Origin of the sequence: Fructobacillus papyrifericola, from assembly GCF_018437235.1 — a bacterium.
GTDB classification, from domain to species: domain Bacteria; phylum Bacillota; class Bacilli; order Lactobacillales; family Lactobacillaceae; genus Fructobacillus; species Fructobacillus papyrifericola.
This window is the reverse complement of sequence record NZ_JAAMFJ010000001.1, coordinates 229,724-345,066: the sequence shown is the minus strand read 5'-3', so window position 1 is coordinate 345,066 and position 115,343 is coordinate 229,724. Positions and strand designations below refer to the sequence as shown.

The following is a 115,343-nucleotide window of genomic DNA, read 5'->3' as shown; positions in this document are numbered from 1 at the left end:
CTTGCATAAGGTTGGCCCCCTTTGCCGCCCAGAATTCTTGCAAAGTCAGGATGATGTCCTGTAGTGAAAGTTTCTTCTCTGTCATAATTTCCTCAATCTAATCCTTCTTTAATTCGTCAAACTTGGCCTGCATGGTTGGATTGCCACGGGTCAGCTTTTTAACCGACACATCGTCTAACTTACTGTTTGCCAAACGGAGCTGGTTTTCAGAAGTTGTCAGCTTCCGCTTGACCTCTTCCATCCGCTTAATGGCCTTGTCGATTTCGTCGATGGCCGCCTGGAAATTCTTTGAATAGGACTGGTAGTTCTTGGCGAACTTGTCCTTGAAAGAATTAATGTTTTCTTCAAAGTTAGTAATGTCGATATTTTGGTTCCGCTCTTCTTGCAACTGACGCTTGTACTGCACCGAATCAAGGGCGGCGTTTCGCAAAAGCCCAATGAAGTGCACGAAGAACTGGGGGCGAATCACGTACATTTTCTCGTACTCGTGAACCTGGACAATCCCCGTGTTGTATAGGTCGTTGTCGGATTCTAGCAAGGAGACAAGCACAGCGTATTCCGTCCCCTTTTCCTTTCGGTCCTTGTCCAATTCCTTGAAAAAGTCGCTGTTTTTATGCTTCTTTTCCGTGGTATCGGCCTCGTTTTTCATGTCAAACATGATGGAAATGAATTCGATCCCGTCCTGGTAATCCCGGAAGATGAAATCCCCCTTCGAACCGGTTTCCTTCGATACCTCGTTGTCCTTTTCGAAGTAGGCGTTTGGAAAGGCGTAGGGCCGAATCTTATCGAACTCTTGGTGGGCGTAGACTTCCAGTGACTCACCGATTTCCTTGGTCGACTGCTTGGCCTTAAAGTCCTTGTAGAATTCGACTTGGTCCTGGGCGGCTTTTAACTGGGCCTCGTAATCGGCCTTGGTTTCTGATAGGGCCAATTGCCGGTCCCGGTCTTGGTTTTGGACCTGGTTCTTTAACTCAAGCAACTGCCGTTCGAGTCCCTGTTGCTCCTTTGAAGCCTTTTCTTTGCTTTCCTGAAGGCTCTGTTGTAACTTAGCCTTCTCCTCTTCAGCTGCCTTGCGAAGGGCCTCTTTTTCGGCCTGCTCCTTGGCCAGCAAGTCTGCCTTTTGTCGTTCCAGGGCCAAAGCCTGTTCGGATTCCTGCTGCTTTTTGGCACTGGCCAAGTCTGCTTTTAACTGCAGCAGTTCTTCTTGAAGACGGTTGCGCTCCTTTTGCGCCTCGTCTTTAGCCGCTTGCTTGGCCTGCTCTACGGAGAACTTGGCGGCTTCCTTTTCCTTTTCAACTTGAGAAGAAAGAAGGGCCTGCTGACTTTTCTCCCAGGCGGCCTTTTCGTCCTTGATGCGCTGCTCAATGCTGTCTTGCACGGCTTTTGATAGCGTTTCGGTATCGACTTTTTGCTCGTCTTTTAAATCCAGAGTGTCGCCGACTTTACCGGGCTCTTGCAAGACCAGCAGGGTTTCGGATTGCACGCTGTACTTTAACTTGGCCATCGTCCCTCCTTTAAGACAAAAAACCGCGCCAAACGGTCCAATGCCAAAATTTCTTTGACATCAGGACGCTTGCGCGCGGTTCCACCTGATTTCCAGAGCTGTGCTCTGACACTTTCGTTATCACCATTTTCTCTCCGGGTGCCAAACCGGGTCATAGACAATGATTGCTTATCCATATTATGCTATTTTCAGGGAAAAAAGGCAAGAAAAAAGGGCTGAAATCCTTCAGCTCTTTTTCAATAATCCGTTTAGTTATGACGGTATACGTATGAATAAGGATAACCATTAACAGCCGTATAGTAGGCAAAGTCGTGCTCCGAAACAGCCGAATTGTAGCCACCATTCGTCCAGTAATCAACCGAAATCTCACGTGCTCCACGACCGTTATCACCATCACCTTGGTTAATGACCATAATGTGACCAGCAGCACCACCAGATTGTCCCTGCTTACCCCAAACAACAATGTCACCAGCGTTTTTCTTCACGCTACTGTTATTTTCAGCAACGAGATAGTAGCCATTGGCCTTCAAGTAGTCATGGATGGAATCCGTGTTATAAATATAAGCCGGCTTGGAAGCACCGGCCTCCATCAATGCCTGCACCATGGCACCAGAACAATCCGCAGTGCCATCAGCTCCCGTTCGGGAACCGTACATGGAATATGTTAACTGTCCATAATGACGATAGAACCAGTTGACCACTTCACTACTTGCAAAACGGCGGTAGTAAGAACCATCATCGCCAAAGAAGTACCACTGACCGTCAATGTATTGGGAGCCTTGAACTGCACGGCCATCACCATCCGTATAGTAAGTTAAGCCCCAAGCCTGACGCCAACCGGCGTTTTGACGAACGCCATCAACAAACCAGTAGTAAGTGCCAGCATAGTAACGGAAACCAGTGTACAATTGACCGTTTTCGTACCAGCGGTAGCCACCGTTTGCAGGTGATCCATCCCAAACATAACCATTCACTGGTCGGCTATAATAGGTCCCATCTTCACCAAAGTCGTAGACTTTTCCATCAATCACACGGGTACCTTGTACGGCACGGCCGTCTTGATCAGTATAGTATGTGAGCCCCCAGGCCTGACGCCAGCCCTCGTTTTGACGAACGCCATCAACGAACCAGTAGTAGGTTCCAGCATAGTATCGGAATCCCGTGTACAGCTGACCATTTTCATACCAACGGTAACCACCATTTTGAGAAGAACCATCGTAAAGATAACCGTTCACTGGACGACTAAAATAAGTCCCATCATTTCCAAAATCGTAAACCTTACCATCGATAACACGCTGTCCCTGAACCGCACGCCCGTCATTATCCGTATAATAAGTCATGCCCCAGGCTTGACGCCAGCCCTCGTTTTGACGAACACCGTTCACAAACCAATAGTAAGTGCCCATGTAATAACGAAAACCAGTGTATAACTGACCATTTTCGAACCAGTTGTAGCCACCATTAGCCGTTGATACGTCAGGTGAATAGATATACCCTGTTACATGTTCATTGGCATACCTATCTAAGACCGACTGGCTCTGAGGTTGGGGATTATTATCATCTGCCTTCACTTGATTTTGATTCATAAAGGCAGCGCCGGCCATTGCCACAGCCACCGTTGCCAAAATTTTCTTATGACTTCCCATCTTTCCCGTCCTTTAGAAACATTTTAATATCTTTTAAATTTGATTTAACTTACTCAATAATAGCACATTTAATTGAAAGTATCTAAAAAAGAAACGGTTAAAAAGCCTAAATTAAAGCGATTTTAAACTATTACCATTACTTTACAGGAGCAAAATAAAAAAGCTGCTCACGCAGCTTTTCATTAAATCGTCAGCAATTCCTTTTCCTTGTCAGCGGCGATTTCATCAATGGCCTTGATGTTGTCATCCGTCAACTTTTGAATCTTGTCTTCTGATTCGTGAACCTGATCTTCAGTCAAGTCCTTATCCTTCTTGATGGCGTCCATGGCATCACGACGAACGTTACGAACGGCAACCTTGGACTTTTCGGCTTCGGCCTTCACTTCCTTAGCCAATTCCTTACGACGTTCTTCCGTCATTTGTGGAATGGCCAAACGGACAATGTTTCCATCCGATGCAGGATTCAAGCCCAGGTCAGAAACGTTAATGGCCGTAATGATGGCTTCCAAAGCACTCTTGTCAAAGGGCGTAATCAAGAGCATCCGGGCTTCTGGCACGGAAATGGAAGCGACCTGGTTCAAAGGCACCATGGCTCCGTAGTATTCCACTTCAACACGGTCCAAAATACGTGGGTTGGCACGGCCAGTCCGGATTTCGGCCAATTCACGACGGAGGGCATCCTGTGCGCCCTTCATCTTCTCTGTTGCTTGATTAAAATCAATTGCCATTACTTTTCTTCTCCCGTAACCGTCGTTCCGATGTTTTCACCGGCAATGACTTTTTGAATGTTGCCTGGCTGGTTCAAGTTGAAGACAACCAGTGGCATGTTGTTGTCCATCGACATCGTTGAGGCCGTGGCATCCATGACCTTCAAGCCCTTTTGGATAATATCCAAGTGGGTCAAGTGACTGAACTTCTTGGCTTCTGGATTCGTCTTTGGATCGGCATCGTAAACACCGTCAACACCGTTCTTCGCCATCAAAATGGCATCGGCGTTGATTTCGTTGGCACGCAGGGCGGCCGTCGTGTCCGTTGAGAAGTAAGGTGAACCGATACCAGCGGCAAAAATCACGATCCGGCCCTTTTCAAGGTGACGGATGGCCCGACCACGGATGTATGGTTCGGCGATTTGCTGCATGGTGATGGCCGTTTGCACGCGCGTTTGAACGCCGGCCCGTTCCAAGGCATCTTGCAAGACGAGGGCGTTCATGGTCGTCCCCAGCATTCCCGTATAATCAGCCCGTGAGCGTTCCATGCCGACCTTGGAAGCCGGTTCGCCACGCCAGAGGTTTCCACCACCAACAACGATGGCGATCTCCGTTCCCATTTCGTGAACGGACTTGATCTCGTTGGCAATTGATGAAACCGTCTCCAAGTCAATTCCCTGGCCCTTAGCTCCAGCTAAAGCTTCGCCAGACAACTTCATCAAAACACGCTTGTATTTCTTTTCAGTCATGGTGTCTCCTTTTTCTTACCATCCATTATAGCAAAGGAATCAGTTTTCGTCCGTAAAAAAAGTGTCCAAAAAGGACACTTTTTTGGGTCTTATTGACCGATTTGCTTGGCAACTTCGTCAGCCAAGTTAGTTTGTTGCTTTTCGATTCCTTCACCAACTTGGTAGCGAACGAATGACTTAACCGTCAAACCGTTTTCCTTAGCAAAGTCAGCGACCTTTTGGTCGCCGTTCTTCACGAATGGTTGGTCCAACAATGAGATTTCAGCCAAGAACTTCTTGATACGTCCTTCAACCATCTTTTCCTTAATGTTGTCAGGCTTACCGTTCAAGTCTTCAGAAGCCAATTGCACTTCCTTTTCCTTAGCAACAACTTCTGCAGGAACGTCGGCATCGGATACGTATTGTGGTGCAATGGCCGCAATGTGCATGGCGATGTCACGGGCTGCTTCAGCGTTTGAGCCTTCAAACAAAGCCAATGCTGAGATTGAGCCACCCATGTGTGAGTAGGCACCAAAGACTTCACCATCGTTCTTTGTCATCGTTTCGAAACGACGCAAAGTGATCTTTTCACCAGTGATCTGGGAAACGTTGATAATCATGTCGTTAACCGTGCGACCTTCTTCGCCTGGCAAGGCCAAAGCGGCTTCAACGTCTGCAGGTTGGGCTTCCAAAATGATCTTCGTCACAGCAGCCAACAAGTCGTTAAATTCCTTGTTTCCGGCAACGAAGTCCGTTTCAGAGTTCAATTCGATGATGGCAGCCTTGTTGCCTTCTTCCATGACGTAAGTCATACCTTCGGCAGCGACACGGTCACCCTTCTTAGCGGCCTTTGCCATTCCCTTTTCACGCAACAAGTCGATTGCCTTTTGGATGTCACCTTCAGCTTCAACCAAAGCCTTCTTGGCATCCATCATTCCAACGGACGTCTTGTCACGTAATTCCTTAACCATCTTTGCTGTAACAGCCATATCAAGAGCTCCTTTTTCGTTCAAATAAAAATGCCGTGCCAGCGTCCCAAGCAGGTCCACCGGAACGGCAAATCAGATAAATAATCGCTTAGTTGTTCTTTTCAACAATTTCAGTGATTTCTTCGATTGATTCAGTGTTTTCGTCACCTTCGATGAAAGCATCTTCAGCTGCTTGGTCTTGGCCTTGACGACCTTCGATCACAGCGTCTGCCATCTTAGCCGTAATCAAACGGATGGCACGGATAGCATCATCGTTAGCAGGAATCTTCACGTCAACAACATCTGGGTTGGCGTTCGTGTCAATCATGGCAACAACAGGGATGTTGAGCATGTTGGCTTCCTTAACGGCGATTTCTTCCTTCTTAGGATCAACAACGAAGAGTACGTCAGGCAAGTCCTGCATGTCTTCGATTCCGCCCAAGAACTTTTCCAACTTGGCTTGTTGCTTCTTCAACAAAACAACTTCCTTCTTTGGAAGACGGTCGAAAGTGCCATCTTCTGACATCTTCTTCAAGTCCTTCAAACGGCGAACACGCGTCTTGATCGTGTTCCAGTTGGTCAACGTTCCACCCAACCAACGGTGGTTGATGTAAAATTGACCAGCGCGCGTTGCTTCTTCGGCGATTGCGTCTGAAGCTTGCTTCTTCGTTCCAACAAACAAGATGTTTGCGCCATCAGCTGATGCGTTACGCATAAAGTTGTAGGCTTCATCAACCATCTTCACCGTCTTTTGCAAGTCGATGATGTGGATGCCGTTACGTTCCGTAAAGATGAATGGTGCCATCTTTGGGTTCCAACGACGTGTTTGGTGTCCGAAGTGAACTCCTGCTTCGAGGAGTTCTTTCATTGAAATAACTGCCATTATAGGCCTCCTAGGTTATCCTCCGACCGGTTCAAGGTTCGCATGAACATTTCTGCACCTCTGCGTTCTCGCCGGTCGTGTGTATTTTTTGCTGTTCTCACAACGGTTAATAGTTTACAGGATACTGCCCTTCCTGACAAGCTTTTTGGGCGACTTTTTCAATAAAAAGTTTCTGGCAAAGAGCCTTTTAGCGATTCAATCGCGATCGTTATTTCTGCCAAACGCTTTCCGGCACGCCGTGCTCTTTCAAAAACGCTTCCTTGGCCACCCGTGACAGCTTCTTAAAAGTCGCTTCGGCATGCATGGCGTCGTGCTTACTAGCAAAAGTCGCATAATACACCAAGCGCAAGGGATGCCGGGATTTAACCCGGGTAAACTTCGCGCCCTTCCCGGCTTCGTGCACGTGAAAGCGGCGAATGGCGTCGTCGGAATAGCCGCCGTAAAAATAGCCGTCCGCCGTATAAAGGACGTAAAAGTCATAGGTTTTCGCTGTTGATTCCATCATTAAAAACCCCTGCTAGTCCATCGTCCAGGGCTGGCCATAGAGAATCGTTTCGACCTGCTTGGTATATTGGTTGTCTGCCGTATAGGCCACGATTGGCGGTAGAATGCGCACCCCTCCGGAACGGCCCTGCTTAATCGCTTCGACTAAGACCATGTTGGCTTCCCGGTCGGCCTTACCATAGACAAATTGCAGGTGTTTCACTTCGAGACCACGGGCAGACAAAGCAGCAAAGATATCACCCAAGCGTTCCGGTCGGTGAACCATGAAAAACTTGCCCTTGTTTTTTAATAATTTATTGGCCGTTTGGGCCAGCTTTGGCAAATCAATGGCCACCTCGTGCCGGGCAATCTGGTAGTGTTCATCCTCGTTTTGCTTGGTCGTTTTCTTGACCGGAAAGTAGGGCGGATTGCACAAAACGGTGTCGACCGAACCCGGCTTAATCTGCTCAAAGACCTCCTGCATATCGGAATGAATAACAGAAACCCGGTCGTCAAGCTGATTCAAACGAACCGAACGGGCCGCCATCTGAGCCAGGTCTTCTTGTATTTCAACCAACTTGACTTGGCCACTGACTTTCTTAGCATAAAAAAGTCCAACCGCACCGGTTCCAGCACCAAGGTCCACCGAAAGGCCCCGCCCCTTCTTATTCGGATTGGCAAAGTAGGCCAACAAGACGGCATCCAATGAATAGGCAAACATGTCTGGGTTTTGAATGATCTGAATTCCTTGTGAAGGCAAGCCATCAAGGCGTTCCCCGGCGATTAAATTTGGCTCATTCATTGGCCTTTGTCCCCTTTTATAGTAAAATTAAACAGTTAAATGATCTTGAAAGGAAAAGCTTATGTTCTATCGTTTTATCCGGGTCTTCGTTGTGACCCTGGTTTCCATTATAAACGGACGCACTTATTATTTGAACAAAAATCGTTTACCTAAGGATGACAATTACATCCTGGTTGCCCCACACCGGACCTGGTGGGATCCCGTCTGGTATGCCATGGCCGCCTACCCCAAGCGTTTTATCTTTATGGCTAAGAAGGAATTGTTCAAAAACTTCTTCTTGCGCAAGCTTATCGTCGCTCTCGGCGCCTTCCCCGTTGACCGGAAGAACGTCGGCGCCGATGTCATTCGCAAGCCAGTTAGCGAGCTCAAGTCCGGTGACCGTTCCCTGATCATGTTTCCGTCTGGTTCACGGCACTCCCAAAAGCTTAAATCAGGTTCTATCCTAATTGCTAAGCTTTCCAAAAAGCCAATCGTGCCAGCCGTTTACCAGGGACCAGTCAAGTTCTCTCACCTCTTTCTTAGAAAGCGCGTCACGATGAACTTCGGCGAACCAATCGTCGTTGACCCCAAGGTGAAATTAACCGATGAGGTCATTGCCGACTACAACGAAAAGATCGAAGCCGCCTTCAAGGCCCTCGACCAAGAAATCGACCCCAACTGGGTTTACGTCGATCCAAAGAAACAAAAATAAGCAAGATTCGAACCTGCCAAGCAGGTTCTTTTTTTATAAAAAAAGGCGACCCCAAGGGGTCGCTCTTTTTAGCTGAACAAAAATCGACTTAACGCTTGGCGCTCTGTGCCTTCATTTGGCTCATCATTTGGTTCAACTTCTTCTGTGATGGCTTTTGACCCATCGACGTCATCATTGACTTCATCATTTCTTCTGAGATTGGTGGGTTCTTGGCCAAATATGACTTCATCGTGAAGCGTGCCAAGAAGAATCCACCAACCAGCCCAACAACCAGGGCCAAAAGTCCTACTAGTACAAGCATAGCGGTCTCCTTTACCTCTAAAAATCTAAGAATAAGTATACCACACAGGCCAAGGCACCGCTCAGCAAATTTTAATCTTGCTTAGAAAATGCTTAAGAAAACGAGGAAAGCTTAAGGAATTCTTACGAACATGCGTTTGCTTTTTCCCCTTCTTTTCGCTAGAATAAGAGCAGTAATTAATGAAATGGGAAGAACATTATGACATCCGATTCAAAACAAATTCAAGTGCTTCGTTTCATCCACGAGTACCAATCTAAAAACGGCTTTCCACCAACGATTCGTGAAATTGGCGAATCAGTTGGCCTCTCCTCTTCATCAACCATTCACGGACACATCGCCCGCTTGATTAAGAACGGATACCTCCTGAAGAAGGGTGAAAAGACCAAGGCTAGAGCTATCGAAGTGACCGCCAAGGGCTTTGAAATGCTCGGCATCTCATCAAACGCTGGTAAGATTCCAGTGCTTGGCTTGGTGACGGCCGGTCAGCCCATCCTAGCGGTTGAACAAGAGGCCACGGAATTCTTCCCAATTCCAGAAGACCTGATTCCCTACGACGGTGACCTCTTCATGTTGAACGTCCGTGGTGAATCAATGATCAACATTGGCATTCTCGATGGCGACAAAGTCATTGTCCGCCGCCAACAAACCGCCGATAACGGTGACATTGTCGTTGCCATGAACGAGGACAACGAAGCCACGGTCAAACGTTTCTTCCGTGAAGCTGGCCACTATCGCCTGCAACCGGAAAACGATACCATGGCGCCCATCATCTTGGATCAAGTATCCATCCTGGGCAAGGTTGTTTCCCTCTACCGGGACGCCATCTACTAAACAATTTCAAAGAGGCGAGCTAGTCATTTGCTAGCTCGCCTTTTTTATTTATCAGGACAAAAAAAGCGGCGGAATTCAATCCGTCGCTTTTTCTTATTAACTTATGCCTTGTGCGCGGCTGCGTAGCTTTCTGACACTGGCTTAGTCACGATATCGTTGATTTCACCGAGCAAAGTGTTCAACAATTGTTCGGAGGCCATCAAGGCCTTAATCTTTTCGTTTGCTTGCACATCCTTAGCAACCGCGTCCCATTCCTTTTCCTGGTCTGGAGTTGGCGTCTTTTGTGCTTGCATCATTTGTTGCACGGTCATTTGAATCGTTTGGAACTTCTTAAACAAGTCCTTGGCAGTTTCGTCACCCTGAACGGCATCAAAAGCAGTCTTCCAGGCCGTGTACTGTTCGGTTTGCGTCAAAACCTTTGCCATCTCGTTGGCGTTATCGTAAATGTTTACTGACATATTTCATAGATCCTTTCTTCCATTGCAACAATCGTTCGATTCATTCTAAGAACCGAACCATCCCTTTACAGTATCCCACACTTTGTTAGCGCCGGCAACCGTTGTATTGACCCCGTTTTGGATATTCTCCTTGGCGTTGTCTGCCCAGGAGTTTGACGAACTCGAGGACTGGGTTGACGTTGACTGATTAGCATCGGTCACGCTAAAGGACGTTTCATCCGTATTTGGCAAAATCTGTCCCATTGAGGTCTTCACCAGGTTACCGATGGTTGACATCAAACCGATTGGCAAGGACTGGGAGCTGTTCCCTTCCAGACCCTCCCAGGAAACTTGCACCACATCGTTGGTATAGGCAACGGCCCATGAATCCTTGGATGAGTTCGAGTTATTGGTTGAGTTGGGGTTTTCGGTCGTACCGGTCTTACCGGCAATGGTATAACCAGAAGGCGTGGCACCCTTTCCGGTTCCGTTGGTGTAGGTTCCAAGCATCATCTTGGTCATCTTGTTGGCCACGGACTTGGAGATCAACTGCTTTTGTTCGGCCTTTGGCTGGGCCACGATGGTCTTACCCGTTGCGTCCACAATCTTTGTGATGTAGTGAGCCTCAGACATCTTGCCACCGTTTGCAAAAGTCGTGTAGGCCGATGCCATCTGCTGGGGTGAAACACCCTTAGTCAAACCACCAAGGGCCAAAGCATAGTTCTTATCGGAGGAAACCAGGTTCAAGCCAAACTTCTTTCCCCATGAATAACCGGTGTTCACGCCCAACTTATCCAGGAGGTAAACGGCTGGAATGTTATAGGAGTGTTCCAGGGCTTCGTACATCTTGACGTTTCCCGTCTCAACGTTCAAGGCGTTATTTGGGGAGTAGTTATTGGTTCCGAAGTTCATCTTCTTGTTTGGCAGTTCCGTGTTGATGGAGTAACCATTGACAAGGGCCGGCGTATAAACAACCAGCGGCTTGATAATCGAACCGGGTTGCAGCTGCGACTGGTTGGCCCGGTTAAAGCCACGGTAGGTGTGTTGACTTTCGCGACCACCGACGACGGCTCTGACCCCACCAGTCTTAGCGTTCAAGACAACGGTTGCGGCCTGAGCATCCGTCTGATTACCAAAGAGCGAGCCCTTTTCATAATCGTTTTGCAGGTTCTTTTGATCCTTTTGGTTCAGGGTCGTGTAAATCTTGTAGCCCTTGTTCATGATGTCTTTTTCGGTCAGGCCATAGGTGTTAATGGCCTCGTTAATGACCGAATCAAAGAACCATGGATACTGGTAAGATTCGTCCCCCGTGTAGTTATCATGGAGGGTGATGTCGGTTGCTTGCGCCGCCTTGGCCTCCGTGCTGGTCAGCTTCTTGTTTTCAACCATTGTCTGGATGACCACGTTTCGACGCAGCTTTGAGCGGCCGGGGTTATCAATGGGGTTGAAGCCGGACGGGTTCGTCAGCATTCCCGCAAGGGTGGCTGCCTGTTCCGTGTTCAATTCGGAAGCGTGAATACCGAAGTACTTTTCCGAAGCGTCTTCGACACCCCAAACGCCATGACCAAACCAGGCGTTATTCAAATACATGGTTAGGATGTCGTTTTTCGAGTAGGTCTTTTCAACTTGAACGGACAAGAAGAGCTCCTTAAACTTTCGCGTAAAAGTCTGCTCCTGCGTCAGGTAGGCGTTTTTCACCAACTGCTGGGTCAAAGTCGACCCACCACCCGAAATCGTTTCGCTACCGGTTAACTTATTCTTCACCAGTAAAACGGCGGCACGGGCCAAGCCCTTCACGGAAAAGCCGTGCTCCTTGTAGAAGTTTCGGTCTTCAATTGAAAGGACCGCGTTTTTCATCGATGGTGAAATTTGGTTGTACTTCACGTAAGTCCCCTTCTGTGAATAGAGGGAACCGGCTTTGTCACCAGAGTTATCGTAAACGTCGGTCGTTTGTGAAAGCGACTGTTGTAATGACGAAACGTGTGACGTTTTGGCGTTCACGATGCCGTAGAGTGAAGCAGCAAAGAAGAGCGTCATGAAGGTCAAGATTAAGAGTCGGCCGATTTGATAGCGGTTCCAAACCGGTGCGACGCTCTGCCAAAAGGCCGTCTTCTTAATTGAGAATTTCGTTTTCATTCGTATTCCTTACAGCCAACTGGCCGAAATTACTAAAAAACTAAATGAGTTGAATGGCTTACATTTCCTTTGGTGCCTTGACACCGAGGATGGCCAAGGCAGTCGTCAATGTTTCCGAAACAGCGGCGACTAAGGCCAAGCGACCGTTTTTGTTTTGATCGTCGGCCAAAATCTTGGAGTTGGCATAGTACTTGTTAAAGGCCCGGGCCAAGCCAAGTGCGTACTTGGCCACAACGGATGGTTCGCGGTTTACGAAGGCGCGGCGAACCGTTTCTGGGAAGGCGTTCAAGGCCGTAATGATGTCCCAGGTTGCTGGATCGTCAAGTTCGATGTCAGCCGTGTTGACGGCCACCCCAGCCTTACGCAAGATGGATTGGGCACGGGCGTTGGTGTACTGGACGTATGGTCCCGTGTCCCCTTCAAAGCGCACCACTTCGTCAATCTTAAAGTCAAAGTTGTTGGTCCGGTCGTTCATGAGATCGTGGAAGACCACGGCTCCGGCACCAACCTCTTCGGCCACCTGGTCCTTGTTGGCCAAGGTTGGGTTCTTTTCTTCGATTTGCTTCAAGGCCAATTCGTGGGCGTCATCCAAGACGTCCTTCAACAAGACCACGTCACCCTTACGCGTTGACATCTTCTTACCGTTGAAGGTAATCAAACCAAAGGGAATGTGTTCCACATCGTCGGCCCATGGCAAGTCCAAGAGTGAAAGGACGGCTTTCAACTGAGCAAAATGCTCCCGTTGTTCACCACCAACCACGTAGAGGGACTTGGCAAAGTCGTAGGTGTCCTTCCGGTACATGGCGGCCGCCAAGTCACGGGTCATGTAAAGCGTGGCGCCGTCGGTCCGCTTAATCATGGCCGGCGTCAAGTTCTCGTTCACCTTTGACAAGTCAACGATTTGAGCACCCTGTGATTCTTCCAAGAGTCCTTTGTCTTCCAAGGCCTTGACCACCCGGTCCATCTTGTCGTTGTAGAAGGCCTCACCGTTGTATGAATCAAAGGTGATGCCCAAACGGTCATAGATTTCCGTGAATTCCTTCAGGGATTCCTCGCGGAACCAGGCCCAGAGCTTGTGGGCTTCAGGGTCACCGTCTTCTAGCTTCTTGAACCAGGCACGCCCTTCGTCATCCAAGGCTGGGTTTTCCTTTGCCTTATCGTGGAATTCGACGTAGTACTTGAGCAAAGTCCCGATTGGATCCTTCTTAACTTCCTCTTCAGAACCCCAGGTCTTGTAAGCGTAAATCAACTTACCGAACTGCGTTCCCCAGTCGCCCAAGTGGTTAATCTTAACGGGTTGGTAACCATTCTTAGCAGAAAGGTTGGCCAGGGCATTTCCGATCACCGTTGAACGCAAGTGGCCCATTGACATTGGCTTGGCAATGTTTGGCGAAGACATATCCAAGGCAATCGTTTGCCCCTTCCCGTCATCGTTTTGGCCGTAGTTCGAGCCCTCAGCCAAGACTTCCTTCAACGTATCGGCCGTCACTTGCTTCTTATCTAGGAAGAAGTTGATGTAAGGACCGGTTGCCACGACTTTTTCAAAGTCGGACTGGTCAATTTGGTCGACCAGTTCCTGGGCAATCATCTGCGGTGCCTTCTTCAACACCTTTGCCAGGGTAAAAGTCGGAAAGGCCACGTCGCCCATCTTATGGTCCTTTGGTGCTTCCAACTTGGAAGCGATGTCTGCTGCCGTCAGGTCCGGCAATACGGCCTGCAAGGCATTCACAACTGCTGTTTTTTCTGCCATCTCTCTATCCTTTTCTTTTCAAAAACAGGACCCATCTCGACATATCTGAAGAGACGAGCCCTGCCCGCGGTACCACTCTAATAGTCGGCTAAGCCAACCACTTTTGTTTGATTTACTTGTTTGTTTTCGAAAAAGCGGCGCCGGTCAGGCGTAATCCCTGGCTCCCACTGATGCCAAGGTCACTGAAACTTACGTCACTGCCTTCTTCTTTTTCGTTTACTTTTCTGCGGGTGCTTCCTGAATGACTTCAACATCGGCCATTCGGACCACACCCCGGTGGTTCATTTCGTTAACAGCTGGCTGGTCAGCCGGGTCGTTTTCGATGATTTCGACAAGCAAGGCGTTGTCGTAAACCTTCTCGACTTTGCCAGTAAAGGGCTTTTCCAAGTTGCCATAGGCGGGTGCCAACAAGACATCCCCCACGTGGTACTTAGCTGCTTGTTCTTCGTCTGTCTTTGCCATGAAAGCCTCCGATTCCTTATTAGGTACTTATTATACCACAATTACTGCTTATCAAGTAGGGTGACCAACTGGTCAATAATTGCCTTAGCAACGGTTAACTTGCTAGCCGGTCCAACGGTGATGGCCGCTTGCTTTGGCTGCAGCAGCGTCACCAAATTACTGTCCTTGTCAAAGCCGGCCTCTGGTGCGGTCACGTCGTTGGCCACAATCATATCAGCCTTTTTGGAAGCCAACTTCTTTTCGGCATTGGGCAGCAGGTTTTCGGTTTCCGCTGCAAAGCCCACCACCACCTGGCCCGGCCGCTTGGCCTGACCGACCGTCTTTAAGATATCTGGATTTTGCACCAGGTCTAACGTCAGGTGTTCATCTGGACTGATCTTTTTCACCTTCTGCTCAAAGGGCTTGGCCAGGGCATAGTCGGAAACAGCGGCAGCCCCAATGAAGGCGTCGGCCGTCTTCATTGCTTCTGTGACCGCGGCCAGCATTTCCTTGGCGGATGGTGCCAAAATCCGGTCGATTCCCGGCGAATAAGGGCGCTTCGTTGCTGCCACCAAGGTCACCTGAGCACCAGCCGCCAATGCCGCTTCAGCCAGGGCGTAGCCCATCTTGCCAGAAGAACGGTTGGTCAAATAACGGACCGGATCGATGGGCTCTTTGGTTCCCCCGGCGGTAATGACCAGGCGACGGCCCTTGAGGGGCAAGTCCCCGTTCATGTCATTTTTTTCTGACTGCTGAATGCTTTGATCTGAAAGGGCCAGAGCAGTTGCCTCAACAATCCTTTCCAAGTTGGCCAAGCGGCCCTTGGCTTCATAGCCTTCGGCTAGAAAGCCGGTGGCTGGCTCAACAATTTGCCAACCATCCTCTTGGACCTGCTTCAGGTTGCGGATGGTGGCTGGGTTGGCGAGCATCTGGTCGTTCATAGCCGGGGCCAGAACTTTCGTGTCGGCCGTGCTAGCCAAAAGCGTTTCGGTTAACACATTATCAGCCAGGCCATTGGCGACTTTGGCAATCGTGTTGGCCGTGGCTGGTGCGACAACGATGGCGTCGGCCCAGCGGGCCCAGGCAACGTGTTCGACATTGGCCGAAGCCAGCCGGCTCGCATCGGTCAAGACCGGCTGCTTGGATAGGATGGCCATGGTCTTTGCCGGGATGAAGCTTTCGGCCGTTTTGGTCATGACGACTTTGACGGAAGCGCCCGCCTTCACGAATTGGCGCACCAGTTCGGCAGCCTTATAGGCGGCAATCCCACCGGTTACCGCCAGCAATATTTTTTTGTCCTGTAAATGACTGGTCATACTAGACAGTAAAGCTTCCTTCTTCTAATTCTTTTTGACAGTTTTTTACCACGGCAAAGTCGCCGATGTAAGGCGTGTCAACTCCATTTACCTTCTGATAAGGGTCCTCCCCCTTACCGGCCACCACGACCAAGTCATGGGGACCAGCGGTCAAAACGGCCTCTCGAATGGCCTTGATTCGGTCCATTTGGTAGTGAATCGTCAAGTCCGGGTTGGTAATCGCCTGGGCAATCGTCTGACAGATGTCTTCCGGCTTTTCAAAGGCTGGATCATCGGCCGTCAAGAAGACCTGGTCGGCCTGCTTGGACAAGACTTTGGCAAAGTCCAAACGCCTTGAAACCCCCTTGTTACCGGGCGCACCCAAGACGACAATCACTTGCCCTTCCGGTGACTGCTTCTTAGCAAAGGCCAAAAGGGCGTTCAAGGAGGCGTAATTATGGGCGTAGTCGACAAAGGCAACCCCGTGCTCTGGCAGTGCCAAAGAAAGCATCCGACCCGGAATCGTTACCTCATCCAAGCCCTGCTTCATGGCTTTCTGCTTGGCACCGGCAAGGGCGGTCATCATCAAAGCGGCCGTGGCGTTTTCCTCGTTAAAGTCACCCGGCAAGTTCAGCCGGTAGGAACCGGACAACTCGCTTAAGGAGGACAAGCCGGCTTGATCCGTCACCGTAAAGTAGGAGTCGTGCAACTCGGTCTTATCGGAATGGAAGAGCACCGTTGGTGCCTGATCTGGCAGCTGGCTGGCCGCTTTCTCCCGATTAAAAGTCAACACCTGCTCGTGCTTTTCTTTAGCGTGTTGATAGATTTCTTCGTAGTGGTCCATCCCCGCGTTCAAGATCACCTGGTCGGAATGGTCCAGAAGCATTTCCTTGTGAGCCAAGTAATCGGCAAAGGTTGGGTGCTCGTTTGGTCCAATGTGATCAGGGGAAATGTTCAAGAAGGCCCCAACGTCATAGCGCAGGCCATAGACCCGGTTTTTCAAGTAGGCCTGGGAGGAAACCTCCATCACCAAGTGGGTCATCCCCTTTCCAACGGCCCGAGCCATGTCCTTGTAGAGTTCATAGGATTCAGGGGTCGTCAAATCGGATTTTTTCTTGTCTTCTGGCTTTGGTCCAACGATTCGGTCAACGGTTGAAAAAAGCGCCGTGTGGCCATCAGTCGCCGCCTTCAAAATTGTGTAAGCGAAGTAAGCGGCCGTCGTCTTTCCCTTGGTACCAGTGAAGGCCCCAATCCAGAGCTTTCGGTCCGGGTAGTCGAAAAAGGCTGCTGACAGGACCGCCAGGGCCTTTTGCGTATCGGTCACCAACCAGAGGGGCTGGTCAAAGCCAAGGTCTTCACTGGCAACAATTCCCGAAACACCCGACACACCATCCAGATAGGCTTTTTTAAAGGCCCCTTTGGCCACAAAGAGCGTGTTTTCTTGCACTTGCCGAGAATCGTAGTGCAAAAAATCAAAACTTTGGTCACAAGCCGGTGCTTGTGTTAATAAATCTTGGTCCTCTAAGAGGGCCGTCACTTGTTTGGCTGATAATTTCATAGTGCCTTTATTATAGCATAGCAGGCCCGGTCCGAAAGCCTTTGCTGGCTAAAGAAAAAGTCGGCTTTTCAGCCGACTTTTTCAAAATGACGATACTTTAGGCCTTCTTCAACAGCGGTTTTAAAACAATTGGCGTAAAGACGGTGGTCAACAAGATGACGAGGACGAAGGCCCCATAAAGGCTCTTCTCCAAAAGTCCAGCCGCCAGAGCCAAGTTGGCAATCACCAAGGCCATTTCCCCACGGGAAACCATTCCAACGGCCACAATGTGGGCCGGATGCTTGGCCATGCCAAAGACCCGTGCGCCCAGATAAGGGCCCAGCCACTTTGTCAAAATGGCTAAGACAGTCAGGCCAACAATAAGCCAGAGGTGTTTCCCCTGCCCGGCCCAGGAGACCTTCAAGCCAATGTCCGCAAAGAAAATCGGAATAAAGACAACATTTCCGACAATCGTTAGGCCGTGCTCAATCCCCTGTCGATCCGGCAAGCGGGTAAAGAGCAGACCAATCAAGAAGGCGACGATGGCACCGGACAGGCCAACCTGCTCGGCTCCATAAGCCGAAAAAAGCAAGATGGCAAACACAACGGTCAAAATTACCGCCGGCTGGGAAATTTTTTCTAGAATTGGCAAGAGTTTTGGCAGGAGGAAGTAGAGCAAGAGCAGAATCAAGAAGAGATAAGCCGCCATTTCAAACAGGGTCAGCAGCAAGTTGCCTTTCGCCCCCTCGCCCAATCCAAAAGTCGCTTCAAAAATCGTCCACATGACAACCGCTAGCAAATCGTCAATGACGGCCGCCCCCAAAATGGTCGACCCTGCTTCTGATTTCAGCTGCTTATAGTCGGTTAAGACCTGGGCCGTAATGGAAACTGACGTGGCGGAGAAAAGGACACCCCAGAGCAAGGCTTGTTCGTTTCCGTAATTCAGAACAACGGCAAAGAGGTAGAAAAGGACAAAGGGTGTCACCACCCCTGCCAAAGCGACCGAGAGCGACTTTTTCAAGTGGGCCTTTAAGAGGTCCAAGTCCGATTCAATGCCGGCCAAGAACATGAGTAGAATCACCCCGATTTCGGCCCAGTGGGCCGTTCCAGAATTAGCCGATAGCAAGTGGAAACCAGCCGGCCCTAAAACCAGACCCGCCCCAATTTGGCCGACCACGGCCGGTAGGCCCAGCCGTTCGGCCAGCCAGGAAAGGACCAAAGCCAGCAGTAATAGTGATGCAAAAACCAGTGTTGTCATTTTTCTCCTTCTCCAATCAAGAAAAAAGGCCGTAGCCAAAGATTGCCTAACTCCCCCGTTAGACAAATCCTTGAGTACGACCTCAACCAAGTTCTTTTAATTGTTATTAGTATAGCACAGGGCTACTTAGCAGTCCTCGTTTTTGACCAAATCGCCGACGTGCTCGTCCAAGATGGCCCGAACTTCATCGGTTGCATGCGTTTCCATCAGCATTTGCCGCAGCTGTGAAGCGTGGGCAAAGCCGCGCAGGTAAATCTTGAAGTAACGCTTCAAGGCTTCGAAGTGCTTTGGTGTTACCGTCTTGGTCACTTCATCAAAGAGGTCCAATTGCAGCTTCAACAAGTCAATCGATTCCGACAAGCTATGCGCCTTTTCCTCATGATTAAAGGCGTAGGGATCCTCTAAGACCCCCCGACCAATCATGATCCCGTCGACCCCGGGATGGGCAGCGGCCAATTCGAGCCCCTGCTGATAATTCTTAATATCCCCGTTAATCTGCAAGAGCGTATTCGGTGCCAAGCGGTCCCGCATGGCGATAATGTCGTCGATTAGCTCAAAGTGCGCATCGGCCTTGGACATTTCCTTACGGGTTCGCAGGTGGATGGTTAGGACTTGCACGTCGGCCTTCAAAATTGTTTCCAACCAGGCGTGGTATTCGTCGACTTTGTAAAAGCCCAAGCGGGTCTTAACGGAAACCGGCAGACCGGATTCCTTGGCAGCCGCAATCAATTCCAAAGCCGTGTCCGGGTGGCGAATCAAGTCGGAACCAGCCGAATTCTTAATGACCGTCCCATCCGGGCAGCCCATGTTCAAGTCAACGGCCTCATAGCCCATTTCAGGTAAGAGCTTGGCGGCCCCGGCAATGGCCTCGGCCTTGGAGCCCCAAATTTGGGCAATTGGCATCTGTTCGCCTGGCGCAACGGCTAAGCGACCTTGAATGGAGAACTTGGCTTCTGGATGAACCATCGAAGCGGCGTTGGTAAACTCCGTGTAGTAAGTATCGGGGCCACCGGCTTTAGCGACCACCCGACGAAAAATCGTGTCGGTCACGGCCTCCATTGGTGCCATTGAAAAGAAGGGTCGGGGATTCCCCTGCTCGTCTCTTGCGTCATCCACAATCTTTTGCCAGTAGGCGGATTTTGCTTGTCTCATCAGCACTCCTTTACAGGCCTGCAAGGCCAAACGTCAAATTAACCTTTATATTTTAGCACGCTTTTCCTCTCCAGACAAAGCAGCCGACTAGACCAAAAAAGTCCGTCGCCTCATAACAAGGAAACGGACCATTCGATTTATTTTTCTGATTCGGCCACTTGGTCAAGCAGGGCCTTTAGGGTGCGGGAACGGTCGTGGTAGTCAACCGCCTCTTCTAAGGGCATGGACGAAAGGGTTTTCCCGTTTTCCGCCAGCAAGAGATCTGTCAGGCCGGCCAATTCTGGCCCGCCCTTCGGTTCTCTTGCGATGGCTACGCCACCGCGCTTGGCGGCAACAAAGAGCTCGCCTTCTGGCGAACACAACGCCATCGTGGCAAGCAAGTACGCACCCCGCTTCTCATCGGGGATATCTTTATACAAATCCAAAATATAGGCATTTTCCTGCTCAATGCCACGAAGTCCTGACTCCCGGAACTCACGGGCAGCCGTGACACCAAAGCGATTGGGAAAGGCCTCTAAATAAAAGCCCGTGTCATCAGACAAAATCCATTCGTCTGGCAGATAACCGTGGATAAAGTTAGCCTTCTGCTTGGCGTTTTCCACCTGATTATCGGTACTTTCTGCTGGGAACTCCAGTTTTTTCCCTAAAACATCTTTGTAGGAAACAATCTCTTGTCCCATTTCTTTTGCCAACAACGCTAACTCTCTCGTTTTAGCGCCATTGTTTGAAGCAAAGACCAATCGCATGGCAAACTCCTATAAGTTCAGATTCTCCATCAACTTGACCTTGGTGACTTCACCGGCATAAAGCACCCGTGTTTCACCAGATTCAAGCTTCAGCTCCAAGGCACCCTGATTGGAAATCCCAACCACTTCACCAGTCAACTGCTCTTGACCAACTTGTACCGTGACGACCTGGCCAATCAAGAAGGAACGCTCTCGATATGCATCCATGTAGCGCCCGTCCAAATAGTCGTTGGCCATCTGAATCCAGCGCAAGACAACCGTTGCGGCAATCAAGTTCAAATCCACCGGCTGCTCTTCTTGCAAAACCGAGCCAGCTTTGTTGGAAATCTCTTCTGGATAATCTGCCGGCAGCAAGTTCACGAAGAAAGCTGGCACCAGACCAGAGAACTGCTGGTTTTCCATATCGTAAACCGCCTCGGTCAGAATACCACCGACTTTGTGCTGGTTGACGATCAAATCGTTCACCCATTTCAAGGAAACAGCCGTGCCTGGGAAGAACTCTTCAATCACCTGAGCCAAGACAACGGCTGCGGAAGTGGTGAGGAGTGAAGCCACCAGTTCCTTACGGGCAACTGGCATGGTCATCGATAGGTAAATTCCGCGATCCTTTGCGGCAAAGAAGGCCCGTCCACGCCGGCCATAGCCCGCATCCATCGTCCGCGCCGTAAAAACGGCTGGCTTTTGGCTGGGGTGCTTGGCCACGTAGTCCTTGGCGTAAGTCTGTGTCGAACCAATGTTGTCAAAGACCATGATTTTCTCAAAGTCTTGCTTTCCAGAAGACAGTTGTTCTAAGTAGGCTGTTAGAACGTGCTCATTGACATGGTCCGAATACAGATAGGCGTAGCCAGACTTTTTCTTTGACACAATCCGGTGGCCGTCTTTTTGCAAGGCCTTCACGGCCTTCCACACGGACTCACGCGAAATGGCCAAATCGGTCGCTAACTGATCACCAGAAAAATAGGTTCCTGGTTTCTTCAATAGATCATCTAGGACGCGGTCCTTTGTTTTCAGTTTTTCTAAGACCATTAAAACAAACTTCCTTAATCAGAAAACTTAGTCAAACATCTTTGCGGGCAAGGCCTTCACGACGATGGTTGCTAGGGCGACTTTGACCAAATCACCAGGCACAAAAATCATGTTGGCCAGGTAGGTCTTGAAAAAGTCGAGGTGGGCAGTCCAGCTAAGCCAGGCGACGCCCATTCCATAGACAAGTACTAAGTCAATCATAAAGATTAAAACGAAAGATTGGAAGACCCCTGGACGAATTTGTCCCTCTTTTTTCGGCCAAAACTTGGATAAAAAGGCAAAGACCGCTGGCTGAAAGAGCCAGGCCCAGATGTAGCCGGCCGTTGGTCCAACCAAAATGGCCAAGCCCCCGTGACCACCGGTCAAAACTGGAAGGCCCAGGGCAATCATGATGATGAAGACAGCCATGACTAAGCTTCCACGGCGGGCCCCCAGAATCAAGGTGATCAGCATCACACCAAGGTTTTGAACCACAACTGGAACTGGCAAGAAGCCTAAGGTCATCCCCGGTACCATGGCAAAGACAATCAGCAGGGCCAGCATGGCCGCTTCAAGGGTTAAATCGCGTACTTTTGAATGCGTCATTTTTCTCTCCTTAAAATTGTGTAACCCAATTATATTTAACAGGGTTACAAAAAGTCAAGAAATTTTCAACAATGACTCTTGCAAACAAAGAAAAAAGAACCACTATCGGTTCTTTTTTAATCATTTCGTTCTTTAACAGTAAAGCGGTGCTTGACCTGCTTTTGTTGACCATTAACCTTCGGCTTCGTCTTTGCCTCTGAAGCGTTCTTCTGAGCACGGGGCTTTTGCTTTTGCCCGCTTTGCTTGCCTGAACGCTGCTGACTCCGGGCCTTCTTCGAGCCGGCAGGCTGGTTCTTTTGCTTGGACTGGGCTGTTGTTGCCTGGCCATTGGCTGGTTGGCCCTGCTGCTTTTCTTCAGCCGGATTGCGACGCCGACGGCGGTTCCGCCGCTTCTTTCCTTGACCAGGCGCAGTTTCTTCCTTTTTGCCTTGGCTACTTGCTTGCCTTGGCCCCTGCTTAGCCGTTTGGTTCTGGTTGTCTTCTCGATTGCGTTCCGTAAAGCGGTGCCGACGGCCTTGCCCCTTGGCAGACTTTTTCTGGCCCTCTTCTTGAGCGCCCCGCTTACTTGGCCTGTTCTGCCGCTGATTGCTTGGCTTCTTTTTTCTCTGCTGATTCCCCTTTTTCTTTTGCTTAGCCTGCTTTTCGGCCTGCTTTCGTTGCTGCTCTTCTTCCCAGTAGGTCAAGTAATCCGTCTTCTTACTTGGTCGGAAGTGGCTGTTTTGACTCTGCAAAATGAAGTAAGGGGCACCAAAATTAACGGTTTCGTATAGATAATCCGCCAAGGTATCGATCTTTTGGTCTGCTGAAACATCCCGCTCTTCATGGTAGAAGCCACGGAGACGCAATTGTCCGGCGGACAAGTCCCCAACCACGTAGTCGTATTGCTTCAACAAAGGCGTATAGCGCAGGGCCAGGCCTTCTTCAGAGAAGGCCTCCTTAAAGTTAAAGACCAGGGCCAGCTTCAAGCCGTCGATTTCCAGTTCATCCCCGAAACGGTTGACCTGGTATTCGGCCTGGCGGCGCTGCTGTTGTTCAATTGTTCGATCTTTTAAGGTCGCGTGATCCATGTCAAATTAGTTGGCAGGTATAACAACTGCCTCTTCCTCAATTTTTTGATAATAGTCCGCCATCATTTCCCGAAGGAAAACGTCTAGGCGAATTTCGGCTGGTGCTTCATCTAACATCTTGAAAAAGTCCAACCAGCGGTAATGGTCAAGGGTGGCCACCGAATAGCTTTCACCCTCTTCAATAAGCTTGCCATTATAAGTGTACTTATTGTTTTCGTTTTTCTCAATCCCTTTGGCCAGTAAGCGACCAAAGACTTGTCCACGAAAACCAGACCCCTTAATTCGTTGGGTCAAGAGCTCTGCCGCCTTTTCCTCATACTCTTCTAACCAGGCAATCAACTGCTTGCCCGTCAGTTCAACCAGCATCGGTTGGATGGTGTGCGGCATGTCTTCCAAAAAGACATACTTGGACTTGGGGCCGGCCGGTAGGTCCTTTAAGAAGAGGCCGGTCGAACAAATCGCCACTGGTAAGTGGTAAAAGTCAGCCAGGGCTTCCAGGCAATCTTTGGCCTGCTGTTCTGTGGTCACGGCCGGTTCGTAAGTCGTCACCATTTCCTTCATTTCAGACTCAATCCCGGCCTGATCAATGGCCGCCACCGTTTCCTCGTCAAAAGTCTCTTCCGGCAATTCATCTGTCCGGTAGGCCTTGGCCGAAACACTTTGAACTTGGTGCTTTTCATCGACATCGATGAGCACTTCACCAACATGGTCCCCGTAACGGCCAGCAGCTGCTAGCCAGGTCCCATTGTCCTCTTCCCCTTCGGGTAAGACATGGTGAGTGTGGGCCCCGATAATCACGTCCAAGTCGTACTTTTTAGCCAAATCACGGTCGGTTGGCAGGCCCAGGTGGGAAAGCAAGACGACCAAGTCGGCTTTCGCCCGTAACTCTGGCAACAAGCGGTCAAGTACCTCTTCTGGTTCTTCCGGTAGCCAGCCCAGCGTTTGGTAGGTTTGCTGGTAGGGTGCGGTCATGCCGAGGACCGCGACTTTGGTACCGGCCGCCGTTTCATAAATCTTATAAGGGTCGGCCCAAGCGGGTTGACCGCTCGTTTCGGCATCAACCATGTTCGCCAACAAGACGTCAAAGTCCGCCTCGTCGTACAGGTGGTTCAAGTCAGCATGGGGCATCACCAGCCCCTCGTTGTTGCCAATCGTGACGGCCGTGTACTTGGCCTCGTTCATGATGGCCACGTTGCCCTTGCCCAAAGTCGAATCGGTCAGCGGGTGTAAACGATCAATGGCATCGCCAATGTCAAAGCGAAAAACCGTGCCGTTTTTGGGCCCGTCCTTTAACAAAAAGCGCTTAATCTTTGGCCATGGACCAAAGTGTGAGTGCATGTCATTGGTGTGTCGCAAAGAAATCGTTTCCATCGCTGCCTCCTTCTTTTATCTTAACATTATTTTGCCTGCTGCCCGTCTTAAAAACAAAAAAATCGCTGACGAAGTCAGCGACTTTTTATAATTAACGATCAATGACAAGCAAGTCCTTTGGAATGCCAGCCGTCAACACTTCGTGCCCCTTTTCCGTTACCAAGACGTCGTCTTCAATTCGAACGCCGCCCTTTCCGGCCAAGTAAATGCCCGGTTCAACCGTCAGCAAGTTACCGGCCTGCACTTCGTCTGATGAGTGCACGGACAAGATCGGTCCTTCGTGAATGTCCAAACCAGCACCGTGGCCGGTTCCGTGGTTAAAGTCATCCCCGAAGCCTTCACCCGTAATGTAGTCCCGGGCTACCCGGTCAACTTCCTCCGTTGACAAGCCAGGCTTAATGACATCGATGGTGTCTTCGTTGGCCTGCTTGACCACTTCGTAAATCTTCTTTAGTTCGGGCGCAACCTCGCCCATGGCAATCGTCCGCGTGACGTCAGACGTATAACCATCCACGTAGTAACCAAAGTCAATCGTGACCAAGTCACCCTTTTCAAGCTTCTTATCAGTGGCTGTACCGTGCGCCATTGATGAACGGACACCGGAAGCAACAATCGTGTCAAAGGATGGCTTGTCAGCCCCATACTTCTTTTGCAAGGCGTCCAGGCGGTTGGCCACTTCCCGTTCGGTCATGCCAACCTTGATTTCCGTCATCAACTCGTTAAAGGCCTTGGTCGAAGCTTCGGCCGCCTTACGAAGGGCGTCGGCTTCCGCCTCATCCTTAATTTCACGAAGGGCTTCGACTGCTCCTGGCACGGCGTCAAAGCTAATGTCTGCTGGCAAGAGATCATCCAAGAGTTCATAAGTGCCATAGGCCATGTCGGCTTCGAAGCCGAGCTTCTTGATGCCAAAGGCAACGACTTTTTCAACGGCGACCTGGTAGTAAGCACGGGTCACGCTGAGTGAAACGCCTTCAGGCAAGGCGTTCACGTATTCGTTTTCATAGCGGGCGTCCGTAATAAAGGCAGCGTCGGCCAGGGAAACGACCAAAACACCATCCCCCGTACCACCGGTAAAGCCGGTCAGGTAACGCATGTTGGAACCATTGGTGATGACCATCCCCTGTAGATCCAACTGCTTCAACAACTTTTGCAGTTTTGCGATTCGCTTTTCGTAAAATGCCATGAACTGCCTCCTCATTTGTTTTCTTTTGGCCATTGTAACACAGATTCGTTTTAAAGAAAGAATAGATTCCGATTAAAAAAGCCTTTATAAAAGTTTTATGATGACTTTTTAATCAAAATAAGCCAATAAAAAAAGCAGGCAATGCCTGCTTTTCCCAACAACTTAGGCCTTAGCCAACTTGTTGTATTCTTCCCGAGTATAAACGGAAACTTGACGCTTGTCGCGACCCTTACGTTCGAACTTTACAACGCCATCAGTCAACGCGAAGAGCGTATCGTCGTTACCACGCTTAACGTTCACACCTGGGTAGATGTGCGTTCCGCGTTGGCGGTAGATGATTGAACCGGCAGTCAAGTCTTGACCGTCAGCAACCTTCGTACCAAGACGACGACCGGCTGAGTCACGTCCGTTGGCAGATGATCCACCACCCTTGTGGTGGGCAAAGAGTTGTAAGTTATCTTGATTCATCAACATAAGTCTATTCTCCTTTTACAGTGATGATTACGCGATGGAATCAATCGTCACGCGCGTGTATGGTTGGCGGTGTCCCTGCTTCGTGTGGGAGTGCTTCTTAGGACGGTACTTGAAAGTCACAACCTTCTTTTCCTTACCTTGCTTTTCCACAGTCGCAGTAACCTTAGCACCTTCAACGAAAGGTGTACCGATCTTTGAATCAGTCAAGACCACTTGGTCGAAGACAACCTTGTCGCCTTCTTGTGCGTCCAACTTTTCAACAAAGATGGTGTCGCCTTCGGCGACCTTGTATTGCTTGCCGCCAGTTACAATAATTGCATATGCCATTATTGAATTCTCCTTTTATACTTAGACTCACCGATACGAGGCGGTTCAAAGAACAAACTTATACCTGCACCGTGTGGTTGTAGCTGCGCTAACAACTGTTTAAGTATAGCAAGAACTTCTAGAAATTGCAACGATTCAACCCATTTAGCCAGTCGCTTTAACAAAGGGCCGATACGTCTGCCAGCTCAACTCAGAACCGGTTTTGCTTGCTCAACTGACAGGGTCTCCTTCAGCTCGTCTTCATCCAGCCGAATGGTAAAGTCGAACAGCGCCTGAGCAGACTTTTTCGTCCGCCCGGAAGTCCCCTTCCACAACGCCTTAAATTCCATTACCAAATCCGCAGCCGAAAAGGGCATTCCCTCCTCTAGCCAAAGGGAGACCGCAGCAAAGAAGGCGGCCGTCATCATTTCCCACTGGAAGACAATCCGCGTTTTCAAGGCACTCGAGCGCAAGTCCCGTAAGGCCACGTCCCGCAGGTCACGCAGTTCCTGCATTAATAAGAAGGGCAAGTCGACATCCTTTTGGTGGTTGAAGACCTCGTGGAAGAAGGGCGCTTCTTTTTCAATTTGGCGAATCATGTCATAGCAGGCAAAGCGCTTTTTCGTGTGAACGAGGAGTTGGTTAACCAGGTGTTGATTGACATCACGAATCAGATCGGCCTTGTTGCTGTAGTGCCGGTAAAAAGTCCCCCTGGTCACCTTGGCCGTCGCCAGTAGTTCTGAAATGGAAAAGCGGTCGGATTCGGCTAGCAAATCCATGGCAGCGTGGCGCATGACGTAGCGCGAGCGAAGAACGCGGGCATCGGTTGTTTTAGTCATTGTGTTATCCTTCTTTCAAAGTTTTGTCGCCGGGCGACTTTTTCACGCTGAGTATAACAAGGGGCTGGGACAAAGCCTGCTTTTCTGTTGCTTAATGACAAAAGAGGTCAAAAAGTTGTCCTAATTGACAATTCTTTGACCTCTTACTTGCGCTTTATTTTTTTCTCTCTATGTGAAGGGATTACTTAGCAGCCTTCATGGCGCGGGCCCATGGTGAGAAGAACAAACCAAGGACGTCGTTTCCTAAGTAGAGAACGTAGGTTGCAAAGAGCACCCAGTTGGCATCCCCTTGCAAAGCCGTCAAGCCCCAGAGGCTAACTGACATAATTCCCTGCAATGCCCACATCCAGTACTGTGAACGGTACTTTGAAACCGTCAAGACGGCACCGGTAATACCAACCGTTGCTGAGAAGGCATCGATGATTGGACGGGGTGAAATCAAGATCTTCGTGTCCAGCGTGTAGAGCAGGATGAAGGCAATGACGGCCGTTGTGGCGGCAACGCCCCAACCATGCTTGTTCATTGGCTTGATTTCACGGTTCTGCCAAGCGTTTCCAAAGAACATGAAGTTCAAGTCCAACGTCACCAGGTAGATCATCTGCATGACGATGTCCGAATAGTTTTTTGAATGGAAGGCCACGATGGAAATCAAGACGGCTGAGATAAAGCCAAGCAGGCCGTTAATTCGACGGTTGGCCGTGATTGCCAAGGTACAAGTGAAACCAATTGCACCACCAAGCATGGACATCACGGACAAGTAGTTCAATCCGTGTGCCAAACCAGTCGAAATAATGACAACTAGACCAATTGCCAACCAAACGTATGACGAGCGGTCCCAGCCGGAGAAACCTTCCTTGTAATATGACCAGGTGAAAATCTGCTTCATATTTTCTTTTACTTCCGGCCAAGTAAAGCCGTTTGCTGTTGTGTTTTCTGCCATGTTTTCCTCCTCAATTGCTTAGGGACAGGCTTCCCCAAGTCTACTTAATGTACGCGCCCAAAAAGATTAACCAAAACGACACCGATGATTAGAAAGACTAATCCCAACACTGTCTGCCAATTCAAGGTCGCCTTGAAGACGACCACACTCAAGCTCGTGATAATTAGTATACCACTCGCGCACCAAATGGCGTAGGCCAGATGGACGGGAATGACCTTGACCACTTGGGCTAACAAGTAGAAGGAAAGGCCATAACAAGCCAAAGTCAAAATTGTCGGTAACAGTTTTGTAAAACCGTTTGTTTGGCCAATCAGGGCCGTACCAGTGGTTTCGGCGATTACTGCCAGGGCAAGGTATAAATACGCTAACATTTTAATCTCCTTTGCTACCAAATGATTATCAGCGATTTACAGGAAAATAACAAGGTCCAAAACTGTCCCTTTATCACCTTCTCAAGTCACTTAGCAGCCCTGGGAAAGATTTGGATCTTCAATCTTTCCTTTCCGACCCGATTTTGCTAAACTAAAGTTTGTTATTTAAATGCACTGGTAGCTCAGCTGGATAGAGCAGCCGGTTTCTACCCGGCAGGTCGAGGGTTCGACTCCCCCTCAGTGCACTTCTTCAAAAAGTGATCAAGATTTCTCTTGGTTGCTTTTTTATTATACAAAGGCCGGGCAGCGGATCCCAGTGCCTGGCCAAAGTGGTCATGCCCCTTTGTGTTAGGTCCTTGATTTGCAATTTTTTCTAAGACCCATACAATAGGAGTGACTCCTTTTACGAAAAGGCCACTTCAAAGAAAAAAATACATTTTACTTGGAAAGGTTCATTTATGGTTCAATACAACTTCATTGTCGCTTCCGCCCGGGTGGAAACCAACGTCTCCCTTCCCGTCCGTCCACAGGCCGGTGACGTCATCTCCCTTTCAACCGGGGTCAACACCCCCCACTACCTGGTTCACCGGGTGGAAATCTTTGCCAACTCGGACGTCGTCAATGTCCACGTCCAGCGCTTCCCGGACCAGCTTTCAGCAAAGTTGGCCATCGATGGCTTCCGCAACATGCGCAACTTTCTGCGGGACGAAGCCGAAAAATAATTAAAAAAAAAAAAACGCGAACTTCCTGGTTCGCGTTTTTTTATGTCTTTTAAAAGTGCGCCTTCACCTTATAGATGGGCTGTCCCTTGGCTAGGAACTTTTCCTCGTACTCGGTCTTCACGTTGCCCTCGACTTTGTCAGGGTCGGCGTGCAAATCCATGGTATAGTCTTCGGCTGTCCAGCGCATGCCAAAGTCCATGAAGGAAACCAGTGAATATTCGAAGAGGTGACGGTTGTCCGTCTTGAATTCAACTTCACCCCCATCAGGCAAAACAGCCTTGTAGGAAGAAAGGAAGGACTTGTAAGTCAGACGCCGGGCCTCGTGCCTGGTCTTTGGCCATGGATCGGAAAAGTTCAGGTAAATCTTTTCGATTTCACTCTTTTCAAAGTAGGTTTCGACACCAGACCCGTTCCCATAGAGGTAACGGAGGTTGGGCAAGACACCGACCTGGTCAAAGGACTTGCGGGCCGCAATGGCCACGGCCGTTTCCTGAATTTCCATGCCGATGTAGTTGATTTCAGGATGGGCTAAGGCCATGCCTAAAATAAACTGGCCCTTTCCAGAACCAATTTCAACGTGGATGGGCTGATTTTTATCAAAAATGCCCTGCCACTGCCCCTTTAATTCCTGGGCCCGGTCTTGGTCAATAACCAAATCTTGGTGTGCTTCCAGCCAGGGCTTTGCCCAAGGCTTTGAACGTAAATGCATGTGCGTTCTCCTTTAGAGGTTTTTTATTTCTTTATTGTAAGAATTTTGACGATTCCCCAACCAATCAAAAAGGCGTAAAGACCAGTTGAAGCTGAGAAAAGCCAAGTGATTTCCAAATCCAGCAAAAGCAACATTGGATAAAGCAAGCGGTTAATGGCCTTATCAAAGTCCTTCTGCCGTTTCTTCTGATCGAAAAAAAGCAAGGGGTTCCAGAGGACGCCCTCGGCCCTTTTAAAGACGGGCAGCAGTTGTCTTTTAGCGAGGTAAGCAAAGCCCGCGACCAAGAGCAGGGGCCAGTACTCGGCCTCTTTTCTTAAAATCGGCAGCAAGACTAGCACCAAGAGCCACTGGCGAAAGACCAGGTTGACGCCTCCCTGATAACGGAGCAGGATTCGGTAGGCCAGCTGCTCCTGGGGATTTCTTTGAAAGGTCATTTTCGAGAGGAACAAGTCCAAGAAAGCCCGCCGCTTGACCGGACTTTGTCGACCAGGAACGGCTGCGAAAAGAGCAAAGAAGCGGTTCCGGCGATCTGCCTGCCGCTCGGCCTGCTTTAAGACCTGCTGCCAATTAACCGTCTTTTGCCCGCTTGGATAAGTCAGGAAAAGGGCCCGTTCTTCTTTTTTCAGCAGGCCGACTTTGACAGCGACTTGGAGTAAAAAGAGTGCAAGGAGAAGCCCTGCTGAAGAACAGCCCGCCTGAATCAAGAAGGGCAGCGCCAGCAAAAAGAAGGCGGCTTGGATGGGCAGTAAGTAGAGGAAGGCCCGGTTCTTAACTTTGACGAAGTAGTTTTCCAAGAAGAACTCGTCTGCCGCATTCAAAAAGACCCGATCGGCTGCTTCCAGATAGCTTTGCAAGTGGCCGAAAGTCAGGCCTAAAAGGACAATGGCTAGGCCGATGAGCGACCAGAGGGACAGGACGGAACCAAAGATGGCCAGGTGCTCGCCTGCATACTGTCGGTACAGCAAGACCGCCCCACCAAAGGCAATGAACAAAAAGATCATGAAGTGATCGTTAAAGAGCAACTTCAAATAGCGCTGATTTTGCCTCTGCTGCTTGAAAAAGCGTTCTTCATAAAGCGTGTCGAATTCAATTGTGGCATCTCGGCCCATCATGAAAACAAGTCATCCAAGTCGTCAACGCCAAGTCCCCGGCTCTTGGCAAGTTCATCACCCGAACCAAAGAAGGCCAAGTGACCGCCTTCCAAGAGGGCAAAGTCGTCCACGTAAGCAAGTGCTTGCTGCAGAAGATGCGTTGTCAACAGAACCGCCGTTCCAGCAGCCGCCTTCTCCTTCATCAACTGAACCAAGTGCTTTTGGGCCAAAACATCCAAGCCCAAGAAGGGTTCGTCGATCACCAGCAGGTCGGTATCGAGTGCAAAGGCTGAAACAAGCATCACCTTCTGCTTCATTCCCTTTGAAAAGTGGATTGGCAACCAATGCCCCTTCTTTTCAAGGCGAAAGAGCGAAAGAAGCTCTTCGACTTTTTGCCAGTGGGCCTCGTCGTCTTGGTCATGGGCGGCCAAGACTAGGTGCAAGTGCTCATCTAAAGTCAGCTCTTCGTACAAAACCGGCTGTTCGGGGATGTAGGCCAGGGCCTTTTTGTAGGCGGCTGGCTGTGCATCGAGCTGCTGCCCGTTGATTGCCAGGCGTCCAGCTAAGGGCTGACGAAGACCAATCACCTGTTTTAGAGTGGTCGACTTGCCCGCCCCGTTTAAGCCAATGAGGGCCACAATCTTTCCATTTGGCACTTCAAAGGTCAGGTTAGAGACCACCGCCTGGCCCGCGTAGCCAGCCGTTAAATTGTCGATTTGTAATCCCATGGTCTTCATTATACCAGGCCCGGTTGACTTTGCTATAATATATAGTAGAAAAAACAAAAAGGAGTGCCGTTCATGAGCGATATTTTTGACAAGATTATTGAAGGTGAGATTCCTTCTTACAAAGTCTACGAGGACGACCACGTTTTGGCCTTTCTAGACATTTCGCAAGTAACCCCCGGCCACACGCTTTTGGTCCCTAAAAAGCACGTCGACAACATCTTTGATTATGACGATGAAACGGCCCGTCAGGTCCTCTTACTCCTACCAAAGTTGGCCCGGGCCATCCGGGCAACCAACCCGAAGATTACCGGTATGAACATTTCGTCTAACAACGGCACTTCAGCTGGCCAAACGGTCATCCACTCCCACTGGCACCTGATTCCCCGTTACGACGATGACAATTTGAGCGAAACCTTGGCACCAACCATTGACCACTCAGCCGATTACGATGCCAAGCGCTACGAAGCAATTGCAGACGAAATCAAGAAAGCGTTACAGTAATGGCCTTTAATAAAGTAAAGAACGGCATTGCCCGTCTAAAAGAAATCAACGCCCTGCAAAAACAGGCAAAGGACCAGGCCGAAGTGTTGAAACGGGCCCTTTCGGAAAACCAAAAGGATCTAGAAGAGGTACAACGGGACGTCAAGCGCTACCAATTTAAGATTCAAGGCCCCTTAGCCCGCATCCAAGAAACCTTGGCCCAGATGAAAAAATAAGCAAAATCCCCTACCTATGATAGAATGGGTAAGATTATCAAGAATCGAAAGGGAAGATACACATGCACCGCAAATTAATTTGGGGCATTATTGCCATTGTTTTCGTTTCCGGCCTGACTTATTTGGCTGTCAACGGATCAAAAACACTCGCCACAACCGATAATGGAAAGATTACGCAGGCCGACTTTTACGACGAAGTTAAACAGTCAGCCGCCGGTCGGACCGTCTTTGCCCAGATGGTCGTTAACAAAGTCTTAGACAAGCAGTACGGAAAACAAGTGACCGACTCGGACGTCGAAACCCAGTACAAGACCATCAAGGCCCAGTACGGTAACGACAAGTTCAAGCAGTACTTGGCCTCCTCTGGCATGTCTGACAAGCAATACAAGCAATCCCTGCGCGATAAGCAGGTCATGCAGGCAGCCGTAAAGGCCAACTACAAGATTTCAGCCGACCAGTTGTCACAGGCCTATGAAAACTACGTGCCGGACACGACCATCTCACTGATTACGGCCAAGAGCGAAGACGACGCCCAGGCCGCCATCGATGCACTCGATTCCGGGACTTCCTGGGACGACGTTTACAACCAATATTCGCAGAGCAATTCGGCAGTCACTGGCACCGGTCAGATGCCTGCCTTTGATTCAACCAACACTTCCGTTGATTCCGAAATTCGCAAGGCCGCCTTTAACCAGGACGACGGCGCCTACTCAAGTGCTCCTGTCAAAGGTTCGAACGGTACTTACTACGTTGTTCGCACGGACAAGATGGCTGACAAGCCTGCCCAGTCAAAGATTGAGCAGAAGCTAAAGGATAAGATCACCAACGACTTTATCAACGACAGCAATAACCAAGACAAGATGAAGCAAATCATCGGGAAGCTCTTGAACAAGGCCAACGTCAACGTCAAGGATTCTGATTTGAAGACCGCCCTTTCCGGTTACTACACCGCTGGCATTTCAAAATAACCTAAAAAAGCCACTCATGTGAGTGGCTTTTTTTTATTGCTTGCTTAACAAAAGCGCCTTTTTACTTTCCAACCGTTCATCAAAAGTCCAGTAGAGGACTTGGTTTTCCGTGGCGATCTCTTGAATGAGGGCCAGTGCGGACTCCCGGCGTTTTTTGTCCAGGTGGACAAAAGCATCGTCAATCAAAAGTGGCAGTGGTTCTTCAACCGTCAAAGTCATGGCCAAAGCCAGCCGAATGGCCAAATAGAGCAGATCTCGGCTACCGGAAGAGAGTTCAGCGGCCTGAAAAGGCACACTGCCAAAGTCCCCTTGTTCCCGTCCGCTCGAGACGATGAGTTTTCCCTTCACCAGTGTGATTTCCTGATAACGACCAGCCGTTAACTGCGCCAAGTAAGCCCCCGCCTGTTTTAAGACAGCCTGGCCCTGATCCCCATCCTTGCCCAAGAAGGCCTTTTTCACCACCTCTTCGGCCAGCGATTCGGCCAGATAGCTGGTAAAGTCTTCCTTCAAATCACTTGCTTGATTTTCCAAGGCCTGTTCGACAGCCGAAAGTCCCCCGTCTTTTTCCAATTGAAGCCGAGCACTTTGGTTATTGGCTAGGGCCTGTTGAAGCCCCTTTTCCTGCCCCGCCTGCTCTTCTACAGCCCGCTTGGCAGCGGCCAATTCAGTTTGCAGAATCTGCTCGGTCGCCTTCCCATGCTTTTCAAAGCGAGCCTGCAAGTTGGCCAGGCGTTTTTCACCAATTTGCCTTCGAATCAACTGGACCCGGTCTCCGTCCTGCTGCTCTTGTTTCTGCTCTTTCAAAGCCTGATAAAAGTCCGCCAAAGTCGCAACCGACTGTTCGGCCAGCAGCCCATAAAGGGCCCTTTGCTGGGCATCCTTTTTCTCTGCTAAGCGACTTTGCAGACGAAGGGCTTCCTGCAAACGCAGACGCTGTTGCTGTTCTTTCTGGCCAGTGTTTTCAGCAAGAAAACGGTGCGTCCACTGCTGAAGAGCGGCCGTCGAAAGATTTTTCAACTGGGCCTCTTGGAGCAGGTTGAAATCGACCAACTGCTCCCTCAGCTTCGCTTCCTTCAAAGCCAAATCCGAGCTGACTTTTTCAAAGTCTTCTTGATTCCGCCAGGCCGCCTGCAGCTTTTCCTGGTCGGCAAGCACGGCGTCCAAATCAAGGGGGTAGAAGCGTTCGAGAATTCGCTTCTGTCGCCGCTTTTTGACTGCCAATCCAGTAAAGGAAAGCAGCGTCAGCAGGACAAAAGCGCCAGAAAAGAGGAGCTGCCCGAAAAAGAAAGCCAAAAGGGCTAACAGGCCAGAGGCCAAAGCAGCAACGGAGAAAGCCTTCGTTGACTTCGTCAGCAGCTCTTTTTCCCGCTTAGAAAGTGGCCTGGGCAAAGCGCCCTCAAATAGTCGACTGGTCAGCGCAACCTGGTTCAGCAGTCGTTGCCCTTCGGCCTGCACGTTCTCAAAATCCGTTAAGGTCTGCTGAACGTTTTGGCTTGTTTCGCCAGTTCCTGCGGGTTGCTGCAGACTCGACTGGAGGGTCTGCAAGTCCTCTTGATTGTGAAGAATCTGTTCCTTTAAGAAACGGCCCTCCTGATCGAGACGACGAATTTGCTCTTCTGCTTCCGGAGAAATCAGCACCTGCTGAGCGCTCAAGCCATCCGATTCTTGTCTCTTTTGGCTTTCGACAAAGAGCGGCCAGCTGTCAATCAAATCCTGCAGCTCGGCTTGCTTTGCCTGCTGATGACTCCTTAACTCATGTAAGCGGTCCAACTGCTTTTCCAGCTTTCTGGCCTCTTCTTGCAAGCGGCGGTAGTCCTGGTACTTGCCTTCCTCCTCTTGCTTTTGCTGCAATAGTTTTTGGTAGGCCCGGCTGGCCAGATTCAGTGGCCGCTTCCCATTCTTTCCACTGGCAAAGGCCTTTTCCGCCAGTTTCTTCTGCTCAGTCGCCCAGTTTAAGAAACGCTGGGCTTGGGGTCTCGTGTAGGCCAGCAGAACCTGGTCAAAGTCGCCAGCCGTCAAGTTGGCCACCTGGCTTAATTCGCCTTCATCGAAGGAGAAAATCTGCCGGTAATCAACCGCCTCCAAGGGTGCAAAGAGGGCCTTTAAAAAGTCCTCGGGATTGGGTAAGTCTAGGCCGTTTGAAAGCGAGGTAACCGTTAGCGTCGATTGAGTTCGGCCCATCCGTTCGATGCGGTAACGGCCCTTTTGACAAGCAATTGTCAGAGAACCACCATAACGAGCCCCCGACCGTGGTTCAAAAAGTTGCTGGTCGCTTTTGCGCCCCTTTGGAAAGCCAAAGAAAACGCCCAGCACAAAGGCCTTTAAGGTGGATTTACCCGACTCGTTTGGCCCGGTCAAGACTTGAAAGTCCTGGTCGACAGTGAAGTGGGCAGATGACCACTTACCAAAGCCAGAAATCTGAATTTCTTCAATTTTCATCACTGCCCTCCCCCTGTTCAAAGAGCTGTCGTAATTTCAAAGTCACGGCCGCCTGTCCTTCTTCTTCACTGAAGTATTCCCGGATGGCCAGCGGTACCTCGTCGGACAATAAGTTCAAAAGGCTTTCGGTCCCCACCGTTTGCTCAATTGCTTCATCAAAGTCAATGGCGGCAAAGGCCGGCTTTGACACGCTGACCTTCTCCTCAACAAAAAAATGAATGGGCCAAAAGTCGGTCGACCCAAGAAAGGCCTGTTGGACTTTTTCCAGCAAATCGCCCTGAGCTGCTGCCAGCCGTAACTCTTCCCCAATGCTCCCTTGAAGGCGCAGGGAAAGCAAGGTCGGCTGCTCAAAGGACGTGCCCTGCAGCTCCTTTAGCAGGTCAAGCAACCCACTGGGATTATCCAGCACTTTTTCTTCAAAGCGAAGCGGTGCCAAATCCAAGAAAGTCGAAAGCAAGCGGCCACCTTCTTCCTTTACCAAGTAAGCCCCCTTGGCTCCGGTCTCCTTGCGATTCAATCCTTGGAGATTGCCCGAGTAGGCAATGGTCGGCTCTTCGTGAAGGACGGCCCGTTGGTGGATGTGCCCAAGGGCCCAGTAATCGTAGCCCTTTTTCAGCATAGCATCCAGTGAAAAGGCTGCGTAGTCGTCCCCTGGCTTTCCCTGCATGCCGTGGTAGAGGCCAATGGCGTAATCCACATTGGCCCCCTTATTTGGAAAGTCCGCCAAGCGGTCCCGTCGTTCGGCCCGGTCGGCATAGGAGAAGCCAACAAAGGCCACCCGCTGACCGTCTTTTGCCTTTAAAACAATCTCTTCCACCTCATGGCCAAAGACGTGAACGTTTTCGGGCCAGGCAAGGGAAGCTTCCGAAAAGGCTTCATAATCGTGGTTACCAAAGGAGAGAACGACCTGAACACCGGCCTTTTGCAGCTTCAAAAAGCCACGCAAGAGAGTGGCCTGGACTTTGGCGGATTGCCCTGCCCCGTTCAAGAGATCACCGGGAAAGAGAACAAAGTCGACCCGCTGGTTCACTGCTGCGTCGATCAGCTTGTCAAAGGCCTGATAGCCGGCCGATTGGACGGCTTCTTGCCAATTATTGGGTAAGTTTCTCGATAGGCCGCTCATGGGATTGCCCAAATGGACATCCCCGGCGTGAATAAACGATAGCATGGCCCCTCCTTCATTTTGCAAACAGATGTTCGTCTCTTTATTATACAAAAAGCCGGCCGACCAATACAAAGGCAAAAGAAAAAACAGCCAAAAAGGCTGTTTGATGGTTATTCTGATTTTTCTTCTGCCAGAGGCAGGACTACCTTTGTAAAGCGGCCCATCGGCTGGTAGTCGTGGCGGTTTTTAAAGGCCAGCGCTTCGACTCGCACGAGCAGCACCTTCTGGTTTTGCTCGGTCAAAAAGACCTGGCCCGGGCCAATCAACTTGCCCTTAGTGTGCTTACCAATCCGCCAGGGGTGGACTTTTTCATTTGGTTCAACAAAAAGCTGACCCGAAGCGTCTTCTTGCAGGGGCTTGCCAAATAAAATCGCTGTTTCGTACTTATCCTTGGCCATCGTCATCCCCCTCTAAGCGGACAATTTTGGCCCCCATTTCAAAGCGGGTGCTATCAATGGGTGAAGCCGGCCGCAAGTGCAGGTCAAAGTCCGTTCGGTCAGAAACCATGGCAAAGTCCGAACCCTTCAAAGCGGGCATGTGGGCCACCAGGGCCTCCAAGTCATCGTTGGTCAAGCCGCCCTGCTTCCAGGAGCGGACCACCAGACGAATCAAGGAAACTTGGAGAATCTTTGATAGGAAGGCGACCTGGCCGTATGGCATTGGGCGCAACCAGGAGTCCACGGCAAAGTCCGGCAAGGTCACTTCCCTGGCCCAATCACTGCGATTTTCTCGCCAAATCAACTGGTAAACACCGGAATAAGGCAGCTTGACACTGCCCAAGTCCGCATCGAAAACGTCTTGGTCAATCAAGCGGATTTCACCGGCCTGGTGCTGGGTCAAAACAAGCGGATAGGCTCGTTCCCCATCGTAAAAGAGGTTCAAAGCAAACTCCGACTCACCTTCCTCAGGGCCGGCCGGCTGGTGCTTTTCCTTTGGCAGGACAATGACTTGTTGGCCAAGGGCCACCAGGGCTTCAATCAACTTCCGTCGGTTACCGGGGACCACGATGCCCTCCGGCTTTTCCTGGTCGACAACGGCCATGACGTCCGACACCTCCAAAGGCTCCAAATACTGCTTATCCGACAAGTGCGGGAGCAAGGAAGCATCTGAGGCATTGTTGTTCATGATGACGGTCTGGTAGCCTAGCTTGCGCAACTCGGACAAGACAACCGAGGTGGCGTAACCAGCCGCCGAGCCATCACCCATTCGAAAGGCTCCTGGTCCAATGACCAAAATTGATCGGTTGGAAACCGGAACCGACTCGTTTTCCTCTTCAAAAGTCGCAAAGAACTGGTGGGCGTTTTCCGGGAACTCCCCAGCCGACGGCTCCAGGGCCTTGTAAGTTGGAATGACGCCAGCCTGCTTGGCCAGCTCCCGAATCGCCTGAAAGTCGCTCTCCCAGAAACGGGCCAACAAACCATCGGACAAGCCGGATGACTTGGCCTCTCTCAGCAATTCCTGGCTAGGCTCCCCATTGGTGATCTGCCCTTCAATCTCCAGCAAGTGCTTCAGCTGGTAGAAGTAGAATTCATCAATCTTGGTCAGTTCGGCTAATTCATCGACTTCATAGCCCCGGCGAAGTGCTTCTAAGAGCAGCAGAACCCGGTTGTCTTGCGGATGAATCAGCTGCTGAATCAATTCGTCGTCGGTCACGTGCTTCATGTACTTGGGCGAGAAGGAGCGGTTGTTAAAGTGAGCCGCTCGGATGGCCTTTTCCATGGCTTCGATAAAAGTCCGACCGAATCCAAGAGCTGACCCAACCGACTTTTGAATGGAGTTCAGCTGGCGCTTAACCTCAATGCCGGCCGCCTTCAAGTCACCGAAGGAAAAGACTGGTAATTTAACGACAATGTGGTCCATGACCGGTTCCATCATAGCCGTCTTCTCGTGATAAGAGGCTGGCAATTCAACGTCTTGAATTAGCCGGCCCGTGGCCAGTTGAGCGGCCACTAGCATGACAGGATAACCGGTTAGCAGGGCCATCCGATTCGACAGGTTGTCCAGGTATGGCGAGACTTTAATAATGTATAACTGGTTGGTTTTTTCGTTTAAGGCCAGCTGCACGTGCACGGGCCCCTGAATACCCAAAATGTCAGCCACCAAGAAGGCCTGTGTCCGCATCTCCTGGAGAACTTGATCGGAAATGGTCAAAACCGGCGCTACGGAAAGCGAATCGGCCGTGTGGATGCCAATTGGATCCATATCTTCAGAGGCACCCACTTGCATGGTGTTACCCGCCGCGTCTCGTAAGACCAGCAAAGAAACTTCCTTCAAACCGTTGATAGCCTTTGAAATCACCGCCTCTTTCGTCAGTGACTGCTCCAAGACTTCGTCGACCGCACTCTCAAAGTCGTCTAAGCGACGCACAATGCGCCGGGTCGTGCCCTGGGCAGGGTTATGCGCCCGAACCAACAGTGGCAGTTCCAAATCGCGCAACAATTCGTTGGCTTCGGCCTGGCTGCGGACAATCGTTGCCTTAGGCATGGCCAAGCCGGCCGATTCCAAACGTTCAAAGAGGGCCGCCGAATTGTTCAACAAGGACACCGTCGAATCTGGCATGCCAAGGCCAACCGGCCGTGGGCCATCTTCTTCTCGCCATTCGGCGATGATTTGCTGCCAAAGGCGAATGCCGCGGATTCCGGCGAAGCCCGGAAAAACCGCGTCAATCTGCTTTTCTTTAATGATGGCCTTGATGTTTTGAACGGTCAACGTTGCCACAATGGTTTCGGCATCAGCGGATTCCAAGGCCAGCGAATAGGGATTGTCATCAACTAAGAAAAGGGCGTATCCCTGAGCCTTTAGGATAGGTAAAACCTGGTAGACGGCCGCATCGTTTTCACCCTGCAAGCCAAAGTCCGTTTCGCCAGATCCCAAAAAGAGAATGCGCTTTAAGTTTTCATCAGTTGTTCTTTTGTACATAGTCGATTACCGTTTCGAAAAAGTCCGCAAAAACGCGCTTTGCTTCAAGTGGGCCCGGTGCCCCATCGGGGAAAAACTGGACGGAAAAGGCAGGATAGTCCCGGTGACGCAGGCCTTGAATCGATTGGTCGACCAAGTCCCGGTGGGTCACGAAGAGCTTTTTCGTATCCAGTTGTTCTGGATCCACCACGTAGCCCCGGCCCTGTCTTGCATAGAGAATTTCTTGCGAAATGATTTCTTGAATGGGATGGTTCATCCCGTGGTATTCAGCGGGTAAGACGGCTAAGGCCGAGTTATTTGCCAGAGCAAAAAGCTCGTGGCCAAGGCCGATTCCTAAAAGCGGTACCTTCGATTGCAGAACGCGAATCAAAGTCAACACGCTTTCAGGCAAGTCCTCGGGGTTGCCGGGACCAGTTGAGAAAATCACCCCATCGGGATCCAGGGTCAAGACTTCGTCAACCGAAGTGGTGTATGGCAGGACCGTGACGTTGGCATCGTAATCCCCCAGCACCCGTAGAATCCCGTTCTTCAAGCCAAAGTCAATGACGACAATGTGAAAGCCGCGGCCCGGGTTAGCGTAAGCCTTATTGGTAGCAGTATTTTGCACCTGCTTATTGGTCAAGACCGTGGCCTGAAGCTGGTCTCTAGCATGGTCATCGACCACATCGACAATCGTTGCCTTCTGCGAACCGGTCTCGCGAAGGTGACGGATCAGCTTACGGGTATCAACCTGGTAAAGGCCGGGGACGTTATGCTGACGCAAAAAGCGGTCCAAGTTCATCCGCCGTTGTCGGTTGGTTGAAACCTCGGCCAAGTCGTGGACAATCATCCCCCGAATCTTTGGCTGGATGGACTCGTAGGCTTCCGCGTGAATCCCATCGGCGCCAACGACCGGCATGGCAAAGACAATCATCTGCCCGTCATAAATTGGGTTGGTGATGGTCTCCTGGTAGCCAGAAGTTGCTGTATCAAAAATGATTTCGCCAAAAGTCGTGGCTGGTGCGCCAAACCCCTGGCCTGAAAAGACGGTCCCGTCTTCTAAAATCAAGTGCCGTTCCATCGGGCTCCCCTCTATCAAACAAGGTCAGTGAACAGGTCAGCTTAGTGGACGATTTCCACTTCGTCAACCTCGTCAATTTCCTTGACTTTAACCTGAATCTTTTCGTTTTGGGCCGTTGGGATATTCTTTCCCACAAAGTCGGCCCGAATTGGCAATTCACGGTGACCACGATCAATCAGAACGGCCAGTGAAATCGTCTTTGGACGACCAATTTGAATCAGGGCATCCAAGGCCGCACGAGTCGTGCGACCCGTGAACAAGACATCGTCGACCAGCACAATGTTCTTATCAATAATGTTGACCTGGTCTTCTTCATCCAAGCCAAGCTTGCTGTGCTTGTTCAAACGGTCGTCGCGGTAGTCCGAAATGTCGATGGCCATGACCGGAATCTGAACGCCTTCCAGCTGTTCCAAACGGTCGGCAATCCGGTGGGCCAGGTATTCGCCACGGGTTTTCACCCCAACCAAAATCAGGTTTTGGCCACCCTTATTGTGTTCCAAAATTTCATAAGTAATTCGCGTTAAGGCTCGTTGCATGGAGGCTTGATCTAAAACAATTTTATTTGCCATGGTTCTTCCTTTCACTTCCTTGCTTACTGCTTTTGTTCTGTTCGTAACGCCGTTAAGACCTGTTCAAAAGTCTTTGGCAAATCCGAATCAAAGGTCATCGTTTCCTTTGTTGTCGGATGAGTTAACACCAGGGTCTTAGCGTGTAAAAGCTGTCCCTTTAAGGTCATGCCAGCAATCTTTTGCTGGTGGCCATAAGTTGGATCCCCGACGACTGAGTGACCGATGTATTGCATGTGGACACGGATCTGGTGGGTCCGACCGGTTTCTAAGGCCAGACGCAGGAGAGTAAAGCCGTCGAAGCGTTCGAGGACTTTAAAGTGGGTCACGGCATCGCGACCACCCGGCACAACGGCCTGTTTCTTGCGATCTTTTGGATGGCGACCAATCGGTGCGTCGACCGTCCCCTCGTCCTCTGTAAAGTTTCCCTTCACCAAGGCATAGTAGTAGCGCTCGGTCTTGTGGGCCTTCAGTTCTTCGGCCAGGGCTTGGTGGGCCTGGTCGTTTTTAGCAACCATCAAGAGCCCAGAGGTATCCCGGTCAATCCGGTGGACGATTCCCGGACGGAATTCCCCGTTAATGCTTGAAAGTGGTGCGTGGTATAAAAGAGCGTTCACCAAAGTCCCGGTCGCGTGTCCTGCCGCCGGGTGAACAACCATGCCCTGGGGCTTGTTGACGACGATTAAATCATCATCTTCATAGACAATGTCTAACGGGATATTTTCGGCCTCAAGACTCGTTTCCTTGGTCTCGGGAACCGTGATGCTGACTTGGTCACCGGCTTTGGCCTTGTAGGAACTCTTGACCGGTGCATCGTTAACGAGCACCTGTCCGTCCTTAATCCAACTGGCCAAAGTCGACCGGGACTGTTCCAGTCCGGCCATTACTAGGGCGGCATCGAGGCGCTTGCCGCCCTCTTTAATTGTGATCTTCATGGTTTTGCCCATTGCTGTTTTCCTTTAACGTTTGGATGGCTTTTTTACTGAGAAAGAGATAGATTACTTGCTGGTTTTCGTCCTGAATCCTGACGCTGTGCTGGCCAAAAGCCAGCTTGGCAGATGATCGGCGAAGATCAATCTGAACGTTTTTCAAGAAGAGCCGGTGTAAGGTGAAAGTCCCGTCTTGGATCATGACAAAGCGGCTGAAAAAGAGCAGGACGTACAAAGCCACAATGACCAAAGTATAGGCCAGCCAGTAGCCATTCACATTGTAGAAAAGCTCCGATGCCCAAATGGGACTAATGAAAAGCAGGCAAAGTAAGAGGAGTTCACCCATCTTCGCCCAATCCGATATTGGTTGATAATAGAACTTGGCTTTCATCAAAAACACCCTTTCAGCAGAATTTACTCTTCTTATTTTACCATTTTCCGACTGCTTCTGTTATGGTTAGACTGGTAAATAACAGGAGAAAAGCATGATTCAAATCCAAACGGACGCCGCCTTTCGTCAGGATACGAAAGAAGCGGCCGCAGGCATCGTCTTTGTCAAAGATAAAATCCAGCAGGCACTAAAGGGGCCGCTACCCCCCTGCCAAGATAACCACCAGGCTGAATTCTTAGCCTTAATCTGGGGGCTAAAACAAGTTCAAGAAGAACTCAAAGACGGCTCACTAATCGAAATTCAATCCGATTCCAAGCTACTCGTCTCCTCTTTGCAAAAGCGCTATGCCAAGCATTATCAAGAAGAGGTCGACGCCATTTTGGATCTGCTACCCAATCCGGAACTCACCTTTTTCGTTTGGGTCAGAGATGGTCAGAACAAGGGTCCCCATCAGCTTGCCTGGCAAAGATTAAACCAACAATAGAAAAAGCTCTCTCGGTCATGTGACCAAGGGAGCTTTTTTATTAATCTTCGTCTTCAATCAAGAGTTGGTATGCCCAACGTGCAGTTGAAATGTGTGGGGCTTCTTCCATGTGAACCGTTCCACGCTGTTCAAAGCCGTTGTTAGCAATGACTTTTTGCATTGGAAGGTTGCCAGGGTGTGTATCAATTCGGAAATCACGGGCGCCCTGTGCGTAGAAATATGAAATCAATGCCGTAATGAAACGGGGAGTCAATCGCTGACCACGGAACTTATCCGACATGGCCACCCGGTGAAGGGAGGCGTAATCGTGGCCTTCCTTCAACCAAGAGCCGTCTTCCAAAGCCGTGTAAAGTGGGTCTTCCCCTTCAAAGGCAGCGGCGTAACCGGCAACCTGATCACCGACCATCAAAACAAAGGCCTGGTGCTTGTCCAAGTCCTCTTGAACCGTGTTGGCGTTTGGGTAGTCACCCTGCCACTGGTCCAGTCCCTGTTCCTTCAAAAAACCTTTGGCTGTTTGTAAAATCTCGACAATTTCATCAATGTCGCGAGCCTTCGCGCGGCGCATGTATACTGCTGGCATAATTCTTCTTTGCACGCTTCAAATAAAACGTGCGGCTCCTTTCTTCTCAATCATCAAAGTGCAATTATAGCACTAGAAATTCGAATCTTCCACCAGAAATTAAAAGAACTTGTGAAAGAGAAAAAGGCTCCCTCCAGCAAGGGTGAAAAAGCCGCCAAAAAGAAAAGCCCACCCCCTTTTATTCAGGGTTGGACCTCGCTTTATTAAAAGCCTTTCTTTAATCAAATCATTCCTTTGAGCGACCCGATTTCACAAAGGCCAAAGTCGATAGGAAGGTCATGCCAAGGAGGGCAAAGGCCCCGCTCCGCTTTTGCTCATGAACCTTGGCCGTTTCCGGCATGGTAGCTGCTGAAGCGTTTGGCTTGATATCAACCGACTTGCCTTCTTGCTCCTCAGCTGCAAGCATTGGCGAGACTTTGGCGGCGGAATCAGCCGGCACATCTTCTGGAAGTGCCGACGCATCTTCAGAAAGCGGCTGATCACCCGCTTCTCTTGCCGGCTTTCCATTGGTTCCACTGTCTTCTTCACGGCTTGCACTTTCTTCCTGACTAGCCACTGCAGCATCAGCATCGCCAGAGACTGTGTTAGTCGCTTTCGACGAGTCAGCCCCCTGCCCCGTTTCTCCAAGGACAGTCGTGGATTCGTCATCCGCTTCGTCACGGTCAGTAACCGCGTTTGCATCTGGCTGACTGTTTGAATAGTCGAAGCTATAGTTGTCTGCCTGCAGTTCCGGATCCTTGACGGTTTCGATCAGAGCCAAAACAATGTTCTTAGTCCGGGCAAGTTCACCCAGTGTCTTGGCCTGGTCAAGCGTTGGCTCATAGGTGCTTAACAACTGGTTCACCTTGTTTTGCTGGGCAGTCAGACTGTCTGGATCAACATCGTCAATGGCCACCATATCGGCATTGCGCTTCTTGGCAGCTGCTTCGACTTCCTTCTTGGCAGCGGCCAGGTCAGCGGTCGTTACAGGACGGTAATCACGGTCTAACACAGGGCTTTCGACTTGGTGAATCTTGTCTTGCCCTTCTAACAAAGTCGTGTCCAGATTCATCACGGTTTGAACTTCTTGAAGTTGCTTACCGTAGTCTTCTTCAACCTGGTCGACTTTCGCCTTTTGAGTTTTCAGTGACTCCGGCTGAACGCCAACCATTTCGTCAAAGTTACGCTTCTTTTCATCGGCACTGGCCGCCAAACGGTCGAGGGCCTGTTGACGGTCTTCAGCAGTCGGCAGCTGGTAGGCCCGAAGCAAATCTGGTTCATCCACGGCCTTGATTTCTTCTTGTCCAGTCAAAACGGCTGGTAACAATTCACCCTGACGGCGCAAGGCTAAGATGCTGTTCTTGCTGTGTGCGAGGGCACGGTCGAGCTGCCCCTCCTGCTTGTTTAAGGAGAGCGGTGAAACGCCAAGGAGTCCTGCAAAGCTTTCCTTTCGCTGGTCAACCAAGCCCGTCAAACCGGTAATGGCCCGGTTCTTTGCTTGACTTGTCAGCGGCCGGTAATCGGCTTCTAAGCCGGGTTCTGCCACCTGGTTAAGGCTAGCCAAACCATCGGCCAAGGCCTCGTGCAAGGCTTGCTTCGTCTGACTTTCAGAAATGGCATCCTTTGCTTTGTCAAATTCAGTTTGTAGCATCTGCTTTGCAATAACCAACTCAACTGGATCGACATGGGCAATGCCCTCAAAGGCCTTTGTCCGCTGATCAAATGCTTCCTGTAAGCTTTGGTTGGCGTTAGCCCGTTCCTGCTGACTCGGTGTCTGGTCTTCAGGCAAAACCGCTGGTAAGGCAATCGCCTTGACCGCCCGAATCGCATCCTGGAAGGCCCGTCCTAATTCACCACGGGTCTTCATCCGGTCAAAGAGTCTTGTCCGTTCGGCCACGAGGGCATCGACCGCTGCTTCTTGCTTAACCAAGCTCTTTGGATCGACCCGTTTAACGGCCTTAAAGGCCAGCTTTCGCTTCAGTCCTTCCTGCTCCAAAGTCGCCTTGGTCTGGCGTAAGTCTTGATCCGTTGGCGCACGGAAATCAAGTTCTAAGCTTGGTTCAGCCACTTGATCAATGGCAAAGACACCGCTCTCATAGGCCCGATTCAGTTCACCACCCGTTTCAGCGATACGAACTTCCCGCAGCGCGTTTTCCAAGACCCTTTCAACTTCTTGCTTCTGCTGAGCCAAACTGCTGACCATGACGTGGGCAATTTGTTCAAAGGCAACTTCTTTTGAAAGCGCCCGGTTCCTCAGTAGCTGCTGATAAAGCTTACGCTGCTTTTCATCAGCCGGTGCATAGCGTGCATCAACAGTCGGATCGGCAACCAAACTAATCTGATCAACCGCCTTGCTGACCACAGCATCCAAGTCGCCCTTTGTCTGACTGGCCGCAATGTCCTGAACGGCTTTGTCCACAATGCCGTGCACCGTTTGCTTGGCCTGCTCTAGGGAATCGCGATCAACATAGGCGATGCCCTCAAAGGCCTTTACCTTGGCTTCACCTACGGCTTTGACAACTTGAACGGCTTGTTCACGGTTCTCGTCCGTTGCCGCTTGGAAGGCCCGTTGAATCTGTGGCGTCTTGACCCCATTAATGGCAGCCAATCCCTGACTCAAAGCCTGATCAACGGCACCGCGAGTCGCTGCGTCCTGAATGGCGGAAACAGCCGTGCTTTCAGCACTAGCAAGGGCTTGTTTGGCCACTTTCAGGCTAACGGCATCAACATGGTCGATTCCTTCGAAGCGCTTCGTTTTCCGGTCAACGGCTTGGTAAATCAGGGCAATGGCCCGGTTCTTTTCAGCCTGACTCGCCCGTTGGTAAGGGGCTTCCAAACTTGGTTGGCTGACCTGGTTGACCTTTGCAAGGGCCTTCTGTAAGGCACTCGCCACATCCCCCTTGGTAACTGCATGGTCAATGGCTTGCTCGCCATCCCTTGCGGCCTGATTAAGCAGTCCCTTCTGCACTGCTAAACTATCGGAAGAAACGTGCTCGATCGCTTCAAAGGCCGTCTTTTTGTTTGTGACCGCCACTTGCAACTTATGCTTGGCCTGTTCCTTATCAGCAGTCGTTGCCGTCTGATTTTCTTCAATAACGGCCGGTGCTTGGACTTTATCGATAGCGGACAATGTATCGCGGAAAGCCTTTTCCAACTCCCCCAGATTACCGGCAGCCGCCACCGCTTTCTTACCATCCAAAACAGCTTGGTCAACGGCATCCGCCTGTTTCTTAGCGGATGCTTCATCCACGCCGTCAGTGCTTGCAAAGCCGTCCTTCTTGACTTTGGCGGCATCATCGATTCCCTGGTTCGCCGCATCCTTTGAATCCGGATCGGCCGGTTGGTAAACGAAATCAATGGCTGGATCGGCTACGGCTGCAATGGCCTTCAGGCCACGGTCCAAGGCAGTGGCCAGCTCACTATGAATCGTCGCTTTGGATACTTCCTGCTTTGCTTGGTCGGCTGCCTGAGCAAGAATTTGCTTCTGTTCAGCCAAACTATCTTGGACAACGTGGGCAATCTTGTCAAAGTCTTGCTGCTTATGCACCAAAGCCCGGTCCAAGAGGTCCAAAGCCGCCTGACGCTCATCATCAGAAACTGGCAAATAATCGGCTTGAACAACTGGATCGGCGATGGCATCAATGGCGGCCAGGCCGTTCTCAACTGCCTGCTTCACATTCCCGCGTGTCTTTGCTTGATCAACCCCAGCCACTGCTTCTTGCAAGACCTTTTGCAAAAGGCTAACCTGCTGCTTCAAATCGTCCTCATCAACATGGGCAATTCCCTTAAAGCGTTCTTCTTGCGCCTTCGCTTCGGAAACCAGAGCCTGCTTCGCCATGTCCTTCATTAACTCCGAAGCCAGTTGATAGTTGGCTTCCAGTACTGGTTCTGCAACCCGCCCCAGCTCGGCCAAAGTATCGGCCACGCTTCGGTCAACAGCACCATTTGAATCAGCCTCATCAACGGCCTTGTTTCCCTTTTCTTGGATTGTTGTCAGCTCGTCTTCCTGCTTCTTTAGGCTGTCGGCATCGACATGGTCAACGCTTTCAAAGGCCCGCTTCTTTTCAGCAACGGCCGCTTCAATCGTCTGCTTGGCTTCTGCTTTCTTTTTGTCATTAGCCGGTTGATAGCTTTCTTCTTGACTCGGTGCCGCCACGTTTTGAATGGCGTCCAAGCCGTTCTGGAGGGCTGTTTGCAAGTCGCCTTCCAGCTTAGCCTGGTCAATTTGTTGACCGTAATCGGATAACAAGTCATCGACCAGGCCCTTTTGTGTTGCAAGCGAGTTGGCGTCAACGTGCTCGACGCCAGCCATGGCGACTTTCTTATCTGCCGCTGCCTGGTTCAAAGTCGTGTGGGCATCGGCCTTTGCTTCTTCGCTAACCGGACGATAGGCCTTTTCTAACTTCGGTGCCGCCACTTGGTCAATGGCTGCTAAGGCGTCTGCCAAAGTCTTGGCCAAGTCATCCTTGGTCTTTGCCTGATTAATAGCATCGATGGCCTTTTGAACGGCCCGTTCAATGGCCTTCTTTTGCTGCTTGGAGGATTCGGCGTCGACGTGGGCAGTCTGGTCAAAATCTTGTTGCTTCTTAGCTGCAGCAGCCTGAACCTTCTTAACCGCCTTGTCACGATCTTCGTCCGTCGCGCTTTGCTTTCCCTCAATCACGGCAGGTACCGGTACCTGGTCAATCTTATTCAAGGCATCGCGGAAGACCTTCTCCAAGTCTGCCGCCGTTTTGGCCTGGTTAACCGCATCCAAGGCATCCTTCAAAATGCCATCGAGACTGGCCTTGGCCTGGTTCAAACCATCTTCATCAACGCCGTCGATTTGACTAAAGCCATCCTTCTTCTCAGAAACAGCTTCCTGGAAAGTCTTTTTAGCCGCTTCTTGATCAGCTACGGCCGGCTTTCGGTAAGCTGCCTCCCGAACGGGATCGGCAAGACTATCGATGTCGGAAAGCCCCTTGGTCAAGGCATCCCGTAAGACCGCCATGTTAACGGCTTCGTCGATGGACTTGGCGGCAGCCGTCACAATCTCTTGCAGGAGCGTGCTCTGCTCTGTCAAAGACTCTTGATCAACATGGGCGACTTTGTTCATCGAAGCCTGCTTGTTCTTTGCAGCCGCATCGATGGCGTCGCGGGCGTTTTGACGGGAAATGGCATCAACGGCCTGGTAGGCCAATTCGAGTTCCGGCTCGGTAACCGTGTCCAGCATGGCTAAGCCGTGCTTCAGGGCTGCCTTCACCTCGCCCTTGGTCTTGACCTGGTCAATTTCCTGCTTTGCATCGGCCAGCATTTCAGCCAAAGTCGTTAACTGCTGTTTCAAGGAATCGGCATCAACGTGTTCAATGGCGGAAAAGGCCTTTGTCTTTTGATCGGCAGAATCTTGCAGAGCAGCCTTGGCCGTATCACGGTCCAGCTTTGTCGCATCTTCATAGCCTTCTTGACGGATTGGTTCGGCAACGTGATCAATGGCCGTAAGACCCTTTTCCTTTGCTGCATCAATTTCTTCCATCGTCTTAGCCGTTCGAATCCGTCGCTCGTAAAGTTCCACGTTCGATTGAACCAAGCTCGACTATCGCTTCAGGCTTACTGGATCGACAAAGGCAATCTTTTCAAAGACCTGCTTCCGTTCGTCGGCACTTTCAGTCAATTCAGCAACGGCTTTGTCACGAATGGCAGTTGGAATGTAGATGTTGTTAATCTCGCGAATTCCAGCCGCTGTTTCTCGTTCAATTTCGGTTAAGATTTCCGACAGGGAACGGCCGGTTGAACGCTTCAGACGGCCACTCTGTTCATCAACTTGGACAAGCTTGGCCAATTTGGAGACAACGTTTTCCTTCACTACCTGTACCTGCTCATGCAGGCTAGCCAATTTCGACTTAGCCAGTTCACTGGCGTCAGAAATGTTAATTTTCTCATTAAAGGCGGCCTTCACCACGGCCACCTGCCCCAACTGACGGGCCGATTGCTGAATGGCGGTATCCAAGTCATGGTGACGGACGGCCTCTTCTTGAATCTTGACTAATTCCTTAATGGCAACGTCGGCAGCAATGGCGCATTCTTCCTTGGTTTTAGCCAATTCGATGGCCTGGTTGGCAACCACTAAACGCTCATGTAAGAGGTGGGTCACGTTTGCCACGTGGTAGTCAGCCAGCTTAGGAGTCAAATTTTCGACGGTCTTTTGGATAAAGCGGGCCTGTTTAGCCACTTGTCCATAGGCCTGGATTCGGTTGTTGACCTGCTCATGGTTGACCGCCCCGGACTTTTGCGTCACCGAAACCTTGGTTGGTCGCAGCGCAATCCGCTTGCCATTAGCTAATTCCATATCACCGCTGTAGTAAACGGTAAAGGCCCGGTCATAAATGGCAAAGTCGCTCTCCTTAGTAAAACGCCCTTCTGGATCAAGGGACTTGACCAGATGCACATTTTTGACCTTATCTGTTGGATGAACACCCTGGCCATCCAGCAGCACCTTGCCGTCAAAGTAATCAATCACGCGGTCAAAGCGGTCTCGTTCCTGATAGAAGGATTCACCGGCTGAAAAGACCAGTTCTCGGTGATCTAAATCACGTCCTGGAAGCACCCGGTCAACGCCCTTGACTTCCTCAAATTCGGCAACGGATGAAGCAATGGCCTTTTGATTATAGTCACCCATTTGATCAAAGGGTGAAATGTAAGCCCGCCAGGTGGTAATACTGTCAGTGACCATCTGATTATCATGAATCTTGTTGCGATCAACGGCTAAATCACGGCCGAGGTCCCCATGATCATAGTACTGACTTTCTTTCGACAGCATGGCGTTGGCATCGATTGAATTCCACGCTAATTGCAATTGGCCACCCGGCTGTGGTGGCAGCTGACCACGGGTCAAAATCTTAAAGGGACTGTTGTCGGCAAAGCCGGCCAAGACTTTCGAGTCAGCTGCACTGCCATATAGCTTCTTCATCTCTTTTGAAGACAGGTTACCCGGGTATTGATCGATGTCAAAGTTCAGATAACCATAGGCGCCACCAACGATGTTACCGCCCCAGGATAAGGCGTTCATAAAGAACTTTGTCAGCAGAATTTTAGCCTGGAGATAAAGGGAATCAAAGTCCTTCAGCTCCGCCCCACGAACGAGGAAGTAAATCCCCTTCGGATCCTCTTGAACATTGGTCTTAATGTCCTTTGGATAAAGAGTGATTGGGTAGAAGGGACTGTCGACGCCACGGACTTTCAAATCGGTTCCATACTTCTCGTTGACCTGGTCAATCACCGAACCGAGCAGGTAATCAACAATCGAGCCGGCGTAACCAGAAATTGGCACACCAAGCGATGAGGAGACCAGGGTCCGAACACCTGGAATTCGGTTCAGAATTTCATCGATGCTCAGGTTCACGTTAAAGTCCATCTGCGCCCCAAACTTCGTCTTGTTCAGGTTCAAGGTCTTCACGAAGGTGTCCGGATCCGTTCCGTCCGGTACTTCCATACGCAAATAAATTCCGTATTGGCCGTCGTTATAGTTGTTATTCAACTCGTTATCAATCAAGCCAAAGGTAAAGAGGTTGGTAATGGCTTGCAAGGTCCGGTTCAACTGGCCAAAGTAATAAGTCGGGCTCAAGAGCGAACCGTTACTCGATTGGATGACGGCGTAAAATGGGAAGCCACCCGAAAAGGCCAGGGCCTTGTTTTCAGGCATGTAATTGGTCTTCGTTCCCTTATAAGGAGTGCCCAACAAGGAGAAAAGATGGTCGGCCACTGAACGGACAAAGCTCTTGTCGGTGACTAAGCGCATGTAGGAAACGTTGGAATAATCGTTTCGTTGGCTACCATAACCAAACCAGGCGTAATCTGGCACACCAAAAGTCATCACCCCTGGCTTATCCACGTGTTCATGGTTGACGTCCAAAGTTCCCTCACCAGGATGGGCAAAGTTGGGCAAGAAGTTTCCCAAAGCCGTAACTAATTCTTCGTAAGTACTCGTTTTGGTTGCCTGATACAAAGGCGTCAGTGGATCGTTATTCGGATTCGAAGAAGTCGTTTGGGCCTGGCCCGAAGCCTGCTTAATCTTGTCTTCCACCATGGTCATGATGGACCGGGCAACGTCCTGCAGATCCCGCTTATTCCGCTCACTCACAATCAGGTCAGAAGCTGGTAAGACTTCTTGGTCCTGCTGATGGGACTGACCAAGTGCCACTCCAACGGCATCGCCAGTTGCTTCTTCCGTCTTTTCTTTCGGTTGGTCTTCTGTTCTTACTACTGACAGAGCTTTGTTCGAATCGCTGACCTTTTGATCGGCCTGATTCGATTGGTCTTCCTTCTGTTCATTAGAAACAGCAGCTGACGCCTGTTCTTCCAAATTTTTTCCAACTTCTTACCTTTTCTTTTCGGTCGGATTAGTTGGTGAGAACTGGCCGGCACTCTCCTTTGACGGTTGTTCCATGGTTTGCTCGTCGGCTGAAACCCGGTGCTGGTTCTTCAGCACGTCCGAAAGGCCGGCCGAAAGCAAGACCGTGGAGGCCAATAACCAAGTCTTCTTATCTGGTACGAGTGAAAACAAAGTCTTTTTCGTCATCATATGTCTTTATCCTTTTCTTTTTCTTTCAAAATCTTGCTTACAGTATATAGCATTAAATTTTAAAAACAAAACAAGAATTTTTAATTTTTGATAATTAAAAGGACTGATTGGTCTACAATGTATAATAAATAACTTGATATTTAAAAACTAATTGACCGGCCGTTTTTCAAATAAATAAAAGAAATTCGAAATCACACGGGAATTTTAATCAAAGAAAAAAAGACCGCGCCCGCGATCTTTTGATAATTTTGAATTGTCTTGGTTGAATTTTACTATACCAATTTAGCTTAAATTATTTTTTAGCCAAGGGTTTTGCCCAGTATTGGAAGTAGTCAACGCGCAGCTGACCGTTATACAGTTTCCGCTTTTTTGTCGCCTTTTGTCCGTAGACTTTTTCAAAGGACAAATCGGAGGTCAAAATGTACTTGGACCAGTGGGTCAAGGGACGGTAGAGTTCCCCCATCACCTTGTAAAGTTTCTCGGCCTCCTCCAACTCACCCAGACGTTCACCGTAAGGAGGGTTAGCGACTAAGACACCGCTTTCACTTTCCGGCCGCCAATCGGCCAAATCCATTGTTTCAAAGGTAATGTCTTGTGAAAGCCCAGCGTGCTTGGCGTTTTCCTTTGCAATCGCCACCATGCGAGGGTCGATATCGTAACCATGGATGTCCAGTTCACTTTCGTAATCGGCCTTGTCCTCGGCTTCGTCACGAATCGTATCGGACAGCTCCTGGTCAAACCAGTCCATCTTTTCGATGTCAAAAGTCCGCGTCAAGCCAGGGGCCAGGTTGCGGCCAATCAAGGCTGCTTCAATGGCCAGGGTTCCAGATCCACAGGTTGGATCGACAAAGGGCAAGTCCTTTTTCCAGTTAGTCAGCAAAATCAGGGCAGCGGCGAAGTTTTCCTTCAAAGGCGCCGCCCCCTTTTCGACACGGTAACCCCGCTTGAATAGCGAAGGACCGGTCGTGTCTAAGACCAGCATAACTTGGTCCTTTGCAACCATCACTTCAAGTTGGGCAAAGAAGCCGTTTTCGGGCAGCCGGGTCCGCACGTGATAAGCCTCTTGCAGCTTCTCAACGATGGCCTTCTTGGTGATTGATTGAACGTCTGGCACCGAGTGCAGAACCGACTTTTGCGAACGGCCAGCCACGGGAAATTCCGAATCATAGTTCAGATAATCTTCGACCGGCAAGGCCTTGATGCCCTGAAAGAGTTCTTCAAAGGTTTTGGCCTCAAAGGAACCAATCACGATTTTGACACGGTCGGCAGTCCGCAGCCAGAGGTTGGCCCGGAGTATGTCTGCCTGGGTTCCTTCGAAGAAGACCCGGTAGTTATCAACCCGGACATCGTAGCCCATGTTTTTTAGTTCCTGGCCGACAACGGATTCCAAACCCGCCGCAACCGTAACCATTATGGTGTATTTCTTTTCCATCTTTTTCCTTTATAATAAAGCTATTATGAATGTATTTGACTTCTTCTCGCTAACAACCTACATTGACGGTCAAACGCCCCTTTACGGGCAATCCGATGAAAGTCGTGACCACATCCTGCCAATCACGGCCCTGCGCTTTTTAGAAGATGACAGCCAGGTGGCCTTGGTTCTGAACAAGAGCGGTCGCCCGCTCTCCCTCGAACAGGCCCAAACCAGACTTTCACAAGTCGGCGACAAGGCCAATCTCTTCTGCCTAATCGCTGACAAGGCGACGCCCGTTTTAGGCTTTCACCAAAACGAAGACGGCACGATTGTCATTAAATAGCCAAAGAATTCAGCAGCTTACAGGTCATCTAACTTAAAGATGGGCACCGTTGGCTGCTTTTTTACTGCCGCCTGCTTCTGCGTCGATTGGCTCTTGGCATTGTAGTGCACTCCGCGTCGCCGTTCCTTTTCCAGTTGGACGGCCTGGGCCGAGTTCAGGTTGGCCTTTTGCCAGTTAATCAAGATACTCTCAATGTAGCGCAGTGACCGCGCGTTATTAGCGATGGCTTCGCGAATCGCTAAGACCATCATGTTCGGATCAAAATGTTCGATATCAAACCACTGGTTAATCGTCTGCAGCTCCATTGGCGACAGAGGTCGACCAAACTCGCCCTGCAAAACACGGACAACTTGGCGCCGGCTCTGCTCACCAGTTGACACAACCGGGTTATCGACTTTGACGGCCTTACCGGACAAGAGCTTGTCAAACAATGGGGTAAAGTCAAAGTACTCCTGGCGATTGCCAAGGTTGGAGACCGTCATTAAGTCCCGTTGGACAAAGCCCTTCAACCGTTCGGAAACGGCCTGCTCGGTGACTTTCATCGTGGCCGCCAAGAGCTTTGGGCTCGCCTGGTCGCCCTGGTTTTGCAGGCGGGTGATTTGTAAGTAGATGACCAAGTCGTCATTATCGAGACCGATGTCTCGGTAATGGCTCAGTAGATAATTGTGGACAGCGGTCTGTCCAGCGTTTAATAAGGTTTTGACGTTCTCTTCCATCCATCGACCCCTTTTCGTAGAAAAGCGCCCAAGTCCTGCCTGGGCGCTTTTTGATTTTCGATTAAGGACGCAAGCGGTGCGTCATTCGTGGGAATGGAATGGCTTCCCGAATGTGCTCTTCGCCAGTTACGAAAGTCACCATGCGTTCCAGACCAAGTCCAAAGCCAGAGTGCGGCACGGAACCAAACTTCCGCAAGTCCAGGTACCAGTTGTAGTCTTCTAGGCTCTGACCCTCTTCTTCGATCCGTTGCTTCAAGTAGTCGTAGTCCGTATCACGTTCGGACCCACCAATGATTTCACCGTAGCCTTCAGGGGCCAACAAGTCAGCCGAAATCACAACGTCTTCGCGTTCTGGGTGGCGCTTCATGTAGAAGGCCTTGATGGCCTTCGGGAAGTTCACGATAAAGACAGGCTTTGAGAAGTGGTTAGCCAAGAAAGTCTCTTCAGGTGAACCAAAGTCAACACCCCACTCCACGTCAAAACCATTGTCCTGCAAGAGCTTGATGGCATCATCGTAGGAAACACGTGGGAATGGCAATTGTGTGTATGAACGCAAGAGTTCCTTGTCACGGCCAAGCAAGTCCAATTCCTGCTCGTTTTGTTCCAGGACTTTTTCAATCAAGAAGGCCACGTAGCGTTCCTGCAATTCCATGGAAGCATCTTGGTCGTAAAAGGCCATTTCCGGCTCAATCATCCAGAATTCCGTCAAGTGACGACGAGTCTTGGACTTTTCAGCACGGAAGGCAGGACCGAAGGTGAAGACCTTTGAAAAGGCCATGGCACCGGCTTCGGCGTAAAGCTGACCGGTCTGTGACAGATAGGCATCTTGACCGAAGTAGTCCGTTTCGAACAATTCGGTCGTTCCTTCAGGAGCTGAACCCGTCAACAAGGGCGCATCCAACTTAATGAAGCCTTCCTTGTTGAAGAATTCGTAAGTGGCCGCAATCAGGGTGTTGCGAATCTTCAAGGTTGCAAAGGGTTTGATGTGACGAAGGTAGAGGTGCCGTTCGTCAAAGAGGAATTCCGTTCCGTGTTCCTTTGGCGTGATGGGGTAATCGTGTGATTCGCCAATGACGTCAATCTTGTCGATCTTGATTTCATAACCAAAAGCGGAACGTTCATCAGCGTGAATGACACCGTAAACGTACATGGACGTTTCCTGCTTCAGTTCCTTAGCCGTTTCAAAAACGTCTTCAGGCACGTCAGCTTTGGCAACCACTCCTTGGAAAAAGGCGGAGCCGTCACGCAACTGCAAGAAAGCTATCTTACCGGAGCCACGCTTGTTACGCAGCCAAGCACCAATCTTAACCCGCTGGCCAACGTATTCTGGTGCATCCTTAATTTGAATTGTCGGAATTTGTTCTTCTGTCATATCCTCTCGGGGGAAACCCCCTCCTCCTTCGGTGGTTTACTGGCCAAACGGCCGGAATTAGTCTTTTGTAATGAAGCGTTTAATCCGCTTAAGCGCCTCGTTAATGGCTGCTTGGTCCTTTGCGTAGGACAGGCGCAGGTAGCCTGGCTTGCCGAAGCCTTCACCGGCTGGCAGAGCGACTTTTTCTTCTTCCAAAAGTACCTTGGCAAAGTCGGCAGAAGAATTCAAATGAAGTCGCTTCAACAGCTCATCTTCAATCTTAATAAAGAAGTAGAAGGCTCCTTCTGGCTTGTCGGAAACGGTCAGACCCGGCAGCTCTTGAATGGCTGCATAGGTCGTATTCAACCGCTTCTCGAAGACCTGGCGAATACTTTCTACCATCTGCTGATCACCGGTCACGGCCGCTTCGGCAGCGGCCTGAGCAACGGCAGTTGGATTCGACGTCATGTGGCCAAGGACCTTGTTTAGTTCGGCAATGATTTGTTCGTCCGCCAAGGCCCACCCGATTCGCCAACCGGTCATCGAATAGGATTTGGAGACCCCGTCGACAACGATTAACTTTCGATTATTTAACTGAGCCAAAGAAAGGACGGAAGTAAAGTGAGCACCGTTGTAGACCAAGCGGCCGTAGATTTCATCGACGATCAAGAAACAGTCGGCTGCTTCGGCCCAATCCAGAATGGCCTGGAGTTCTGCTTTGCTGTATAAGACCCCGGACGGATTCGTCGGGTTATTCAGCAAGATTACCTTGGGCTTTTCGTCCAAGGCGTTCAGTGCAGCCACCGTCAGCTTACCAAAGCGGTCGTCGCCCAGGGCTTCGAAACGGCCCCCGGCTAGCCCAACCTGTTCGGCGTACGAAACCCAGTAGGGCTTGGCTGCAACGACCAAGTCCCCTGGATTAACCAGAATCTGGCTCAAAGCATAGAGCGCCATCTTCGCCCCGGTCGTCACCGTCACCTGCTTAGCTGACAGTTCTTGTCCCGTTAGCCTTTCAGCCAGTTGCGCAATTCCTTTTCGTAACGAGAGGGTGCCGCCCACTGGCGTGTAAAAGGAGGTCTGCCCGGATTGAATGGCCGCCACCGCTGCCGCTGCAATCGGCTTTGGCGTTTCAAAGTCCGGCTCGCCCATCCCCAAATTAATCACGTCTTCACCGGCAGCTGCCATCTCCTTGGCCTTCTTTGAGACCGCCAGCGTGGCGGACGGCTGAAGCGCCTGGGCCCGCTTTGAAAATTGTTTTTCATCGATGGCCATCTTAGATACCGTTCACGGCCCGGTAGACCGTTCCATTCTTGTAATCAATCGTTAGGTAGTTCAGGCTGCCGTCCTTGGCCTGGTAAGAGAGCTCCCAAACCAGCGTGTTTTGGTATTCGGATAGGTTGGCCGAATAAATTCGCTTGGACTGGTAATCATTTTTCAACAACTGCTTGATTTGATTACGCGTCAAGCCATTGCCGTAGTCAAAGACGTGAACCTTCTTTTCCTTACCGTGGATGATGGCAACTTTGGACTGGCCGTTTTCACTACCCAAAACGGCGTAAGTTGAGCCATCCCGGTAGTCGACCGTCATGTCATGAAGATTGGTCAGGCTGGTCTTCTGCTTCACCACGGCCTGCACGTTGCTTTCGGCCTTTGCCATTGGCCTTAGGGCCATGTAGGCGTAAAAGGCGAAGGCGGCAAAGAGCAAGATGAAAATTGTCAGGGCGATCACGAAGAACTTTGACCAAGAAAAACGCCTTGGTCGCGCCATGTTCACCCGTAAATTATCGTGTATTTCCATGAGGACCTCTCAAAAAATTGCTCTACTGTTAAATATTATAGCAAAAATCGCCCGCTAATCCCGCTAAAATTCAGCGATTTCAAGGCAAATTCAAAAAAGCTTTTAAAAGCAGCCCTCCCCTCAGACACCACTTCTCAACCAGCTCCCACAAAGAATAAAAAAAGACAGTTTTCACTGTCTTTTTCAATCGTTATTTGCTGTCTTTTAAACTGTCGACTTTGGCAATTCGACGGCCAGCATTCAAGACCTTCAAGTGGTCTTGAACAAAGTTAGCCTGCTTTTGACTAAGCGAGGCCAGCAACAAGGATTTTGGATCCTTTTGCATGGCAATGATTAGCTGCAACAAAGCCTCCTTATCGAGCCAACGGTTGGCTCTAGGCAACACCACCACCTCTGGTAAAGGAAGGCTCTGTTCGGCCAATTCAGAAAGTAAGGCCGGTGTGGCTACCAAGATGGACCGTTCTTCGCCAGAGGCCTGCCAGGCAGCCTTTTTCAAGGGAGCCGACAGGTCCTGACCATAAACGACGTAATGGTCACCATACTGGTTGGAAAGCTTATAGTACCAATGCTTCATGGAGGAGAAATCCTCGGCCAAGAAGAGCAAGTGCTTACGCCCAGCGGCAAAGACCGCCTGAATTTGCTTGTCTTCGTTGCGCTCAGCAGATAAGACCGTCTTTAACTGATGATCTTCGTCTGGCTTGGGTAGGCCCTCTTGTTCTTGAACAATCCCCTTTGGCGCGTCCGTTAAGAAGTCCTTCAGGTCACTTGGATAAAAGGAAGCCATGACCAGTAACTGACTGATTTGCTTTAAGAAGTACTTCTGGTAAACCAGCCCCTCCTTCACCGCAAAAGTCAGGTCCTGCTGCTTCTTTTCATCATCAATCTGCCAGTAGGTTTGCTTGATTGTCTCCTGGTGAGCCGCTAGCCAGGTGAGCTTGGCCCGCTTTTCGTTTAAGTCATAGGCCAGCAACTTGGTTGAGAAGGCTTCCTTGTCGGCTAGCTCTTCGATAGCTATCAGTCGGTCTAGGATAGCCTTTGCAGCTCGCAGGGCTTCCTTTTCCTTTAACTCCCGATCAATCTTTTGGCAGGCCACTGACCAGTTGTGCAGGTTGACCTGCCAGACGCCCCTGGCCTTTGCCGGTAGCTGGGCGGCTTGATCGGCCAGTCTTGCAACCTGGTCTTGATAAAAGCCAAGGGGCAAAGTCAGCCCCAGGCTCTTTTGGATGGCGGCTTGCAGACCGACCGGCTTTTCCAAAATGACGACCGGCTTTTCCTTTTTCCCCTGGGCCAGATTGAGCTTCTTGGACCAGGCAAAGAAGGTTTCGTAGGTCGAAAGTACAACGTCGGCCTGCTTGGCTTCTTCATAAGCGGCTTGGAATGAGGCCGATTCTTCATCGGCTGCCACCGCTGCCAAATCCGGGTGGGAGCGAATCCCACGGGGCAGTTCGGCAAAGGCGGCCGTCGGCGTTTCGGACAGCCAAACCAGAATCTGGGCCTGCCAGAAGGTTCCGCCCTTATCCTTGGCCCGCTTGATGGCCGAACGGAACTTCTGCTCGTCCAAATAACCCGAAGGCTGGTAAAGCGAGGCAAAGCGCAGTCCCTGTTCGGGCAGCCACTTGGCTAACTCTGCCAAAAGTCGCTTCTGGTGGACAATCAACGAAAGGTCATCGCTCAGCAGCCAATTGGTCTTCCGGCCCTTCATAAAGAAGAGCGGTAGCAAGTAAGTCACCGTTTTCTTCAATTGTGGGGCCGTTTGCAAGACGGCCAGTTCCCGTTGACCACTTTCCAAGAGCCGGTGAACCTTGTTCATGACTTGGTTGCGGTCATCATCGACCAAAAGGTCGGACCCGAGCAAAGCGACTTTACCAGCGGCGGTGATTGGGTAGGACTGAGCCTTCGTTGTTTCAGTCCCCTTGTTTTTCCGCTGATGCTTGCGGTTTTTGCGTCTTTCAACCGTTTCTTGTACTAGGGCTACCCGTTCGTTTTCTTCAAAGGTCCCCTTTGATTTTGCGGCCATCTTCAAGAAGTCCTGACTCTGGCGGATCAGCCCCCAATCAACGGAGAGCAGCGTGCGCTTCGTCTTTTCGGGCAGGGACTGGGCCTTTTGCCAAATGGCAAAGAGCAGGTGAGCCGTCGCTTCGGCGTCGGCATTGGCCCGGTGAGCCTGGACCAGTGGCAGGTTCAGGTAGGCAGTCAAATCGGACAGGCGGTAGCCCGGTGCGGTTGGGAAGAGAATCTGGGCTAATTGCACCGTATCAATGGCTTGCAAGTCCAACTCTGGGAGACCAACCCGGGCAAATTCGGCGTTCAGATACGGCAAGTCGAAGTTCACGTTGTGGGCAACGAAGACCTGCCCCTTTAACAGAGCCTGCAGAGATGGAGCCAACTCTTCAAAGAATGGCGCGTCTTGCACGTCTTTTGGCGAAATATGGGTTAGCTGCTGAATCTTCTTATCGATGGGTTGAGCCGGATTCACAAAGGAATCAAAATGCTCCACAATTTTTTTATTTTTCACAAAGGTCATCCCGATTTGGATGATTCGCCCACCGTTTTCAACAGACGGCGAGGTCGTTTCCAAATCAACAATGACAAAGGCGGCTGATTCTTTCATCAGGTCTCCTTTCACTAGTCACTAAGTGCTTCTTCGAAAATCTTTTCTATAAAAATACGGAAAAGTCCTTAAATTTACTAATTTATCGAAAAGCACCGGTTAGTCCCATTTTACACTACTTAGGACTGTGCGGTACAATATGTTTAATTAATTGGAGTCTTTAAATATGATAAAACATGCTAATGGCAGCGGCAAAGCACATGCCAAAGCCATCCTAATTGGCGACCACGCCGTTGTCTATCAACAACCGGCCGTCGCCATCCCCCTCTTAAATCTCGAAGTAACCGCCTGCTTCCAATCACTAGAAGAAAGTCAGACCATCATCTTGTCTGGCCAGGCCATCGAATTAAGCGACCTCGGTGCTGATCTCGAAGGCATTCGCCAGCTGATTGTCGCCCTCCTCAAGGATCACGATCAAAGCGAGTCCGGCTTCCTCCTCGAAGTCGCCTCCAACATCCCCCAGGAGCGCGGTTTCGGCGCTTCGGCTGCCCTGGCGACGGCCATCACCCGCGCCTTTTTCGCCTGGCAGCAGAAGCCCCTTTCAGAAGAGAAGCTGCAGCACTACACGACTTTGGCCGAAAACATCTCCCACGGTTCGCCTTCCGGCATTGATGCCGCAACCGTTTCTTCCGAGGAGCCGGTTTGGTTTCAAGACCACCGCTGCTCAACTTTTGAAACCAGTCTGGACGCCACCTTGATCTTGGCCGATACCGGCGTGCGGGGACAAACCGTCCGGGCCGTCAACATCGTCAAGGAACAGCTGAAAGAGCACTATGACGAAAGCTGGGCTGCCATCAGTCACTTAGGCAAGTTAGCCTACGCCGTCAAGGAAGCCTTGGTCGAAAACGACCCCGTCACGCTGGGGCAAATCTTCACTTCGGCCCACCACGACCTGCAGGCTCTGCAGGTGTCGCATCCCAAATTAGACCAATTGGTCGCTGCCGCCCTTGAGGCTGGTGCACTGGGTGCTAAGCTAACCGGATCAGGCATCGGCGGGGCCATGTTTGCCCTGGCCGAAAACGACAAAGAGGCCGAAAAAATTGCCCGAGCCCTGGCTAAAGCCGGTGCTCGAGAAACTTGGATTCAACCGCTTTAATTGAGAGCATCATCATTTTTTAAAATAGTAAGCAAAAACGCCACCCTTCACCCAAAAAGAGGAGTCGCTCATGACTGATAAAAAAGGCCAAACGGCCATTGCCCATACCAACATCGCCTTCATCAAGTACTGGGGAAAGGCAGACCCAAAACTGAACTTACCCACGACCTCTTCCTTGTCCTTGACTTTAGATGAGTACTATACGAAGACCCGGGTCGAAAAAGCCACAGAAGACAGCCTCTTGATTAACGAGCTGCCCCAAGATGGCAAACGGGTCCACCAATTTTTAAACATCTTGCGCGAGGAAATGGGCGACTTCCCCCCACTGCGTGTCATTTCAGAAAACCGGGTCCCACTTTCTGCTGGACTAGCCTCCTCGGCTTCCTCCTTTGCGGCTTTGACAGCTGCGGTGGCCAAGTTTAACAACTGGGATTTGTCCCTAGAGGAACTCTCCCGCCTGGCCCGTCGTGGTTCCGGATCCGCCACTCGCTCCTTCTTCCCCGGCTTTGCCATTTGGGAAAAGGGAACGGACGACGCCGACTCCTACGCCAAGGAATTCAAGACGCCCGAATTGCCAATCGCCCTTGTCGTCTGCAAGATTTCCGGTACGGTGAAAAAAGTCTCCTCCTCTGATGGCATGCGTCGGGCCCAGACTTCACCGAATTACGCAGCCTGGGTTGACGAATCTGCCCAGCAATTAGCTGAAATGAAGAAAGCCCTCTTTTCTTCCGACCTTGAACGGGTTGGGCAGCTAGCCGAGGCAAACGCCCTGGCCATGCACGACCTAAACCTAACGGCCACAGACCGTCGTTTCACCTACTTTAACCAGGACACGATGAAGGTCTTAGAACAGGTCAAGGCCCTCCGTAAAGAAGGCTACCTGGCCTATGCCACGATGGATGCCGGGCCAAACGTCAAGATTATCACCAACCAGGAGCAGGCGCCTAAAATCAAGGCCTACCTGGCTGAACGTTTCCGCAAGATTCAATTCGACATCGCCACACCCGGACCAGGAATTTCCTATGAATAACAAACACCGCTTTCACATTCCCGGCAAGCTCTTTCTAGCCGGCGAATACGCCGTTACCAAACCAGGCCAGCCCGCTGTCCTCACGCCCGTCGACCGGGGCCTTCAAATCGAAGCCAACCTTTCAGCCGGCTCAACGGGTCAGATCATTCTCCGTTCCGATCAGTACGAGGCAGCCTACCAGACTTCCTGGGCAGCGGTTTCGGCCATTCGGGCAGCCGACCTGGAAACGGGTTCCTGGACCTTTGTCCGTGCTGCCATGGCCGTCTTTTACCAAAGTCAGCAACAACTCGACTTTGACAACCTGCCCACCGTCGAACTGACCATCTCCTCTTCGATGAAGGCCAAGGAAGGCAAGCTCGGCCTGGGCTCTTCGGCTGCTGTGACCGTCGCCATCGTGCTCGCCTTACACGCCGCCCACTTAGAAGATGACGACCGCCTGGCCGTTTTCAAAGAGGCCGCCTTTGCCCACTACCTGGTGCAGGGGTCCGGTTCCCTTGGCGACATTGCCACGGCCGCCTTTAACCAAACGATTTTTTACCAGGCACCGGCTTGGTTAGCTGATCAAAAGGCCTTTGAGCCAAGCGACTTTACTAACTTGGATTGGTCACTTTTGGCAATCGACGCGCTGGAGTGGCCAAGCAACTGGTCCTTTGCCATTGTGGCTAGTCGGCAACCGGCTTCCACCCGGAAGGCCTTGGCGCAAAAGATTGATTTAGCTCCACTCTTCGAGCCTTCTAAAAAAGCCGTTTTAGCCGTTAAGCAAGCCATCGAGGCCAGCGACTACGAGGCGCTAAAGAAGGCCTTGAACGAGAACCAGCAGCTCTTGATTGAGACTTTGCCAGAGGGCTACCAGACTGAAAAACTGGCTACTTTCTTGCAGTTGTTAGACCGTCTTGATTTGGCTGGTAAGATTTCCGGTGCCGGCTTTGGCGATAACGGCTTTGTCGTTGGTGATCAAGCCCACTCCCTTTTCCCTATGAAAACGGCCGCCCGGGTGGCCGGCCTAACCGTCATTGATTAAAAAAAAGAGGTCCTTTTGCCATGCAAACGCCCCACTCCAATCGAAAAAACGAACACCTGTCACTGGCGACCAAGCTCTGGCGGGACCAGCAAACCCCTGTCATCGGCCCTTCCTTTGACGATGTTCGCTGGCTACCAAGTCCCCTAAAGGACCTGGCCGTCAGTGAAGTTCATCCATCCGTTCAGCTCTTTGACCAGACTTTTGACTGGCCCTTTTACATTGAAGCGATGACCGGTGGCTCAGAAGCCACAAAGCGGGTCAACGCCGATTTGGCGACTGTGGCTCGAAACACTGGGATTGCCATGGCGGTTGGTTCGCAATCGGTGGCCTTAAAGGATAGCCAGCAGGCCGACTCCTTCTCCGTTGTTCGAAAAAAGAACCCGGACGGCTTTTTAATTGCGAACCTAGGCGCCGACCATCCCATTGAAAACGTGAAAGCGGCCGTTGCCATGATCGATGCCAACGCCATCGAACTACACGTCAACCTTGGTCAGGAAATCGCCATGGCCGAGGGAGACCGCGCCTTCTACTGGCTTGATAACCTGGCTGATGTGATTGCAAAATCTCCAGTCCCCGTTATCATCAAAGAAGTCGGCTTTGGCATGGGACCAGATCTTTTGAAGCAATTAGCCGAGCTCAAGCCGGCCGCCATTAATCTTGGTGGTGCTAATGGCACCTCCTTTGCTCAAATCGAACAAGCCCGGGATCGTCAAAAGGAGAATCCGATTGACCTTTCGGCCTTTGGCCTGTCTACGGTCGAATCCCTTCTAGCAGCCGAAGCAGCCGGGATTGATACACAGGTCATTGCAACTGGAGGCATCCGTTCGGCAAAGGACGTGGTAACTTCCTTAATGCTCGGAGCCAAGTTGACCTCTTCGGCCGGCTACTTCCTGCAGACCTTGATGGCCAAAGGCCAGGCTGGCTTGGAAGAAGAAGTCCGACTTTGGCAGCAGCAACTGCCCCTTTACATGACCCTTCTGGGTGCCAAAACAACGGCGGACTTAAAAAAGGCCAAGCGCCTCTACTCGCTTGACCTGCAAAATAGCCAAAAACAATTTTAAAACACAAAAAAGCGACTCGGCATGAGTCGCTTTTTTATTGCAAAGAAATTAGTAAGTAACTTCCTTCTTCAAGTATTCATCAGTATCGTCCCAAGTTGACACCTCATCCTTAACACCGGTATCTTCAGATCCCTTGTGCCAAGCAAAGTCTTGGTGCCAGATGCTGTGTTGTTCCTTGTTCATCGCCTTGATTTGTGCCATCTCATCTTCTGACAAGGCAAAGTCGTCAATGGCCGCATTGGCGATAATTCGCTCTTCGTGAGCCGACTTTGGAATGGTGATGACACCCATTTGATAGTCGAACCGCAGGATGGTTTGAGCGGTCGTCTTGCCATGCTTATCGGCGATGGCCTTGATGGTTGGGTCGTTCAGGGCTTCCCCACCACCGAGTGGTGACCAGGCTTCCATGGCAATACCCAAGCCGTTCATCTTGTTGAAGAGGTGCTCTTCTTGAACGAGTGGATTGAATTCCATTTGGTTAACCTGTGGCATCAAGCGGTGCAGCTTCTCCAAGTCGGCCAAGTTATCCTGGTCAAAGTTGGAAACACCAATGGCCCGAACCTTGCCCTCCTTGTAAAGCTTTTCCAAAGCCGTCCAAGTGTCCAAGTACTTGCCTTCGACAGGCCAGTGAATCAAAAGCAGGTCAACGTAGGTCAAACGCAGACGCTTCAACTGTTCGTCAAAGTTGTGCAAAGTCGACAAGTAACCCTGGTCGCCGTTAAAGATCTTCGTCGTAACGAAGAGGTCCTTGCGGTTCAAGCGGTTATCGACCAAGGCCTGTTGGATTCCGTAGCCGACACCGGCTTCGTTACCGTATTGCTTGGCAGTATCAATCAAGCGGTAGCCGTTTTTAATGGCGACCTGCACAGATTCAGCGGCCTGCGCATTGTTTGACTTCCAAACGCCCAAACCAAAGACCGGCATTGAAACGCCGTTTGATAACTTCGTTGTTTCTTGCAAAATATTGTTTGCCATGTGTTGCCTCCTTCTTTATTTCTATTCCATTGTAGAACAGATAGCGGGTGACTTTCAAACCCGATTTTCGCGTTAACCGTATCTTTTTCCAAATAAAAAAGCCCGCTTACGCGAGCTCCCCGACAGGTATCTGTAGGCCATGTTTTGTTCCAGTTAGCAATGGGGAAACACTAACCTTCAGTAATCATCTATCTAAGCATTGCTGCCATACCGACCATCGTTTCAATTCACTAGGTCAGCCGCCCCTACCAAAGTTTGGGTTGCCCGCTTGTGGGGTTTACCTCGTCTCAAGTTCCAAGCTTTCACTTGGAAATACGTTTCTATGGCACCTTCAGGCCTAATAGGACATAGCAAAGCCTTAGCCCGTTCGACCGCCGTCGTGCAAAGCACGCCTGGGTTTATCGTTTATCCCAGCACAAACACTACACTCATCGCAGAGTGTGCGAGCATGGACCTTCCTCACACCGGATAACCGGTGCGCAATTACTCGATACCTGCCAAAAGCCAAGGGCTTTCAACGTTATTTATCGGTTGTTGCTTAAGCTTGGTGATCCGTTCCGAAAACGGCCCGTTCCAAGTTTGCCACACGCTTGATCAAGTCAAGGTTAGTTGGCGCTTCTTCCTGTACAGGAGCTGCTGGTGCAGCTTCAACTGGCGCAGCGGGTGCAACCGGTGCCTGTGGGGCAGCAGCCTGACCACCGGCCAATTGGTTTTGTGCTTCCTGCAAGGCGTTTTGCAATTGACCAACTTGGTCTTGCAATTCCTTGATGCGCTTCGTGAAGACACCGTAATCTGAAATGATGCCATCCAAGAAGTCATCAACATCTTCGGGATCATAACCAACGCCCATCCGCTTTTGCTTAAAGACGCGGTCGTAAATATCTTTTTGCGTGTACTTTACTTGTGCCAAAAGAGTACTCCTTTGAATTCATTCTTTGAATTAATTTAATCATACCAGTAAAGAACCGAGTCGGCAAGTTTACCAGGCTAATCAATAGGTCTATTGTCTACTTTCTAGATTAAATGAGCGCTAAAGTTTAGAATCGCTGCTAGCTATTCCACTTTTCCTCGTTGATGGCCTCTTGATAGTCGTTGGCGTATTCCTGCAGGTCTTCCATATCAATCCGATTGACTGGATAAGGGGCCTTTTCTTGAAAAGTCGTCATCGCCCGGTCATCATAGGCCGGCTTCCCCTCAAAGTCCTTGTCGTAGACCAGCACCGCCCCATCGCTGTGCTCCAAAATAAAGTCCTGGTAGCCTTGCAACTGAAAGGGTCCCTGGTAGTCGCCCTTATAAGTAGCCGCAAAAAAGTCGGCCTGGCTCTTGGCCTTAGCTAGCTTGGCCTGGTTGGCCTCCTTCCAGTTCTTACCAAAGTCTTCAAAGGGCACAAAGACAGCCAACTGCAGCTGCGGGTAGTCCGCCTTCAGCTCGGTGGCCAAGTCGGCCGCCCAGAGTTCGACGCCGGGCTGCCCACCGGTAATCAGCCAGTCCATCCCCTGCTCCAACTGCTCAACTAGGCGCTGCTTCAAGGCGTATTTCAAGACGGCGACCTTGGGGTCGTTATCCTTAAAAACTCCCAGCTCATAGGCCCTGTAACCCGTTACCCAAATCCGACTCATAAGCGCCGCTCCGAATCTGAATCAGCCCTGCTATCTTTTCCAAAAGTAGCTTTTGCCTGGTCAGCCCCAGCCGTCTTCCTCTGTGGCCGATCCGAGCGAATCCCAGCAGCCAGGTCAGCCAAATAGTCGTCGACGGCCTTCAGATAGTCCAGCGAAGGGGTCAGGCTGGCTGGAACCAGATAAGCATCCGCCTTTAATTCGGCATAGGAAAGCGACCGGTGCCCTTCCAAGCGCTGCCAGGCAGCCACCAATTCCGGTGCCGGATAAAGGTAGGTCTCGTCTAGCGTCGTAAACTTAACCAAGAGGAAGCCAACGCCCCCCTGGGAAACCACGTTGGCCAGGTGGCGGACCTGGTGCTCGTGAACGTTTTTCATGGGAAAGGAGGTCTTATTCTTGGTTTCCTTGGCGTCAAAGTCCAGGTAACGGCCTTGGTAAACTCCGTTGTAATCGGTCGTTGACGGTCTTTGAAAGTAGGCCTCGGTAATTTTAGCAGCCGATCGGGCTGGGTAGTCGACTTTGACAATGGTAACCGGGGTCGGCTTCTTATAGATCACGGCCAGGTGGTCGGCCAGGTAGTAGTCGTTGGCCGCGTTGATCTCATCTTCGAGACCCATCCCTCGCTTTCCGAAGGTCAGTCCCCGCTTGGACTGCTTGCCGGCTTTGATTTGATTGGAAACGGACGAACCAGCATTGTGCACGCCCTTTGGATAGTTCACCATGGTTTCCTCCAGTAAAATTCTTCTTTCTTCATTTTAGCATAGGGCAGACAGACAGCGAATCTTTCATTTAGCTGCCCCTGGCCAAGAATTCCGGCTCAAAAGGACCAAGCAAGTAAATTCTTTTCTGAAAACTCTTGACATTTTCTCATTTTATTTTAATAATAGACCAAAGTACTCAGGAAAGAAGGCAGACTATGAGCAAAGCAAAAGCAGCAGACATCGATTTTAACTCCCTCGACTTTTCCTATAAGGACCTTCCCTATAGTTACCAGGCTGAATACCATAACGGTAAGTGGGAACCGGGCGAACTGACGACCGACTCCAACATTTCCCTTTCCGAAGCAGCCGTTGTGCTCCACTACGGACAAGAAGTCTTCGAAGGGTTGAAGGCTTACCGACGAAAGGACGGTGGCGTGAACCTCTTCCGTCCGGACCGCAACGCCAAGCGGATGCGCAATTCGGCTGAACGCTTGCTTATGCCTGGCTATCCCGAAGCCGACTTTGTCGAAGCCGTGAAAGAAGTGGTCAAGGCCAACCAGGACTTCATCCCACCATATGAATCCGGTGGTTCGCTCTACATCCGTCCCTTCTTGATTGGAACGTCGCCAATCGTTGGGGTGAAGCCCGGTTCGGACTTTATCTTCCGCATCTACGTGACGCCAGTTGGCGCCTACTACCCTGGTGGCTTGAAGCCAACCGCCTTTGTGACCTCAGAATTTGACCGGGCTGCCCATGGTGGTACTGGTCAGGCCAAAGTCGGCGGGAACTACGCGGCTTCCATGCTTCCAGGCGAAGAAGCCCACCGGGCCGGTTTCTCAGAGGTGGTCTACCTGGATCCACGCGAGCACCACTACATTGAAGAGCTCGGTTCCGCCAACTTCTTCGGAATCACCAAGGATGGTCAGTTCAAGACACCAAAGTCGCCGTCCATCCTGCCATCGATCACCAAGTTCTCCCTGCTTGAACTGGCCGAAGAAATGGGCATGCACCCGGTTGAAACGCCAATCGGCATTGATGAACTGGACCAGTTCGCCGAAGCCGGGGCCATGGGAACCGCCGCCGTCATTTCACCGGTTGGTTCCATCACCCACCAGGGCAAAAAGCACGTCTTCTACTCGGAAACCGAAGTTGGCCCAAAGACCCAGGCCCTCTATGACCGCCTGATTGCCATCCAATATGGGGACGAAAAGGGTCCTGCTGGCTGGGTTGTCGATGTTCCATTGAAGTAATCAAATCTAATCCACCAAAAAAGTCGTCGAAGCATGCTTCGACGACTTTTTCATTGTTTTCTTACTTAGCTAAATCAACAAACTTTGACAAAGCGTAAATCACGATTCCACCTACAGCCAATGAGGCGAATTCGCCCGGCACCAGCATCAGGTAGAAGGACAACCAGTTGGCCCAGATGGAACCCGCGTGGTCAGGCGGGAAGGAACCAGCGGCGTTGATGGCAAAGGCGAAGGTGAATTCGGCTGCCAAGATGGCCATTCCAACCGTCAAAACCGAAATCGTTGAAATGATGATCTTCATCAAGGCTGATCCCACCTTGCGCGTCAAGTAATAGGTCAAAGCCGTCATGATGACCGTGTCCAAGGTTCCAAAGACCCAGTCAATCCAACCCATGGGTGATACCAAGTTGGCAATCAAGACACCCAGTGACAAAGCAACGATGTAGCGCTTGTTCCAGGCGGCCAAGTGGTTCAGCCCTTCGGACAGACGGAGCTGCACGGGCCCAAAGCCAATTGGGGCCACCATCATGGTCACCGCTGCATACAAAGCAGCGACAACCGCCGTCAAAGTCAAGTTCTGTGTTCGCGAAAGCGAACGCTTATCCAATTGATTCATAAATACTCCTAGTTTTGTTTTCGCGGGATGGTCGACGAACCGCGGATTTGTGTGGTGACTGCCACCCGACTTTCACCGGGTCTTAGTCATAAGAAAATCCGACCGGAGTCGGATAATCAAAATCTTTATTAGACAAAAAATTAGTTTTCGTCCATGAAGTCCTTCAAGTGCTTAGAGCGGCTTGGGTGGCGGAGCTTACGCAAGGCTTTGGCTTCAATCTGACGGATTCGTTCGCGGGTAACCCCGAAGACGCGACCGACTTCTTCCAAAGTACGGGTGCGGCCGTCTTCCAAACCGAAGCGCAAACGCAAGACGTTTTCTTCACGGTCAGTCAGGGTATCCAAGACGGATTCGAGCTGGTCACGAAGCATTTCGTAAGCGGCTGAATCGGCTGGTGACACCGCCTCGTTATCCTCGATAAAGTCACCAAGGTGGGAGTCGTCCTCTTCACCGATTGGCGTTTCCAAGGAAACGGGTTCTTGGGCAATCTTCAAGATTTCGCGAATCTTGTCGGCCGTCAAATCCATTTCGGCACCGATTTCTTCAGGGATTGGTTCACGACCAAGGTCTTGAAGCAATTGACGTTGAATACGGATCAACTTGTTGATCGTTTCCACCATGTGGACCGGCACTCGAATCGTCCGGGCCTGGTCGGCGATGGCACGTGTGATGGCCTGACGGATCCACCAGGTGGCGTAAGTGGAGAACTTGAAGCCCTTGGTGTAGTCGAACTTGTCAACGGCCTTCATCAGCCCCATGTTTCCTTCTTGAATCAAGTCCAAGAACTGCATGCCACGGCCAACGTAGCGCTTGGCGATGGAGACCACCAAACGGAGGTTGGCTTCGGCCAATTCCTGCTTGGCTTCTTCGTCACCGGCTTCGATGCGCTTTGATATTTCGATTTCTTCGTCACCCTTCAGCAAAGGCACCTTACCGATTTCCTTCAGGTACATGCGGACGGGATCGTTAATCTTGATTCCGGTAGCGGCATCGGCGGCTTCTCGTTCCTGTTCGGAAGGCTTGTTTTGCTTGGCCTTCAAGACTTCGGGTGCGGGTTCACCCTTTTCGTCGACGATGGCAATGCCGGCGTCTTCGACTTTTTCCATCAGACGTTCGATGTTTTCGGAATCCAAGTGGAAGGGTTCTGAAATACGCTTTGACAATTCCGCGTAAACGATTTGCTTAGCGGGCTTGTACTCCTTCAGCAATTCACGAACCGCTGCATCGTACTTCTTTGACTTGATTGGGCCAGACTTCTTGGCCGGCTTCTTGGCCGGTTCGTTCTTGGCAATTTCAGCGGCCTCTTCCGGCGTCTTTCCCTCGGCCAAGGCCAAGAGTTCGGCCTTGCGCGCACGGTTGTGATAGGCGATGTGGTTTTCGTCTAAATATGCCTTAATATCGGAAATCTTACTTGAACTTGTAATCTTTGCCATGTTTTCTCCTATTGCGAAAAGTGCTCTTTTTTCAGATTGATGAGTTCTGTCATTAGTGTAATCAGCGCGGCATCATCGTGCTGGTTCTTCGCTTGGGCAATCTTTTGCTGCAAGTTTTTAAGCTGGTCTTCGTACGGGCCAACCCGGATAATTACTTCCATGTAATCCTTGGCGGCGTCCCTTTGCGGTTCGAGCGTCCCAAACTCCCGGTCCATTGAAAGCAGCTTCTGACCCAAATCCGGCTTTTGGACGTAGTCCATGAAGGCCGCCAGGTCAAAGTCGCCACTGCCATGTTCCTTGGAAAAGGCATCGTAGAGAAGCAGGAGCAACTGGTATTCGGGATGAACAAAGGAAAAGTCCGGCCGTTCATCGACCAGCTGCCGAATCGCCGGCGACTTAATCATTGCCATCAAAAGGGCCCGCTCGGCTTTTTCAACCCGCGAGATCTGCGGCTTAGGCGCGTCCTGCCAATTCGGCACCGAAGCACCCCGGCTGCCGTAGTCAGAAGCCCCTGCCAAGGGATCAATGTCTGGAATGAAGGAATCATCCCAGCCTGAAGCAGCTTGACCTGGACCAGCTTGACCCGGGTTAAAGCCAGGCGCTTGACTAGCGTTCTGTGGTCCCTGACCCCCTTTCGGGTGAGCAGCCAAGTAGTCCTTGAATTCGGACTGGAGCGATTCCATCGAAGAACCGTAATCCTCACTAATCTTCTTTAAGAAGTAGTCCTGTTCAACGGCCGAAGCCGAAGAAAGAATTGGCCAGACTTCCTTTAAGAAGTCTAAATACTGAGCCTGGTTTTGCAGATTCTTATCTTGCTTGGCCGCGTTAATCAGATACTCGGTTGGCGTTTGAGTGGCCTGAGTCAGCGCCTGCTTCAAGGCTGGCAAGCCAAGCTCCCGACGCACCTCGTCCGGATCTCGGTTATCAGCCAAGGCAATGACACCAATCTCGACCTGAGGCGTCACCGAACGAATCAGTGGAATCGACCGTTTAGCCGCCTTCTGTCCGGCTGCATCGCCATCATAAACGAGCGTAATCTTGTCATTTAACTTGGTCAGGGCTTTCACATGGTCCTCAGTCAAAGCCGTTCCCATGGTGGCAACGGCGCCGTCAACCCCGGCCATGGCCGCCGAAATCACGTCCATGAAGCCTTCAAAGATCATCGCAGGTTCACCCAAACGAATGGCCCCCTTGGCCTGGTCCAAGTTGTAAAGCAACTTTCCCTTATTAAAGAAGGGCGATTCCGGTGAGTTCATGTACTTGGCCGGATTATCCGGATCAAGGGAACGACCGGAAAAGCCGAGCACCTGACCGCGATCGTTTTTAATCGGCCAAACAACACGGTTATTGAAACGGTCCCGGGTCAGTTCTCCGTCCCGCTCGATGAAGAGTTCGGCTTCGGCCATGACTTTTTCATCAATGTTGTGCTCACGGGCGTAGGAAAGCAGCACGTTGTTGCTTGGCACAAAGCCAAGGCCGTACTGACGAATCGTTTCCTCGTCCAGCTGCCGGTCATCCTTTAAATAAGAAAGGGCCTGCTCGCCAGCCGTCGTGTTCAGCAAGATGTGCGTGTACAACTTCTGAGCAGCGTCGTATAGCTCGTAAATCTTTTGAAACTTTTCCTGCCGGGCTGAGGGCTGACCCTGGTACTTGTCCAAGCCCGTGACACCTTCATCTTCGGCCAATTTCAAGATGGCCTGCGGATAGGTATAGCCCTCTTTTTCCATCAAAAATGAAAAAGCCGTCCCGGACCGTCCACAAGAAAAGCAGTGGAAGACCTGCTTCTTATCGTCGACAAAGAAGGAGGGCCTGCGGTCTTCATGGAAGGGACAGGAACCGTTCCATTCCCGGCCCCGCTTCACCAGCTGAGTGTACTGAGAGACCAGGTCTACCAAATTGGTCTGGGCGCGAACTTCGTCAATAACGGCTTGTGGAATGCGTTCTGCCATGGTCCCTCCCTTCCAATTTAGGGCGTACTCCGCCCATAAATTCTGTCAATCAACTAGCATCTATTATACGGGTTTTTCTAGACAAAAGTCAAAGGCCACTCATCACATAGACACAGTAACGATAGCCTCTCCACTTCGTCACGTAATATTTAAAATAAAACTATTCTAAATTGTTCCATTTTCGAAATAAAAGTAATATAATGTGGTTGTAGATAGATTTAGAGTAAATCTAAATAAGCAAGGAGGCTTCTCATGCTTAACAATTTAAAGAAAAATTCTACACAGCTTGTTAATCGCAAGCTTTTACGTAAAGTAAAGAAAAACTGGGTTGTCGTATCAGTTGTAACGCTCGGACTACTTGGTTCAGCAAATGTGATGACGAATCAAACGGTCTTGCCAAATACAACCACCGTTTCAGCGGATAATAGCGATTTAGGAATCTTTGCTAATGAAGATTTTACTTTTACTAGTGGTACCTCACTCTTCCAGTTTGGTGCTGCGGGCACATATTCTGGAACACTTAGCAACGCGGGCATCCAGTTCCCTTCTGATTTAATTTCAAAAGACGATATGAACGTTACCCCTGTCCGGACGATTCATTTTCGGAATTATAGTGATAAAAACAATCCGAATGCCGCTGATATTAAAACGGTCACTCAAAACGCAAACGAATTACTTACGCGCTATGTGACGACAAACAACGCAAGAACCGCCCTCTCAGGTGAAGGTTTCGGTCCGTTCGGCCTTGCAGCAAACGATGGTACTGGTACCACTAAAGCAAGTTCAGACGGCCTGTACCACTTTGATAGTTTAGCCATCCCTACGATTGAAGGTTACTCCAATGCCGTGGATGCAAATGGCAACGCCATTTCTTCAGTGAGCGCGGGCAGCGGTTCCATTGCTACTTTCGATTCAATTCCTAACCACAAAGACTACGGTACGCAATGGACGGCTAGTCACCACAACACCCAAAACGATGTCTACGTCTACTTGAAGAATCACCAATCAACCGTCAACAGTAATACGGCCAACCTTCCTGAAAACATCAAGGATCAGCTGACCAAGACAGTTTCTCGAACGGTCACCCTCAAAGGACCAAAGGGCGAAAACCTTGGCTCCCAAACGTTGACGGCAACCTTCAGTGGTTCGGCTGAATACGACTGGAATAACAATACTCTAGGCAACATTACTTGGACCGAGGATGGTAACGCACCAAGCTACAGCATTCCAAGCCAAATCACGAACGGTAATGTCACCTACAGCAACCCAGATTCAACTTCGGATGTGACGCTAAACGACGTTAGCCAAAACAACAATAACGTGACCGTCACCTACAAGACTTCAAAGACGCCGATTAATGCCAACAACGCAGACGGACACGAAAGTGATGTTGTTAAGACCTTCAAGCGTACGGTCCACTTCGTTGACACCAAGGGTCATCAAGTAAAGCCAGATCAAGTTGAAACAGTTACCTTTACCCGTGAAGGTGATTTGGATGAAAACGGAAACTTCACGGCAACGTCAAACTGGCAGACAAATAATGACACCTTTGCCAAAGTCGACGACACGGTATCGGGTTATCACGTTGTTGATGGAACGGAAAACGTTGCAAAGACCGTAAAGGCAGATGATACTGATACGGATTCATCAATCACAATCACCTACGATACGGATGAAAATCCTGTTCCAACACCAGTCAACCCAACACCTACACCTACACCAAACAATAACGGTGATCATGGCAACGGTGCTAACGGTTCCAATAACAACAATAGCAATGGCGGCTTCAAAGTACCAAGCGCTGTATTGCCAAGTACGAATGGTGATAACAGCGGCCAATCTGTTAACACGAAGCACAGTCAGTATGTAGCTGGTATCTTACCAAGCACTGCAAAGCGCACTGAAAAATTTGCAGTTCCTGCTACATTCTTATCAGTAACTACTGCATCACTTGCTCTCTTCTTTACTCGTTCGAAGAAAAATGAACAGTAAATTTTGAGACAATAACCATATGAAAAGTACGTATCATAAGATGCGTGCTTTTTTACTATTTTCTTATTCCAACCCTTCATCACTTGATGAAGGGTTTTTTGTTAGACTGTAGGCAGAAATTGGCCCAGCCAATTTCAAAACTTGAGTCGCGCTACTCCCGCACTCGAGTTCTCCTTTCTTTAAGTTTTGCATTTGGTTTCTGACCAGATGCGCACCTCCTTTCCAGCAGCGGGTTCGCCCTTTCCCAGGCGAATCCGTTTTTGTGTGCAAAAGGCAACACAAAAGGACCAGTTCAAACGAACTGGTCCTTTTCGAATCATTCCAATTATTTACCAGCTTTTGGTAATACAGGATTTAAGGAATCATAATCATGTTGGGAAATCTGCCCCGTCTGCAATTGATAACGAAGCTGATCGATGAGTTCCGCGTGTTCAGAATCCACTAAAACATTGTTTTGCAAGGGTTGTGTACCATTGTAATCAGCCTTGTAGATTGACTTTGGGTCCAGTGATTGGGTAAAGTCGAACACCCGCCCCTCATGAATCCCGTGTAAGGATAGCTTAATCGCCGGGCATTCAAGTACCAGCGCCCCATCTGGAGCACCGGAAAGAAACGTTGTATGAATTGCTTTGTCACGGGACGTCTTTTCGAATTGATTTTTACTCTCAATATAGAGAAAGTCCGAATCAAAATAAACCGCCGTCTCTTTCCCCTTTTCGTCAATTCCAAAAAGGATCTTTTCAGGATTGATTCGCTTTTCTTGAAGCATACGTTTCACTTGTTTTTGAAAATTATCCATTGATTACCCTATCGCAACATCAAAAGCGAACTGCCAACTGCAACCACTAGGATACAAATAACAAAAATCTTTTCATACTTGGTAAAGATGGCTTTTGTTGTTTGGCCCGCGGTGTGCTTGCGCGCCCACATGTAGACCGGAATACCAAGCGCATAAATGATAAAGGAAAGCGCCGTGTATTTAATCCCAGCTGAATAGCCCATGTAAAGGGTTCCAAGAACAGCCAAGCCCGAATAAATCAATGGCCGAGTTCGGGTGAAGCCAATTTTTGCTCCAGTTGGATTAAATGACTTTTCATTCAAGCTAATCTTAAAAAGGTACATCATCGAAATCAGATATGGCGGAACCGTCATTGTTCCAACAATCGTCAACATGGTATTAAAGGCCTTACCTGCAAAGGCCGTTGAGAACAAAATAACCTGCATAACCAAGGTTGAGACGATGATTGAATATGAAGGCATGTTATTCTTATTCACCTTCTTAAATGACTGCGGGAAGGAGCCCGTATTAGCGGCAGCGCGTGGCATTTCTGAAAGAAGCAGAACCCAGGTCAACCAGGAAGCCAATACGGCTACAATGACACTAATGCCAATAATAATCCGGCCAATTGGTCCGTAAATTGCAGCAAGAAGGGCACCCGTTGATGGTGACGCCATGTTGGCAACCTAACCATAACTGCGGAAGCCAAGAGCCAGCACGGAAACAGCGGCATAAATGATCAAGCAAATGATAAAGCCCCATTTTGTCGCATTGCGAACGTTTTTTTGACTCTTCGCATCACCTGACAAGACAACGGCCCCTTCGACACCACCAAAGACCCAGAGAGTGACCATCATCGTGTCTTTAATCTGGTGGAAAAGTGAACCTAAGTTCGTATCTTGTAAGTGGCGAATGCTTTCATTTCCCATTACATTGGTTGTAAACACATGGGGATTGAAGACAAAGATCATACTGATAATGAAGAACACGAGTGAAAGCAAAATCACAGCTGTTGAAATGTTATCCACCCAGCTTGCTCCCTGAATACCATGCAACACAAGTGCAGTCATTAACCAAAGAATGACCGTCCCCAAAATAATGGCATTCAGATTATTACCACCTTTAAAGACACCGGGGAAAAATGAATTTAACGTTGATGCCAGAAGAACGGAGTAGGTGATGTTTGCAAAACACTCACAAATCCAGTAACCCCAACTCACAAAGAATCCAGTGAATTTTCCAAAGCCGTCCTCTGCATACATGTAAAGGCCAGAAGTGAAGTTTGGTCGTAATTTCGACAAGAACAAAAATGAGTAAACCAGGCACCAAATAATCGCACCGGAAACTGCCCATCCCAGTAGTTGACCAATTAGCCCAGCGTTCGTGGCCATGTTTTGGGGCAGGTCGTAGGCCCCACCACCAATCATTGCTGGAACAATCAAGCCGATTAAGCCGATCGTTCCTAATTTTTTCGCTTGTTTTGTAGCCAAAAGAATCCTCCAAAAGAAACTGAGTTAGTAAGTAATGTTATTTTTTTCAACGAGTGATTCGTAGTTCATTTCCTTCAACCAGTCTTGCAGGCTCAACTTACGCATCGTATCCATTGCATCTTCAGCAGAAGCATTGGTACGGCGAGCATCGGGCACAGCATCAAAAGGCATGGTCAAATATGGGCCGACCGTAATGGCCGTTCCAAATTCACCCGGCTTCAGCATGGTGTGTGCAAAGCCAATGTAGGTCGCTTTAAAAGTCGTCTTGGCGTGCTTACCACAGTAGGCAATTGATTGGGCCATGGCGGCCTTTCGTGTATTGAGATAATCGATCAAATCCTCTTCACTGTCAGACTTGGTCCAAACCCCAGCATCTTCCACGTACATTGAAGAGTGGTGAACTGGATCATTGGCGATTGACAAGGCAATTGCGGACCAGACACCATAACCTTCACCGGGCTTCAATGGCCGATCATCCTTTGGCCGCTTTGCCATTGCCCCCTTATTGGCACAAGTGATAAAAGCGGCTGGAACAGTCTTAAAACGGGGTTCATCGACAGTACCTAAGTACTCAACCAAGGCATCCTGTAGTGGTTTCGCATCATAAATTGGCAGCTCTGAGCCATCCCATTGTGTTCGCGTATACATGGGCTTTTGATCCTTTAACGCCGTGTTTCGTAAAAAGTCATAGCCAATGATATTTCCTTGTGGACCCGTAAAGGAAGAAGCCGTTTCCATGTTAATCTGTGCGAGATTTGCGTTCTTCGCCTCTGCCCGATCGTAGGACGAAATATTATCAAGCATCGTATCATCTGTTAACAGCGTGGCAGCGGCATCGACCTTCAATCCAGTCAAATAACCTTCACCGATGTTTCCGGGTTCCAAGTAACCACGAGAATAACCAACATAGTTATTCAAAGCCGTACTGTTAATTCCGATTTCCCTTGCTTGTTTATAATCTTTTAAATCCATCGTTGACCTCCATACCAATTACTTTAAGAACATCTTTATTCAGAAACATTCCACTTTAGATGTCTTTAATTTATTTATACGCTTTTGGCACAACGTTGTCAAAAAAGTAACGGATTGTATATATTCGTCACCAAATACCCATTTTCTACAGAAAAAAGAGCCCTACGAGTAGGACTCTTTTCGTTCACACTTACTTTTCATCACGGCGCTTCTTTGTAAAGAAGGCGTAGCTAGCGGCTGACAACGCAGCCAAACCAGCAATTCCAAATGGATTCGTGACGACCTGCTTAGCCGTCTCAGGCAAGCCAGAAGAAACCGCTTCAACTTTCTTAACAGCGCTTGTAGCCGTTGCAGAAACGCTATCGTTTGTCCTAGACTGCTTATCTTGAGCTGATGCGTTCGTTCCAGTCGAGCTCTGCCCACCATTCACGTTCCGGTCACCAGATCCGCTCTGGTTCTGATCATTCTTTTGGCCAGCATTATTCTTTTCCGCAGCGTCCTTTTCTTGATAGACAACCGTGACGGTTTGGTCCGAGCTATCCGCTGTTACGGAATCAGCCGTAACCGTCGAAACTGCTTCACCATTCACCTTTGGTGTCGTATAGTCTCCGCTGGCCAAAGTTTCGGGCACAGGCACCGCTGACCAGTCACCGGAAGCAACTGTCCAGTCACCATAAGAAAGCACTTGCTTGGTAACCAAGTCCTCCGTAGCCTCACGCTTCAACGTAACCGTTTGGACCGTTGGCTCCGCCAGCTGCTTACCAGTAGCATCCACGTAGCGAATCGTCCGCGTCACCGTCTTTTGAAGATCACTAACGGGCAAAGAACCCGGATCATCAGCCGTCCGAACGGCCGTATCATGGGCATACTTCACCACAATGGTTTGGTCCGAATCACCATTTGTCACCGTCGATGCATCAACCGTGGCTTGATCAGCTGCCTTGTAGCCCTTAGCAGACAGATCTGGCGATGGCACTGCTTCAAAAGTCCCGCTGGTCCAACCGTTAGACGTCACAGTGTAATTATTAACCGTAAAGCCTTGACTAAGTTGCACCGTATCCGTCCTTGAATCAGCAACTTCCTTGTTAGGATCCTCAGCATCGACATACTTAATCGTTCGCGTAATGGTTTTGTTTGAAATCAAACTCAACACATCTGACTTGACCTGCGCAAAAATTTGAGCAGGACGAACCCAACCAATACTTGGATCATTAACGGCGCAACATCCGCCAAGCCCTTATTTGCAATGGATTCAATGGCAGTCTTGTCTTCACTCGAAACAGCTTCTGTTTGTTTAGTCAAGGCTTGGATGCCCGCTGTCGCCATTGCTTTTCCCATCGACATCCAGTAATTCGTATTGTGAATTCCGGCACTCACAGGCGTGGCGTCCACCTCCCCGTTCACCTTTTCCAGAGCATCTAAAACAGTGCTGTATTGGTCACTTGGAACAGTGGAATTTCCCATTAACGTATAGGTACTTACCATGTTTGAATAAGCATAGTAGCGGTTATCGTTACGATATTCTGCCTGAATAATTGGGTAATAAAGTGTACGAATCTTGTTCGCTAAACCAGTACTAATGTTCGTGCTGGTCATTTCATCCGAAAGGCCTTGTGCGGTTCCGCTATAGTTATCGATATAAGTCAAGGCATCTTGATAGGCATTTTGAATGGTATTTTGATAATTGTCCTGTGAAGCAACGGATGTTTCAAAGCGAATTGGCGTCTGCTTAGCATCGGCCTCTGCTTCCTTATTCAGCAAATAGACCGTTCCAGAAGAAACGTTTTGATAATCTTGAGCGAGCATTGCCTTGGCCTGAATTTTAACACCCATCAAGGCCAATTTAGCAGTCCCTTCCTGTTGCAGAGATGTCACTTCATCAACCGAGGTTGCCGATGCCACCTTGTTTTCATAGTCGCTCAGAACCTGTTGAATGGCAGACTGGTCATCTGTGGACACCGTCACATTAGCTGAAGTATTTAAGTGCATGTCCTCGCTGGTAAGATCCTGTCCCAAGCCACCAAAGGCCATTCGAACGCCATTATTCTTATCAGCGGTCCAACTGACATTTCCCGGATCCTTCGCCGTACCTGCTGCGCTTTCCAAGGCAGTCTTTGCTGCACTTTGCGCATCTGCCAAAGTCGTACCATCAGCTGCGGCCACTTCACGTTGACCAAAGTGTGTCCCCTGCTGCGTCGTCACCTGTCCAAGGCCAAGCATCGCGAATGCCGCAACAGAAGCTACAACCCATTTCTTGACAGATTTAAACATTTTATAGTGCTTATATTCCATCAAACTATCCCCCTTAAGGACTGATACCATCCGTGAAATGAAAACATTTTCTAACCCTCAGGTACCGAACAGTTCCAAAATCATCCCGTAGAATTGAATAAAAAACCGATTCAATTCTTTGTCTTTTACATTGTAACACGCTTGTATCATTTGACACAAACACACCATAATTGTGCCACCAATAAAAAAGAGCCCTATACATAGGACTCTCTTCATTCACACTTACTTCTCTTCACGACGCTTCTTGGTAAAGAAAGCGTAGCTAGCAGCTGAAATAAGGGCAAGCATTGCTGCAAGAACGGTTGCGTTGTTAGCTACCTTCTTAGCAGTTGCTGGCAAAACCTTATTATTCTTCGTTGCATTAGCAGTAGAAGCAGATGACGTAGCAGGAGCTTCATTACCACCGGTTGAAGGAAGAACCGTGTTAGTACTATTTGAGGAAGAACCACCATTGCCATTGTTATTGGCTGGCGTGTTATTTACTCCGTCTCCCCCATTGTTAGATGGTGTATTGCCGCCATTGTTCGATGGTGTGTTGCCGCCATTGTTCGATGGTGTGTTGCCACCGTTGTTCGATGGTGTGTTGCCACCATTGTTCGATGGTGTGTTGCCACCATTGTTCGATGGCGTGTTGCCACCGTTGTTTGATGGCGTGTTGCCACCATTGTTCGATGGTGTGTTGCCACCGTTGTTCGATGGCGTGTTGCCACCATTATTAGCAGAGGAGTTCTTCTTATAGATCACCGTAAAGTTCAAATCGGTTGAATTACCATTAACGGTTTGTGCTGCAACATTCGATTGATCTGCAGTATATCCTGCGATAGAAGGACTCGTAACGGCGTCAAATGTTTGATCAGCTGACCAAGCACCATAGGTCTTTTCACCTGTTACCGCATCAGTTGAAACGGAACGGGTAAAGGTAAGATTCTTTGTATATGGTTGAGCAGCTTTCGTGCCGTCTTCATACTGATAATTAATGGTTTCTTTAACCGTAGTTCTTTGCGTTGTTACTTCCGGCGTGTCCTCCATATAAGTTACCGTAAAATTCAAATCGCCAGAATTTCCATTAACCGTTTGAGAAGTAATTGATACTTTATCTGCCGTGTAACCCTTAATTGAAGGACTGTCGACTGCAGCAAAGGTCTGGTCTGCTGACCAGTCACCATAGCTAACATCACCCGTCTTTTCATTCTTAGTTACGGTCCGGGTGAAAGTGACCTCCTTCGTGTAGGTGTCAGCAGCCGTCTTGCCATCCTCGTACTGATAGTGGACGTTTTCCTTCACCGTCTTTGATTCAGTGGAAGTAGTTGTTAGTGCTTTCACAGTAACATTAGCTGTTTTCGTAAAGCTATTACCACTTGTATCAGTATAAGTATAGGTCAGTGGATAAACACCAGCCTTCGAAGTATCAACGCTTCCCTGAACGTTGACATACTTCAAATTCAAGCTATTTCCGTATTCATCCGTTGCACGAACTACGTTATCCTTGGCATCCCAAGAATCACCAACCCAAAGTGTTAAGTCCTTCACTTCAAGGTTGGACTTAGAAGCCATGACTGTCACTTTAGCAGTCTGCTTTTGAAGCTTACCATTTTTATCCGTATAACTATAAGTTACATCATATTCGCCAGGAGTCTTAACATCAACCGTTCCATCAACCTTGACATCTGATAAATTGACGGTTGAACCATCTGAATTAACGGCCTTCAGGAAGTTATCGGCTGCATTCCAACTAGCGTTAGGCCCAGAAACAATGGTACTATCTTGGACGTTCAACGTCGCTTGGTTCGCATTCTTTGTATACTTAACTGTATAACTTGAAGAACCGGAATCTTCACTCACTGTCGTGGCCGCAAAAAAAGTTTGTTGACCAGACTGAACCGTGTAGCCGGCAATGGTTGGGGCTTCTACGGCCGCAAAGTTTGGATCACCTGAAATCAACTGCCAATCAGTATAGACTGCCTTGCCGTCCTGCAGTCTTCCCGTACGGCGGTAAACCGCTTGCTGTACGGTTGGCGAAGCGATTTCATTACCATCCTGATCAACATAATGGATGGTTCGTGTCGCCGGGTTTGTCTGCGCTGGTACAAATTGGAAGGAATTAATCGACACAGTCTGTACATTATCCGCAATTCCCGTTGAACCACCAATCGACAAGGACAATGGATCTTGATAGTCATCAACATCAATCGTACGACTGACTCCTAGATAAGACATTGTCATGTGTCCCTGTCCATCATAAGTAAGCGTGAACGGCACATCTTTACCCGCAATCTCAGACACGTTCAAATAATCTGGTTGACCAGCATAACGCCATGGGTCATTCTGATCGGTTTGATCCACATCACTGTGAATCCCTGACATATAAATCTTCGAATAGTCTCCTTGATTTAGAGTCCAAGTATCGAAGATAAAACCAGATGATTTTGGCAAACCCTTAATCGAAATACCGCCACCTTGGAAACCAATCTGGCCATCCGAACCATGGTGAAACGCCATGGCAATGCCATCACCACCGGTTATTCCATCGAGATTTGTTCCCAAGTTAATGGTTCCAGAGATCCAAAAAGGAACATTGGCATTGATCTTCGTTTTTAGGGTAATATTACCATCTTGGCCGTTCTCGTTTTGCGTTAGCGTTGCCTTATTCGTGCTTGAATCATAGGTTGCCGTACCACCAAGACTAAAATACTGTAAAAAGTTATCCTTTGTAACGGTCACAGGCAAATCATCACTTGCCGCAGGCTTACCTAATTGGCTAACAACCGATGTTTCTTGCGACCCATCCGCCAGCACCTTTTGATTACTACTGGCCAAAGTGATTAGTGTTAAGCTAGCCAAACCCGTTACCCAGAATTTCTTTGCTTGATATGATTTAAATAATTGATTGCTCTGCATCATTTATTATCTCTCTTCTAATTGAACTTTTTAAATAAATAAAAGCGTTCTCAAAAGAGCACGCTTTTATCATTAAGTATCGTCATCATGCTACATGAGAATGAGAATCGTCCCCTACAGGAAACATTGATTCCAATAGGTTCTTCATTAGTATTGTAACACTATTCAAATAGAATTGTAACTGTTTAGAAATAATAAAAAGCAAGAAACGCCTAATCTGTTAAAGTTGGTAATCGACCACTATCATTCAATCAATTGAACCCGCCTCTTCTTTCCCATTCCCACACAAAAAGCCCCCAACACCCAAGGTGCTGGAGGCTTCTTTGCGGACTACCGAATGAAGTACAATCAACGACAGTAGTCCGTGTCTTTTTGACCAACTCTCCCAACCTTTAGTTGGCTTGGTCTTCTTGTTCTTCCTTGCGCTTCTTTGAGATCAGGAAGAAGATACCGGCCAAGGTCGTCGCCACGAATGGCAGGGCCATTTCGGCATCATGAGCGGCTTCCTTACCCGTACTTGGCAAGACCGCCTTGGCGACCTTCATCACCTTAGCGGCCGCCGCTGGCACGGAAGCTGGTGCTGCTGGTGTTGCCGGAGCAGAAGGACCAGCAGGTCCTGCTGGAGCAGGCGTAACCGGTGCGGCATCCTTGTCATAGGTCACCGTGACTGTTTGGTCTTGATCGCTTTGGGCGACCTTTTGAGCATCGACCTTCGCCTTATCTGGGCTGTTATATCCGGAGATCTCAGGTGAATCCTTCTCTGCCCACTCATCTGAACCATCCACGGTCCAAGCCGAGAAGTTCGACAGTTGGTGAGTGACATAGTCATAGTCAGCTGTCCGCGTATAGGTCACCGTTTCGGTGACTTCAGGGGCAATCTCGTTACCATTCTTGTCCACGTACTTGATTGTCCGCGTAATCGTCTTGGACAACTGATCCTTCAAATGCACATCATCTGGGATGTTTGGCAAGTGACCACCGTGTCCTGGGTTAACGGGACCATTAGGGCCGACGTTGGCGTGAGCGTGGGAATAAACGAAGTTTTCATCAGCGTTTTGTGAATCTTGGTTCAGCGCGACTTCACCATAGGAAGCCGGTGTGCCATTCACGTAACCCTTGTCCGATTCGTCTGGGGCGTTGTATGCGGCCCACTTCGAATCGTTATCGGCTGACCAGTTACCATAGACAATCTGGTTCGTCGTTTCATCAAAGTAGAGCGCATCCCGGTGGAAGTGGGTCGTTTGCTTAGTCGTGCCAAACTCCCGGTTTCCATCGTTACCATCGAGCAAGTGGAAGGTCCGGACCTTATCCCGGTCCGTATCCGCATTGTCGGATGGGACCACGTCACGGGTCTTGTCGTAGAGAACGGTCACTTCGGCATTGGCCATATTAATCGTGACGTCCTGTGCATCCGTGTGTGGTTGGTCGGGGTTCCGGTAGGTTGCCCCATCCTTTTGAATGGTTGCGGGGGCATCGTTTGCCGGCCAGTTGCCATCACCGTTATCCCAAGTGATTGGACCAACGAGCTGTTGGGTCTTCCAATCGTATTCGGCCGACCCCTTGAAGGTCACCGTTTGAACCTTGTCACCCAGGTCTTGGCCATCACGCCCCTTGTAGTGGATGGTCCGCGTAACTTTCTTTGTCAAGGAATCGAGGATGCCTTGTGGAATGTCAGGACCATTGTTGGGGTTGTGCTTTGGCGTATTGGGCGTGATGTTACCGGTCTTGTCCTTGTACCAAATCGTTTGATCGGGTTCAGAAGTATCGCCCTTGTCCGGCGTCAAAGCCGAAACAGAGGTCTGCTTGGACGTATCCGGTTCGTAGCCTTGACTTGAAAAGTCTTCGGCACCAACCGCTGCCATTTCATTTGGCAGGCCCTGAACGTACCAATCGGAGGTTGGCACAAACTGGTTGGTCGTTTGGTTGATGTAACCATCGCGGTGGAAGTGAACGGATTGGACTTTGGTATCCAAGACCGTGCCATCATCCGCCTTGAAGTAGATGGTCCGCTTAACGTCCTTGTCCGTGTCCGTTGCGGAAGGTGCAGCCGTGGCATCGTACCAAATGGTATCTTCTTGGTTCGCAATCGAGGCATCCGTATCGGGGTTAAAGGTCTTGTTTGGTTCAGGATCCGTACCATCGGCACCGGATTCCTTGATGTAGTGCGTGCCATCATGATCGATGGTGGCGTCACCCGTCACTTCGTCCCACTTGTTGTCTGAACCAGACAGGGTCCAAGCGGTTTCGGAACCAGGAACGATTTCACCAGTGGCGTAATCAAAGGTTGCCGTCCGCGTGTAGGTCACCGTTTCATCCTTTGTGCCAAGTACTACCCCATCACGGCCTTTCAAGGTTACCGTGCGGTGGTAAGTACGAGACAAATCGTTTTTGACCGTATCCTTCTTGTTATCTGGGATAACGGGATCGTTGGGGTTTACAGGACCGTTGGGACCAATGGTTGAAGTCTTATCGTAGTATGAGTAAGATTCAATGTTTGAAATGTTGGGATTAACGTCCCCATTGTTTCCTTCTGTGTAGTTCGTCGTTGGATCGGAATCGGCCGAATCGTGTGAAACGAACTTCCAACCAGCAACCGTTGGATCCGCCTGGCCATCAAAGGTTGGCGCTTGAATCAAGGTCTTATCAACGGAACCAGAAGAATTCTTCACTAACTCACCAGTCTTCCAATCGTATTGAGCGGAGAACTTGGCCGTAGCGTGTTGCACGACATCATCGTGAACAGATTCGGCGTGGTTGGCTGCATTCCGGTAGTGGATAGTACGGGTAACATCCTGCTCCAACTGCTTCTTAATGTTGTCAGGCAGGTTGGGTGTGTCGGGGGTGACGGATGAAGTGTGATCGCCATAGACCACCGTATCCGTTTCATCACCATTAATTTCATCGGCTGTCTTACCTGGAATGGAAGTAACCGCAGCACCGTTCAACTTTGGATTGTCATAGATGACATTACCATTACTGTCGGTGATGGTTTGGTCAACGGGGGTGTTATCTGCCCAACCGTTGGTGCCATCGACGGTCCAGTCTCCGGTTGTCACTTTATTCGTATAAAGATTAGTAGTTACCTTTCGAGACAGCGTAATCGATTCTGTTTTAGGACTCTTTACTTCATTGCCAGATTGGTCGACATACTTAATGGTGCGAGTAAAGGTTTTTGTTTCCGTCGTATCTTTCGTCTTAGAGGTAAAGTTAACCGTGTAACCGAAAAGGTAGTGTTCAGGAGCATTAAAATCAGGACTAGCAGTATAATCACTTTTCAGTTTATCAATACCTGCCTTAACATCTAGATTAGCAAAGGGCACACCAGTATCCAACGTTGTCTTAGTAATTTGAAGCTGATAACGATCACCATCTGGGGAACTAACAACAGGCACAGCATCTGAACTAGTTAAATTATAGTTAGTAGTTGAAACATAATTTAGTTTGTTCACATCCCCAACATAAAACCCAGTAGGGGCAACAAAATTTGGGTCAGAAACAGCAGTTCCAGAAAAATGAACTATGCCAGAATCACCACTTAGTAATATAGATTGAAAATCACCGTTGCCATCAGATGTGAGCATTGTCCAATCACCCCAATGCGCTCCCGTTGAATCTACAATTAATTGACGCTGAAAAGTTATCTCATGGACATCGCGCCCCGTATTCGTATCATGTGTCACTCCCTCTGCAGGAGAACCATCTACAGACACACCAACGCTGAACATACCCCATGAAGTAAATTCTTTCTTATCCATCCCAGCTGGTACATTATCCTTAGAATAAGTTCCCTGTGCTAAACCAGATGGAATCGGATCAGTTGTGTCGGCACTTGCTTTGTGGTTGACGCTATTTGAAATAAACGTTGGCACAATCCCTGGCAACACATGGTTAATTTGTGATACGGCAAGGCCGCCACCAGTAACCAAAGCAAATGATGCCATCGAAACGACGACCCATTGCTTCTTGACCTTGCGTAAATGCTTCTTGTCATCGACTTTATTTAGAAAATGCTTATTGTACTTCATTTTTCCTTCTTCCCATCTGGTGGAAATGAGGTTAAAAATTAGCCGGATGACCATCAGGTGAATATTAAATTACAATTAAATTGTAGTCGTTTTTTTTTTTTTTTCAAATGTTTCAGAATGGTGTCTTTAACCACAATAACGACGACCAGTTTGATTCGGTCAATAATAAAAAAGAAAATAAAAATACCCCGAAAGTGATGATAACTTTCGGGGTATTTGTCAGAACCAAGGTTCTTTTTATCGTTTGACTATCTTATTTTTTGTAATCAGAACCTTGAATCGTGATGGTTTTGTGGTTGTCACTGAGATCAACAGCAACACCACGCGTTCCAGCTTCCTTAGCAACCTTCGAGCCCTTCGTGTAAGAAAGGACTAAGAGTCCGTCTTTAATGAAATACTTTCCGGAGAATTCAGTTGTTTTCGTTACAGTGCTCGATACCGAATACCGGTCACCAGAAAACTTCAACGTTGTTCCAGCATTGGCATTGCTATAAGCACCCGACAAGTGAGTCTGATCATAATGGATTTTGAAACCAACGCCAACTCCAATTGCAACCACCAATACAATGGCAACAACCGACCATATCCACTTCTTACCCTTTGGATGGGTATCCTTCTTTGAAAATTGCGTTTCTCGATCAACAGATGCACTATTCTCAGGCATGTTCCGCCTCCCTTTCAAATTTAGAATAACTCTATGAAAGCAGATGTCAAGAACATCATTAGTTTTTTCAAGATATAAAGCACTAATGTTTATCAATCTTTTTTTAAATCAGATAAGCAGAGCCGACCAATGCTAGACCAAGGGCCAAAGGTGAAAGGGCGGTCTTCCATACACCGCCAACCTTTGCCGTTTCTGGTAGAACCAAGGCATGGCGAGTTTTCCGACTGAGGGCTGTCTTAGCTCTTATATTATCTTGCTGACCAGTGGTGGGCAGCTTCAGATGTTTTGGCCCCTTAGGTGATGCGGGTCTGATTGGGTCACTCGCCTTTCGGTAGATGACGGTGTAATTGGCATCCCCCATCTGATCGGTGAAGCTATTTTTACTTGGAATGGCATCATTGGAAACTTCATGCCCATTAGTATCAATCACTCGGTCTAAGACATAGCGACCATTGTCGAGTGTTTGGGCGGGCACGACTGCCGACCAAGATTTTTCTGGCGAGTCGGCTGCGATGCTGCTGTGTTCATCAATCACTTGGTTTGACCAGAGATTGGTTGTCTTTTGGTCTTCCACCTTTACTTGGCTGATTTGGTCTGGTAAAGAAGCGATGGATTGGCCGTCTGCCAATTGGTAGTGGATTTTGCGGGTATGCACTTTGGTAGTCGACGTAGTTGACGTTTTTCCAGCAAAGTCGACGTTGAAGGTCAGATGGGTCAAATCATGATTTGCATCGCTATACCAAGTCTTGCCATCGGCCGAGTGGAAGTTTGCCAATGGCGCCCCGTTCGTCCCGTAGATATCCGTTCGCGGATTAGCCGGATCGACCAAGGAGAATTCATTGTAGTCCACATAGGAAGAGGTCAAGGCATCCCCCGTCCACTGCGTGTTTGAGACAAAGCGAACCCGATCCTTGGTCAGGCGTTCATCCAAGAAGTCCTTGGTACTGTAGTTCGGAATTCCAGGAAACATGCCCCCGTTCCAGTAATTGGTCTGATTTAAGATCAGGAATTCTGCTGAATTGGCATTGTCATCGGTTCCGTTGGCGTAGTCAGTCGACACCCCATAGTAATCCGGCTGCTTTTGATAAGTTGACCAGGTCCCCACCCCATCCTGCACACTAAAGGTACGGTGGAAGGAGGCGTAATCGGTCCGTGTATCGACCACTTGGCCGTCGACACGGATGTTTAGCTGTGCTCTAACCGTAATGGTAAAGAGCTTTTGATTCAGTCCACCGGTATGATTCAGGTCGTAGGTACCATTTGGTAAAGTTGTGGGTTCGACCCCAGTATTTTGGTTGAGCGTTTCACTGTCCGCAGTAGAGAGCGAACGCGTTGCCTGCTCGTGGTTAATGGTGGCAGCAGAAGTGGGCTGTTGCAAGGCTTGACTACCCGGTCCAAAGCCTAAGGCAAGACCCGTTAGAATAGCAATATCTGTCGCGAATGCCAGTGCACAGCCTCGTTTCAGCCACTTAACGGCTGATAAGGGGCCTCTGTGGGCCATCTGGTTCCAGTCCTTTCTTTCTTGATCGTGCATCATGAAAACGCCTCTCTTGTCTACTGTTGGTTGCTAACCAGTAGTTCCTAAGGTCAGTATACCACTGCCTTTAGTGGATGGCGCTTTGGGTGTAGGTGCTGTGGGTCGTGTGTTTATGTGGGTAATATAAAAAGACGAACCACATCGGTTCGTCTTTTATTGATTGATTAAGTTTTAACCCTCACCCTTGTTGTTCTGGTCACCGTTTGCTTTGGCGACCATGGAGCTGGTGGCTTCGATGTGCGAAGTCTTGTGTGAGGTAACGGAGTGGTCGACGGCGACGTCGGAAGCGACGTGGCCGTTTTGCTGACCGAGAACGAAGCCGACGGTAATCACGACAACGATGGCGATGAAGAAGCCAACGATGAAGCATTCGCGCTTGCGACTAAGATGTGCTTTGATAAATTGTGTCATGGAGTAATTCCCCCCTTCGATTAAAGAATAGTCCTATCAAGAGCCATGGTCAAGTATGTGAAAGGACTTTTTTAGCACTGTTGTGCCGGCTTTTGAAGGTGATAGGCTTGTGCGAATTGGTGAATGGTGGGAGGTGATTTCTGGTCGATTGGTTGGTGTTTGCGCGCGGTTTTTGGGCAACTGCCACCCCCTTCCCCTTTGCATATTCCGAACCTTCATGAGTTGCTGCTTGAAATCCTGTTATACTGAGCGAGTAAGCAACCCGCGCCGTTCTTTGGGGCCTTACCGTCTGCTAACCTGCTTCCATCAGCACTTAGCGTTTAACACACCAATCCTCCCTCGAAAACGGCGGGCTTTGCTTTCTAGTCAGTGTGGTTCAGCGACCAGCACTGACTTTTTTTATGAACAAAAAAGGCCAACCTTGCGGTTGGTCTTTTTGCATAGAAAGAATTAGTTTTCCTTCTTGGTGATCTTTGTCCAGACCGTAGCGGCCATGGAAAGGATGGCTGCGACGAGGACCAGTGCTTGGGCCCAAGCGTTCTGCAGCATTTCTTCAGCTGTGTGAGGCATTGCGGCTGCCTTGGCCATGACTGGCGCTGTGAGCGCAGCAACTTTGGCAGCTGGAGTGGCGGCAGTATGACGATCGTCGTTGGTCGTCTGGTTGTCCTTAATGTCCACCTTCAACTTGGCATCGCCAGTGATCAGTGCATTGGTGATATCAGAGAGCGAACCACTCTTGTCCAAGTCGTCCGAGGCAGCCTTTCCATCGGCCTTGAGCTTATCGATGGCAGCTTGCTTTTCGGCTGGAGTCAGGTTGTTCATGTTATTGATCTTGTTAATGCCGTTGGTGACGGCGTTGTCGATGTCCTTGTGACCGGCGTCCTTGGTATCGTCAAAGACATTGTTGTTACCGTTGCCGCCAGCTTTGACTGCGTCATCGCCGTTGGAACTATTGTCAACATCGCCCTTGGCCTTGTCGGCATCGGCCTTGATCTTATCGATGGCCTTTTGCTTTTCATCGGGCGTCAGGTTGCTCATGTTGTTGACTTTATCAATGGCATTCTTGGCGTTGTTGTCGATGTCGTTTTTGACACCGTCTTTTATGTCATTGTTGATGTCGTTGGTGCCATCGTCCTGGGACTTGTTCATGTCAGTTGGCGTCTTGGCATTGTCGACACCTGCCTTGGCCTTGGCAGCATCGGCATCAATCTTGGCCTTTGCCTTGGCTTTTTCGTCAGGGGTCAAGTTGTTCAAACCATCGATCTTTTTCTTAGCATCGTTGGCTGCATCGTCAATGGCCTGCTTTGCCTTGTTCTTTTCGGCATCGGATGGTGTGTCGTCGGAATCGCTTTTGATCTTATTAACACCGTCGGTTTGGTTCTTGTTCACATCGTCGCTATTGTCACTGTCGTCGATGGCCTTCTTAGCATCGCTGGCGTCTTGGGCGACTTTGGCCTTCTTAGCTGTCTTGTCAGCATCTGGCATGTCGGAGTTATCGATATCTGAGTTGGCTTTGTTGGCTGCGTCATCGATGGCCTTCTTGGCACCGGCCTTGTCGTCGTCGAGGGTCGATCCCTTGACGTCATTGTTGATGTTGTTGGTGCCATCGTTCGTGGCATTGTTCACACCGTTAGTATCGGTGGCGCTGTCGACATTCTTCTTGGCTGCGTCAGCGTCAGCATCGATTTTGGCTTTGGCGGCTGACTTTTGGTCAGGCGTCAAATTGTTGAGGGCGTCAATCTTGTTCTTGGCGTCGGTTGCGGCGTTATCGATGTTGTTCTTGGCACCAGCCTTGTCGTTATCAAGTGAGGCCCCGTTAACATCATTGTTGATGTTGTTGGTGCCATCGTTTGTGGCATTGTTCACGCCGTTAGTATCGGTGGCGTTGTCCACGTTCTTCTTGGCGGCGTCAGCGTCAGCATCGATTTTGGCTTTGGCGGCTGACTTTTGGTCGGGCGTCAAATTGTTGAGGCCATCAATCTTGTTCTTAGCGTCGGTTGCGGCTTTGTCGATGTTGGCTTTGGCATCACTCTTGGCACCGTTGATGTTGTTGGCGTCGTTGTTGTCGGCAATGTCCTTGTTGATGGCGTCAATTCCGTCACTTTTCGCCTTATCCACACCGTTGGAATCAGTGGCATTGTCGATGTTCGTCTTCGCAGCGGTGGCATCTTGATCGATTTTATCCTTAGCGGCCTGTTTTTGAGCAGGAGTCAGGTTACTCAAACCATCAACCTTGTTCTTGGCGTCGGTTGCAGCCTTGTCAATGTCATTCTTTGCACCGGCCTTGTCATCATCTAAAGTCGAACCCTTGACATCGTTATCGATTGTGTTCGTCCCATCGGTTTGGGCCTTGTTGATGCCGTCTGTGTCGGTCGCATTGTCGACATTCTTCTTGGCAGCGTCAGCGTCAGCATCAATTTTGGCTTTGGCGGCTGACTTTTGGTCGGGCGTCAAATTGTTTAGCGCATCAATCTTGTTTTTGGCATCGGTTGCAGCCTGATCAATGGCCTTCTTGGCATTGGTCTTTGCTTCACCCTGGCCAGCGGCATCATCGGCGTCCTTTTTAATGGCAGCGATACCCGCCGTCTTCGCATCATCGATTCCCTTACTGTCAGTGGCGTTATCAATGTTAGTCTTAGCGTTTGCTCGTCTTGATCGACTTTATTTTTCGCATTGGTCTTATCCGTATCAGACAGTCCAGGCGTGTTATCAATCGTGTTTTTGGCATCAGTGGCGGCAGAATCGATTGCAGACTTTGCGTCAGCTTTAGCTTGTGCATTGTCGGCATCACTGTTGATTTGGTTGATGCCGTTTGTCTGGGCGTTGTTAATACCATCCGTGTCAGTGGCATTATCGATGTTCTTATCGGCCGCAGCGTCATCGGCATCAATCTTAGCCTTCGCGGCTTTCTTCTGATCGTCAGTAAGGCCGCTCATCCCATCAATTTTTGCCTTGGCATTGGTTGCAGCCTGATCAACTGCGGCTTTGGCAGCCGTCTTTGCAGTCACCAAACCAGCGGCGTTGCTATCTGCATCTGCCGCCTTTTTATCAATGTTATCCAAATCGTTAACGAAGTCATTGTTGGTGTTTTCGTTATTAATCTGATTGTGGAAATCATTCTTTTGATCATCATTCAAGTGGTTCAGGTTATCAATTTTACCGTTTGAATTGATCTTCAATTGATTCAACAACTGTGTGTTAAAGGCATTACCAAAGTCGTTGTAACCTAAAGTACGGACAACTGAGAAAATCGGGTGATAACCAGTAGTTCCAGTATCCGACGAGAACATTCCAGTAATTTGATCACTAGAAGTAATCTTAACAGGATCGATAACCAGTGACATCTTCGAAGTTCCACCAACTGTTGAACCCGCGTTAAAGCTGTTACTGTAAACATTATTGGTAAAATTCAAGTCCGCATGACTACCAGAAGCTGCCGTAAAGCTTGGCGTACTCTTAATCTTTGAGGTCAGTGACTGTGAAAAGGCCAAATCAAAGTACGATGACCGCGAAGCACCATTGGTTGCCAATGTTGGTACTTTAAAGGTTAAGGACATCGTGAACTTACCTGTTGATTGATCGTAAGTCAACGAATCATAGGTAAATTGGGAATCACTCTTTAAACTAGCAATTTCATTAGCGGTTTTACCAGCTTGCCAAGCATCTTGGGTGCTCTCGGGAACCGTTGTCTTATCAGGTGTTTCGTTATAGTGCTTAAAGTAATCAACATTCTGACCGAACCAGTATGGACGGGTTCCGTCATCCGCCGATGCCTTAATAGCGGTTGGGAAGCCTGGTAAGGTCATCAGGCCGGAGACGCTTTGGGCACCAGCCCCGAGTGTCAAACCGATTACTGCAGCAAAGAGCCAGACTTTACCGGCCTTGTACATTTTAAAATGTTCTTTTAATGTTCCGTTCTTCTTCATGTCGAAGATCCCCCAAATACTCCAAATTAATCAACCAAAAAAGCCAAGAAAGGGATTGCGGTTGCAAGTCACCGTTCTTAGCCAGTGTTTTGTATGGGCGTCTGCTTAAGGCGTAGATACAAACAGTTGGTTAGGATTTCTCTACGTTTCTATTATAGCGCGTTCATTACGTGATGTTTCACAAAATTATTCTAAATTTCTGGAATGTTTCTAAATTAGTGAGGGGCGGAGTACCAAGGCCCTACTTATCGACTTTTCCAATGGCACATAAAAAACGCATCCTTTTGGAAGGTGTGCGTTTTTTGTCTTCTCTCTCAGTTGTGGGGCTTTATTCCCACTCCACCGTTGCTGGTGGCTTAGCCGTAATATCGTAGACGACGCGGTTGATATGGTCCACTTCGTTAACGATTCGTGAGGAAACCTTTTGCAAAAGGTCCCATGGCAGACGGGCAAAGTCGGCCGTCATGCCATCGATTGAGGTGATAGCACGGATGGCAATCGTGTACTCGTAAGTACGGAAGTCACCCATGACCCCAACGGACTTGTTATTGGTCAAGACCGTGAAGTACTGCCAGACATCATCTTCGAGACCGGCCTTGGCCACTTCGTCACGGAGAATCCAGTCGGATTCGCGAACGATTTCCAAACGGTCTTCGGTGATGGCACCCATGACACGGATCCCCAAACCAGGGCCTGGGAATGGTTGACGCCAAACCAATTCGTGGTCCATGTTGAGCTGTTCACCCAGTTCACGCACTTCGTCTTTGAAGAGCGTGTTCAATGGTTCAATCAACTTGAACTGCATGTCTTCAGGCAAGCCACCCACGTTGTGGTGGGACTTGATTGTCTGGGCCGTTTCCGTTCCAGATTCGATAACGTCGGTGTAGAGCGTTCCCTGTGCCAGGTAATCAATGCCCTTCAACTTGGTTGCTTCATCATTGAAGACTTCGATAAATTCGTTTCCAATAATCTTACGCTTCTGTTCGGGATCGGTAATGCCGTCAAGCTTGGACAAGAAGCGTTCTTGGGCGTCGACTTTGATAATGTTCAAGCCGAACTTACCACCGAGCATTTCCATAACCTGGTTGGCCTCGTTCTTACGAAGCAAGCCGTGGTCAACAAAGATACAAGTCAGCTGGTCGCCAATGGCCTTTTGCAAAAGCACACCAACAACGGATGAATCAACACCACCGGACAAACCGAGGAGGACCTTCTTGTCGCCGACTTCGGCACGAATCTTGGCCACTTGTTCATCGATGAATTCAGCCATTGACCAAGTTGCCTTGGCACCAGCCACGTTCATCACGAAGTTCTTGATGATTTCCTTCCCGTGCTCTGACAAAGTCGTTTCGGAGTGGAACTGCACCCCGTAGATACCGGCTTCATCGTTTGCAATGGCAGCGATTGGCGTCTTCTCGGAAGCAGCGGCCACCTTGAAGCCTTCTGGCAACTTCGTCACGTTGTCCGAGTGGGACATCAAGACGATTTGCTTTTCAGGCGTGCCAGCAAAGAGCTTGGATGGGGCCGTCAAGGTGATTTCGGTCTGACCGAATTCCCCGTTGCCTGGGTTGGCTTCGACTTTTCCGCCCAAGTGCCAGGCAATCAATTGCATGCCGTAACAAACACCCAAGACTGGGATGCCCAGTTCGAAGATTTCTGGATCGATGGTAAAGGCGTCTTCATCGTAGACGGACTTGGGACCACCGGAAAGGATAATGCCCTTTGGATTGTATTCCTTGATTTCCTCAACTGTCATCTTGTTTGACTTCAGTTCGGAATAGACACCGAGTTCGCGGACGCGGCGGGTAATGAGTTGGTTGTACTGAGAACCGTAGTCCAGCACTAAGATTTTGTCATTTGAAATGGCCATCTTTAATCTCTTTCCTGTTCAACGTAGTTCGGTGCTTTTTTCGTAATCTCCACATCGTGTGGGTGGGATTCTTTCAAACCGTTATCCGTGATTTGAACGAATTGGGCCTCCTGCTTCAACTGAGCCACATCGTGTGAACCCGTGTAACCCATTCCAGCGCGCAGGCCACCATCGATTTGGAAGATGGCGTCGGCTGGCACGGCTTCGTTGACCAAGTAGTCAGAAACCATGACGGCATCGGCCCCACCGGCAATCGCCTTGACCACGTCACCGGAATAGTGGATTCCACCTTGCGCAATTACGGCCGTCTGACTATCCGCCAAGGCTTCGGCCAAAGTCATGACCGTCGTCAAGAATCGGTAGTGGGCGTCGTCGGCCTTCTTGGAATCAATGGCCCGACCGGCAATGACGGCGTCGGCACCGGCTTTGGCCAATTCCTTAGCAACGGCAGGATCTTCCACCGTTCCAATGATCAGGGCCTTATCCCCGATCAGGGCCTTGGTTGCCTTCACATCAGCCAGAGTACTTTGGTCAAAGGCGGCAGGCATGTAAAGTACGACAGCGTCAATGGCTTCATTTGCCAAAGTCTCGACCCGTTCGTTGTGGTCAGCCGTTAGCCAGACTTCGGCAGCCAAGAGCTTAACACCGTCGGTGGCCCGGATGGCCTTAATGACCTCGACTTGGTCTTCAACCAATTCCATGGCGGGCACGATGCCCAAGCCACCGGACTGGCTCATGGCCGTGGCGACTTCTTCGGCCTTGCCATCAGTCAGGTCACTGGCCAACAAGGGATTAGACAGTGTTAACTGCGCAATCTTCGTTTCAAGTGCAACCTTGTGCGGCAAGACGTTGGAAGCTGCTGGTACCAAGAGTGTTTCATCATAACCCAGACCATGGTCGGCCAAGTCAGCAGCGTTTGCCATCAAGCCAGCCTGGTAATCGTAGGTCTTGGTCGTCTTCTCAATTGAAGAATCATGGGTAATCGCTTCTTGAATTGTCTTGGCCCCCATCTTGGCCAAACCGTTTTTCAGGTGGTCCAAAATTGGCAACAAGACATCCTTCAGTTCACCCTTGTAGGCAACCCGGGCTTCAATCCCTTCGGGTACCATCTTCTTGGCTTCGTTCACCTCACCCTGGAAGTAACGGTCCTTTGAACCGTTTTCCATGGCAGCGATGGACCCCATGCCACGGTAGAACTTGAATTGCTGACCGTTTTCCTCGAAGACTTCACCAGGCGTTTCCTTTGTTCCGGAGAACATGGAACCGAGCATAACGGCGTTTCCGCCCATGGCAATTGCCTTCAAGATATCGTTAGCCGTCTTGGCCCCACCATCGGCGATGATGGCCTTGCCACGGCGCTTGGCTTCCTTGGCGGCATCACGAATGGCCGAAAGCTGTGGCACACCGATTCCAGCCACGACACGGGTCGTACAGATGGAACCGGGTCCGATTCCGATCTTGACCACGTCGGCACCGGCATCGTAGAGGGCCGCTGCACCGGATTCTGTAGCGATGTTTCCAGCAATAATGTTTAATTCTGGGAAGGCAGCGCGCACTTCCGAAACCTTGCGCAAGACCCCTTCTGAATGCCCGTGAGCCGAATCCAAAATGATGGCATCAACACCGGCTTCGACCATGGCCTTGGCCCGGTCAACCGTGTCATTGGTTACCCCAACGGCACCGGCAACGAGAAGTTGTCCCTTCGCATCAACAGCCGCCATCGGCGTCTTTTTCAAATCAACGGAGGCTTGCTTGACTTTGGCCACTTCTTTGGCCTGGGCCGCAATCGTCATGTTCTTGTGGATGACACCAAGGCCACCGAACTGTGCAAGAGCAATGGCAAAGGGTGCTTCCGTCACCGTGTCCATGGCTGCTGAAAGCAATGGAATGTTTAGCTGCAAGCTGGGCGTCAAGGCCGTCTTCAAGGAGACAGCACTGGCATCGACGGCCTGTCCCTTTTCACCAGTCATTGCCATATCATCAAAAGTCAGGCCCATCGGCACAAACTTATTTATCATCTGAAACGCTGCCATGATTCTCCTTCACTCAATCGATACTGCATAGAAAAAGGCATCCCGCAGTCTCATACCAGATCCGCAGAATGCCATTGAAAAAAGTCTTTTCCAAAAACACTCACGGATAGTCACGACTTTTGGGGCGCGGTAGAGACTGCTGGCCATTTTCCAGCGATATATCTGTTCGTTTTTACTTGAATTGTTAAGCTTAATTATACAGAGAAGGGCCGTGGAATTCAAGGGGAAAAGGCCGGGCTCTCCGACTGGTATCCGCCCTTGCATTTTCTCTCATTTTATTTTAATATTTTATTAACCAAGTTGTTCTTTGAACCATTACTCGAGGTCCTTAAAATGAAAAACTTCCAGTCGCCTGCCGGTCTGGTCCAAATCAAACCAGTCCAGGTCAAGTACGCCGCTCCCCTCTTTCAGGCCATTGCCACTAGTCGGAAGAACATTGCCACCTTTCTCCCCTGGGCAAATGATTTATCCTTAAAGGACGAAAAGGACTTTTTATACCAGGAAAAGGCCAAGCTCTACCATGGCCAACCGCTCGTTTTCACCTTGATTGTTGCTGGGCAACCGGCCGGTATGCTTGACCTGCACGCTGTTGACGAAAACAATCGATCGGCGGAAATCGGCTACTGGCTATCCGTTGAACATCAAAACCAGGGAATTGTCAGTCGGGCGGTTGAGGAAATCAAGCAGTATGCCTTTGACCGACTCGCCTTACAGAAGTTAATCCTAAAGATTGACCCGAATAACCAAGCCAGCCAGCGGGTGGCCGAAAAGGCCGCCTTTGAAAAGACAGGCCTTGCTAACGGCTTTGTCTGCTATGAACTGAATCAATAAAAAAGGACCTTTCGTTTGAAAAGGTCCTTTTTCTTTACTTATCAGAATTGTCCTGCTCCAATTGGAGCTGAGCCAACTGGTCTTCCAGCTGCTGCTCGGCTTCCAGTTGGGCGTCGATGGTGACGGCTTTTGGACCCATCGACTTTTTCATTTGGAGTTGCCGGTCGGCATCCCAGAATTCACCGGAAACCGAAACCGTGGACAGCAGGTTAATGAAGGCCTTGGGGTCGACCGAGTGGACGGCCTCTTGCATTTCAAAGAGTTCGAAACGGGACAAGACCATCATCAAAGTCGTCGACTCACGCTTGGTATAGGCCCCGGATGAAGGCAGAATCGTGATGCCCCGAATCAAGTCCCGGTGCAAGACGTCGATGACCTCTTCGCCCTTTGACGTGACAATCAAGGCCGTTACCTTCTGGTAACCCGTGTAGAGCGTGTCGATCACCTGACCGGTCGCATAAATGCCAATCAGGGTGTACATGGCGTTTTGCCAACCGATGAAGAAGCCCGCAATCAGGACAATGATCCCGTTAGCCACGTTTGAAAAGGCCCCAATGGACTTGCCCGTTCGCTTTTGAATAATCAGGGCAATGATGTCAAAGCCACCGGTTGAAAAACCATAACGGAGGGCTAGACCAACCGAAGAACCAACCAAGAGGCCACCAAAGAGTGAGGCCAGCAAGGGCTGGGTCGTAAAGGGCTGGGTTGGCAGGAAAATCAAGAGAAGGGAAACCACCACCGCGTTCACAAAGGACAGGATGGTAAACTTGCCCCCGACCATTTTGAAACCAACGATTCCAATTGGAATGTTAAAGAGCAGGAAGAAAACACCGGTTTGAATGTTCAAGCCGAAGAATTGGTGTGCTGACAGGGACATCAGCTGGGAGATTCCGTTCAGGCCAACCGAAAAGATGTTGTTTGGAATCAAGAAGTAATTCAGTCCAGCAACCTGCAAGGCCACGGATACAAAGAAAAAGATGACGGTCAGCGCAACCTTCCGCCACTTTTTAGTCTGCTTTTTCATGCTACACAACCTCCTTACCTGCGTTTTGTTCACGATTCCAATCATAACACAGAAAGCAAGCGGCTATAAGGGGGCGGGCAGAAGAATTTTAACCAAAGAAAAGGACCTTCAACGTACGCCGGAGGTCCTTTAAATGCTTTTTTAAATTCTGCCTCGATTGAGGACTTGGCGGAGCAAGCCAAAGCGCTTGTAAAGGTATACTAAGGCCCCTGCCCCGACCATGACGGCCAGGAAGGTGGCCAAACCAGCCCCTAACTTGGAATTGGCTGACAGGAGGAAGGAAGCGGAGAACTTGGCCGTGAAGTAGGCCAGAATCGCCATGGCAGCCGAAGCCAAATAAGCCAGTAGCAAAGTCTTCCGCATCGATCGAAATGACAGGGCGTAATGCTTGGCTAAGAAGGCCAGCATGGCGTAGAGCGACCAGCCGAGGCCGAGCCCGGTGGCAATCAGCGCCCCCATCCCCTGGAAGAGGAAAATCAAAGGGACTTGGCTGACGACTTTGATTAAGAGGCCGTAGCCGAAGGCCCGCATGACGACTTTGCCTTCTGAAAGTGCTTGTAAGACGAAGGCCAGGAGCATGAAAAGCGCCATGACAATTGTCAGCAAGGCCGAGAACTGCAAGAGATAAATACCGGCCTGGGCCGTGCTATCGATTGGGTAGAAGAACTTGTACAAAACATCCGAAATGGCGTACATCCCCAAGGCTGATGGCAGCAAGACCAGTGCCGTCAATTGCAAAGTCGCCAACAACTGCTGTTTCAAGGCAACCCCCTCGCCAGCCGCCTTCTTAGCTGCCAGGATAGGCAGAGCCGTTGCGGCAATCGACGTGGCAAAGGAGATGACAATCATCACCAGCTTGTTCGGATTGGCCGAGAAGAGGGCGAACTGCACCTGCAGGTTATCGGCATTCGTGTGAAAGAAAGCCTTCATCAGTGGGAAGAAGGAATACTGGTCGACAAAGAGGAAGAGATTGGTCGAGGCCCCGATAATGACAAAGGGCCAGGACTCCTTCAAAATGTCTAGGACCAAAGACTGCGCCTTGTCCGGCTTCAAGAAGGACAGTAGGTTGGCCTTGGTCTTGACTTTCTTCTGGTAAACCAAGGAACCGTTTTCGACTGACTTTCTTGGGTGCAGGAGCTTCTGGTAGCGGACCCAGCCATAGGCCAAGACGGCGATGGCAAAGAGGGCCCCGATGAAGGCGGCGAAAGTCGCTTGCACGACGGCGCCGGTCCAGTTGCTTGAATCATGGCCCAAAACCACCCAGGTGGCCAGCAAAAGGTAAATGATGCGGCCGACCTGCTCAACGATTTCAGACAATGCCGAAATGTGCATCAGCTGGTGGCCCTGGAAGATTCCGCGGACCATCGACATGGCCGGGAAGACCAGCACGGCCGGAGCCAGTGAGTGTAGGACGGGTACGACATTGGCATTGCCGTTGGACAGCAGCGGAGCAGCTACATACAGCAAGGCAGCAAAGACGATACCCAGCAGCGTTCCGATTTGCAGGGACTGCTTGGTCAAAGACCAGAGGCCGTCCTCGTCCTCTTTTGCAATTAGCTGTGCCATGACTTTTGATATCGCCGATGGAAAGCCAAAAGTCGCCACCGACAGCAAGATTCCGTAGATGTTGTAACCCTGGGAAAAGAGCGCGTTGGCCTGGTTGGCTGCCGCACCCAGCATGGCCAGCCATGGCAAGATAAAGGCGGCGCCCAGCAAACGGGAGACGATGTTTCCTAAGGACAGCCAGAAGGAGCCACGAACCAGGGCTTGGTTGTCACTTGAGTGCTTTTGTGAAGCGGACCCGGTTGTTTCATTATCGCTTGGTTGCTGTTGTGAAGCGGAAGTGGCCGCTTGGGCCACAGCCTCGTCTGTGCTGGCAGCTCCACTGCCCTTAGAAGGCGCTACCGACTGGCCCGTTCGTTCTTCGGCCGAAAGTCCCTCTGCTTCGACTTGCTCGACAGCTGACTCCTCGTTTGCGGCTTGGTCAAAGCGGGGCATTGGCCAGGCTGCTAAGGATTCGCTGCTGGCTGCTGCCTCTCCTGCCGCTCCGTTGCTTAAATCCCTCGTTTCTTGTCGAGCAGATTCCTTAGTGGACTGGCTGTTAGTGCTTTGGGCTGCAGTTGGCTGTGGCCTTCTTTCAGCCTGCTCTGGTTCCTGCCCTTCTTTGTCTTCCGACCGCTCGAACCAGGCGTGGGCCCGTTGGCTCTGTTGATCAAAGGCCCGGGTTGTTGCGTGTTCTGGTTCCTGCTTTGCTTGTGACGGATTCGCACTTTCACTTGCCTCGGTGGCCCTCTTTGCCGTCTTTGCCCGGGCAATCAGGCGCGTGACTTCGCCGTCTGCCTCTTTTTGCTTCCGGCTTTTAAAGGACAACCACTTGTTCTCCTTTTTGGGCTGCAAGTTGATTTCCAATTTTTCCAAAAGCTCTTCGGCCGTCAAGTATTGACCATCGACTTTGGTCTGGTTAACCCGTCCGTGTGCTTGTTGTGGATCCTTTTGGGTCATGTGCTGGTACTCCCCTTTAACTATGTACCCGAGCGGTCTTTTTCGACCACCCGGTTAAAGTCAGCAAGGGCCAAGTCTTTTACTTAGCAACAATGTTGACGAACTTGCCAGGAATGGCAATGATTTTCTTGATGTCCAGGCCATCCAGATACTTCTGGACTTTTTCATCGGCCTGGGCGGCTGCTTCCATGTCTTCCTTCGAAGCATCGGCAGCCATGACCTGCTTGGAACGAACCTTTCCGTTGACCTGGAAGATAATTTCCTTCTGGTCGTCAACCAAGGCCTTTTCATCGTAGGTTGGCCAGGCAACGTAGGCAATTGATTCCGTTGAACCGGTCAACTTAGACCAGAGTTCTTCGGCCAAGTGTGGGGCAAATGGTGCCAACAATTGAACGAAGCCTTCCATGTAGGCAGCCGGACGCTGGTCTTGCTTGTAGACCTCGTTGACAAAGACCATCAACTGGGAAATGGCCGTGTTGAAACGGAGGTTTTCCAAGTCATCGGTCACCTTCTTGACCGTTTCATTGTAAACCTTTTCCAGCTCCTTTGACGTACCGTCCGTCAACTTGTCCGTGACCGTTCCGTCTTCGTTAATCAGCATGCGCCAAACACGGTCCAACCAACGACGTGAACCCGTCACTCCGTCTTCAGACCATGGCTTGTTTTGCGTCAATGGACCCATGAACATTTCGTAAATACGCAGCGTGTCGGCCCCGTATTCATTGACGATGTCGTCTGGGTTCACCACGTTACCCTTGGACTTGGACATCTTTTCGTGGTTTTCACCAAGAATCATTCCCTGGTTAACCAACTTGTGGAACGGTTCCTTGTTTGGTACCAGGCCAAGGTCGTAAAGGACCTTGTTCCAGAAACGGGCGTAGAGCAAGTGCAAAACAGCGTGTTCGGCTCCACCAACGTAGAGGTCGACGTTTTGCCAGTAGTCCAAGGCCTTCTTACTTGCCAAGGCATCCGGGTTCTTTGGATCCATGTAGCGCAAGAAGTACCAGGAAGAACCGGCCCATTGCGGCATCGTGTTCGTTTCACGACGGCCCTTCACGCCGTCTTCACGGGTCACTTCCAGCCATTCCTTGGCGTTGGCCAATGGGGATTCACCAGTACCGGATGGCTTCATTTCATCCTTGGTCAAGCGTGGCAAACGAAGTGGCAATTCCTCTTCTGGCACCAGTGACATCGTGCCATCTTCCCAGTGGATAACTGGGATTGGTTCACCCCAGTAACGTTGGCGGGAGAAGATCCAATCGCGGAGGCGGTAGTTGACTTTCTTAGCGCCGGCATCGTGTTCTTCCAACCAGGCGATCATCTTGTCGATGGCTTCTTGCTTGTTCATGCCGTCCAAGAAGACGGAGTTGATGTGAACGCCCTCGCCCGTGTAGGCTTCCTTGGTCACATCGCCACCTTCGATGACTGGCTTGATTGGCAGGTCAAACTTCGTGGCAAAGTCCCAGTCACGCTGATCGTGGGCAGGCACACCCATGACCATACCGGTTCCGTATGAGGCCAAAACGTAGTCGGCAATCCAGATTGGCAACTTGTCCCCGTTAACCGGGTTAATGGCGTAGGCACCAGTGAAGACACCGGACTTATCCTTGTTCAAGTCCGTGCGTTCCAAATCAGACTTCAAGGCGATTTGCTTCTGGTAGGCCGTTACAACTTCACGCTGGTCAGCCGTCGTAATCTTGTCGACCAAGTCGTGTTCGGGTGCCAAAACGATGTAGGAAGCACCAAAGAGCGTGTCGGCACGGGTTGAGAAGACCTCGATTTGGTCTTCGGGATCATTTTCGATGGCGAAACGAATCGTTGCACCAACCGAGCGACCAATCCAGTTACGTTGCTGTTCCTTGATGGCTTCTGGCCAATCCAAGTCGTCCAGGTCATCAATCAAGCGGTCGGCATAGGCCGTAATCTTCAAGACCCACTGCTTCATTGGCTTGCGGTAAACGGGGTAACCACCACGTTCCGTCTTACCGTCGATGACTTCTTCGTTAGCGACGACCAAACCACCGCCTGGAAAGTCAGGGGCCCAGTTAACCATCATTTCGTCTTCGTAGGCCAAGCCCTTCTTGTAGAGCTGTTCGAAGATCCACTGTGACCACTTGTAGTATTCCGGATCGGTCGTGTTGATTTCACGGTCCCAATCGTAAGAAAAACCAAGCGATTGAATCTGATTCTTAAAGGTCTGGATGTTTTCGTTGGTAAAGGTTGCTGGATCATGGCCCGTCTTCAAAGCGTACTGCTCAGCTGGCAACCCGAAGGCGTCCCAACCCATTGGGTGCAAAACGTTCTTGCCCTGAGCACGCTTGTAGCGTGACACAATGTCCGTTGCCGTATATCCTTCTGGGTGGCCGACGTGCAAGCCCTGCCCGGATGGGTAAGGGAACATGTCCAAGACGTAGTACTTATCCTTCGAATCGTCTTCGACGGCTTTAAAAGTCTTGTTGTCCTGCCAGTAGTGCTGCCACTTCTTTTCAATATTTTGGTGATCGTATCCCATGTCTGCTCCTTTTTAAATAAAAAAGCCCCACGTCAGCCTAAAAAAGCCAACGTAGGGCGGTTGAAACCGCGGTCCCACCTACATTTTGCCGAAAAGTCTTCCGGCCTCCGTACCTTAACGCGGTATAACGGACTGACTACTTGCTTCACCAGTCGCGCTTTCAACCGAGTTCATAACGTTGGTTGGTAAGCTTTCAGCCCCGCTTACTTTCTGATGCTCCGTCGTTACTACTAGTGTTGAAAAGTACTGTTATTATACCACAAGATTCGCTATACTAGCATTAGAATTCACTGGAGGTGGCCCCAATGGCCTTTTCAAACGAACGCTTTTTACGAAACTTTTTAGAAAACGAAGTGCAGACGAACATGCTAGTCGTCGATGGTCGGGCCGGGAACGGTCAAAAGACCCGCTTCTTGGCTTCCCACGTTGGTGCAGAGGGCATGGTCCTCTCCTTCCACGAGGAACGGGAAGAGGCCAACAAGACGGCCGCCTCACTCTTCATGGCTGGTCTGCAAGACCGGGTCACCGTTGAAAACGGTGTGGTGACGGCCGCTACCCTGCGTCAAGAGCTGGGCCGACTGACAAAAGTCGACTTGCTCTTACTTGATTACAGCCAGAATAAGGCCATTGACCGACACGCCATTAACGATGAGTGCGAAAGCGCTTGGCCCTTCTTAAAGGACGGTGGCCAGCTCTTGGTCATCCTACCGGTTGTCGAGCAGCCAGAGGCCATCTTACGCAGTATTAAGACCGACTTTGACGGGCCCTTCAGCACGGCGACCTTTTCGGCTGAAGATGGCACGACTTTCTTATTTGAGAAGCAGGCGGATGCGGAATAAGGCTTTAATGGGGACTTAATCATCCCTGTTGTATAATAAAAACAGTAAACAAAGAGGAGCGATAACCAATGGCACGCATTGTCAATCAAGAAGAACACCTAAACAACCCTTTGGAAGACTTCATCTCCTTCCCCGACCCGATTTCCGAAGAAGAAAAGAAAAACCGAGCAAGGGCGCTGGGTCAAACGAAGGACGAGAAATAAGGCATTCAAAAAAGGACCGATTCGACTACGAATCGGTCCTTTTCTCTTACTTATCTTTTCTTTTTAACAAAAACCATGTCAGAGAAGAAAGACTCACAAGACCAATGAGTCCCAATGACACCGCTTTTACGGTCAAAACTTTAGCTGTTTTTGGCAGAGCAATAGTTAAAGCAGACTCCTTCTTTCTTGGTGACGGAACAGCTGCCTTCGCCACACTCTTTGAAGCCGGTTTTGCAGGTGTATCTGGTGTCACCGGTTCAGGCACCGGACTTGGACTCGGTGCCGGACTAGATGCTGGTGCCGGACTTGGACTTGGTTCCGGATTTGGACTCGGTGTTGGATTAACCGGCGTATCATCATCCTTCTTTGGCCGGTGACTACCTGGCCGCTCCTTCCCCATGACAAAGTCATAGATGAAGAAGATGTCTTTGGTGTGGACATCATCGGCCGTTGCCTTCTTGAAGTTAACGCCCGTTAGATCCGCACTGTTGGTGAACTGGGTCCCATCCGGCGTCTTTTCGGGATCGTACTTAGTCATGTAGAAGATCTCATAACCGGTGTTGGAATCGATATTGCCGAAGTGGACGGAAAACTTTGTTGTCCCAGTCTGTTCCAAATCGGGATCCACCGAAATCCCGTGGTTTCCATAATCCCCACTACTGATAAAGGTTCGTTTGTTCATGTCCCAACCATTCGTCAGGTCATACTTCCAAACTTCAAACTTCTTTGTGGCAGCCAGCGTCTGTCCCTGACTCATCGTGTCCGTCAAGACCGCGTCGTTAATGTTTAACTTAGCCGCATTAATTCGAACCGACCAGTAAATATAGCCAGCCTCGTCCGTATCGTTTCCGTAATTACCGGACTTGTTGATAATAAAGTCATCCTTACCACCAGGCGTTGCCGGTGTCGGATTCGTATTCGTTGAAGGCGTCACCGTGGGTGTTGCGGGAACGTCATTGGTTTTAACACCCCAATTAATTGGTACCTGAACACTGTGCGAACTCTTCTCAATATTCCAACCGGCATAGGCAATTAATTCATTGTCCTTTAAGCCACCGTGATTGAAGTAGTTTTCGGCATAATCATTCCAAGTAATCACCACATAGCGATCACCGGCCAGTGAGGTCGTTCCCAGGCTATTACCGTCTGCATCCGTTAGAACGCTGACTTTGTTAACCGTGTTCATGATGTTTTGATCAAAGGTAAAGTTGATTGGTAAATAAAACTTGAGTTGTTCCCCAGCCTTGATGGGACTGCCCTTTGCAATGTCAAAGGACCAGGTAATCTTCATCAGGTCGTCGACGTTGTATTGCTTGGCCTGGCCACTGTTTGACAGGTCGTCCAAATGAATGGACTTAACGTATGGATTCTCGACCGGTCCTTCGTCAGCAAAGCCTAAAACATTGCTAGCACCAGATAAGAATAAAATGGACAGAACAATTATAATGCGCTTAATCATTAGCCACTCTCACGGCGCCTTTTTACAAGGCGTCATTACTTTCTCCTAAATTCTAATTCTAGTATACGCTGGATTATTCTGTTAATAAAGAGCAACAATTGTCATCAAACAGAAAAATCCAAACTTCACCTCTCGACTTTTTTCATTTATTTTTACAAAAGAAAAAAGCCTGCGTGAGCAGACTTTTTTAAAGCTAATGAATTAGCCTTCGATTTCAGTAACCGTTCCGGCACCAACAGTGTGGCCACCTTCACGAACAGTAAACTTCAATCCCTTTTCAATGGCAACTGGTGCGATCAATTCAACGTCGAACGTTACTTGGTCACCAGGCATAACCATTTCTACGCCAGCAGGCAATTCCACAACACCAGTAACATCAGTCGTGTGGAAGTAGAACTGTGGACGGTAGTTAGTGAAGAATGGCGTGTGACGGCCTCCTTCTTCCTTCGTCAAGACATAAACTTCGGCCTTGAACTTCTTGTGAGTCTTGATTGAGCCAGGGGCTGCCAAAACTTGTCCACGTTCGATTTGGTCGCGGTCAACACCACGGAGCAATGCACCGATGTTGTCACCAGCTTGTGCTTCGTCCAAAGTCTTACGGAACATTTCGATTCCAGTAACAGTGGTCTTAGCGATTTCGTCCTTCAAACCAACGATTTCAACTTCAGTACCAGTAGTCAAAACACCACGGTCAACACGACCAGAAGCAACAGTACCACGACCAGTGATCGTAAATACGTCTTCGACAGGCATCAAGAATGGCTTGTCATCTTCACGTGCAGGAGTTGGGATGTATTCGTCAACGGCCTTCATCAAGTCCAAGATAACTTGTTCTTGTTCCTTGTCGCCTTCAAGTGCCTTCAAAGCTGATCCCTTGATTACAGGAATGTCATCGCCTGGGAAGTCATATTCTGACAACAATTCGCGAACTTCCATTTCAACCAAGTCAACCAATTCTTCATCGTCAACAAGGTCAGTCTTGTTCAAGAAGACAACCAAGTGTTCAACACCAACCTGACGGGCAAGCAAGATGTGCTCACGAGTCTGTGGCATAGGTCCATCAGTTGCGGCAACAACAAGGATGGCACCATCCATTTGTGCGGCACCAGTGATCATGTTCTTAACGTAATCGGCGTGACCTGGGGCATCGATGTGGGCGTAGTGACGTGCGTCCGTTTCGTATTCGATGTGGGACGTGTTGATCGTGATTCCACGTTCCTTTTCTTCAGGGGCGTTATCGATTTCAGCGAAATCAGTAGCCGTCTTTCCTTCTTTTTCAGCCAATACCTTTGAGATAGCGGCCGTCAAAGTCGTCTTTCCGTGATCGACGTGACCGATCGTACCGATGTTAACGTGGGGCTTATTGCGAACGTAAGTTTCCTTAGCCAATGTAGTTTCCTCCAAATTTTATTTCTCGGTTGAACCGAGAAAATCGTATGTTTATATTTTACAACGCTTGCCTGATAAAAACAACCATAACAACCGTTTTTCTGGCCGATGAGCCGAATTCAATTATACTAACTTCTTAAATTTTTGTAAACACCTTTTTATTCCAGATAAAGGCCTAATTAAAAAAAGCCCAAAGACCTTTTTTATTCTCTTTTTCGCTCTTTTAAACCGCACCCTGCTCTTCTAAAAAGGCGTGAACTTGCTGGTGAATTTCTGCCTGCGAGGCAGTTTCTGATCGCTCACCGCTTAAGGCGCCTCCGTTTAGCAAGGCCAAATCCGCCTGGACCCAGGCAATTGGATCCGTCACCCGGTTAATCTGTGGAAACAAAACGTTCATTTCCAGGTGCAGTTGGTCTAAAAGCATCTGATAGGCAACCGGATCCACTTGTCCCAGCATGTCGTTTAGGTACTGCCGGGCTTCTGCATAAATAGGATCCCGCAAGGGCTTTGGATGATCACACAAAACGGTCTGATAGACGTGCCCGTCCAAGTAGAGATAGTCAATTTTCTTGTGTAGAAAGAGGCACTGAATGTCCGTCCGTAACGAAATCCGAATCAAGGGTAGGCAGTCCGGATCGACTAAGGCTAAGAAGGCCCCTTCGGCAAATTCATCAACTGGTAAGGACAGGGCATCCTGATAGATTTGCTGTTGTGTTAAGGGGTCGAAGCCAGCAATGTGTCGAAAGCGTTTAGTGGTTTTCTTAATCCAGTCACCGTTTGTCGCACGGGCATGGGCTTCGGCCGCTTCAACCGTGTCAATTCGCCGCTTCTTATCGCTGTCTTCAATTGATTCAACGGCCATCCGCCGGGCCATAATAAAGTAATCGGCAGCTAGGCAGAGGTCAAAGTAAAATTCATAGTCCTTCTTTTGGCCCATGTACTCGCCAACGTATTCCTTGGCAATCGTCAAAGCGGAATCCGCTTGGTCGTTTTTCGACAGGGCCGAGGCAAAGAGTTGGTTGTTTTCAAAGGTCCGGTCACTTTGGTAGACCTTACAAAAGGCGTCGGCCGCCACTTGGTATTCGCCATTGGCTAGTGCCTTGAGGCCCTTTTCTTTCAATTCTTCGATTTCTGTCATATCTTTGACCTAGCTTTCTCAGATAGTAAAACAAGGAGTCATTTGAAACAGATAAAAAGGACCCAAAGGGTCCTTTTGTGCCATTAGTCAGTTGTTTGTTCGGCTGGCTTTTGGTCTTTTTTTGGTCCTTGACCCTTTGACTTCTTATTCTTCGTCGCTGGCTTTTGGTTCTTCTTGTTACCAGACTTGTTTGAAGGCTTCTTACCCTTCTTTTCCCCGTCTTGTCCCTTGTGGTGCGGACGACGGTTCTGGTTAACTTCCATCACGACCGGCATCACCATCGGACGGCGACGGGTTTCGTTAAAGAGGAAGCGGGAGAGCTTTTCGCGCACCCCGTTCTTCAGTTCGTTCCAGTCAAAGGCCTTGGCGTTCTTCAAGTAGTCTTCGATGGCTTCGATTGTCAGCTTACCGGCTTCCTTCATCAGGTCGCGGTTGGCTTTCACGTAGACAAAGCCACGGGAAGTCATCTTAGGCTTAGAAACCACTTTGCGCTTCTTGCGGTCGATGGTGACTACCGTGACGAAGACCCCGTCTTCGGACAGGATGCGGCGGTCACGCAGGACCACGTTTCCGATGTCCTTCAAGGAATCCCCATCAATCATCGTTTCGGCAACGGAGACGGCGTCGACTTTTTCAAAAGTCGTCCCATCATAAGCCAAGACGTCACCGCGCTTGGCCATGAGAATCTGCTCTTCCTTCATGCCGAGCTCTAAGGCCGCCTGCTTAGCCGTCACCATCACGCGGAATTCCGCTGAAACGGGCAAAAGCACTTCTGGCTTGAAGAAGTTCATCAGCAACTGCAAGTCCTGCTTAGAAGCGTGGCCAGAGGAGCGCAAGTCGGCAGAAATCTGCTTGACGTTGGCCCCCTTCTTAAAGAGCATGTTACGAGTCTGAGCCACGTAAGACTCAACGGCAAAGGCCGGGTTGGTCGTAATGAAGACCAGGTCGTTTTGACCAATGTTGACCACGGGATCTTCGCCCTTGGCCATCTTGTGCAAGGCCTTGACTGGTTCGCCCAACTTACCGGTTTCCAAAACCACCGTTTGGCTGTCAGGCAACTGGTCCAAGTCCTTGACGTCGGCAAAGAGTTCATTCTTTGGTGCTGGCAAAGTCAGCAATTCCAAATCCAAAGCCGTCTTCACAATTGCTTCGGCATCGTGGCCAGTCAAGACCAGGCGGCGCTTGGTCTTGTAGGTTGCGTCAATCACCTGTTGAACACGTTGGATGTTGGAAGCAACGGCAGCGACAATGATGCGCTTGCCCTTTGCTTCGCGGAAGGTCTCTTGAATGTATTCGTGAATCGTCTTTTCAGAAGCCGGTGCCTTGACCGTCTCTTCCGTACCGGCGGCGTCAGCCAACAGGGCCAAGACCGGCTTTTGACCGATTTCGGCCAGACGTTGGTAGTTGGTTTGATAAGCGGCTTCCACCGTTTGATCAAACTTGAAGTGACCGGAGTAAACAATCTGCCCTTCTTCGACCGTCAAGACAACCCCCAAGGCTTCGGGAATCGTGTGGGTGGTGTTAAAGAAGGAAAGCTTCACGTCGCCAAAGTCGATTTCGGTCTTTTCGTTGACCACGTGAAAGTCGTCAAAGGAAGCCAATGCCGCTTCTTCTTTAACGGCAATCTTTGCCAAAGCGATCGTCAGTTCGGATCCAAAGACTGGTGCCTGCACCTGCTGCAACAAGTATGGCAGGGCGCCGATGGCATCGGAGTGGCCGTGTGACAAAAAGATTCCAGCAATCTTGTCTTGGTTTTGAATCAGGTACTCAAAGTCTGGAATCACCACGTCGATTCCAAGCTGTTCCGTATCCGGATACTTCAACCCAGCATCCAGGATAAAGATTTCGTCGTTTACGGAAACCGCGTACATGTTTTTCCCGTTTTCGCGAACGCCCCCAAGGGGTAAAATATTCAAATCTGTCATAATGTTTCCTTTGTTCGTGTTAATTTTTCTTATCACTTGAGTTTCGCATGCTGCCACAACTCTTGTCTCGATTTATCAATTATTAATAGTTTAGCATACTTCTGCCCCATCCCGCCAAAACATTGGCCGAAAAGGAAACAATTCCGGACCTTTTGTTGGACTTTAGCAATTTTTTTGGTAACAAAAAAGCCACCCGGTTGGGTGGCTTTTATTTAAGATTAGCGGTTAACCTTAACCGTCTTGTCAGTCGTCGCAGCGTTGCGTTCCTGAACCAAAACGTTTTCCTTCTTCAAAGCATCCTTTGCTTGGTCAGCAACCTTTGAGAAAGTGTCAAAGTCAGATACGGCCAAGTCGGCCAACATCTTACGGTTCAATTGAACACCTGCCAAAGTCAAACCGTGCATCAACTTTGAGTATGACAAACCGTTCATGCGGGCTGCCGCGTTGATACGGGCAATCCACAACTTACGGAAGTCGCGCTTGCGGTTCTTACGATCGCGGTAAGCGTACAAGTATGACTTGTAAACTTGTTGCTTGGCAACCTTGTAGTTGATACGACGTTGTCCACGGTAACCCTTGGCCAACTTAATAAACTTCTTACGACGTGCGCGTGAAACTGTTCCACCCTTTACTCGCATGGGATATTCCTCCTAGAAAATACTTACTTTACAGACACCCTGAAATTAAAGGGTAGACAACATCTTTGCGTACTTCTTAACCGTTGTCTTGTTCATCATGCGTGTACCACGCAATTGACGACGTTGCTTCTTCGTCTTACCGTGGAAACGGTGTGACGTGTAAGCTGAGGCTGACTTGAAGCCACCCTTTGCAGTCTTCTTGAAGCGCTTCGCAGCAGCGCGGTGAGTCTTCATCTTGGGCATGTGTCCATTCTCCTATCGTTTTTCAAGTATCTAAAGTCGACGTTTTCAGCTTAGCCCTTCTTAGGTGCCAAAACCAAAAACATTTGTCGACCGTCCATCTTAGCGCGTTGCTCAACCTTGGCAATGTCATCCAATTCGTCGGCCATTCGTTCTAAGACTTCCCGTCCAATGTCTTGGTGGGTAATCATTCGGCCTCGGAAGCGCAAGTTCAACTTAACCTTGTTGCCCTTTTCCAAGAACTTAATGGCCGCCTTCTTACGCGTTTCGAAATCACCGGAATCAATCACTGGTGACATACGAACTTCCTTAACCTGAACAACCTTCTGGTTTTTGCGCTGTTCTTTTTGCCGCTTTTGCGCCTCGAACTTTGCCTTACCCCAATCCATGATTTTAGCAACCGGTGGTTGGGCGTTTGCCTGAACCAGAACCAAATCTTGGCCCATGTCATCGGCGCGTTGCTGTGCATCGCGCGTTGACATCTCTTCTTGCTTGCCATCGTGAATCAGTAAAACCCGACTGGCACGGATATTTTCGTTGACTAGATCAACTTGTCGTGGTTGACGTGCTATGGCTCGATACCTCCAAAATGTTTTTGTGTGAACAACGAAGAAAAAAGTGGACGAACCGAAGTTCGCCCACCTTACCTGTCTGTACATTGAAGTACAACGTGTATCTGCCTGGCAACGCGAGTCACAAGGCGAGAAGCGGGCGCTTCTACTTGTTCAACGTCATTAAGTATAGACGATGGACGGCACCCTGTCAACGTTATTTTAGATTATTTTTCTCGTCTGAAAAGTCCTTAACCGCCCGCTCTTCCGCCAAGACCTGCTCCCCTAATACAAAGAGCAAACGGCCCCCGTAATGGTAGATGACCAGAATGGCAAACTGGGCCAAAGCAAAGAGGCCAACGAAGGCAAACATGTGCTTTGAAACTGAGCTTTGGATGTTGGCCCAAACTAGGTCAAAGTTGGTAAAGACATCCCAGGAGTTCAGGCGCAAAAAACGTCCGAGGTAAATGCCAAAGGATGAAATCCAGGAGACAACCCCCAGGGTAAAGAGGGCGACAAAGCCCCGCCGGTTTTTTAGGTAACGGCGCATCATCAGTTCCAAGGAAAGAATTCCCAGGAAAACGCCGATAAAGATGCCGGCCGCCAAAACCGAGTAGTTAAAGTACTGGTAGCGAACGTCTAAGGCCGTTGAGATGTACTGCAGGTGGATAAAGTCCGTGATCATGTACATCGTGTTTGGGAAGAAGAGCAGCCAGAGAGCCGAAAAGATCAGCTGGCTAATCTTCAATCGTGAAACCAGAACCAGCAAGGCAAAGTCCAATGGCAAGAGCGCCAAAAAGACGTTCCACATCAAAAAGTCGAAGTGGGTTGGCGTTAAGTACACGAAGGCAATGAACAAGAGCACAACCAAGTGAACCATGATAATGTTGTTACGGTTTTTTAACATCATAGCGCGGCCTTTTTCAAAAAGAATGGGTCCCTTGTACAAAAAGGGATAACGGTACTATTTTAACAGAATTCCGCCCGCTGGTTAAGGGGCTTACCCAGCATTTTGCCTTTTTCTTTTGCAGTCTTTTTTCATATAATGGAAAAAACCGCCTATCAAGAAAACAAGGAAAGGATTCGTCTTATGACAGCTGCAAGTGAAACAGAAGCCCTGGCCCTCCTGAAAGAAGCAGGCGTTTCTTACAAACGCTACGAGCACCCCGCCTTACACCATCTGGGTGACTTGGGCGCACCAAAGGACTTCATTCCCATGAAGAACCTCTTGTTAAAGACGAAGAAGGATGGCCGCTTCTACCTCTTCTTGACGATGCAGGAGCGGATCGACTTTAAACTGTTGGCTAAGGCCATCGGTACTTCGAAAAGCCAGCTAAACTTTGCTAGCCCAGAGGAGCTCTTTTCGCTGATGGCTGTCACCCCGGGCACAGTCAACCCGCTCGCCCTTGAAAGAGACCGGGAAAAGCGGATTTTTCTCCTGGTCGATGAAGCGGTCGTCTCAGCCAACCAGGTCGCCGTCCATCCCAACCAAAACGAAGCAACCGTGGTCATGACCTGGCCCGACTTTGAAAAAGTCTTGCAGGAACTGGGCAGAGGCTACCAAGTCATTCCCCGTGAAATTGAAGATTTATAAAACAATTTTGCCGATTTTTTCTAATGACTTTCCAGTCAGCTTATTGACATCCTTGCCAATCTTAGATAAACTTAAAAAGTTGATAAATTGAACCGAAAGGAGGTGCTGTAATGGCTACCCCATCAAACAAGAATTCTAAGTCTCACAAGCGTAACCGCCGCGGACACA

General features: G+C 49.8%; 100 protein-coding genes, 1 tRNA gene, 1 other RNA gene, 3 pseudogenes, 1 riboswitch and 2 other annotated features (2 of these 108 running past the window's edge). Of the genes and pseudogenes, 20 read left to right on the top strand and 85 right to left on the bottom strand.

Translation table 11 applies throughout. The features are described from left to right. From glyQ to G6R28_RS01535, 10 genes are all read right to left on the bottom strand, one after another. Positions 1 to 85, bottom strand: partial view of a glycine--tRNA ligase subunit alpha gene (gene glyQ, locus G6R28_RS01580; protein WP_213792490.1) — the 5' end (the start) only. Its footprint begins 863 nt before the window's first position; the window shows 85 of its 948 coding nt (coding positions 1-85); it begins with the start codon at positions 83 to 85; its stop codon lies off the left edge, out of view. Positions 86 to 97: 12 nt separating this feature from the next. Beyond that, positions 98 to 1,504, bottom strand: coding sequence for a DUF2130 domain-containing protein (locus G6R28_RS01575; protein ID WP_213792489.1), 1,407 nt, complete (start codon positions 1,502 to 1,504; stop codon positions 98 to 100). Next, positions 1,492 to 1,680, bottom strand: a complete 189-nt coding sequence (locus G6R28_RS01570; protein WP_213792488.1) for a hypothetical protein — start codon at positions 1,678 to 1,680, stop codon at positions 1,492 to 1,494. The genes G6R28_RS01575 and G6R28_RS01570 overlap by 13 nt, the downstream gene beginning before the upstream one ends. 72 nt (positions 1,681 to 1,752) lie before the next feature. After that, entirely contained in the window at positions 1,753 to 3,150 is a 1,398-nt protein-coding gene (locus G6R28_RS01565; RefSeq protein WP_213792487.1) for a peptidoglycan amidohydrolase family protein, read from the bottom strand. Positions 3,151 to 3,332: 182 nt separating this feature from the next. Further along, positions 3,333 to 3,878 carry a ribosome recycling factor gene (frr, locus tag G6R28_RS01560; RefSeq protein ID WP_213792486.1) on the bottom strand — a complete coding sequence of 182 codons (546 nt, stop codon included), beginning with the start codon at positions 3,876 to 3,878 and terminating at the stop codon, positions 3,333 to 3,335. Further along, positions 3,878 to 4,606 (bottom strand): UMP kinase, encoded by a 729-nt coding sequence (gene pyrH, locus G6R28_RS01555; protein WP_213792485.1) that lies wholly within the window; start codon positions 4,604 to 4,606, stop codon positions 3,878 to 3,880. The genes frr and pyrH overlap by 1 nt, the downstream gene beginning before the upstream one ends. Before the next feature lie 89 nt (positions 4,607 to 4,695). Then, positions 4,696 to 5,574: a translation elongation factor Ts gene (gene tsf / locus G6R28_RS01550; RefSeq protein WP_213792484.1), complete on the bottom strand. Its 879-nt coding sequence runs from the start codon at positions 5,572 to 5,574 to the stop codon at positions 4,696 to 4,698. 88 nt (positions 5,575 to 5,662) lie between these two features. Continuing rightward, positions 5,663 to 6,436 (bottom strand): 30S ribosomal protein S2, encoded by a 774-nt coding sequence (gene rpsB, locus G6R28_RS01545; protein WP_213792483.1) that lies wholly within the window; start codon positions 6,434 to 6,436, stop codon positions 5,663 to 5,665. Positions 6,437 to 6,644: 208 nt separating this feature from the next. Further along, on the bottom strand, positions 6,645 to 6,941 hold the full coding sequence (locus tag G6R28_RS01540) for a GIY-YIG nuclease family protein (protein WP_213792482.1): 297 nt from the start codon (positions 6,939 to 6,941) through the stop codon (positions 6,645 to 6,647). Positions 6,942 to 6,953: 12 nt separating this feature from the next. Next, positions 6,954 to 7,721: a tRNA1(Val) (adenine(37)-N6)-methyltransferase gene (locus G6R28_RS01535; RefSeq protein ID WP_213792481.1), complete on the bottom strand. Its 768-nt coding sequence runs from the start codon at positions 7,719 to 7,721 to the stop codon at positions 6,954 to 6,956. A gap of 61 nt (positions 7,722 to 7,782) precedes the next feature. On the opposite strand from G6R28_RS01535, the gene G6R28_RS01530 reads away from it, so the two are divergent. After that, positions 7,783 to 8,412, top strand: coding sequence for a lysophospholipid acyltransferase family protein (locus tag G6R28_RS01530; protein WP_213792480.1), 630 nt, complete (start codon positions 7,783 to 7,785; stop codon positions 8,410 to 8,412). A gap of 88 nt (positions 8,413 to 8,500) precedes the next feature. On the opposite strand, the gene G6R28_RS01525 is transcribed toward G6R28_RS01530, so the two are convergent. After that, complete coding sequence (locus G6R28_RS01525; RefSeq protein WP_213792479.1) at positions 8,501 to 8,713, bottom strand: YneF family protein; 213 nt, start codon at positions 8,711 to 8,713, stop codon at positions 8,501 to 8,503. 198 nt (positions 8,714 to 8,911) lie between these two features. On the opposite strand from G6R28_RS01525, the gene lexA reads away from it, so the two are divergent. Then, positions 8,912 to 9,544, top strand: a complete 633-nt coding sequence (gene lexA / locus G6R28_RS01520; protein ID WP_213792478.1) for a transcriptional repressor LexA — start codon at positions 8,912 to 8,914, stop codon at positions 9,542 to 9,544. A 101-nt stretch (positions 9,545 to 9,645) separates the two neighbouring features. Here lexA and G6R28_RS01515 read toward each other — a convergent pair whose 3' ends face one another. The 19 genes from G6R28_RS01515 to G6R28_RS01425 all read right to left on the bottom strand — a co-directional run bounded on the left by G6R28_RS01515 (position 9,646) and on the right by G6R28_RS01425 (position 28,458). Then, entirely contained in the window at positions 9,646 to 10,002 is a 357-nt protein-coding gene (locus tag G6R28_RS01515) for a YlbF/YmcA family competence regulator (RefSeq protein WP_213792477.1), read from the bottom strand. Between the two features lie 45 nt (positions 10,003 to 10,047). Then, positions 10,048 to 12,117, bottom strand: a complete 2,070-nt coding sequence (locus G6R28_RS01510; RefSeq protein WP_213792476.1) for a PBP1A family penicillin-binding protein — start codon at positions 12,115 to 12,117, stop codon at positions 10,048 to 10,050. Positions 12,118 to 12,175: 58 nt separating this feature from the next. Beyond that, positions 12,176 to 13,867 (bottom strand): arginine--tRNA ligase, encoded by a 1,692-nt coding sequence (gene argS / locus G6R28_RS01505; protein ID WP_213792475.1) that lies wholly within the window; start codon positions 13,865 to 13,867, stop codon positions 12,176 to 12,178. Positions 13,868 to 14,083: 216 nt separating this feature from the next. Continuing rightward, a complete protein-coding gene (locus G6R28_RS01500) occupies positions 14,084 to 14,329 on the bottom strand; it encodes a hypothetical protein (RefSeq protein WP_213792474.1) in 246 nt (81 codons plus the stop codon). Between the two features lie 41 nt (positions 14,330 to 14,370). Beyond that, positions 14,371 to 15,624 carry a bifunctional phosphopantothenoylcysteine decarboxylase/phosphopantothenate--cysteine ligase CoaBC gene (gene coaBC, locus G6R28_RS01495; protein WP_213792473.1) on the bottom strand — a complete coding sequence of 418 codons (1,254 nt, stop codon included), beginning with the start codon at positions 15,622 to 15,624 and terminating at the stop codon, positions 14,371 to 14,373. Between the two features lies 1 nt (position 15,625). Beyond that, a complete protein-coding gene (gene murE, locus G6R28_RS01490; RefSeq protein ID WP_213792472.1) occupies positions 15,626 to 17,161 on the bottom strand; it encodes a UDP-N-acetylmuramyl-tripeptide synthetase in 1,536 nt (511 codons plus the stop codon). A 97-nt stretch (positions 17,162 to 17,258) separates the two neighbouring features. After that, positions 17,259 to 18,398, bottom strand: a complete 1,140-nt coding sequence (locus tag G6R28_RS01485; RefSeq protein WP_213792471.1) for a cation:proton antiporter — start codon at positions 18,396 to 18,398, stop codon at positions 17,259 to 17,261. 126 nt (positions 18,399 to 18,524) lie between these two features. After that, entirely contained in the window at positions 18,525 to 19,550 is a 1,026-nt protein-coding gene (locus G6R28_RS01480) for a tRNA dihydrouridine synthase (RefSeq protein ID WP_213792470.1), read from the bottom strand. A gap of 137 nt (positions 19,551 to 19,687) precedes the next feature. Beyond that, entirely contained in the window at positions 19,688 to 20,296 is a 609-nt protein-coding gene (locus G6R28_RS01475) for a non-canonical purine NTP pyrophosphatase (RefSeq protein ID WP_213792469.1), read from the bottom strand. Between the two features lie 9 nt (positions 20,297 to 20,305). Beyond that, positions 20,306 to 21,322, bottom strand: a complete 1,017-nt coding sequence (locus G6R28_RS01470; RefSeq protein ID WP_213792468.1) for a biotin--[acetyl-CoA-carboxylase] ligase — start codon at positions 21,320 to 21,322, stop codon at positions 20,306 to 20,308. Positions 21,323 to 21,349: 27 nt separating this feature from the next. After that, on the bottom strand, positions 21,350 to 21,907 hold the full coding sequence (locus G6R28_RS01465) for a biotin transporter BioY (RefSeq protein ID WP_213792467.1): 558 nt from the start codon (positions 21,905 to 21,907) through the stop codon (positions 21,350 to 21,352). A 116-nt stretch (positions 21,908 to 22,023) separates the two neighbouring features. Further along, on the bottom strand, positions 22,024 to 22,974 hold the full coding sequence (locus G6R28_RS01460; protein WP_213792466.1) for a YutD family protein: 951 nt from the start codon (positions 22,972 to 22,974) through the stop codon (positions 22,024 to 22,026). A 6-nt stretch (positions 22,975 to 22,980) separates the two neighbouring features. Continuing rightward, positions 22,981 to 24,345, bottom strand: a complete 1,365-nt coding sequence (locus G6R28_RS01455) for a bifunctional metallophosphatase/5'-nucleotidase (RefSeq protein ID WP_213792465.1) — start codon at positions 24,343 to 24,345, stop codon at positions 22,981 to 22,983. A gap of 91 nt (positions 24,346 to 24,436) precedes the next feature. Then, the gene (locus tag G6R28_RS01450) at positions 24,437 to 25,528 is read right to left on the bottom strand and encodes an aminopeptidase P family protein (protein ID WP_213792464.1); all 1,092 of its coding nucleotides are present in this window, start codon (positions 25,526 to 25,528) and stop codon (positions 24,437 to 24,439) included. A gap of 162 nt (positions 25,529 to 25,690) precedes the next feature. Continuing rightward, a complete protein-coding gene (gene rpmA / locus G6R28_RS01445) occupies positions 25,691 to 26,002 on the bottom strand; it encodes a 50S ribosomal protein L27 (protein WP_274381062.1) in 312 nt (103 codons plus the stop codon). Positions 26,003 to 26,029: 27 nt separating this feature from the next. Next, positions 26,030 to 26,329: a 50S ribosomal protein L21 gene (gene rplU / locus G6R28_RS01440; RefSeq protein WP_010690655.1), complete on the bottom strand. Its 300-nt coding sequence runs from the start codon at positions 26,327 to 26,329 to the stop codon at positions 26,030 to 26,032. Between the two features lie 13 nt (positions 26,330 to 26,342). Next, positions 26,343 to 26,418 (bottom strand) — a sequence feature (ribosomal protein L21 leader region). Positions 26,419 to 26,514: 96 nt separating this feature from the next. Continuing rightward, the gene (locus tag G6R28_RS01435; protein WP_213792463.1) at positions 26,515 to 27,147 is read right to left on the bottom strand and encodes a TetR/AcrR family transcriptional regulator; all 633 of its coding nucleotides are present in this window, start codon (positions 27,145 to 27,147) and stop codon (positions 26,515 to 26,517) included. Between the two features lie 181 nt (positions 27,148 to 27,328). Next, positions 27,329 to 28,087, bottom strand: a complete 759-nt coding sequence (gene pnuC / locus G6R28_RS01430) for a nicotinamide riboside transporter PnuC (RefSeq protein WP_213792462.1) — start codon at positions 28,085 to 28,087, stop codon at positions 27,329 to 27,331. 44 nt (positions 28,088 to 28,131) lie between these two features. Further along, positions 28,132 to 28,458, bottom strand: a complete 327-nt coding sequence (locus G6R28_RS01425) for a DMT family transporter (protein ID WP_213792461.1) — start codon at positions 28,456 to 28,458, stop codon at positions 28,132 to 28,134. A 171-nt stretch (positions 28,459 to 28,629) separates the two neighbouring features. Here G6R28_RS01425 and G6R28_RS01420 point away from each other — a divergent pair. Together G6R28_RS01420 and G6R28_RS01415 are read left to right on the top strand one after the other, a co-directional pair. Then, positions 28,630 to 28,703, top strand: a tRNA-Arg gene (locus G6R28_RS01420). A gap of 213 nt (positions 28,704 to 28,916) precedes the next feature. After that, complete coding sequence (locus G6R28_RS01415; RefSeq protein WP_213792460.1) at positions 28,917 to 29,180, top strand: hypothetical protein; 264 nt, start codon at positions 28,917 to 28,919, stop codon at positions 29,178 to 29,180. A 49-nt stretch (positions 29,181 to 29,229) separates the two neighbouring features. On the opposite strand, the gene trmB is transcribed toward G6R28_RS01415, so the two are convergent. The 3 genes from trmB to G6R28_RS01400 are packed head-to-tail and all read right to left on the bottom strand — an operon-like array spanning position 29,230 to position 31,708. Continuing rightward, positions 29,230 to 29,889: a tRNA (guanosine(46)-N7)-methyltransferase TrmB gene (gene trmB, locus G6R28_RS01410; RefSeq protein WP_213792459.1), complete on the bottom strand. Its 660-nt coding sequence runs from the start codon at positions 29,887 to 29,889 to the stop codon at positions 29,230 to 29,232. Positions 29,890 to 29,912: 23 nt separating this feature from the next. Continuing rightward, positions 29,913 to 31,001 carry an ABC transporter permease gene (locus tag G6R28_RS01405; RefSeq protein ID WP_213792458.1) on the bottom strand — a complete coding sequence of 363 codons (1,089 nt, stop codon included), beginning with the start codon at positions 30,999 to 31,001 and terminating at the stop codon, positions 29,913 to 29,915. Further along, positions 30,998 to 31,708, bottom strand: coding sequence for an ABC transporter ATP-binding protein (locus tag G6R28_RS01400; protein WP_213792457.1), 711 nt, complete (start codon positions 31,706 to 31,708; stop codon positions 30,998 to 31,000). Before G6R28_RS01400 ends, G6R28_RS01405 begins: the two co-directional genes overlap by 4 nt. Before the next feature lie 72 nt (positions 31,709 to 31,780). Here G6R28_RS01400 and G6R28_RS01395 point away from each other — a divergent pair, with 72 nt between their 5' ends. The 3 genes from G6R28_RS01395 to G6R28_RS01385 all read left to right on the top strand — a co-directional run bounded on the left by G6R28_RS01395 (position 31,781) and on the right by G6R28_RS01385 (position 33,392). Then, the gene (locus tag G6R28_RS01395) at positions 31,781 to 32,209 is read left to right on the top strand and encodes an HIT family protein (RefSeq protein ID WP_213792456.1); all 429 of its coding nucleotides are present in this window, start codon (positions 31,781 to 31,783) and stop codon (positions 32,207 to 32,209) included. Further along, complete coding sequence (locus G6R28_RS01390) at positions 32,209 to 32,424, top strand: hypothetical protein (protein WP_213792455.1); 216 nt, start codon at positions 32,209 to 32,211, stop codon at positions 32,422 to 32,424. Before G6R28_RS01395 ends, G6R28_RS01390 begins: the two co-directional genes overlap by 1 nt. Positions 32,425 to 32,486: 62 nt before the next feature. Continuing rightward, entirely contained in the window at positions 32,487 to 33,392 is a 906-nt protein-coding gene (locus G6R28_RS01385; RefSeq protein WP_213792454.1) for a peptidylprolyl isomerase, read from the top strand. Positions 33,393 to 33,425: 33 nt separating this feature from the next. On the opposite strand, the gene G6R28_RS01380 is transcribed toward G6R28_RS01385, so the two are convergent. The 8 genes from G6R28_RS01380 to G6R28_RS01345 all read right to left on the bottom strand — a co-directional run bounded on the left by G6R28_RS01380 (position 33,426) and on the right by G6R28_RS01345 (position 42,861). Then, the gene (locus G6R28_RS01380; RefSeq protein WP_213792453.1) at positions 33,426 to 35,831 is read right to left on the bottom strand and encodes an AAA family ATPase; all 2,406 of its coding nucleotides are present in this window, start codon (positions 35,829 to 35,831) and stop codon (positions 33,426 to 33,428) included. Beyond that, positions 35,821 to 36,999 (bottom strand): metallophosphoesterase family protein, encoded by a 1,179-nt coding sequence (locus G6R28_RS01375; RefSeq protein ID WP_213792452.1) that lies wholly within the window; start codon positions 36,997 to 36,999, stop codon positions 35,821 to 35,823. Before G6R28_RS01375 ends, G6R28_RS01380 begins: the two co-directional genes overlap by 11 nt. A 107-nt stretch (positions 37,000 to 37,106) precedes the next feature. Next, the gene (locus tag G6R28_RS01370; RefSeq protein ID WP_213792451.1) at positions 37,107 to 37,394 is read right to left on the bottom strand and encodes a DUF7671 family protein; all 288 of its coding nucleotides are present in this window, start codon (positions 37,392 to 37,394) and stop codon (positions 37,107 to 37,109) included. Next, complete coding sequence (locus G6R28_RS01365; RefSeq protein ID WP_213792450.1) at positions 37,381 to 39,915, bottom strand: carbamoyl phosphate synthase preATP-grasp domain-containing protein; 2,535 nt, start codon at positions 39,913 to 39,915, stop codon at positions 37,381 to 37,383. The genes G6R28_RS01370 and G6R28_RS01365 overlap by 14 nt, the downstream gene beginning before the upstream one ends. Continuing rightward, positions 39,896 to 40,975, bottom strand: coding sequence for a carbamoyl phosphate synthase small subunit (locus G6R28_RS01360; protein ID WP_213792449.1), 1,080 nt, complete (start codon positions 40,973 to 40,975; stop codon positions 39,896 to 39,898). Before G6R28_RS01360 ends, G6R28_RS01365 begins: the two co-directional genes overlap by 20 nt. 41 nt (positions 40,976 to 41,016) lie before the next feature. Next, positions 41,017 to 41,544, bottom strand: coding sequence for a bifunctional pyr operon transcriptional regulator/uracil phosphoribosyltransferase PyrR (gene pyrR / locus G6R28_RS01355; RefSeq protein ID WP_213792448.1), 528 nt, complete (start codon positions 41,542 to 41,544; stop codon positions 41,017 to 41,019). Positions 41,545 to 41,567: 23 nt separating this feature from the next. Further along, positions 41,568 to 42,488: an RluA family pseudouridine synthase gene (locus G6R28_RS01350; protein ID WP_213792447.1), complete on the bottom strand. Its 921-nt coding sequence runs from the start codon at positions 42,486 to 42,488 to the stop codon at positions 41,568 to 41,570. Continuing rightward, the gene (locus G6R28_RS01345; RefSeq protein ID WP_213792446.1) at positions 42,460 to 42,861 is read right to left on the bottom strand and encodes an EbsA family protein; all 402 of its coding nucleotides are present in this window, start codon (positions 42,859 to 42,861) and stop codon (positions 42,460 to 42,462) included. The genes G6R28_RS01350 and G6R28_RS01345 overlap by 29 nt, the downstream gene beginning before the upstream one ends. A 94-nt stretch (positions 42,862 to 42,955) precedes the next feature. On the opposite strand from G6R28_RS01345, the gene G6R28_RS01340 reads away from it, so the two are divergent. Then, on the top strand, positions 42,956 to 43,345 hold the full coding sequence (locus G6R28_RS01340) for a ribonuclease HI family protein (protein WP_213792445.1): 390 nt from the start codon (positions 42,956 to 42,958) through the stop codon (positions 43,343 to 43,345). 40 nt (positions 43,346 to 43,385) lie between these two features. On the opposite strand, the gene G6R28_RS01335 is transcribed toward G6R28_RS01340, so the two are convergent. The 5 genes from G6R28_RS01335 to G6R28_RS01315 form a co-directional block, all read right to left on the bottom strand. Next, positions 43,386 to 43,925, bottom strand: coding sequence for a GNAT family N-acetyltransferase (locus G6R28_RS01335; RefSeq protein WP_238479217.1), 540 nt, complete (start codon positions 43,923 to 43,925; stop codon positions 43,386 to 43,388). A gap of 226 nt (positions 43,926 to 44,151) precedes the next feature. Then, positions 44,152 to 49,470 carry a DUF1542 domain-containing protein gene (locus G6R28_RS01330; protein WP_213792444.1) on the bottom strand — a complete coding sequence of 1,773 codons (5,319 nt, stop codon included), beginning with the start codon at positions 49,468 to 49,470 and terminating at the stop codon, positions 44,152 to 44,154. A gap of 6 nt (positions 49,471 to 49,476) precedes the next feature. Next, a complete protein-coding gene (locus G6R28_RS01325; protein WP_213792443.1) occupies positions 49,477 to 52,242 on the bottom strand; it encodes a hypothetical protein in 2,766 nt (921 codons plus the stop codon). Between the two features lie 15 nt (positions 52,243 to 52,257). Continuing rightward, positions 52,258 to 52,461 (bottom strand): hypothetical protein, encoded by a 204-nt coding sequence (locus tag G6R28_RS01320; protein WP_213792442.1) that lies wholly within the window; start codon positions 52,459 to 52,461, stop codon positions 52,258 to 52,260. A gap of 292 nt (positions 52,462 to 52,753) precedes the next feature. Continuing rightward, a complete protein-coding gene (locus tag G6R28_RS01315) occupies positions 52,754 to 53,893 on the bottom strand; it encodes a THUMP domain-containing class I SAM-dependent RNA methyltransferase (protein ID WP_213792441.1) in 1,140 nt (379 codons plus the stop codon). Positions 53,894 to 53,918: 25 nt separating this feature from the next. Here G6R28_RS01315 and G6R28_RS01310 point away from each other — a divergent pair, with 25 nt between their 5' ends. Continuing rightward, positions 53,919 to 54,218, top strand: coding sequence for a hypothetical protein (locus G6R28_RS01310; protein ID WP_213792440.1), 300 nt, complete (start codon positions 53,919 to 53,921; stop codon positions 54,216 to 54,218). Positions 54,219 to 54,235: 17 nt separating this feature from the next. Here G6R28_RS01310 and G6R28_RS01305 read toward each other — a convergent pair whose 3' ends face one another. The 5 genes from G6R28_RS01305 to G6R28_RS01285 form a co-directional block, all read right to left on the bottom strand. Then, positions 54,236 to 54,934: a DnaD domain protein gene (locus tag G6R28_RS01305; protein ID WP_213792439.1), complete on the bottom strand. Its 699-nt coding sequence runs from the start codon at positions 54,932 to 54,934 to the stop codon at positions 54,236 to 54,238. 61 nt (positions 54,935 to 54,995) lie between these two features. Then, positions 54,996 to 56,306: an asparagine--tRNA ligase gene (asnS, locus tag G6R28_RS01300; protein ID WP_213792438.1), complete on the bottom strand. Its 1,311-nt coding sequence runs from the start codon at positions 56,304 to 56,306 to the stop codon at positions 54,996 to 54,998. A gap of 57 nt (positions 56,307 to 56,363) precedes the next feature. Continuing rightward, the gene (locus G6R28_RS01295; RefSeq protein ID WP_213792437.1) at positions 56,364 to 57,557 is read right to left on the bottom strand and encodes a pyridoxal phosphate-dependent aminotransferase; all 1,194 of its coding nucleotides are present in this window, start codon (positions 57,555 to 57,557) and stop codon (positions 56,364 to 56,366) included. 1 nt (position 57,558) lies between these two features. After that, a complete protein-coding gene (locus G6R28_RS01290) occupies positions 57,559 to 58,083 on the bottom strand; it encodes a hypothetical protein (protein ID WP_213792436.1) in 525 nt (174 codons plus the stop codon). 190 nt (positions 58,084 to 58,273) lie between these two features. After that, entirely contained in the window at positions 58,274 to 60,694 is a 2,421-nt protein-coding gene (locus tag G6R28_RS01285; RefSeq protein ID WP_213792435.1) for an exonuclease domain-containing protein, read from the bottom strand. A 166-nt stretch (positions 60,695 to 60,860) separates the two neighbouring features. Here G6R28_RS01285 and mvk point away from each other — a divergent pair, with 166 nt between their 5' ends. From mvk to fni, 4 genes are all read left to right on the top strand, one after another. Continuing rightward, positions 60,861 to 61,790 carry a mevalonate kinase gene (gene mvk, locus G6R28_RS01280; RefSeq protein WP_213792434.1) on the top strand — a complete coding sequence of 310 codons (930 nt, stop codon included), beginning with the start codon at positions 60,861 to 60,863 and terminating at the stop codon, positions 61,788 to 61,790. Positions 61,791 to 61,860: 70 nt separating this feature from the next. Beyond that, entirely contained in the window at positions 61,861 to 62,820 is a 960-nt protein-coding gene (mvaD, locus tag G6R28_RS01275) for a diphosphomevalonate decarboxylase (RefSeq protein ID WP_213792433.1), read from the top strand. Continuing rightward, positions 62,813 to 63,841: a mevalonate kinase family protein gene (locus G6R28_RS01270; RefSeq protein ID WP_213792432.1), complete on the top strand. Its 1,029-nt coding sequence runs from the start codon at positions 62,813 to 62,815 to the stop codon at positions 63,839 to 63,841. The genes mvaD and G6R28_RS01270 overlap by 8 nt, the downstream gene beginning before the upstream one ends. A gap of 20 nt (positions 63,842 to 63,861) precedes the next feature. Next, the gene (fni, locus tag G6R28_RS01265) at positions 63,862 to 64,902 is read left to right on the top strand and encodes a type 2 isopentenyl-diphosphate Delta-isomerase (RefSeq protein WP_213792431.1); all 1,041 of its coding nucleotides are present in this window, start codon (positions 63,862 to 63,864) and stop codon (positions 64,900 to 64,902) included. Positions 64,903 to 64,950: 48 nt separating this feature from the next. On the opposite strand, the gene G6R28_RS01260 is transcribed toward fni, so the two are convergent. The 5 genes and pseudogenes from G6R28_RS01260 to recU form a co-directional block, all read right to left on the bottom strand. Then, complete coding sequence (locus G6R28_RS01260; RefSeq protein ID WP_213792430.1) at positions 64,951 to 65,877, bottom strand: aldo/keto reductase; 927 nt, start codon at positions 65,875 to 65,877, stop codon at positions 64,951 to 64,953. Between the two features lie 128 nt (positions 65,878 to 66,005). Beyond that, positions 66,006 to 66,372: RNase P RNA component class B (gene rnpB / locus G6R28_RS01255), an RNA gene on the bottom strand. Positions 66,373 to 66,415: 43 nt separating this feature from the next. Then, positions 66,416 to 66,787 carry a cell division regulator GpsB gene (gpsB, locus tag G6R28_RS01250; protein ID WP_213792429.1) on the bottom strand — a complete coding sequence of 124 codons (372 nt, stop codon included), beginning with the start codon at positions 66,785 to 66,787 and terminating at the stop codon, positions 66,416 to 66,418. 139 nt (positions 66,788 to 66,926) lie between these two features. After that, positions 66,927 to 67,496, bottom strand: coding sequence for an SLOG family protein (locus tag G6R28_RS01245; protein ID WP_213792428.1), 570 nt, complete (start codon positions 67,494 to 67,496; stop codon positions 66,927 to 66,929). Positions 67,497 to 67,606: 110 nt separating this feature from the next. Beyond that, a pseudogene (recU, locus tag G6R28_RS01240) lies at positions 67,607 to 68,215 on the bottom strand (Holliday junction resolvase RecU); the annotation flags it as partial. Between the two features lie 161 nt (positions 68,216 to 68,376). On the opposite strand from recU, the gene G6R28_RS01235 reads away from it, so the two are divergent. Next, positions 68,377 to 69,444 carry a branched-chain amino acid aminotransferase gene (locus G6R28_RS01235; protein WP_338017257.1) on the top strand — a complete coding sequence of 356 codons (1,068 nt, stop codon included), beginning with the start codon at positions 68,377 to 68,379 and terminating at the stop codon, positions 69,442 to 69,444. Positions 69,445 to 69,505: 61 nt separating this feature from the next. Here G6R28_RS01235 and G6R28_RS01230 read toward each other — a convergent pair whose 3' ends face one another. From G6R28_RS01230 to dnaG, 3 genes are all read right to left on the bottom strand, one after another. After that, positions 69,506 to 70,060 carry a QueT transporter family protein gene (locus G6R28_RS01230; protein ID WP_213792425.1) on the bottom strand — a complete coding sequence of 185 codons (555 nt, stop codon included), beginning with the start codon at positions 70,058 to 70,060 and terminating at the stop codon, positions 69,506 to 69,508. 140 nt (positions 70,061 to 70,200) lie between these two features. Further along, on the bottom strand, positions 70,201 to 71,493 hold the full coding sequence (gene rpoD / locus G6R28_RS01225; protein ID WP_213792424.1) for an RNA polymerase sigma factor RpoD: 1,293 nt from the start codon (positions 71,491 to 71,493) through the stop codon (positions 70,201 to 70,203). Between the two features lie 8 nt (positions 71,494 to 71,501). Next, a complete protein-coding gene (gene dnaG / locus G6R28_RS01220; protein WP_213792423.1) occupies positions 71,502 to 73,442 on the bottom strand; it encodes a DNA primase in 1,941 nt (646 codons plus the stop codon). Positions 73,443 to 73,694: 252 nt separating this feature from the next. On the opposite strand from dnaG, the gene G6R28_RS01215 reads away from it, so the two are divergent. Continuing rightward, entirely contained in the window at positions 73,695 to 75,434 is a 1,740-nt protein-coding gene (locus G6R28_RS01215) for a mucin-binding protein (RefSeq protein WP_213792422.1), read from the top strand. A 325-nt stretch (positions 75,435 to 75,759) separates the two neighbouring features. On the opposite strand, the gene hdcB is transcribed toward G6R28_RS01215, so the two are convergent. The 15 genes and pseudogenes from hdcB to guaB form a co-directional block, all read right to left on the bottom strand. Beyond that, on the bottom strand, positions 75,760 to 76,233 hold the full coding sequence (gene hdcB, locus G6R28_RS01210) for a histidine decarboxylase maturation protein HdcB (protein WP_213792421.1): 474 nt from the start codon (positions 76,231 to 76,233) through the stop codon (positions 75,760 to 75,762). Between the two features lie 8 nt (positions 76,234 to 76,241). Then, positions 76,242 to 77,702 (bottom strand): annotated as a pseudogene (locus G6R28_RS01205) (amino acid permease). Positions 77,703 to 77,726: 24 nt separating this feature from the next. Then, positions 77,727 to 78,674: a histidine decarboxylase, pyruvoyl type gene (gene hdcA / locus G6R28_RS01200; RefSeq protein ID WP_213792420.1), complete on the bottom strand. Its 948-nt coding sequence runs from the start codon at positions 78,672 to 78,674 to the stop codon at positions 77,727 to 77,729. Positions 78,675 to 78,864: 190 nt separating this feature from the next. Beyond that, positions 78,865 to 79,818: a mucin-binding protein gene (locus tag G6R28_RS01195; protein ID WP_213792419.1), complete on the bottom strand. Its 954-nt coding sequence runs from the start codon at positions 79,816 to 79,818 to the stop codon at positions 78,865 to 78,867. A gap of 2 nt (positions 79,819 to 79,820) precedes the next feature. After that, the gene (locus G6R28_RS01190) at positions 79,821 to 80,966 is read right to left on the bottom strand and encodes a KxYKxGKxW signal peptide domain-containing protein (RefSeq protein WP_213792418.1); all 1,146 of its coding nucleotides are present in this window, start codon (positions 80,964 to 80,966) and stop codon (positions 79,821 to 79,823) included. 222 nt (positions 80,967 to 81,188) lie between these two features. Next, entirely contained in the window at positions 81,189 to 83,867 is a 2,679-nt protein-coding gene (locus G6R28_RS01185) for a mucin-binding protein (protein WP_213792417.1), read from the bottom strand. A 389-nt stretch (positions 83,868 to 84,256) separates the two neighbouring features. Next, positions 84,257 to 87,889 carry a mucin-binding protein gene (locus G6R28_RS01180; protein ID WP_213792416.1) on the bottom strand — a complete coding sequence of 1,211 codons (3,633 nt, stop codon included), beginning with the start codon at positions 87,887 to 87,889 and terminating at the stop codon, positions 84,257 to 84,259. A 253-nt stretch (positions 87,890 to 88,142) separates the two neighbouring features. Next, positions 88,143 to 88,553: a hypothetical protein gene (locus tag G6R28_RS01175; protein WP_213792415.1), complete on the bottom strand. Its 411-nt coding sequence runs from the start codon at positions 88,551 to 88,553 to the stop codon at positions 88,143 to 88,145. Between the two features lie 103 nt (positions 88,554 to 88,656). Continuing rightward, positions 88,657 to 90,090, bottom strand: a complete 1,434-nt coding sequence (locus tag G6R28_RS01170) for a hypothetical protein (RefSeq protein ID WP_213792414.1) — start codon at positions 90,088 to 90,090, stop codon at positions 88,657 to 88,659. 171 nt (positions 90,091 to 90,261) lie between these two features. Next, a complete protein-coding gene (locus tag G6R28_RS01165; protein ID WP_213792413.1) occupies positions 90,262 to 90,501 on the bottom strand; it encodes a hypothetical protein in 240 nt (79 codons plus the stop codon). A 450-nt stretch (positions 90,502 to 90,951) separates the two neighbouring features. After that, entirely contained in the window at positions 90,952 to 92,973 is a 2,022-nt protein-coding gene (locus G6R28_RS06610) for a DUF1542 domain-containing protein (RefSeq protein ID WP_338017256.1), read from the bottom strand. Next, entirely contained in the window at positions 92,961 to 94,427 is a 1,467-nt protein-coding gene (locus G6R28_RS01155) for a DUF1542 domain-containing protein (RefSeq protein ID WP_213792411.1), read from the bottom strand. Before G6R28_RS01155 ends, G6R28_RS06610 begins: the two co-directional genes overlap by 13 nt. A 328-nt stretch (positions 94,428 to 94,755) precedes the next feature. After that, positions 94,756 to 96,297, bottom strand: coding sequence for a glutamine-hydrolyzing GMP synthase (guaA, locus tag G6R28_RS01150; RefSeq protein WP_213792410.1), 1,542 nt, complete (start codon positions 96,295 to 96,297; stop codon positions 94,756 to 94,758). Between the two features lie 2 nt (positions 96,298 to 96,299). Next, positions 96,300 to 97,220, bottom strand: a complete 921-nt coding sequence (locus tag G6R28_RS06535) for an IMP dehydrogenase (RefSeq protein ID WP_238479281.1) — start codon at positions 97,218 to 97,220, stop codon at positions 96,300 to 96,302. 6 nt (positions 97,221 to 97,226) lie between these two features. Continuing rightward, a pseudogene (gene guaB / locus G6R28_RS06530) lies at positions 97,227 to 98,330 on the bottom strand (IMP dehydrogenase); the annotation flags it as partial. Between the two features lie 87 nt (positions 98,331 to 98,417). Further along, positions 98,418 to 98,514: riboswitch (purine riboswitch) on the bottom strand. 149 nt (positions 98,515 to 98,663) lie between these two features. Here guaB and G6R28_RS01140 point away from each other — a divergent pair. Then, positions 98,664 to 99,161 carry a GNAT family N-acetyltransferase gene (locus G6R28_RS01140; protein ID WP_213792408.1) on the top strand — a complete coding sequence of 166 codons (498 nt, stop codon included), beginning with the start codon at positions 98,664 to 98,666 and terminating at the stop codon, positions 99,159 to 99,161. A gap of 34 nt (positions 99,162 to 99,195) precedes the next feature. On the opposite strand, the gene G6R28_RS01135 is transcribed toward G6R28_RS01140, so the two are convergent. From G6R28_RS01135 to leuS, 3 genes are all read right to left on the bottom strand, one after another. Then, positions 99,196 to 100,185 carry a YitT family protein gene (locus G6R28_RS01135; RefSeq protein ID WP_213792407.1) on the bottom strand — a complete coding sequence of 330 codons (990 nt, stop codon included), beginning with the start codon at positions 100,183 to 100,185 and terminating at the stop codon, positions 99,196 to 99,198. Between the two features lie 141 nt (positions 100,186 to 100,326). Continuing rightward, positions 100,327 to 102,687, bottom strand: a complete 2,361-nt coding sequence (locus G6R28_RS01130) for an oligosaccharide flippase family protein (RefSeq protein ID WP_238479215.1) — start codon at positions 102,685 to 102,687, stop codon at positions 100,327 to 100,329. A 79-nt stretch (positions 102,688 to 102,766) separates the two neighbouring features. Beyond that, positions 102,767 to 105,199 (bottom strand): leucine--tRNA ligase, encoded by a 2,433-nt coding sequence (gene leuS / locus G6R28_RS01125; protein WP_213792406.1) that lies wholly within the window; start codon positions 105,197 to 105,199, stop codon positions 102,767 to 102,769. A gap of 305 nt (positions 105,200 to 105,504) precedes the next feature. Between leuS and G6R28_RS01120 the strand changes: the two genes are divergently transcribed. Both G6R28_RS01120 and G6R28_RS06605 read left to right on the top strand, forming a co-directional pair. Continuing rightward, positions 105,505 to 106,038 (top strand): hypothetical protein, encoded by a 534-nt coding sequence (locus G6R28_RS01120; protein WP_213792405.1) that lies wholly within the window; start codon positions 105,505 to 105,507, stop codon positions 106,036 to 106,038. A 68-nt stretch (positions 106,039 to 106,106) separates the two neighbouring features. After that, positions 106,107 to 106,241 carry a hypothetical protein gene (locus tag G6R28_RS06605; protein WP_274381060.1) on the top strand — a complete coding sequence of 45 codons (135 nt, stop codon included), beginning with the start codon at positions 106,107 to 106,109 and terminating at the stop codon, positions 106,239 to 106,241. 46 nt (positions 106,242 to 106,287) lie between these two features. Here G6R28_RS06605 and G6R28_RS01115 read toward each other — a convergent pair whose 3' ends face one another. The 8 genes from G6R28_RS01115 to G6R28_RS01080 all read right to left on the bottom strand — a co-directional run bounded on the left by G6R28_RS01115 (position 106,288) and on the right by G6R28_RS01080 (position 114,491). Further along, a complete protein-coding gene (locus G6R28_RS01115; protein ID WP_213792404.1) occupies positions 106,288 to 107,700 on the bottom strand; it encodes a collagen binding domain-containing protein in 1,413 nt (470 codons plus the stop codon). A 201-nt stretch (positions 107,701 to 107,901) separates the two neighbouring features. Continuing rightward, positions 107,902 to 109,089: an elongation factor Tu gene (gene tuf, locus G6R28_RS01110; RefSeq protein ID WP_213792403.1), complete on the bottom strand. Its 1,188-nt coding sequence runs from the start codon at positions 109,087 to 109,089 to the stop codon at positions 107,902 to 107,904. A gap of 223 nt (positions 109,090 to 109,312) precedes the next feature. Further along, on the bottom strand, positions 109,313 to 110,227 hold the full coding sequence (locus tag G6R28_RS01105; protein WP_213792402.1) for a hypothetical protein: 915 nt from the start codon (positions 110,225 to 110,227) through the stop codon (positions 109,313 to 109,315). A gap of 83 nt (positions 110,228 to 110,310) precedes the next feature. After that, on the bottom strand, positions 110,311 to 112,152 hold the full coding sequence (locus tag G6R28_RS01100) for a ribonuclease J (protein WP_213792401.1): 1,842 nt from the start codon (positions 112,150 to 112,152) through the stop codon (positions 110,311 to 110,313). 218 nt (positions 112,153 to 112,370) lie between these two features. Beyond that, positions 112,371 to 112,790 carry a 50S ribosomal protein L20 gene (rplT, locus tag G6R28_RS01095; RefSeq protein ID WP_213792400.1) on the bottom strand — a complete coding sequence of 140 codons (420 nt, stop codon included), beginning with the start codon at positions 112,788 to 112,790 and terminating at the stop codon, positions 112,371 to 112,373. A gap of 45 nt (positions 112,791 to 112,835) precedes the next feature. Further along, positions 112,836 to 113,033 (bottom strand): 50S ribosomal protein L35, encoded by a 198-nt coding sequence (gene rpmI, locus G6R28_RS01090; RefSeq protein WP_010691823.1) that lies wholly within the window; start codon positions 113,031 to 113,033, stop codon positions 112,836 to 112,838. A 50-nt stretch (positions 113,034 to 113,083) separates the two neighbouring features. Then, entirely contained in the window at positions 113,084 to 113,689 is a 606-nt protein-coding gene (gene infC, locus G6R28_RS01085; protein ID WP_213792399.1) for a translation initiation factor IF-3, read from the bottom strand. Then, positions 113,635 to 113,759 (bottom strand) — a sequence feature (ribosomal protein L20 leader region). Its footprint overlaps the gene before it by 55 nt. A gap of 39 nt (positions 113,760 to 113,798) precedes the next feature. Further along, entirely contained in the window at positions 113,799 to 114,491 is a 693-nt protein-coding gene (locus G6R28_RS01080) for a DUF1361 domain-containing protein (RefSeq protein WP_213792398.1), read from the bottom strand. A gap of 180 nt (positions 114,492 to 114,671) precedes the next feature. Between G6R28_RS01080 and G6R28_RS01075 the strand changes: the two genes are divergently transcribed. Further along, positions 114,672 to 115,175, top strand: coding sequence for a YbaK/EbsC family protein (locus G6R28_RS01075; protein ID WP_213792397.1), 504 nt, complete (start codon positions 114,672 to 114,674; stop codon positions 115,173 to 115,175). A 110-nt stretch (positions 115,176 to 115,285) separates the two neighbouring features. After that, on the top strand, positions 115,286 to 115,343 hold the 5' portion of the coding sequence (gene rpmF / locus G6R28_RS01070) for a 50S ribosomal protein L32 (RefSeq protein ID WP_091501350.1). Its footprint extends 116 nt past the window's final position; 58 of the gene's 174 nt are visible here — the first part of the coding sequence; its start codon is at positions 115,286 to 115,288; its stop codon lies beyond the right edge, outside the window.

Excerpts from the sequence above, each read along its gene's own strand:
- G6R28_RS01310 (WP_213792440.1), top strand. The coding sequence starts at position 53,919 with ATGAATGTATTTGACTTCTTCTCGCTAACAACCTACATTGACGGTCAA.
- G6R28_RS01460 (WP_213792466.1), bottom strand. The coding sequence starts at position 22,974 with ATGGATCACGCGACCTTAAAAGATCGAACAATTGAACAACAGCAGCGC.
- lexA (WP_213792478.1), top strand. The coding sequence starts at position 8,912 with ATGACATCCGATTCAAAACAAATTCAAGTGCTTCGTTTCATCCACGAG.
- G6R28_RS01465 (WP_213792467.1), bottom strand. The coding sequence starts at position 21,907 with ATGACGCATTCAAAAGTACGCGATTTAACCCTTGAAGCGGCCATGCTG.
- G6R28_RS01165 (WP_213792413.1), bottom strand. The coding sequence starts at position 90,501 with ATGACACAATTTATCAAAGCACATCTTAGTCGCAAGCGCGAATGCTTC.
- rplU (WP_010690655.1), bottom strand. The coding sequence starts at position 26,329 with ATGGCATATGCAATTATTGTAACTGGCGGCAAGCAATACAAGGTCGCC.
- G6R28_RS01400 (WP_213792457.1), bottom strand. The coding sequence starts at position 31,708 with ATGGGATTACAAATCGACAATTTAACGGCTGGCTACGCGGGCCAGGCG.
- G6R28_RS01525 (WP_213792479.1), bottom strand. The coding sequence starts at position 8,713 with ATGCTTGTACTAGTAGGACTTTTGGCCCTGGTTGTTGGGCTGGTTGGT.
- G6R28_RS01480 (WP_213792470.1), bottom strand. The coding sequence starts at position 19,550 with ATGAGACAAGCAAAATCCGCCTACTGGCAAAAGATTGTGGATGACGCA.
- G6R28_RS01350 (WP_213792447.1), bottom strand. The coding sequence starts at position 42,488 with ATGGGCAAAACCATGAAGATCACAATTAAAGAGGGCGGCAAGCGCCTC.
- leuS (WP_213792406.1), bottom strand. The coding sequence starts at position 105,199 with ATGGGATACGATCACCAAAATATTGAAAAGAAGTGGCAGCACTACTGG.
- mvaD (WP_213792433.1), top strand. The coding sequence starts at position 61,861 with ATGACTGATAAAAAAGGCCAAACGGCCATTGCCCATACCAACATCGCC.
- coaBC (WP_213792473.1), bottom strand. The coding sequence starts at position 15,624 with ATGACCAGTCATTTACAGGACAAAAAAATATTGCTGGCGGTAACCGGT.
- G6R28_RS01290 (WP_213792436.1), bottom strand. The coding sequence starts at position 58,083 with ATGGAAATACACGATAATTTACGGGTGAACATGGCGCGACCAAGGCGT.
- hdcA (WP_213792420.1), bottom strand. The coding sequence starts at position 78,674 with ATGGATTTAAAAGATTATAAACAAGCAAGGGAAATCGGAATTAACAGT.
- G6R28_RS01075 (WP_213792397.1), top strand. The coding sequence starts at position 114,672 with ATGACAGCTGCAAGTGAAACAGAAGCCCTGGCCCTCCTGAAAGAAGCA.
- G6R28_RS01105 (WP_213792402.1), bottom strand. The coding sequence starts at position 110,227 with ATGACAGAAATCGAAGAATTGAAAGAAAAGGGCCTCAAGGCACTAGCC.
- G6R28_RS01435 (WP_213792463.1), bottom strand. The coding sequence starts at position 27,147 with ATGACTAAAACAACCGATGCCCGCGTTCTTCGCTCGCGCTACGTCATG.
- G6R28_RS01215 (WP_213792422.1), top strand. The coding sequence starts at position 73,695 with ATGCTTAACAATTTAAAGAAAAATTCTACACAGCTTGTTAATCGCAAG.
- G6R28_RS01365 (WP_213792450.1), bottom strand. The coding sequence starts at position 39,915 with ATGTACAAAAGAACAACTGATGAAAACTTAAAGCGCATTCTCTTTTTG.
- G6R28_RS01130 (WP_238479215.1), bottom strand. The coding sequence starts at position 102,687 with ATGACCCAAAAGGATCCACAACAAGCACACGGACGGGTTAACCAGACC.
- argS (WP_213792475.1), bottom strand. The coding sequence starts at position 13,867 with ATGGCAGAAAAAACAGCAGTTGTGAATGCCTTGCAGGCCGTATTGCCG.
- G6R28_RS01315 (WP_213792441.1), bottom strand. The coding sequence starts at position 53,893 with ATGGAAAAGAAATACACCATAATGGTTACGGTTGCGGCGGGTTTGGAA.
- G6R28_RS01135 (WP_213792407.1), bottom strand. The coding sequence starts at position 100,185 with ATGAAAAAGCAGACTAAAAAGTGGCGGAAGGTTGCGCTGACCGTCATC.
- guaA (WP_213792410.1), bottom strand. The coding sequence starts at position 96,297 with ATGGCCATTTCAAATGACAAAATCTTAGTGCTGGACTACGGTTCTCAG.
- G6R28_RS06605 (WP_274381060.1), top strand. The coding sequence starts at position 106,107 with ATGGCACGCATTGTCAATCAAGAAGAACACCTAAACAACCCTTTGGAA.
- murE (WP_213792472.1), bottom strand. The coding sequence starts at position 17,161 with ATGAAATTATCAGCCAAACAAGTGACGGCCCTCTTAGAGGACCAAGAT.
- trmB (WP_213792459.1), bottom strand. The coding sequence starts at position 29,889 with ATGCATTTACGTTCAAAGCCTTGGGCAAAGCCCTGGCTGGAAGCACAC.
- frr (WP_213792486.1), bottom strand. The coding sequence starts at position 3,878 with ATGGCAATTGATTTTAATCAAGCAACAGAGAAGATGAAGGGCGCACAG.
- G6R28_RS01455 (WP_213792465.1), bottom strand. The coding sequence starts at position 24,345 with ATGGAAACGATTTCTTTGCGACACACCAATGACATGCACTCACACTTT.
- G6R28_RS01295 (WP_213792437.1), bottom strand. The coding sequence starts at position 57,557 with ATGGCCATCGATGAAAAACAATTTTCAAAGCGGGCCCAGGCGCTTCAG.
- mvk (WP_213792434.1), top strand. The coding sequence starts at position 60,861 with ATGATAAAACATGCTAATGGCAGCGGCAAAGCACATGCCAAAGCCATC.
- G6R28_RS01485 (WP_213792471.1), bottom strand. The coding sequence starts at position 18,398 with ATGACAACACTGGTTTTTGCATCACTATTACTGCTGGCTTTGGTCCTT.
- G6R28_RS01425 (WP_213792461.1), bottom strand. The coding sequence starts at position 28,458 with ATGTTAGCGTATTTATACCTTGCCCTGGCAGTAATCGCCGAAACCACT.
- rpsB (WP_213792483.1), bottom strand. The coding sequence starts at position 6,436 with ATGGCAGTTATTTCAATGAAAGAACTCCTCGAAGCAGGAGTTCACTTC.
- G6R28_RS01470 (WP_213792468.1), bottom strand. The coding sequence starts at position 21,322 with ATGGTCTTAGAAAAACTGAAAACAAAGGACCGCGTCCTAGATGATCTA.
- rpmA (WP_274381062.1), bottom strand. The coding sequence starts at position 26,002 with ATGTTGATGAATCAAGATAACTTACAACTCTTTGCCCACCACAAGGGT.
- G6R28_RS01140 (WP_213792408.1), top strand. The coding sequence starts at position 98,664 with ATGAAAAACTTCCAGTCGCCTGCCGGTCTGGTCCAAATCAAACCAGTC.
- G6R28_RS01530 (WP_213792480.1), top strand. The coding sequence starts at position 7,783 with ATGTTCTATCGTTTTATCCGGGTCTTCGTTGTGACCCTGGTTTCCATT.
- G6R28_RS01190 (WP_213792418.1), bottom strand. The coding sequence starts at position 80,966 with ATGGAATATAAGCACTATAAAATGTTTAAATCTGTCAAGAAATGGGTT.
- G6R28_RS01335 (WP_238479217.1), bottom strand. The coding sequence starts at position 43,925 with ATGCCAGCAGTATACATGCGCCGCGCGAAGGCTCGCGACATTGATGAA.
- G6R28_RS01575 (WP_213792489.1), bottom strand. The coding sequence starts at position 1,504 with ATGGCCAAGTTAAAGTACAGCGTGCAATCCGAAACCCTGCTGGTCTTG.
- G6R28_RS01385 (WP_213792454.1), top strand. The coding sequence starts at position 32,487 with ATGCACCGCAAATTAATTTGGGGCATTATTGCCATTGTTTTCGTTTCC.
- G6R28_RS01375 (WP_213792452.1), bottom strand. The coding sequence starts at position 36,999 with ATGCTATCGTTTATTCACGCCGGGGATGTCCATTTGGGCAATCCCATG.
- G6R28_RS01565 (WP_213792487.1), bottom strand. The coding sequence starts at position 3,150 with ATGGGAAGTCATAAGAAAATTTTGGCAACGGTGGCTGTGGCAATGGCC.
- G6R28_RS01230 (WP_213792425.1), bottom strand. The coding sequence starts at position 70,060 with ATGAATCAATTGGATAAGCGTTCGCTTTCGCGAACACAGAACTTGACT.
- G6R28_RS01185 (WP_213792417.1), bottom strand. The coding sequence starts at position 83,867 with ATGATGCAGAGCAATCAATTATTTAAATCATATCAAGCAAAGAAATTC.
- G6R28_RS01405 (WP_213792458.1), bottom strand. The coding sequence starts at position 31,001 with ATGATGGGCCGAGATGCCACAATTGAATTCGACACGCTTTATGAAGAA.
- G6R28_RS01395 (WP_213792456.1), top strand. The coding sequence starts at position 31,781 with ATGAGCGATATTTTTGACAAGATTATTGAAGGTGAGATTCCTTCTTAC.
- G6R28_RS01415 (WP_213792460.1), top strand. The coding sequence starts at position 28,917 with ATGGTTCAATACAACTTCATTGTCGCTTCCGCCCGGGTGGAAACCAAC.
- G6R28_RS01380 (WP_213792453.1), bottom strand. The coding sequence starts at position 35,831 with ATGAAAATTGAAGAAATTCAGATTTCTGGCTTTGGTAAGTGGTCATCT.
- pnuC (WP_213792462.1), bottom strand. The coding sequence starts at position 28,087 with ATGGCAGAAAACACAACAGCAAACGGCTTTACTTGGCCGGAAGTAAAA.
- rpoD (WP_213792424.1), bottom strand. The coding sequence starts at position 71,493 with ATGGCAAAGATTACAAGTTCAAGTAAGATTTCCGATATTAAGGCATAT.
- fni (WP_213792431.1), top strand. The coding sequence starts at position 63,862 with ATGCAAACGCCCCACTCCAATCGAAAAAACGAACACCTGTCACTGGCG.
- G6R28_RS01260 (WP_213792430.1), bottom strand. The coding sequence starts at position 65,877 with ATGGCAAACAATATTTTGCAAGAAACAACGAAGTTATCAAACGGCGTT.
- G6R28_RS01535 (WP_213792481.1), bottom strand. The coding sequence starts at position 7,721 with ATGAATGAGCCAAATTTAATCGCCGGGGAACGCCTTGATGGCTTGCCT.
- G6R28_RS01245 (WP_213792428.1), bottom strand. The coding sequence starts at position 67,496 with ATGAGTCGGATTTGGGTAACGGGTTACAGGGCCTATGAGCTGGGAGTT.
- G6R28_RS01175 (WP_213792415.1), bottom strand. The coding sequence starts at position 88,553 with ATGCCTGAGAATAGTGCATCTGTTGATCGAGAAACGCAATTTTCAAAG.
- G6R28_RS01500 (WP_213792474.1), bottom strand. The coding sequence starts at position 14,329 with ATGGCAAAGACAGACGAAGAACAAGCAGCTAAGTACCACGTGGGGGAT.
- G6R28_RS01515 (WP_213792477.1), bottom strand. The coding sequence starts at position 10,002 with ATGTCAGTAAACATTTACGATAACGCCAACGAGATGGCAAAGGTTTTG.
- G6R28_RS01510 (WP_213792476.1), bottom strand. The coding sequence starts at position 12,117 with ATGAAAACGAAATTCTCAATTAAGAAGACGGCCTTTTGGCAGAGCGTC.
- G6R28_RS01340 (WP_213792445.1), top strand. The coding sequence starts at position 42,956 with ATGATTCAAATCCAAACGGACGCCGCCTTTCGTCAGGATACGAAAGAA.
- rpmI (WP_010691823.1), bottom strand. The coding sequence starts at position 113,033 with ATGCCCAAGATGAAGACTCACCGCGCTGCTGCGAAGCGCTTCAAGAAG.
- G6R28_RS01345 (WP_213792446.1), bottom strand. The coding sequence starts at position 42,861 with ATGAAAGCCAAGTTCTATTATCAACCAATATCGGATTGGGCGAAGATG.
- G6R28_RS01170 (WP_213792414.1), bottom strand. The coding sequence starts at position 90,090 with ATGATGCACGATCAAGAAAGAAAGGACTGGAACCAGATGGCCCACAGA.
- G6R28_RS01540 (WP_213792482.1), bottom strand. The coding sequence starts at position 6,941 with ATGATGGAATCAACAGCGAAAACCTATGACTTTTACGTCCTTTATACG.
- asnS (WP_213792438.1), bottom strand. The coding sequence starts at position 56,306 with ATGACAGAAGAACAAATTCCGACAATTCAAATTAAGGATGCACCAGAA.
- dnaG (WP_213792423.1), bottom strand. The coding sequence starts at position 73,442 with ATGGCAGAACGCATTCCACAAGCCGTTATTGACGAAGTTCGCGCCCAG.
- G6R28_RS06535 (WP_238479281.1), bottom strand. The coding sequence starts at position 97,220 with ATGGCAAACGCTGCTGACTTGGCCGACCATGGTCTGGGTTATGATGAA.
- hdcB (WP_213792421.1), bottom strand. The coding sequence starts at position 76,233 with ATGGATAATTTTCAAAAACAAGTGAAACGTATGCTTCAAGAAAAGCGA.
- G6R28_RS01370 (WP_213792451.1), bottom strand. The coding sequence starts at position 37,394 with ATGGCCAAGGATAAGTACGAAACAGCGATTTTATTTGGCAAGCCCCTG.
- G6R28_RS01390 (WP_213792455.1), top strand. The coding sequence starts at position 32,209 with ATGGCCTTTAATAAAGTAAAGAACGGCATTGCCCGTCTAAAAGAAATC.
- G6R28_RS01320 (WP_213792442.1), bottom strand. The coding sequence starts at position 52,461 with ATGATGACGAAAAAGACTTTGTTTTCACTCGTACCAGATAAGAAGACT.
- G6R28_RS01305 (WP_213792439.1), bottom strand. The coding sequence starts at position 54,934 with ATGGAAGAGAACGTCAAAACCTTATTAAACGCTGGACAGACCGCTGTC.
- G6R28_RS01180 (WP_213792416.1), bottom strand. The coding sequence starts at position 87,889 with ATGAAGTACAATAAGCATTTTCTAAATAAAGTCGATGACAAGAAGCAT.
- G6R28_RS01115 (WP_213792404.1), bottom strand. The coding sequence starts at position 107,700 with ATGATTAAGCGCATTATAATTGTTCTGTCCATTTTATTCTTATCTGGT.
- G6R28_RS01120 (WP_213792405.1), top strand. The coding sequence starts at position 105,505 with ATGGCCTTTTCAAACGAACGCTTTTTACGAAACTTTTTAGAAAACGAA.
- tsf (WP_213792484.1), bottom strand. The coding sequence starts at position 5,574 with ATGGCTGTTACAGCAAAGATGGTTAAGGAATTACGTGACAAGACGTCC.
- G6R28_RS01080 (WP_213792398.1), bottom strand. The coding sequence starts at position 114,491 with ATGATGTTAAAAAACCGTAACAACATTATCATGGTTCACTTGGTTGTG.
- G6R28_RS01100 (WP_213792401.1), bottom strand. The coding sequence starts at position 112,152 with ATGACAGATTTGAATATTTTACCCCTTGGGGGCGTTCGCGAAAACGGG.
- G6R28_RS01450 (WP_213792464.1), bottom strand. The coding sequence starts at position 25,528 with ATGGCATTTTACGAAAAGCGAATCGCAAAACTGCAAAAGTTGTTGAAG.
- pyrR (WP_213792448.1), bottom strand. The coding sequence starts at position 41,544 with ATGGCAAATAAAATTGTTTTAGATCAAGCCTCCATGCAACGAGCCTTA.
- pyrH (WP_213792485.1), bottom strand. The coding sequence starts at position 4,606 with ATGACTGAAAAGAAATACAAGCGTGTTTTGATGAAGTTGTCTGGCGAA.
- G6R28_RS01285 (WP_213792435.1), bottom strand. The coding sequence starts at position 60,694 with ATGAAAGAATCAGCCGCCTTTGTCATTGTTGATTTGGAAACGACCTCG.
- G6R28_RS01155 (WP_213792411.1), bottom strand. The coding sequence starts at position 94,427 with ATGAAGAAGAACGGAACATTAAAAGAACATTTTAAAATGTACAAGGCC.
- G6R28_RS01570 (WP_213792488.1), bottom strand. The coding sequence starts at position 1,680 with ATGGATAAGCAATCATTGTCTATGACCCGGTTTGGCACCCGGAGAGAA.
- G6R28_RS01360 (WP_213792449.1), bottom strand. The coding sequence starts at position 40,975 with ATGGAACGGCACTTGATTTTAGAAGACGGGACCGTCTTTTCAGGCCAG.
- infC (WP_213792399.1), bottom strand. The coding sequence starts at position 113,689 with ATGTACAGACAGGTAAGGTGGGCGAACTTCGGTTCGTCCACTTTTTTC.
- rplT (WP_213792400.1), bottom strand. The coding sequence starts at position 112,790 with ATGCGAGTAAAGGGTGGAACAGTTTCACGCGCACGTCGTAAGAAGTTT.
- G6R28_RS01475 (WP_213792469.1), bottom strand. The coding sequence starts at position 20,296 with ATGCGATTGGTCTTTGCTTCAAACAATGGCGCTAAAACGAGAGAGTTA.
- G6R28_RS01270 (WP_213792432.1), top strand. The coding sequence starts at position 62,813 with ATGAATAACAAACACCGCTTTCACATTCCCGGCAAGCTCTTTCTAGCC.